A 110,748-nucleotide genomic window follows, 5' to 3' on the forward strand; every position below is an offset into this window, starting at 1 on the left:
GTGTAACAAACGTCGCCGTATTAATGATGGCAAATTTTACTTTCATGGGTATTAAACCCATTTTCTCTGGCAATAAACTTACCCTTTTTCTGCAAAAACGCCACCAGTTCCGCCGCACTCAGCCCCTCAGCCGAACAGGTATGGAATCGCGCCTCCGTGCCGAAACGCGCGGTAATCGCCGCCTCCAGGCTGGCGGCAGTATAAGGCTCACCTGACGCGAGCATCATTTGTAAAACTTCGTGGCCATGAATTGATTGCATAATGTCTCCCGTAAAACACAAAGCATAAACTCGTCGGGATAAGCGATTCTTGCGCCAGCGCAGCTTTAACGCAAAATCGCGACATCCGTAAACCAATCATTACACCCCCTGTACCACTGGTTTGACGAACACGCGGATTTCACATACCCTGCGCGGCATAATCAATTGTGTATTCCGTTATGGATAGATGAAAGCGTGAAGAATCGCACTCTTGGTAGTATTTTAATCGTCGCCGGGACCACTATCGGCGCCGGAATGTTAGCGATGCCATTAGCATCGGCAGGCGTCGGTTTCGCCGTTACGTTAGGTTTGCTCATCACGCTTTGGGCGTTGATGTGCTACACCGCGTTATTGTTGCTGGAGGTTTACCAGCATGTACCGGCTGACATGGGGCTGGGCTCTCTTGCGGCCCGCTATCTGGGGTGTTATGGGCAATGGGTAACCGGTTTTTGCATGCTGTTCTTATTGTACGCCCTGACCGCCGCCTATATAAGCGGGGCTGGCGAACTACTGGCCGCGAGTCTCAATCAGTGGCTGAACTGGACCCTGTCGCCTGCTGTCGGCGTTGCGCTGTTTACCGGCATCGGCGGGACGGTGGTGTGTATCGGAACATCGCTGGTCGACCTTTTTAACCGTTTTTTATTCAGCGCCAAAATTATCTTCCTTGCGGTTATGCTGGCGCTTCTCCTGCCGCACATTCATCAGATGAACCTGTTGACTCTGCCCTTACAACAAGGGCTGGCGCTATCGGCAATACCGGTGATGTTCACTTCTTTTGGCTTTCACGGCAGCATACCCAGTATCGTCAGCTACCTTAACGGGGATGTTCGAAAGCTGCGTCGGGTATTTATTATCGGTAGCTTTATTCCGCTGGTCGCCTATATTTTCTGGCAACTGGCGACCCTTGGCAGTATTGATTCGACCACCTTTACCCACCTGCTGGCAAAAAATGCCGGGCTTAACGGACTGTTAGAAACAATCCGCGAAGTGGTGGTTTCATCGCACGTTGAAGTGGCCGTCCATCTGTTTGCCGATCTGGCGCTGGCTACCTCATTCCTCGGCGTAGCGCTTGGGTTATTCGACTACCTGGCCGATCTGTTTCAACGTAACAACAGCGTCAGCGGACGTATACAGAGCGGTGCAATCACCTTTCTGCCGCCTCTGGCCTTCGCCCTGTTCTACCCGCGCGGGTTCGTAATGGCTTTAGGTTATGCCGGTGTCGCGCTGGCGGTACTGGCGCTCATGCTCCCTGCATTGCTGGCCATCAAGAGCCGTAGACAGCATCCTGATGCCGCGTGGCGAGTGGCCGGAGGGACCCCGGCTCTGTGGCTGGTTCTGCTGTGCGGGATCGGTATCGTGGGCATTCAGTTCGCTATTGCCACGGGGTTGCTGCCTGCGGTGGGGTAATCTTCAGGGGCCTGTGCGGCCCCTGATTTTATTTCGCTAAGCAGCACTGTTTGTATTTCTTGTTGCTGCCGCAGGAACAAGGATCGTTGCGCCCGATCTTCGCCTCATTTCTGACCGGCTGTTGACCCGCTATGGGCTGAGCATGCTCGGTCCAGTAGTTATAGAGCGCCAGAGCCGCCGGACGAATTCGCTCTACGCTGGCGACAAACTCGTCAGCAGATAAGTTATCAAGCGCCTCAAAGTGCGCCTCGGAGCCATGCAAAGCGATAGCATCCAGTTCGGCCTGCAACGGTGCCGGTAAGGCGGACCAGTCGCTCAGGCCCACACCGCGCATATAGCCGAAGCACCACTCTTCGACGATAGTCAGTTCCTGCCCTTGCTCTTCACGGCTGCCAAACATCGGCTCAAACTGATCGGGGTAATCGCTTAGACGCTCCGCAATATCGCTCATCTGCCGCAGCGTCAGATCCACAAATCGGTTCCGTTCCCGGTCGTTAGCCCAGCGCGGTACGTTATCCGCCCCTCCCCAGATAGCCAGCAGGCACTGCGCGGGTTCGATCTCCGTCGGCCCGGAGAGAATCGCCGTCAGCAATCCATCAAGTTCGGCAACATCAAGGATGGTGCCTTCTTCAGCATATTTCGACAGGATCTCGTCCAGCCATTCAATTTCGCTTTCATTCAGGGGTCCGCTGTTCATAACCAGGCTCATGCTCGTAGAAAAATGGCGCTTACAGTAGCGGAAATAGCGCGAGAAAACTACCTGACATGGCGCATTCGGCGGCAGTGCCTCTTTTCCGGCAAACGGACTGAAAGGGAAAAAGGCCTCAGTCTGACGATAAGGAAGGAAAAATTCCTCCCCGCAATACAGCCTGCGGGGAGAATGCGGGATTACATGGCATCCAACGCTTTCTGTAATTTCCAGATATAACGCGGGGCCTGTGGTGCCGGATGTTTTTTCACAACGTGCTCAAAGAAGTCATCCGCATCCATCTCATTAATTTCGTCAATCGCATCCTGCCGACTCGACGAGAATGTCCGCAGCAGCGCCCCCGCGCCATTGGCATAGGCGACCACCAGCGCATAGCGCATCACCTGCGGATCTTTAATCCCCGCCAGCGGACCGGTTTCAAGAATGCTCAGATACGCGGCCCCCATGGAGATATTGCGCTCAGGATTTTTCAGCTCGCTCACTGAAGGAACGCCGCTCCAGCCCATCCGCCGGTACACATCACGACCTGATGTCGATGGTTTCAGTTGCATCAGGCCAACCGCGCCAGATTGACTGATAACCGTCGGGTTACCGCCGGACTCAATGGCGATAATCGCGGTGATCAACTGCGGATCCACTCCCCACGCCGCACCGGCTTTTTCACTGACGGGCATCCACTGCATGGCTCGCTTAACCGGGATTTCCGGGTTCCACGGCGGATTACGATAATCTTGTTTTGAGCTACAACCGGCCAGCAAGACCAGTAAAAACATACACCATCTCAATTTCACACATCGATCCTTATTGGCTGAAGTTTGCCGCGCGGTGATGACAATAAACGCGCCAGGCGGCATGATAACCCTTTCATTCTTAGCAAGGAATTGTCATGTCCCAGTTTTACCTCATCGCCCCCTCCGGTTATTGCAGCAACCAGCAGGCGGCTAACCGCGGCGTACAACGTCTGCAGGAGGCTGGACATCAGGTCATGCATCTGGAGGTAATCCCCCGCCGGGAACGGCGTTTCGCCGGAACGGAACATCAACGACTCGCCGATATCAACCATCTTGCAACGCTGGACGGTAAAAACCGTATTGTGCTGGCGGTTCGCGGCGGCTATGGCGCGACTCGCCTGCTGCCGCACATTGACTGGCAGGCGCTGATCGCCCGCCAGCAGCGGGATCCGCTGCTCATTTGCGGCCACAGCGATTTTACCGCCATTCAGATGGGCCTACTGGCAAAAGGAGACGTCATCACTTTTAGCGGACCGATGCTGGCTGGCAATTTTGGCGCGGAGACGCTAAACGAATTTACCCGGCACCATTTCTGGCAGGCGTTGCGTAGCCCGGCGTTTACCCTGGAATGGCACGGTGATGGGCCAGACTGCCGCGCCGAAGGCACCCTGTGGGGCGGCAACCTGGCCATGCTGACATCGCTTATTGGTACGCCGTGGATGCCGCAGATTAGCGACGGAATTCTGGTGGTCGAAGATATTAACGAACATCCCTTCCGGGTCGAAAGAATGCTATTGCAGTTGCTTAATAGCGGTATTCTGGCGCGCCAGCGGGCGATTATTTTAGGCAGCTTCAGTCAGGGGAATGCTAACGACTATGATGCCGGATATGACCTGCCGGTGGTATACGATTACCTTCGCGCACAGCTTAACATTCCCGTTATTTCGGGGCTGGAATTTGGTCATGAGCAGCGCACCGTCACGTTGCCGCTGGGCGCCAGAGGACAACTGGTCAACAACACATCCATCACAACATTGCGCATCAGCGGCCACCCGGTTCTGACGGAATAAAAATTCCTCTAACGCATATCCTGATTAGCGTGAGATTGTTAAAATGGTGTAGTTTTTAATTCATATTCATGCCGGTAAGGAGTACGTCAACATTGGACGCCGCTGCGGTCATCAATTTGTTTATCCTGGGTTCTGTTTTAGTAACCAGTAGCATCTTATTAAGTTCTTTTTCCTCACGCCTCGGCATCCCCATTCTGGTTATCTTTTTGGCCATCGGGATGCTGGCGGGCGTTGATGGTATCGGCGGTATTCCTTTTGACAACTATCCATTCGCTTATATGGTGAGCAACCTGGCGCTGGCGATCATTCTGCTGGATGGCGGGATGAGAACCCAGGCCAGCTCCTTTCGCGTTGCTCTGTGGCCTGCGCTTTCACTCGCCACGGTGGGCGTTCTGATTACTTCCATTCTCACCGGTGCGATGGCGGCCTGGTTATTTCATCTCAATCTTATTGAAGGCATGCTGATCGGCGCAATCGTTGGCTCCACCGATGCGGCTGCGGTGTTTTCATTGCTCGGCGGTAAGGGCCTGAACGAACGCGTCGGCTCCACGCTGGAAATTGAATCCGGCAGCAACGATCCGATGGCGGTGTTCCTGACCATTACGCTTATTGAGATGATCGAACAGCATCAGACTGGCCTGAGCTGGCTGTTCGTGGTCCATCTCGTGCAGCAGTTTGGATTAGGTATCGCCATTGGTCTGGCAGGCGGTTATCTGCTGCTGCAGATGATCAACCGCATCGTACTGCCAACTGGTCTTTATCCCTTGCTGGCGCTGAGCGGCGGGATCATGATTTTTGCCGCAACCACATCGCTGAATGGCAGCGGCATCCTTGCGGTTTATCTGTGCGGCTTCCTGCTTGGTAACAGGCCGATTCGCAACCGCCACGGCATCCTGCAGAACTTTGACGGTCTGGCATGGCTGGCGCAGATTGCCATGTTCCTGGTACTCGGTCTGCTGGTGACGCCATCCGATTTATGGCCCATCGCTATCCCGGCGCTCATTCTGTCGATGTGGATGATATTCATCGCCCGCCCGCTATCGGTATTTGCCGGTCTGTTACCCTTTCGCGGCTTTAATCTCCGCGAACGGATGTTTATCAGTTGGGTCGGTCTGCGTGGCGCGGTGCCAATTATTCTCGCCGTCTTTCCGATGATGGCCGGTCTGGAAAACGCGCGGTTATTCTTTAATGTGGCCTTCTTCGTTGTCCTGGTCTCGCTGCTTTTGCAGGGCACGTCGCTATCGTGGGCGGCAAAAAAAGCCAAAGTCGTCGTGCCGCTGGTGGGGTATCCCATTTCCCGGGTGGGGCTGGATATTCATCCGAAGAACCCGTGGGAGCAGTTTGTTTACCAGCTTAGCGCCGAGAAATGGTGCGTCGGCGCGGCGCTACGCGACCTGCATATGCCACCTGAAACGCGTATTGCCGCGCTGTTTCGCGATAATGTTCTGCTGCACCCGACGGGCAGCACGCGGCTGCTGGAAGGGGATATTCTCTGCGTTATTGGCCGCGAACGCGATTTGCCGGCGCTGGGGAAATTGTTCAGTCAGTCGCCGCCCGTGTCGCTTGATCAGCGCTTCTTCGGTGATTTCATCCTTGATGCGGATGCAAAATTCGCCGATGTGGCACAAATTTACGGTATCGACGGCGGCGAAGAGTTCCGCGAGCATCAGCATTCACTCGGGGATGTCATTCAGCAGTTGTTAGGCGCCGCCCCGGTTGTCGGTGACCAGGTGGAGTTTGCCGGAATGGTGTGGACGGTGGCAGAAAAAGAAGAAGATCACGTACTCAGAGTCGGTGTCCGTATGGCGGAAGGTGAGACGGAGTGATCCGTCTCACCTTCCGTTACGCTGTCACAACCGGAACGCGCGGCGCCAGAGCGCACATTAATTCATAGCCGACGGTGCCGCAGGCGGCGGCAACGTCGTCAATTTTAATCTCTTTGCCCCACAGCTCAACCGGCGCGCCAATCCCCGCCTGTGGGCAAGGGGTTAAATCAACCACCAGCATATCCATTGAGATGCGCCCTACCGTGGTGGTACGCACACCGTCAACCAGTACCGGCGTGCCGGTCGGCGCCAGGCGAGGATAGCCATCCGCATAGCCACAGGCGACGATTCCGATTCTCTGTTCTTGCGTCGCTTTCCAGATCCCGCCATAGCCTACCGCGTCTCCGGCCTTCAGATTCTGCACGGCAATAATCTCGCTGCTTAGGGTCATCACGGGTTTCAACCCGGTATTGGCCACATCCTGCCACAGGCCGGAAGGTGAAGCGCCATACAACACGATACCCGGTCTTACCCAATTATAATGGGTTTCCGGGTGCCATAACGTGGCGGCGGAATTTGCCAGCGAGCGCGGGCAATCGAGACCTTCCGCCGCCTGTTCGATACGGCGCATCGGTTCCACAATGCCTTCCGCTTTTTCCGCTTCAGCAAAGTGCGACATTAACGTCATGTCACTGACGTTATCGAGTGCCCGCAGTTGCTGCCAGACAATCGGCAGACGTTCCGGCATAAAGCCCAGCCGATTCATCCCGCTGTTCACCTTAACGTAGATATCAAGCGGCGCATGCAGTTTCGCCTGCTGAAGCGCCTTGATTTGCCAGTTGCTGTGTACGCTGGTTGTCAGACGATATTTATCAAACAACACCAGTTCATCGGCATGGAAGAAGCCTTCCAGCATCAGTATCGGCCCTTTCCAGCCCAGCTCGCGCAGCAGGATCGCCTCTTCCAGATTCAGCATCGCAAACCCCTCAGCGGCGCTCAGCGCGCCCCAGACTCTCGCCAGACCGTGGCCATAAGCATTTGCTTTGACCACCGCCCACAGGCGCGAGCCGGGCGCGGCGCGGCGAACAATTTGCAGATTTTGCCGCAAAGCTGAGAGATCAATACTGGCCTTTACAGGACGGGACATAAAAACTCCTTGTTAATTATGAACACCGTGCAAATGTCGGGCACGAGCCGGGGAAAACCCACGCTGATAGCGAGTGACCGCAAGATCGTCATACGGAATCGCCGGGGTTCGTCCGGAGATCAAATCGCTAAGCAGTTGCCCTGAGCCACAAGCCATGGTCCACCCTAACGTGCCATGCCCGGTGTTGAGCCACAGATTTTTATACGCCGTACGGCCTACCACCGGCGTACCATCCGGCGTCATCGGCCGCAATCCGGTCCAGAAGGTCGCTTGCTCAATATGACCGCCACGGGGGAACAGATCGCGTACCACCATCTCCAGAGTCTCACGCCGCGACGGCAGCAGTGTTTTATTAAAACCGACAATCTCCGCCATGCCCCCGACGCGAATACGCTTATCGAAGCGGGTTATGGCGATTTTGTAAGTTTCATCCAGAATAGTCGATACTGGCGCGCCGTCTTCTTCCGCCAGCGGAATCGTGAGTGAATAGCCCTTCAGCGGATAAACCGGAATATCCACCCGCCCTTTCAGCATAGCCGTTGAATATGAACCTAATGCCATAACGTATGCATCAGCTTTGATGATTTCAGACCCGCATTTCACACCGGAGATCTGCTCCCCTTCATATAACAACGCATCCGCTGCCGTATTAAATCTGAAGGTCACCCCCGCCTGCTCCGCCATCGCCGCCAGACGCGTGGTAAACAGCTGGCAGTCGCCGGTTTCATCGTTGGGTAAACGTAAACCGCCGGTCAGCTTATGACTGACCTCGGCGAGCCCGGGTTCAACCTCCCGCAGATGCTGCGCTTCCATCAGTTGATAAGGCACACCCGCCTCTTGCAGCACGGCAATATCACGGGTGGCGTTTTCAAACTGTTTAGCCGTGCGAAAAAGCTGCAGAGTCCCGCCCTGGCGGCCTTCATACTGGATACCGGTACTTTCACGCAGCGCTTTCAGGCAATCGCGGCTGTATTCGGCCAGACGCACCATGCGTCCTTTATTCTCCATGTAGTGACGGGTATCGCAGTTGCGCAGCATCTGCCACATCCATCTCAACTGGAACTGCGTCCCGTCAAAACCAATCGCCAGCGGCGCATGACGCTGGAATAGCCATTTGATTGCTTTCAGCGGCACGCCAGGCGCTGCCCACGGCGCAGCATAGCCCGGAGATATCTGTCCGGCATTTGCAGCGCTTGTCTCCTCAGCGGCTCCCGGCTGACGGTCAATTACCGTCACCTGATGTCCTGCCTGGCTTAAATACCAGGCGCTTGCGACCCCAACGACCCCACTTCCCAGTATAACGACGCGCATATCGGCTCCGTAATCGTTAAAGAACAATCATCTAATTACAAATTGATAACCCAGATGAAAATATTATTCAACATACGCTTTATTTATGATGACCCGCTTCACAGGATTCACCGCCAGTAGTGGCCCCACTGATTTACAATCTCCTGCTACGCTCCCTTTTTCTTCAGAATAAAATTCTGATTAAAGCGCAAAATAACGCCTTTAAGATTGTGAAATCGCGAAGAAAAGAAATTGCTCATCAACGCAGTTTACGGCACCGTGTTCTATGCTTGTTTAGAGGTTTTCCGTACAGAGAGAACCACCAACAATGAGGGCGCGCTAATGGCTACGATTGATTCCATGAACAAGGACGCAACCCGTTTAAGCGATGGACCCGACTGGACTTTTGAACTGCTGGAGACTTATCTGGCAGAAGTCGACCGGGTGGCGAAACTGTACCGTCTTGATACCTATCCGCACCAAATTGAAGTGATTACTTCCGAGCAGATGATGGATGCGTACTCCAGCGTCGGGATGCCTATCAACTACCCGCACTGGTCATTTGGTAAAAAATTCATTGAAACCGAACAAGCTTATAAGCACGGTCAACAGGGCCTGGCCTATGAGATTGTGATTAATTCCAACCCCTGCATCGCCTATTTAATGGAAGAGAACACCATTACCATGCAGGCGCTGGTGATGGCTCATGCCTGCTACGGGCATAACTCCTTCTTCAAAAACAACTATCTGTTCCGCAGCTGGACAGATGCCAGCTCAATCATTGATTATCTGATCTTCGCACGTAAATACATCACCGAATGTGAAGAGCGCTACGGCGTTGATGAAGTCGAGAAACTGCTCGACTCCTGCCATGCCTTAATGAACTATGGTGTCGACCGTTACAAACGCCCACAAAAAATTTCCTTACAAGAGGAGAAAGCACGGCAAAAAAGTCGCGAAGAGTATCTGCAAAGCCAGGTGAATATGCTGTGGCGTACTTTACCGAAGCGCGAAGAGGAAAAAATCGTAGAAGCCAAACGCCGGTATCCTTCGGAACCGCAGGAAAATTTGCTCTACTTTATGGAGAAAAACGCGCCGTTACTGGAGCCCTGGCAGCGTGAAATCCTGCGCATCGTGCGTAAGGTCAGTCAGTACTTTTATCCGCAGAAGCAGACTCAGGTCATGAACGAAGGCTGGGCAACTTTCTGGCACTACACCATCCTCAATCATCTTTACGATGAAGGAAAAGTGACGGAGCGCTTTATGCTTGAGTTCCTCCACAGCCATACCAATGTCGTGTTCCAGCCGCCCTACAATAGCCAGTGGTATAGCGGCATTAACCCGTACGCACTGGGCTTCGCCATGTTCCAGGATATTAAACGTATTTGCCAGTCGCCGACGGAAGAGGACAGATACTGGTTCCCGGATATTGCCGGTTCTGACTGGCTTGAAACGCTGCATTTCGCCATGCGGGATTTTAAGGATGAGAGCTTTATCAGCCAGTTCCTGTCGCCGAAAGTCATGCGCGATTTCCGCTTCTTTACCGTGCTCGATGACGATCACAACAACTATCTGGAGATATCCGCTATTCATAACGAAGAGGGATACCGTGAGATCCGCTCGAAACTTTCAGCACAGTACAATCTGAGCAATCTTGAGCCCAATATTCAGGTCTGGAATGTTGACCTGCGCGGTGACCGCTCCTTAACCCTGCGCTACGTGCCGCATAACCGCGTACCGTTAGATAAAGGCCGCCGTGAAGTTCTTAAGCATGTTCACCGCCTGTGGGGATTTGATGTTCTTCTGGAGCAGCAAAACGCCGATGGCAGCGTTGAACTGCTGGATCGCGTTCCTCCGCGGCAAAATGCGCTGTAATGATTGAAAGCAAAACGCCCGGCAGTCACGCCGGGCATTTTTTATCATTCACCGGGTTTAGCGCATATTGATAGCTAAATCGCCTGGCAGGCTTTTTTGCATACGGTGCCAAATCTCACCGCTGTCGCGCCCATAGCGGCGCACAATCTCATAAACCTGCTCGTAAAGGCCCTCTTCACAAACTTTCGCCAGTTGATGATAGAAGCCCAACGCCAGACTACGCGCTTCCGGACTGGAGAAATAGTGGCGACCAATGCGTGTATACAACCCTTTCATACCATTGAGGATCAGGCCGTAGATCGGGTTACCGGACGCAAAAGCCAGACCGCGGAAAATGTTGTAATCCAGCTCAGCAAAGGCATCCGCATGATCTTCCACCTCATGCGCGCTCGCCAGCACGTCCAGCGCCTTGTCCGGATGCTGGCGGAATGCGGTGCGAATAAATATAGTCGAAATATTCGTCCTCACCGACAGCAGGTTATCAATGAGCTGCGGTACGCTGTCATGATCGAGACGCGCCAGGGTTTCGAGAATATTCAGGCCCGATGTTTCCCAGAAATTATTCACCTTCGTGGGTTTCCCGTGCTGAATAGTTAACCAGCCATCGCGGGCCAGGCGTTGCAACACTTCACGTAAGGTTGTACGGGTCACACCAATCAGTTCAGAAAGCTCACGTTCAGCGGGAAGAATTGAACCAGGAGGAAAGCGGTTATTCCAGATACTCTCAATGATGTACTCTTCAGCGAAACCCGCAGGGCTTTGCGCCTTAATGACCATAATAATATTTCCATTACACAGCGTTGCAATTTTACTCATCATACCAGAGCACCCTTGAGGCAGATAGCGCCAGAGAGCAATTAAAAAGGGATCGCTGTTTCATTTTAGACTTTTCATTTCACGCTTTTTCTTGTTGAAGAAGGTGATATAAAGCGGATTACAAGTTTTTTACCCAACTGGCAATCTTGCGCATAGTCACGTATAAAAGTGTGTTGAATTTTTGACGGAGAAAGAATGGCTGTCATGGAAATGTCTTATGGCCGCGCCCTTTGGCGCAATTTTCTGGGCCAGTCTCCGGACTGGTATAAGCTCGCGCTTATTATTTTCTTAATTATTAATCCCTTAGTCTTTCACCTCAACCCGTTTATCGCCGGATGGCTGCTGGTGGTTGAATTCATCTTTACCCTGGCAATGGCGCTTAAGTGTTATCCGCTGCTGCCGGGGGGACTGCTGGCGATTGAAGCTGTCTTTATTGGTATGACAACCCCCGGCCATATCCGGGAAGAAGTTGCCGCTAACCTGGAAGTCCTGTTGCTGCTGATGTTCATGGTGGCGGGGATTTACTTCATGAAACAGCTGCTGTTGTTCATCTTCACCCGCCTGCTGTTGGGTATACGCAGTAAAATGTTGCTGTCGTTGGCATTCTGTATTGCGTCCGCCTTCCTCTCCGCCTTTCTGGACGCGCTGACCGTCGTGGCGGTGGTCATTAGCGTCGCCGTCGGTTTTTATGGTATCTATCACCAGGTTGCTTCAGCGCGCCCGGATGATCACGATCTCCTTGATGATAACCACATCGAACAGCACTACCGCGATGTGCTGGAACAGTTTCGCGGTTTCTTACGCAGCCTGATGATGCATGCGGGAGTCGGTACGGCGCTCGGCGGCGTGATGACGATGGTCGGTGAGCCGCAAAACCTGATTATCGCTAAAGCCGCTGGCTGGCACTTTAGTGAATTTTTCTTACGCATGTTACCCGTCACGCTGCCTGTGCTGGCCTGCGGCCTGGCAACCTGTCTGCTGCTGGAAAAATTCCACCTTTTTGGCTATGGCGAACCGCTGCCGCCAACCGTGCGCAAAGTGCTGCAGGATTTTGACGATCGTAGCCGTCATAGCCGTAGCCGCCAGGATCGCCTGCGGCTTATCGCGCAGGGCATTATCGGCGTCTGGCTGATCGTCGCGCTGGCGCTGCACCTTGCGGAAGTCGGTCTGATTGGCCTGTCGGTGATTATTCTGGCCACCACTTTCTCCGGGATCACGGATGAACATGCGATCGGCAAAGCGTTTACCGAAGCTCTGCCATTTACCGCTCTGCTTACCGTCTTTTTTGCCGTGGTCGCGGTGATTATCGATCAACATCTGTTCGCCCCGGTGATTGAATTTGTCCTGCAAGCGTCGCCGCATGCTCAGCTTTCGCTGTTTTATCTGTTTAACGGCCTGCTGTCATCGATTTCCGACAACGTTTTTGTCGGCACGGTCTACATCAATGAGGTGAAGGCGGCTCTGGCACAGGGCACCATTGGCCTACCGCAGTTTGAGATGCTGGCGGTGGCGATCAACACCGGCACCAACCTGCCATCGGTGGCGACACCGAACGGCCAGGCGGCGTTCTTGTTCCTGCTCACATCCGCCCTGGCACCATTGATACGTCTCTCATACGGCCGGATGGTATGGATGGCGCTGCCGTACACCCTTGTCCTGACGCTGGTTGGTCTGGCGTGCGTCGAGTTTACCTTAATGCCGGCCACGCAGTGGATGCTCGACCACGGCTGGCTGGTTACGCCCCAGTTATAAAAATAGCGCGGCGCGTACCCGGCGCACTCACCGGGTACGCAGGATTTGTTTACGGAATATTTTCAGACGAGTTGATGGCGTCGGTGCGGTTTTCGTTTACACTGCCATGATTTAGCATGTTCCAGGGAAATGATTATGTTGCGATATCTAAACCAGTGCTCAAGGGGACGCGGTGCCTGGCTCCTGATGGCGCTAACCGCGTTTATTCTTGAATTGGTTGCATTGTGGTTCCAGCACGTGATGTTGCTGCAGCCATGCGTGCTGTGCATTTACGAACGCTGCGCGCTTTTCGGCGTGATGGGAGCCGGTATTGTCGGCGCGATCGCCCCGAAATCCCCGCTGCGCTATGTAGCAATCGTTATCTGGCTTTACAGCGCCTTCCGTGGGCTGCAGTTGTCGTGGGAGCACACCATGATTCAGCTCCACCCTTCCCCTTTCCAGACCTGCGATTTTGCCGCACGCTTTCCCGGATGGTTACCGCTGGATAAATGGCTGCCTCAGATTTTCGTTGCAACCGGTGACTGCGCCGTACGCCAATGGGAGTTCCTGACCCTGGAGATGCCGCAATGGCTGGTCGGGATTTTCGCCGCCTATCTGATTGTTGGCGTGCTGGTGCTTATTGCTCAGCCGTTTAAACCGAAAAGACGCGATCTTTTTGGACGCTAAGAGTGATTGCGGGTAAAGCGCTCCTTCGGGAGCGTTTTTTTGCGTGTTGACGTCGGCCCCTAAAAGTTGCATGTTAAATACAACTTATTTATCTTCACTCAGGAGCACATGATGTCTCATCTGCGAATTCCCGCTGACTGGAAAATAAAACGTTCCACGCCGTTTTTCACCAAACGGAATGTTCCCGCTGCCCTGTTGACTCACCACAACACCGCCGCCGGTGTTTTTGGCCAGCTTTGTGTGATGGAAGGCACTGTCATCTACTACGGTTTTGCTGATGAACAGGCGACTGAACCGGAAGTGAAAGTGGTGATAAACGCCGGTCAGTTTGCCACCAGTCCACCGCAGTACTGGCACCGTATCGAGCTAAGCGACGATGCGCAGTTCAATATTAACTTTTGGGTCGCAGACGATGCCGATGGCGAAAGCGGGCTGTTCCACGGGAAGAAAGAGTAATTCGCGCCTTACTGCGGCCGATTTCACATTCTCTGTTTTAGTGCGCGATATCTGTGGTGCTTTTATTTTCCATCCATGCCCACCGCCTTTCCCATATCCTGTCGTTTCAGTTTGAAGACTGGAGGTGATCATGTGCGCACATTTTGCCCAGTCACAGGCACGCAACGCATACCTGGCTTATCTGGCTGAAGAGGGCGAGTGCGATATTGCTTATGATCCTGACCCCATTGGCCGGTATAACGTCTCACCCGGTACCAAAGTTTTGTTGCTGAGCGAACGTGATAAGCAACTTCACCTCGATTCGGTTCACTGAGGATATGCGCTGACGTAGTGGGATAAGCCTCCACTCATTAATGCTCGCCTGGAAACCGCAGCGACAAGCAGGATGTTTATCCCTCTCTGGCAGCACGGCCGGGCTATTTGCTTTGCCGATGGTTGGTTTGAGTGGAAACGTGAAAGCAGAAAGCACGAAATTCCAATTTCTCACTTGAGGAATTCTCTTGCGATAAGGTTTGAGCAAATACACTTAAGGCCATAAGGGCCATTGCCTTTCAATCCCATAGCATCAGCAGACCACGCGACCACCATTGTTTGACAGGACGACCACCGGCCGCCCTTGCAAATCTGGCCGGAATGCCAATATCCCGTACTCCACTTTGCGCGCGCTATCGACACCCGTCACCTGTCCCGACCTCAACCATGTTATCTGTCGTTAGCGATTGCTCGCTCAGTCGTTCTTGCCACGGCTACCAGCCGGGAAGCTGACGATTCCATAAATTATCCATTTTGTTACCGGATTGTTGGATTATGATTTACATACCTCACACCCTTGAGGATCGTGGTTAACCACGGAATGATGATGTGTTGCATATCTCTTGTCAGATTTGACGCCGCCATATTCCTGGCGGTTTTTTTTCCTCATCATCAAACAGGCAGCCGTTGATAACATGTATTGCTGTCAACAACGGATAAAAAGCGGGCCTTCCGCGAATCAGGCGGAAGAAAATTATGCCTTCCGTTTTATGAGTCTGATGTGTGAAGCCATCACCTGCAACTGCGTAATCGTGTTGTCAAGGAGCATGTTAACCGTCTGAAAATGCGAAAGCCCATTTTCGATCCGTTAGTGACAGTGGCCCCCTCCGACATGTTGAATTACAAATTCAAACACATTTACAACAGCCCGTGCATGATAGTTATCCTGTACAGTCAACTGAGGGTGACAGCGATGGGTAAAGTTAAATTTGTTTTGTTGTTGGCTACGCTGTCCTCTGTATCGTTCTCCTCGGCAGCGTCATATTGCGAATCTAATAATATAGGCGGGCAGTTGTGCTTTCATGATGATGGAACGACATCCAGCAGTATTCCAAATGGGGTCAACGGGTTCGATACTTACTCAAGCGACGGAAAATGGTCAAGCACTATGCCAGATCTGGCGGGTACGAAAGAAGATATTGAAGGCTCGACGCTACCAAACGATGACGATGTAACCCACTCTTCGTCCAGTGAATCCGACAGCACGCTTATGGGCAAGGACTGGAATTCTGCAGCAAACATCCAGTCAGATGGCGCCGCGACATCCAGTGCGGCCATAGTAAATGCGCCATAACCGACTGCAGGTGTCATAATCCATCTTCGTCCGTTCATACACCCGGCGCCCTCGACGCGGCTAAACCAGCGGGATGATCATTGTTTGAGGATAAAACCAATAGGCTACCCCACACCATTTCTGTGCAGGAAAAATAGCGTATAAATCATGACATCAACTGGCCCAATCCGGCTTATTGAGGATATGATCCTGCCAGTCAACCACGCTGGACTCTTTTACCGCGATATGGCGAACGGAAATCCGCTCACCGTGCATAGCGGCCTTCGAACCCGTCAATAGCGGATGCCAGGAGGGTAACGGCTTTCCTTCCGCCAGCAGACGATACGCGCAGGTCATCGGCAGCCATTCAAACGTTGGCAAATTGTCGCGCGTTAACTTAATGCAATCCGGCTCATATTCGAAACGGCGCGCATAGTTACGACACTGGCAGGTTTTAATATTGAGCTGACGGCAAGCGACGTTAGTGAAATAAATCTCGTCGGTATCCTCATCCATCAGCTTATGCAGGCAGCACTGTCCACAGCCATCGCAGAGTGATTCCCACTCCGCATCGCTCATTTCATCCAGTGTTTTTTGTTGCCAGAAAGGTTGGTCGCTCATTAGGATGTCCGTCATTGCAATTCAGGGTGCACCTTATAACCACTCTGGCACGCCGTTGCAAGTTTTGCCGCCCTGAAAAGGCGGCAAACGGACGTTACAACACACGAGTGGTCAACGATAATCCATTAAAACCAATCTCCAGTTCGTCGCCGCCGTTCAGCGGGCCAACACCTTCCGGCGTGCCAGTCAGCACCACGTCACCGGCTTTCAGCGTGAAGAAACGCGACATATACGCAATCAACGGCGCGATTTTGTGGATCATATCAGCCGTTGTGCCGTGCTGACGCACTTCACCATTTACCTTCAGGCTCAGCGGCGTATTCTGCACATCGCCATGAAATTCCGCCACCGGAATAAACCCGGAAATTGGACAGGCGTTATCAAAGCCTTTCGCTTTTTCCCAGGGCTGACCAGCCTTTTTCATTTTTCCCTGCAAATCGCGAAGGGTCAAATCAAGGGCCACGCCATAGCCTGCGATAGCCTTCAACACGTGCTCTTCCGTCGCCTGCCGTAAGGTGCCGCCAATCAGCACCGCCAGCTCGACTTCATGATGCACCGACCCCAGACCTTCTGGAAGCACTAACGGCTGGCGAATGTCGCACAGCGCCGTCTCAGGTTTAATAAACAGCACCGGCTCTTCCGGCGTCGCACTGCCCATCTCTTTGATATGTTTAGCATAGTTGCTACCTACGCAAACCACTTTGCTTACCGGATAATCCAGTAACGCGCCCTGCCAGTTATGATGTTGGTACATTATTTATTTGCCCTCAGTGGGTTAATCAGATTTATTCCCCTGTTCCGCCAGGTGTTTCTTGAGTAAATTTTCAGGTGGAGGAGGAAGTTGCAGGTAATAGCCCTGATCGGTCAGCGCCTGCTTCACGTTCTCTAAATCGGCTTGAATCAGTTTTTTCCGTCCATCGAGCGGCAGAATCATTGCCAGTTTAGGCATACCGAAGCTACGCATTAATTCGTCGGGAACGCGGGAAAAATCGTCCTTTTTTTCGACATATAAATAGGTTTGCTCACGTTTAGTACTTCGATAGATCACACAAAACATAGTTTTACTCGGAATTAGACCTATGGTCACTTGCCTCAATATATGAGTGACTATAACATGCCTTTTAGTCTTCGGAATATCACCGCACTTCGCCGGTTGATAAACAGCAAATTGAGTAAGGCCAGGATGTCAAATACGCCAATCGAACTTAAGGGAAGTAGCTTCACCTTATCCGTTGTTCATTTGCACGATGCAAGTCCCGAGGTTATTCGTCAGGCGTTAGAAGAAAAAATCGCCCAGGCCCCCGCCTTTTTACGTCATGCTCCGGTGGTTGTGAATATTAGCGGCATTGAAGAGGCCGTCGACTGGCGCGCGCTGCATGAAGCTATTGCGAGCACGGGTTTGCGTATCATGGGCGTAAGCGGATGTAAGCTCCCTCGCCTGAAAGCAGACATTGACCGTGCGGGCATTCCTTTATTAACTGAAGGGAAAGAACATATTCCCCGTCAGGCGGTTGCTGAACCGCCAGCGCCGCCGCCAGTTGTTAATCAGATCACAAAAACGCGTTTGATAGATCAGCCGGTACGTTCCGGACAGCGTATTTATGCACCACACTGTGATCTCATTGTGACAAACCATGTGAGTGCCGGCGCGGAACTTATCGCTGATGGTAATATCCATGTATATGGCATGATGCGGGGACGCGCGCTTGCTGGCGCGGGCGGCGACAGAGACGTCCAGATATTTTGTACCCACCTCTCGGCGGAACTGGTGTCCATCGCGGGGGAATACTGGCTGAGTGATAACATTCCGGCCGAATTTTATGGCAAAGCGGCGCGCCTGCGTTTAGGCGATAGCGCTTTGACAATTCAATCGTTGAATTAATCCCTTTTAACAAGGAATTTCTATGGCACGCATTATTGTTGTGACTTCGGGTAAAGGAGGCGTTGGCAAGACCACCTCCAGCGCGGCCATCGCTACTGGTTTGGCCCAGAAGGGAAAAAAAACGGTCGTCATCGACTTCGATATCGGTCTGCGTAACCTTGACCTGATCATGGGCTGTGAGCGTCGCGTCGTTTATGACTTCGTCAACGTCATCCAGGGAGACGCCACCTTAAATCAGGCGCTTATCAAAGACAAGCGTACGGAGAACCTCTATATCCTTCCAGCCTCGCAGACCCGTGATAAAGAGGCTCTGACCCGCGAAGGCGTAGACAAGGTTCTCGAAGAACTGAAAAAGATGGGTTTTGATTTTATCATCTGCGACTCTCCGGCTGGTATCGAAACCGGCGCGCTGATGGCGCTGTATTTCGCGGATGAAGCCGTTATCACCACCAACCCGGAAGTCTCCTCCGTCCGCGACTCCGACCGTATCCTTGGCATTCTTGCATCGAAATCCCGCCGGGCGGAAAAAGGTGAAGATCCGATCAAAGAGCATCTGCTGCTGACCCGCTATAATCCGGGTCGAGTGAACAAGGGCGATATGCTCAGCATGGAGGACGTGCTGGAAATTCTGCGCATCAACCTGGTGGGCGTCATTCCTGAAGATCAGTCCGTATTGCGCGCATCCAACCAGGGTGAACCGGTGATTCTGGATGAGACTTCGGACGCGGGTAAAGCCTACGCCGATACCGTTGAACGTCTGCTCGGAGAAGAACGTCCTTTCCGCTTCGTAGAAGAAGAGAAGAAAGGTTTCCTCAAACGCCTGTTCGGAGGATAAATTATGGCATTACTCGACTTTTTTCTCTCGCGGAAAAAGAACACGGCCAACATTGCGAAAGAACGCCTGCAAATCATTGTCGCGGAACGTCGTCGCAGCGATGCGGAACCGCATTATCTGCCGCAGTTGCGCAAAGACATTCTGGAAGTGATTTGTAAGTATGTGCAGATCGACCCGGAAATGGTCAGCGTACAGTTGGAGCAGAAAGACGGCGATATCTCGATTCTGGAGTTGAACGTCACCCTGCCGGAAACCGAAGAGTCGAAATCCTGACCCTGCGAGGTGGTAAAAAACCGGCAACGCTATGCGATGCCGGTTATTTCCCTCCCTGTGCGCTCACCCGCGTTAAATCTCTGAACGCGGATACTCGCTTAATAGCGCCTTCAGGCGATCGGCCATCAATTCACCACGCCAGCCGGAAATCAGTTCTGGCTCCCCGTTGCCGTTTTTTAACCCCCAGTGCCCGTTCAACAACTGATTAATCTGCCTTCTCGATGCCAGCAGTTCCGCACTTATGCCCTTCTCCACGCTCACCGTCTGTACCAGCGCTTTAATCGCTTTAAACACCTTGCGATACCCCGGCATATCAACCAGGTTCTGTAGCGGCTCTGGCAACGCCTCTTCCGGCTGCGCCTGCGCTTTTTCGACGAGGCTTATCAACGTCTTACCGTGGAAGCGAATTTCGCTGCCCGATAACCCCAGGCTATCAAGCTCCCCCAGGCTGCCAGGCATATAGCGCGCGACGTTCCACAGATGTTCCTCTCGAATGACAAAGTTGACCGCCAGGTCACGCTCGCGCGCTTTACGTAAACGCCAGTCGGCCAGCAGTTGCAGACACCCCAACTGGCGAGTGCGCAGTTGCCAGGCATTGCCGATATCGCGCCACGCCTGCGCCGGATCCTGAACCTCCTGACGACGCTGCTGCATTAACTGGCATTCATCCAACGCGGCGGATAGCCAGCCGGCGCCTTCAGTTTCAGCCATTAACTTGTTGGCGATAGGTAGCAGGTACCAGACATCCGCAGCAGCATAAATGCACTGGCGTTCCGTTAACGGACGGGCCAGCCAGTCGGTCCGTGATTCGCTTTTGTCCAGCGCCACGCCGCTATACTCTTCGACCATCGATGCAAATCCCCATGACATCGGACGTCCGCAAAACGCGGCCAGAATTTGCGTGTCGATTAGCGGTTGCGGCATCAAATGAAAAGCATTAAGAAACACTTCCAGATCTTCACTGCCGGCATGCAGATATTTAGTCACGTTTTTATTCAGCAGCAGTTCACGCATCGGCGCCCAGTCTGTAATGACCAGTGGGTCAATCAAGGAAACCTGTTCGCCATCAAACAGCTGAAGCAGACCGAGTTGGGGATAATAGGTACGAGTACGGACAAATTCCGTATCCAGCGCAATGGCCGAAACCGCGCTTGCCGCTTCACAGATGGCGCGAAGGCCATCATCGGTGGTGATCATCTGATAGTTCAAATCGTACTCTCTTAACTTGCGCCCATAAAAAACGCCGGCTTAGCCGGCGTCTGGCGATTCACTCTTAGCTCAGGCTTTATTGTCTACTTTAGCGCGGGCTTCGTCACGCAGTTCTCGCCGTAAAATTTTACCGACATTGGATTTTGGCAGTTCATCGCGAAACTCGACCAGCTTCGGAACCTTGTAGCCGGTCAACTGACGACGGCAAAAGGTAATAAGCATCTCTTCCGTCAGCGCCGGGGCTTTCTTAACCACGAAAATTTTGACGGTTTCACCGCTGCTACCTGACGGCACGCCCACCGCAGCGACTTCCTGCACGCCGGGGTGTTGCATGACCACATCTTCAATTTCATTAGGATAGACGTTGAACCCGGATACGAGGATCATATCTTTCTTACGATCGACGATGCGCAGAAACCCCTCTTCATCCATTATCGCGATATCGCCGGTATGCAGCCAGCCATCCTTAATGATTTCAGCCGTCTCATCCGGGCGTTGCCAGTAGCCCAACATCACCTGCGGCCCTTTCACACACAGCTCGCCCGGCTCGCCCGGCGGCACGTCATTATCGTCGTCATCCACCAGTTTCGCTTCAGTGGAGGGCACCGGCAGACCAATACTGCCGCTGTGATAATCAATATCGTGCGGGTTAACGCTCACCAGCGGCGCGCACTCCGTCAGGCCATAGCCTTCCAGAAGATATTGCCCGGTCAGCTTCACCCAGCGCTCAGCAACCACCTGCTGTACCGGCATCCCGCCACCGGCGGAAAGATGCAGAGAGGAGAAGTCGAGTTCCTGAAACGCTTTGTTATTAAGCAGAGCGTTAAACAGGGTATTTACCCCGGTCATGGCGGTGAAGGGGTATTTCGCCAGCTCTTTGACCATACCTGGAATATCGCGCGGATTAGTAATCAGCAGATTCTGCCCACCCCGTTCAATAAACAGCAGACAGTTCATGGTCAGCGCAAAGATGTGATACAGCGGCAACGCGGTGACCACCAGCTCTTTCCCGCGATGCAGCAGCGGCCCGTAGGTGGCATTCACCTGCTCAAGGTTCGCCAGCATATTGCGGTGAGTCAGCATTGCCCCTTTCGCCACGCCGGTTGTCCCGCCGGTATACTGGAGGAAAGCGAGATCCTGTGAAACAATTTCCGGTTTGATGTACTGCATTCGGTAGCCGTGCTGCAACGCACGACGAAATGAGATCGCGTCCGGCAGATGGTATTTGGGCACCAGCCGCTTAATGTACTTCACCACAAAGTTCACCAGCGTCCCTTTTGCCGTAGAGAGCTGATCGCCCATACGCGTTAAAATTACGTGCTTCACCTGGGTTTTATCGACCACCTTCTCCAGGGTGTGTGCAAAGTTAGAGACAATCACAATGGCCGCCGCCCCGCTGTCATTAAGCTGGTGCTCCAGTTCACGCGGCGTGTATAGCGGGTTAACGTTTACCACGATCATCCCTGCGCGCAGGATACCAAACAGCGCCACCGGATATTGCAATAAGTTAGGCATCATCAGGGCAACACGGTCGCCTTTTTGTAAACCTAATCCCTCCTGAAGATAAGCGGCGAACGCCCGGCTGCGCTCCTCCAGCTTCCGGTAGGTCATCACCTCACCCATATTGATAAATGCCGGTTGGTCAGCATAACGGGTTACGGATTGTTCAAACAGTTCAACCAGGGATTGATAGCGGTCAGGGTTTATCTCCGCGGGAACATCTGCGGGATAACGGTTTAGCCAAACCTTTTTCACTGCATCACCTCTGAAATAGCTATTCGTCGTCATCACAGCCCCTGATTGAAAACATTCTGTTAACATTATATTAACTCAGCGTACCAGTTTATTAATCAGCCGTTTTACAGGTTGCGAAGCGCGTCACTATTTATTTTTCTTATTTGACTGAAAACGAAGAAACAGCGGACCAGCCGCTGTTTCTTTTAACTTATAAAAACTACAAAATCATTCAGTTACAACGTTTCTCACTTCTGCCGGGCCCGGATTATACCAGCCCCAGCCCCAACCACCGTATCCGTAACCCCAGGGTCGTGGGCCGAACAGCCACGGGTCAAATGGCTGCGGCGGCATCACCACCTGCTGCACGACGTTCCAGCGCTTATAGCCGGTCGCATTCATCAGCATGAATTTATATGGCGTACTGCCCACTTTGCCATTCACGACACCGGTGATCGGGCCAACGACGGTCACCAGTTGACCACGAAAATCTACCGGATCGAGAAACCCGTTCACATCGGCAAAAATGCGCCCGCGCGAAGGTTCCCCCAGTTCCGGACGCGCAGCGTTGTCCAGCTTGACAGTCGCGATCTCTAAACGGGTTTTACCCTGCTGATTCTGCACGCTGACAACTTTACCGCCAAAACGCGCTTCCTGGCCAACATACAGCTGCGGCGCGTTCATCACCCGAATTAAATCCTGCTGTGGCGTCGGGCTGGTGCCTTTAATGGCATCCGGTACCGAAGCGCACCCACTCAGCGCGGCGACAACCACTGCCGCCACTAACCAACGCACTGCGGTTTTTTGATCCGCCATGATGCAACTCCTTCTTCTCAGGCCTGGTGTTACTGAGATTCATTCGCGGCCTGGAAGTTTCTTCCAGGCCACTTCATTACGCAAATAAACTGGTTCCGCGTGTTCAACCGCCACGGTTTTACCCGCCGTAAACAGGTAACAAGCCAGCGGCAGCATATCCTGAGCTTCAGGAAGCTGAATCTCCCCGTCAACCAGCGTCAAACCGGAGCCCTTAGCCATCTCCGGCCACGCCTGCCAGCCAGTTCCGACTGTCGCCCACTCACCTTCCAGCCGCTGTAGCCGCTCGCTCACCGCTTCAGGCTTGAGCACCGACTCACTCGCTTCGCCGTGCCAGACGCCCTGCGCGTCGCGCTGATATTCTGCCCAGTAGACTTCCCCCATTCTGGCGTCAATCGCCGCCAGAACGCGCGTTGCGCCGGTTTTGCGCCATGCCCCCTGGGCCATAGTCGCCAGCGAAGAGACGCCAATCATCGGCAACTCAGCGCCCAGCGCCAGCCCCTGCGCGATACCGATACCGATACGCACGCCGGTAAAACTGCCCGGCCCGCGGCCAAAGGCCAGCGCATTAAGCCCGGTCAGTAGGATGCCGCTTTCAGTGAGGAGATCCTGCACCAGCGGCAGGATTCGTTGCGTATGTTCACGGGGACAGATTTCAAAATGAGCACTAAGGGTGCCATCATTCCACAGCGCCGCGGAGCAAGCTTCCGTGGCGGTATCGATAGCCAGAATTCGCATGGATCGTCACGCTCTCGTTATATACCCTTCGTATTTCCAGCAACATTTTGCCAGGGCTATGTGCATTCATCCCCGTCACATCGTTATCTATGTTCCGGGGAACCACACCCTTGCCGCCGCAAAGCCACTCGAAATGCATTGGGTATAGCAGATTCACAAAATGGCGCGCAGCTTACCACATATTGCGCCAGATTACCTCGCTGGCGGCAGCGCAAGAAAACGTATCGCCCGACGGATATCGCGAGTCCGCGGCGCGGGCGGTAAGCTGGCGAGAAACACCGCGCCATAGGGGCGCATCACCAGACGGTTATCGCAGATCACCAGCACCCCGCGATCGTCAATGTCGCGAATCAGGCGCCCCACCCCCTGTTTTAGCGTAATCACCGCATCCGGTAGCTGGACCTCATCGAAAGGATCGCCGCCGCGCAGACGACAATCTTCCATGCGCGCTTTGAGGAGCGGATCGTCCGGCGAGGTGAACGGCAGTTTGTCGATAATCACCAGCGAGAGGGTATCGCCGCGCACGTCCACCCCTTCCCAGAAGCTGCTGGTCGCCACCAGCAACGCATTCCCGGCGCTCACGAACTGCTGCAAAAGCTGGCCCTTACTGGTTTCCCCTTGTAACAGCACCGGCAGGGTCATGGTCGCGCGGAACTGTTCCGCCAGATCGCGCATCATGGCGTGCGAGGTACACAGCATAAAACAGCGCCCGTCATTGGCTTCAATCAGCGGTTTAAGCATTGCCGCCAGATGCCGCGCTGCGCCGGGCTTGTTCGGCAAAGGTAAATTACGCGGCACGCAGAGCAGCGCCTGATGGGCATAGTCAAAGGGGCTGGGCAGCAGCAGCGTTTGCGCTTCGCTAATCCCCAGACGATCGGTGAAATGGTGCAAATCGTCGTTTACCGACAGCGTCGCCGAGGTAAAGATCCAGCTCCCGGACTTTTGCGTCATAACGTCTTTAAATTTATCCGCCACCGTGAGCGGAGTCAGCGCCAGGGTGAAGTGACGGGAAGTGCATTCATACCAGTAGCTAAAGCCCGGCTGGTTGGTCTCTTTCAGCCGTTTGAGGCGGCCACGGTAAATCGTTGCCCGTTCGAAAGCGGCATCCAGCAACGCTGAGCGCCCCAGCGACAGCTTTGCCACGTCGTAGCACAGCTCCAGCGCATCATCGAGGAGCAGCAACGCGCGCTGAATATTGTTATCCGCCAGCAGATCGCGCAAATTGCCGCGATAGCCTGGCTCCCCGAGCTGCAGGCGAAAATCCTGCGTGCTCTGGGCAAGACGGTCAGCGCATTTCTGCAACTGCCGGGTATCTTTTAACTCGGTGCGATAAGCAATAGTGATATCTTTCGCCAGATCCAGCAACTGGCGGCTGGAGAGCGACTGGCCAAAGTACTGGCTGGCGATATCCGGCAACTGATGCGCTTCATCGAAGATCATCACTTCCGCCTCCGGAATAAGCTCGGCAAAGCCGCTCTCTTTCACCACCATATCGGCAAGAAACAGATGGTGGTTAACGACCACCACGTCGGCATCCATCGCCTTTTTACGCGCTTTCACCACAAAGCACTCTTTATATAGCGGGCAGTCGCTACCGAGGCAATTATCGTTGGTGCTGGTCACCAGCGGCCAGGCCAGCGAGTCTTCGGCAACGCTCACGCAGGTGCTGATATCGCCATCCACGGTTTGATTCGACCACGAGCGCAGCAGAATCACATCGCTGAGGGTTTGTACCGGCAGATCCCCTCCGGCAAGCGCCTGTTGCTCAAGACGCTCAAGGCAGAGGTAGTTGGAACGCCCTTTCAGCAAGGCCAGTTTGCCGGTGAACTTCAGCGCGTTGGCGACGGTGGGCAAATCCCGGCTGTAGAGCTGATCCTGCAATGCTTTCGAGCCGGTGGAGATAATGACTTTCTTGTTGGCCCGTAGCGCAGGCGCCAGATAAGCGTAGGTTTTGCCGGTCCCGGTGCCCGCCTCAACCACCAGCGGGCGGGTTTCTTCAATCGCGCTGGCGACGGCGAAAGCCATCTGGCGCTGCGGTTCGCGTGGTTTAAATCCCGCAATCGCGCTGGCCAGCTGGCCGTCTGCTGCAAAATCGTCGATCACATTACCCCCTGGTTATTTGGACAGTGATTATGTCAGGGTGGCGTGGTTTTCGCCAGCACGGGTAGTGACGCAGGAGAAACATTGTGGCAGTCTTGCCGCAGCTTAATGAACCGGAACAACGAGGAAATGAACATGACTATTACGCGTATCGATGCCGAAGCCCGCTGGTCTGATGTTGTTATTCACAACCACACGCTGTACTACACCGGCGTACCATCAAACCTTGACGCCGACGCCTGCGCGCAAACCGCCGACACACTGGCGCAGATTGACGCGGTGCTGGAAAAACAGGGCAGCGACAAGTCGCGTATACTTGATGCCACCATTTTTCTCACCGACGGCGACGATTTTGCGGCCATGAACCAGGCCTGGGATGCTTGGGTCGTCGCAGGGCATGCGCCAGTTCGCTGTACGGTACAGGCGAAGCTGATGAACCCGCGTTATAAAGTCGAGATTAAGATTATCGCGGCGGTGTAAGCGGCAATCATGTCCGCCGGATAAGGCAACGCCGCCATCCGGCATCTTACCGCACCGAGCCTGATGGCGCTGCGCTTATCAGGCCTGGAATTTAGTTTCTATCAACCCGCGCACCACATCAGCTGTTCCCTTAACTGTAGCGTCTCCTGCGGCAAACACTTCAGCGCTTCGCGGTAACTGGCCGATTGCTTTGCATAGCCCCGTACTGACTGCAGCAGCACCCGCAGCGCGCTATCCCAGACAATCCCCTGCAAATCGCTATACGGCCAGAGATCCGGTTCGCGGATAAACGGCACCAGATAATCAATCCCCTGCTTCACTCCACGCCCGTCGCGGATAGCATTCCAGCGATCGAACTCAACATGCTCGGCGTAGCGGTTAAGCAACAGATGCGCCTCCAGATTAAACAGCGAGTAGTGGAACGGAATAGTGCGCTCCAGCTCCATCGTCTGCTTGCCGTCCTGGTCAATCTGCGCCGCCATACGCTGGGTGATCCCCTGCTCAATGATCCGCGCAGCTAACCCTTTATCGCCGTAGAACAGCGCATTAACCGTGCGCTGAGCGTCATACCAGGTGCCGTGGTTGTTGTGCCAGACGTACTCGGAGTGGCCGATTTCGCTGTAATACATCCAGTGATTAAAATCACGGAACCACTGATGCAGGCCGATAATATCATCGGTATTCAGCACGCTCGCCGTATTAATCAGCCCGATAGTATCCACCACCATCCACAGCAAGCGAGTGTCGATAAGCCCGGTACCGCGCCCGGAGACAATCCCCGGGATTGCCTGGCCGTAGTTAAGATGCGGATTCATGCGCGTATCGGTATCAAGAAACCAGCAGCGGATCTGCTGCGCGGCCGCCTGCGCATACTGACGCTGACCGGTGAAATACCACGCCAGCCCCAGCGTCAGGCACCGCTCGCACATGCGGATAATGCGCGAGGTATCGGTGTCGTTATTTTCACATTGCGGGTTGACATGCCCATCGCGGCGAATATAGGGCAGCCCGTTTGGCCGCCGTGGGTTCGGCCACCAGTAGGTGCCCAGACTGTAATAATCGTGCGCATCGCCGCTCACCGGACGCAGTTTTTTATGCACCACACTCTCCGGCGCTTCACGCCGCAGAATATCAGCCTCCGCCACCAGCTTACTGAGCGCCAGTTGCAGCGGCGAGAACGGCTGCTTTAAGCCCGCGCGCGCGTTTTCCAGGCAGGTTTCATCAAGAGTATACAGCTTCATCGCCACCTTAATTTCCCTCCTGGCACGCGATGCGCTGGCCGCTTTGCGCATCGAAAATATGCACGCCGGAGAGCCTGGGCTGCAACCAGATACTGTCGCCCTCTTTCACTGCCAGCCTCTGTTTGAATACCGAGGTGAACGCGCCGCCGCCGGTATCGCAGAACAGTTGCATATCCGAACCGGTATTTTCCACCGCCGTGACCTTCGCCGCCAGAGCGTCATCCCGGGCCTCATGGACCACATTGACCTGCTCAGGGCGGATCGCATACACCACCTGCTGGCCATGCCGCACCTGTAACCCGGCAGGCAAAGCCAGCAGCGAACCATCTTTCAGACGCAGACTGGTCGCGTCGCCACTCAGAACCACCTCACCCGGGAGCTGATTAATCTCCGGCGAGCCAATAAACCCGGCGACGAACAGATTCGCGGGCTGGTCATACAGTTCCAGCGGCGTGCCCGCCTGCTCAATGCGCCCATCGCGCAACACGACGATCATCTGTCCCATTGTCATGGCTTCAATCTGATCGTGGGTGACATACACGGAGGTAGTTTTCAGCCGACGATGCAGCTCGCGAATTTCGCCTCGCACCTGAGTACGCAGCTTGGCATCAAGATTCGAGAGCGGTTCATCAAATAAAAACACCTGCGGCTTACGTACGATGGCCCGCCCCATCGCCACACGCTGGCGCTGGCCTCCTGAGAGATCTTTCGGCAAACGCTCCAGCAGCGGTTCCAGTCCCAGCAGCGCAGCGGCTTCATTAACCTTCTGGTTGATATCCGCTTTCGGCAGACGCGCCATCTTCAGGGCAAAGCCCATATTTTCACGCACCGTCATCTGCGGGTAGAGCGCGTAGCTCTGGAACACCATCGCAATATCGCGCAGCTTCGGTTCCACATCGGTGACGTTGCGTTCGTTGATATGCACCTCGCCGCCGGAAATCTCCTCAAGGCCGGCGATCATGCGCAGCAGCGTAGATTTCCCGCAGCCGCTGGGCCCGACAAGGACGCAAAACTCGCCGTCCGGGATAGTCAGCGACACGTCTTTAATGACCTGCGCATCGCCATACGATTTACGCACGCTATTCAGTACAACAGATCCCATCGGTAACTCCTTATCCTTTGACCGCGCCGGACATGATCCCGCGATTGAAATGTTTTTGCAGACCCAGGTAGACGATGATGCTGGGCAGCATCGCCAGTAGCGTAATGGCGATAAAGATATTCGGTGTGATGCTCTCATCGGTACGCAGCGTGCCAAGGATCACCGGAATGGTATTCAGGCTGTCCTGGTTGACCACAATCAGCGGCAACAGGTACTGATCCCAAATCATAATGAAGCCAAAGGTGACCACCGTGCCGAGCGCCGGTTTGACCAGCGGCAGGATCACGTGGAAGAAGATTTGCCATTCGTTGGCGCCGTCTATTCGTGCCGCCTCTTCCAGCTCTTTCGGAATCGCCGACATAAATTCGGTCAATACGAAGATCGAGAACGCCCAGCCCACCACCGGCAAAATCATCCCGAGGTAGCTGTTATAAAGCGAGGCATCGATCAACGGCAGTCGCCAGTTGATGATCATATACAGCGGAATGGCAATCACTTCTTCCGGCAACATCATGGTGGACAAAATCACCAGGCTAACCAGCGCCACGCCGCGAAACTTCTTACGCGCCAGCGCATAAGCCGCCAGCGCACTTACCGACACCTGCATAATGGTACCGAAGAACACCACCAGAATTGAGTTCAGCAGATACTGCCAGACGCCGATATCCATCCACGCAAAGATGAAGTTTTCAAACGAGAACTGATGCGGCCAGGCCAGCAGCTCACCCGGTTTAACCGGTGCGCCACTGAATGCGGTGGCGACGATGCCCCAGAACGGCCCGACAAAGACAATCAGCAGCAGCGTGTAGATACACCAGCGTCCTGCGGTATCCCAACGTTTACTTAACATCACGGCTCCTTAATAACGTGCGATACGTTTTTTCAGCGTCAGATGACAGATGGTTAAGATCACTGTAAAGGTGAACAGCAGGAACGACACCGCTGAGGCGTAGCCATAGTCAAACTGCTCAAAACCAAGTTTATAGATGTGGGTCATGATCATTTCCGTGGCGTTAGATGGCCCCCCGCCAGTGGTGGCGTACACTTCCGCAAACACGCGGAAACCACGAATAAAAGAGAGCATCAGTACCACCGAGAGCGCCGGGATCATGCCGGGCAGCGTGACGTAGCGCAGGCGGTTCCACCAATTGGCGCCGTCAACATTCGCCGCGTCGTACAGGTCGCGGCTGATCCCCGCCAGACCGGCAATAAAGATCACCATGTTGTAGGGCACCGCTTTCCAGATATGCAGCAGCATGATGACCCCCAGCGCCTGATCGGAGCTGGCGAGGAAGCCCTGATCGGCCACGCCGAACCAGCTGAGAATATGGTTAACCACGCCGTTTGGCGTCGGGTTAAACAGAATGCGCCACATTTCGGCGACAATCGCCGCGCTGGTGACGGCCGGTAAAAAGATGGCGGTTCGAATAAAACGCAAATGGCGCGCAGGACCTTCCAGCAGCATAGCAAGGAAAAACGCCAGGATAGCGGCAGCGAACATCGTCACTACCACGTACAGCAACGTGTTCACCACAGCCGCATGCAATTCTGCGTCAGCAAAGGCGCGGGTGAAGTTATCGAATCCGACCCATTCATTGGGCTGGTTAAAGTTAACCTTATAAAAGCTCATCACCAGACCTTGAATCATCGGGATGAACTTAAACCAGCTAAAAATAATCAGCGCAGGCGCTAAAAACAGCCAGGGGATCAGCGCCCGTTTACGTTTTTCATTCAGCCAGCCGCTCGCGTCGGGCGCAGCGGCTTGCTTTTGCGACGCGGACTTCGTCTCATGCAGCGTCATAACGTCGATCCTCAGTTAGCCAGCACATTTTGTTTTTCCAGCTCGGCGTTAACCTTGCCGTCGATGGTCTTCAGCTCGGCGGCAATCTCGCTGTTACAGTCGGCAAAAATACGATTAAAGCCGTCAGCAGTGACCTGACGCACCGGCGTCCAGTTTGGAATTTGCGGCACGTAGCGCCCCTGCTGGTTGTACAGGTTAGCGAAGGTTTCCCAGCGAGTGTCCTGATAAACGGCTTTGACGTCGACATTCTTATTAACCGGCAAACGCACCACCGGAATGTGCTTACTCCCTTTGCCCATGCCGATTTCCTGACCCTCCGGCGAGATCATAAATTCGATGAATTTACGCGCCGCCTCTTTTTGTTTACTGCTCTTCATCATAAAGACCGTGGTGCCCTCAGCAAGCGTGGCTTCGCCTTTTGGCCCGATTACCGGCACGACTTCGTAGTTATCTTTGCCCGGATCTTTATCAAACAGCGCGATATGGTATGGGCCACTGAAGAACATGCCGCTTTGCCCGGAACGAAAAGATGGGATGACATCAGCTGTGGTGGCGTTAATCGCGCCCGGCTGGGTCACTTTTTCACACATCATTGTGCGCATAAAGCTCATCGCCTGAGTCACTTCCGGGGTATTCAGCGAGGCGCTAAATTTGCCGTTACTCTCTTTGACAAAATCGCCACCCGCCTGCCAGATAAAGCTGCTCATAAACCAACTGGCATAACCGCGGGTGGTGGAGGCGGGAACAATAAAGCCATAGGTATCATTTTTGCCGTTGCCATCAGGATCCTGAGTGGTAAAGGCTTTCGCCAGGGTCTGGATATCGTCCCAGTTTTTAGGCTGCGGCAGCCCCAGTTTTTCACGCCAGTCTTTGCGCACGAACAGGGCGAAGGTCTGCGCCGAGGTTGGTACACCATAGTATTTACCATCGATATAGCGCGTACTATCCCAGGCGGTCTCGAACAGCTGGTCGCTACCGGTAATCTTTTTCGGCTCAATTTCATCGGCAATCCCGAGCTGGATAAACTGCCCCAGCGACGCCGCATCGTTAAAAATCAGGTCAGGTAAGGCATTGCCCGCCGTAGCGCGCGCCAGACGCTGTTCAAAATCGGTGGTCGCATTGAAGTACTCAATCTTGATACCGGTTTTTTCTTCAAACTTCTCCGCCTCTTGTTTGTAGATATTTTTGGAATCGTTGCTGGCGCGAATCCAGACGTTCAGGGTAGCGGCATAGCTCTGACCTGCGCCGAGTCCGAGTGCGGTAAGAAGTAATAATGAACGTAATTTATTCGCAGACATAATTGCATATCCTTTATTGTAGGGCACAAAGGTAATTCAATTCTCAATTAATACACATCAAGGAATTTGAATAGCATTCAGAAGTTAATACAACAGATGTAAAAAATATTTCCATTCATTAAATAGAAATACATTCCCCAATACAACCACACAAAAAAGAAATTGCGTTTCAAAAATCAAAAAGTTGAGTCAGATCACATCAAAAAGTGACAAAAAAAGTGACAAATAATTAATAACCATTAAATTCAATTAATTATAAATTTGCTGATTTTATTTAACCATTAAAAAATTTTAGAAAAACGCGAAATTCCGTGATACACGTTGCATTAAAAAAGTCATTTTTTATCCATCCCGATAACCTTGATGGATATCACAAAAAAAATCACTTTGTCTTTTACACTGCACGCCATCGTATATTCAAATAGATTATTTTTTAATTAAACCACTGGCTTTACATGTCGTTTAAATACGTGACGAGTATAATTCTGTCATTATCTTTCCCCATATTTGCAGAAGGGTCATTACTATGAACTCAATACCTCGCCGAGGTTTGTTATGCGTTGTGCTGTTCTGTTCCGGCATGAGCGCCTCTCTGTATGCCGCCGAGCCATACACGCTTGACGGAAAAGATTTAGCCTTTAGCCGTCAGCGGATCGCCGCCAACGATCCGCTATTTATCCAGGCGCAAGCGGCGCTGCTGAAAAAAGCCGATCTGGCGCTCAGGCACCCACTGTTCTCAGTGATGGACAAAACGCTGGTCGCCGCCAGCGGCAATAAGCACGACTATTACAGCTTCCCGCCATACTGGTGGCCGAACCCGGAGACCAAAGACGGGCTGCCGTATATCCGCAAAGACGGGCAAACCAATCCGGACGCCAATAGCGACGCCACCGACAAAAACCGGCTGGTGAAGATGAGCAACGATGTGTCAACCCTGGCGCTGGCGTGGTACTTCTCCCGGGACGATCGCTACGCGCAAAAGGCGGCGGCTCAGTTAAAGACCTGGTTCCTCGATCCGAAGACGCGTATGACCCCCAACCTGCAATACGCACAGGCCATTCCCGGCATTAACACCGGACGCGGCATCGGTATTATTGATAGCCGCGCGCTGGTCGAGGTGGTTGACGCTATCGCCCTGCTGCAATCATCAGATGCCCTCAGCGGAAAGGACGTTACAGAGTTAAAACAGTGGTTCGGTGAATTTTACCACTGGATGACCACCAGCCAGAATGGCTTTGAAGAGGAAAACTGGCACAACAACCACGGCAGTTATTTTGATATGCAGGCCGCCACCTTCGCTCTGTTCAGCGGTAAAACCGAAGCGGCGAAAAAGCGCCTGTACATCACTCAGCTGCGGCGCATTGCCGGGCAGTTTGATGTCGAAGGCCGCCAGATAGCCGAGCTGGAGCGCACCCGCCCGTGGCACTACAGCAACTTCAACCTTGAGGCCTATAACCGCCTGGGCCGTCTGGGCGAGAAAGTGGGCGTCGATATCTGGAATTTCACCCTCGACGACCATAGCCTGCGCAAAGGCTATCAGTACATCGCCGGGTTTATTAACAGCAACACGCCGTGGCCCTGGAAAGATCTCGATAAAATGGACGACAAAAAAGCGCTGCGCAATATCGCCACCGCCGCGCACGCCTGGCCTGACGACCCGCTGTTTCGCGACAAAGCGCAGTGGCTGCGGGCGAAATACCCCGACGATATCACCACCCTTATTGCCCCACTCCCCGTGCCGGCAGAGGTCAAGGATAACCACTGATGAAACAATTTTCTGGGCTCTGGCCCGACATTGCCATACGTGCAGTCGGCGATAACGGTCTACTTGAACGGCTCGTGAAAGATTCACAACCGCTTCTCGACGCGGCAATACGCATCCCGCAGACCGGGATAGCCACCTGGAACCTTTACTACTTTTGTCCGCATCACGGCGTGCGGTTGACATGGCAGGCGGATACCCCCCACCAGCACATCTGCCCGGTCGACAATGCGGTTTTTAGCGGTGAGCCGTGGGACGGCGCCTGGTGGCGCGAGATGAATGGCCGCAACGCCGGCGCATGCCAGCAGCTTGGACTGATGTGGCGTCTGACCGAACAGCAGCAGTACCGCGACAAAGTACGCGCGTTACTGATGGGCTATGCGGACGTTTATCCCGGCTATGAAGTCCACGGAAATATTCCCCACAACGGCCCAGGCAAGATGAACGCGCAGACGCTGTGCGAAGCCAACTGCATTCTGGAGATGGCGTTGGGTTATGACTTTATTGCCGACAGTTTAACGCCTGCCGAACAGCAACACATTAGCGATAATCTGCTGCGCTGCGCGGCAGAGTTTCTGCGTGAACATCGCAGCCCGCAGATCCATAATCATGAAGTCAAAATCAGCGCAGCACTGGGGGTGCTGGGCTTCATCCTCGAAGATGAGAGTCTGCTGGAGTTTGCCGTTAACCAGCCATACGGTCTGCGCTGGCAACTGGAAAACGGCCTGCTGGCGGAAGGGCTGTGGTTTGAAGGTTCCATTCACTACCACTATTACGCGCTACAGGGCTTTTTTGCCTTTGAGAAGCTGGCGCGCGGCACTCGCTGGAGCCTGCTTGATGGTCCCTGGTATCAACCTATGCTGCGCTTCCCGCTCTCGTTACTACTGCCGGACGGCACCTTCCCGCGGTTAAATGATTGCCTTGCCGGACAAGAGAAACTGTATCATCGGGATCTCTACGAATTTGCCTGGTTTATCTGGCGAGATCCGCTCTACGCCGCCGTACTGCAGTTCATCAACACTGAACCTGATGAGCGTGAAACCTTGCTGTGGCGCGACCAGCCGCTGCCTGAAGAGCCTATAACGCTTATCCCCCAGCAATCGCTGTTTGCGCCAGGCGCGGGCCTGACACTGTGGCGACGCCCTCAGCAACGTCAGGCAGTGCTGATTAAACACAGTCCGTGGGGAGGGGAGCACGACCATTACGATCGCCTGAGCCTGATGCTGTGGCAGCGCGACGGCTGGCTGCTGCCGGATCCCGGCACCACCGGTTACGGGGCGAAAATGCACTATGACTATTACAAAAACAGCGCAACCCACAACACGCTGACGGTCAACCAGAGCAATCAACCGCCCGCCAACCCAGTGGTATTGGCCTGGCAGATGAACGATGATTTTTTCTGGTTGGATAGCGAAACCGACTGGGGCAAGCCGCCGCCGGAATTAAACAGCCATAGCCACGTCGAGTGGGACACGGCGGCCTGGCGAGACATCCGCTTTCGCCGTCGCCTGCTGTGGCTTGAAGATGTGCTGATCGATCTGTCGACGGTGGAAAACCCGCATCACCAGCAGCTCGACTGGACGTTACATCTGGCAGCGCAGGCGCTGGATCAGAGCGGCAAGCCGCAGCCCTTCTCGCTCAGCGGGCCGCTACGGCATATGACCGGTTCGACCATGACGCCGCTGCACGGCTGTCAGCCGCGCCACTTTGCGCGCGGCGGCGATACCGTTGCGCTCTGGCTGGCTGGCGATGGCGAACTGTGGCAGGGACTAGCGCCCGATAACCCGGCGATAAGCAATCTCAGCTATCTGGTGATGCGTAATCATCTCCCGCAGGCGCGTTTTGTGTGTCTGTGGGATCTGGCGAACAACGCGCCGTTGACGGAAGTTAACGTGCATCATACGCCAGGCGGTACGCAAATTACCTTCTGGCGCGGTGACCGTGTGGCGCACGTGACGCTGCACGACGATCCCGGGCGAATACCTGATGTGATCCTTCCGCTCACGGAAGGCGGCATTTAAGAACAATACCGATTACTTACTCGTCTTCATCCTCAAAGCGCGCCACAATCCGATCGCCGGTATGCGAGGCGCGCAGTTCGTCTGCCACTAAAGCGATAGCCTGGCCGCTGCTCATCCCCTGCGACATCAACTCCTGAATTCGTTCGACTGCTTTCTGCTGTTGCTCATGGCTCAGCGAAGGTAAACCTGCAAACATCACACACTCCTGCTACATTGTGGGGCGTAATTATTTCACGCCGTCCTGCTGGATACCAGCGGGCGGTAACGATCAGGATAGAAGAAGACGATGTTGTCCCCCGCGATTATCTCCCTGCCCTGGCGTCCGGATGCCGCTGAACACTATTTTGCCCCATTAAGTTCGCAGCCCTGGGCAATGCTGCTGCACTCCGGTTTTGCCGAACATGCGCATAGCCGGTTCGACATTATCGTCGCCCAACCGCGCGCAACGCTGGTTACTCACGGCCAAACTACCGCGATAGTCGAGGGGGAAGCCGTCTCGACGTCAATGGCCGATCCGCTGGCATTGCTGAATCAGCAACTGACGCATTATCACCTGCAACCGTCGGCTCACCCGCATCTGCCGTTTCTCGGCGGCGCGCTGGGGCTGTTCGGCTACGATCTTGGCCGCCGCTTTGAAACCCTGCCGTCTCAAGCGGAGGCGGATATCTCCCTGCCCGATATGGCGGTCGGGATCTATGACTGGGCGCTGATTGTCGATCATCAGCGCCAGGAAGTCTCGCTGTTCAGTTATGACGACCCGCAAACCCGTCTGGCGTGGCTGGAAGCTCAAACCGCCGTCACCGCCGCACCTTTTGAACTGACATCTGAATGGTGCTCAAATATGAGCCGCGAAGAATACGGCGAAAAGTTTCGCCAGATTCAGGCTTATCTGCACAGCGGCGACTGCTATCAGGTTAACCTGGCGCAGCGGTTTACCGCGCACTATCGCGGAGATGAGTGGCAGGCTTTCTGTCAGCTTAACCACGCCAATCGCGCCCCCTTCAGCGCCTTTATCCGTCTGCATGAAGGCGCCATATTAAGCCTGTCGCCAGAGCGTTTTATACAACTGCAACAAGGTGAAATACAGACCCGGCCAATTAAGGGCACCCTGCCAAGGCTTAGCGACCCTGAGCAGGACGAACAACAGGCGCGAAAGCTGGCGAATTCGCCAAAAGACCGCGCGGAAAATTTGATGATCGTCGATTTAATGCGTAACGATATTGGCCGGGTTGCCGTACCCGGCAGCGTTCACGTCCCTGAGCTGTTTGTGGTTGAGCCATTCCCGGCCGTACATCATCTGGTCAGCACCATTACCGCCAGACTCCCTTCCCATCTGCACGCCGCTGATTTACTACGCGCGGCCTTTCCCGGCGGTTCCATAACCGGCGCACCGAAGGTCAGAGCGATGGCGATCATTGATGAGCTGGAGCCGCAACGGCGTAACGCCTGGTGCGGGAGCATCGGATACCTCAGCTTCTGCGGCAATATGGATACCAGTATTACCATCCGTACGCTGACGGCCTGCCACGGACAGATCCACTGCTCCGCAGGCGGCGGTATTGTCGCCGATAGCGAAGAAGCGGCAGAATATCAGGAAACGTTTGATAAAGTTAACCGTATCCTGCATCAACTGGAGAGCTAGAACATGGCGGACAGCGCCCTCGAACTTGACGACTTTCTTTCCCGTTTCCAGCTTCTGCGGCCGCACCCTTCGCGTCACGCGCTCAATCCGCGTCAGGCGGCGGTGCTGGTGCCGATTGTCCGTCGTCCACAGCCGGGGTTACTGCTGACCCAGCGTTCACCATGGTTGCGTAAACATGCCGGTCAGGTGGCCTTCCCCGGCGGCGCGGTGGATAACAGCGATGCTACGCTGATTGCCGCCGCGCTGCGCGAGGCGCAGGAAGAGGTGGCGATCCCGCCAGAGTCGGTTGACGTTATCGGCGTTCTGCCGCCGGTCGATAGCGTGACGGGTTTTCAGGTCACACCGGTGGTGGGTATTATTCCGTCCAATCTGCACTACCACGCCAGCCAGGATGAAGTGGCGGCGGTTTTCGAAATGCCGCTTGCGGAGGCGCTGCGTCTGGGCCGCTACCATCCGCTGGATATCTATCGTCGCGGCAATGCCCATCGTGTCTGGTTATCGTGGTATCAGCACTATTTTGTCTGGGGAATGACCGCCGGTATCATTCGCGAGCTGGCGCTACAGATAGGTTCCCGACCTTAGCTATACTTAAATGCAAACGGGGCGGTCAGCATTAGTAAATCCGCAGTTATCCATTAGTTTAATTCATGTGAATACTTCAGCTGATAGCACGGTTCCCTCTTACACTATGCGCAATTATTACATCGTTACCGTACCTGCGGTAACCCTGTCAGGAGTGTTAGCGTGATTAGTCTATTCGACATGTTCAAGGTGGGGATCGGTCCCTCATCTTCCCATACTGTAGGCCCGATGAAAGCCGGGAAACAGTTCGTCGATGACCTGGTCGAAAAAGGATTGCTTAATGCGGTGACGCGCGTAGCGGTTGATGTCTACGGCTCACTGTCATTAACCGGCAAAGGCCACCATACGGATGTCGCCATTATCATGGGACTGGCGGGCAATCAGCCCGATACGGTCGATATTGACGCGATTCCGGCATTTATCCGTGACGTTGAAGCGCGCGGTCGCCTGCTGCTGGCGCAAGGGCAGCATGAAGTCGACTTTCCCCATGATGACGGCATGCGCTTTCGTAGCGACAACCTGCCGCTACATGAAAACGGCATGACCATCCACGCCTGGGCTGGCGACCGGGAAATCTACAGTAAAACCTATTATTCCATCGGCGGTGGTTTTATCGTTGATGAGGAACATTTCGGCAAAGAGAACGTTAATGAGCTCGCCGTTCCATATCCGTTTAAATCCGCGCAGGAGATGCTGGGCTTCTGTAAAGAGACCGGGATGTCGCTCTCCGGCATGGTGATGCAAAACGAGCTGGCGCTGCACAGCAAAAAAGAGATTGAAGACTATTTTGCGCATATCTGGCAGACCATGCGCGCCTGTATCGATCGCGGGATGAATACCGAAGGCGTCCTGCCTGGCCCGCTGCGGGTCCCGCGCCGTGCTTCGGCGCTGCGCCGGATGCTGGTGGCCAGCGATAAACTCTCCAGCGATCCAATGAACGTGGTGGATTGGGTAAATATGTTCGCACTGGCGGTCAATGAAGAGAACGCCGCTGGCGGAAGGGTGGTGACAGCGCCAACCAACGGCGCCTGCGGTATCGTTCCGGCGGTGCTGGCCTACTATGATCACTTTATCGAGTCCGTAAGCCCGGATATCTATATTCGCTACTTTCTGGCCGCGGGCGCAATTGGCGCGCTGTACAAGATGAACGCCTCCATTTCCGGCGCGGAGGTCGGTTGCCAGGGCGAGGTCGGCGTTGCCTGTTCAATGGCGGCGGCGGGCCTGGCAGAGATTCTTGGCGCCAGTCCGGAGCAGGTTTGCATCGCGGCGGAAATTGGTATGGAGCACAATCTTGGTCTGACCTGTGACCCGGTAGCCGGACAGGTTCAGGTACCCTGCATCGAACGCAACGCGATTGCCTCCGTCAAAGCGATCAATGCCAGCCGAATGGCAATGCGCCGAACCAGCGAACCCCGCGTCTCACTCGATAAAGTTATTGAGACCATGTATGAGACCGGTAAAGATATGAACGCCAAATATCGGGAAACGTCGCGCGGCGGCCTGGCGATTAAAGTTCAGTGCGATTAATCATTGCGCCATCGAGTGCGCCAGCCGGCGCATTCTTCTTTTTTCCCTCTATATTCTTCTTTTTCCTCTCTATATTACCTGCGCCCGGCTACACTTGCTCTATAACGACTGTTACTCTGATCAATATTTTTCGTCGACAGGGCGTCATGCATGCAGACTGCACAAAAGTTTATAACAGCCTATCGCAGAAGACGCATCCTGGTTTGCTTACTGGTCGCGCTATTCTCACTGACAACAACGTTAGTGATACGATTTATTTCGCAGCGTAGCTTAAATCAGCAAGAAGTCCAGACCGCTACCGACAAAATGGTAGTGGCGATGGACAACATTTTACGCCCTCTTGAGGCACAGCACACGACGCTACTGCAATTGATAAACACGCCCTGTCAGGGTGCGAAACTGACGCTACGCAAACTGGCAGCTGCGCTGCAAACGGTGCGATCCATCGCGCTGGTCCAGTCGAAAATACTCTACTGTTCAAGTATTTTCGGCCAACGTCATATCCCGATAAATCAACTACAGCCAGCGTTGCCAACCGCGCACCCTTTACTCACCTTCAGTAACGACGCCTCGCTGCTTAAAGGTTCTCCGGTTCTTATCCAGTGGTATCCCGACTCGCGCAACGGTACCGATGGCGTAATGCTGGTGATCAATATTGAGCTATTGGGTAAGTTAATTTTCAACGTGAAATCGCCGCTGATCAGCGGTATTGGCCTTAAAGTCGGTGAAAAAAGCTTAATTAGCGGCACAGGGCTAATTAATCAGGATGCATTATCGGGAGAGCGCATCATCTACCGTCAACGATCAACAGCATTTCCTTTTACGATTAATGTCAGCGGTCCCGGCGCCTCGGCGGTTGCCCTTCATGAACTGCCCGGCGAGCTCCCCCTGGCGCTGATCATCAGCCTGCTAATGACCGGTATTGCCTGGCTGGCTACCGCGGGAAGAATGAGCTTTTCTCGTGAAATTAATCTCGGTATTACTGCGCAAGAGTTTGCGCTCTGGTGCCAACCCCTGCAGGACCTGCGTACCCGTCAGTGCTGTGGCGTTGAAATACTGCTGAGATGGAATAATCCGCGCAAAGGCGCTATCTCACCGGATGTATTTATTCCGATCGCTGAAGCCCATAACCTGATTGTTCCGCTTACGCGTTATGTCATCGCCCACACGGCGAACAATCTGGCCCTTTTCCCTCAGGACAAACATTTTCACATCGGCATTAACGTCGCCGCCCGCCATTTCGCCAACGGTGAGCTGCTGCGCGATTTACAGCATTACTGGTTTAGCATCCATCCACCGCAGCAACTGGTGGTGGAGCTCACCGAACGTGACATGCTGCAGGAAGGCGATCAGCACATGGCCGAGCACCTGCACAATGCGGGCGCGCTCCTGGCTGTTGATGACTTCGGTACCGGGAACAGTTCCCTCTCATGGCTGGAAAAGCTGCGCCCTGATGTGTTGAAAATTGATAAATCATTCACTAGCGCGATTGGTATTGATAGCGTCAACGCGACGGTAACCGACATGATCATCGCCCTGGCCCATCGACTCAATATCGTGACGGTTGCGGAAGGCGTAGAGACCCGCGAGCAGGAAGCGTATCTGCGGGATAATGGTGTCAATTTACTGCAGGGATTTTATTACGCCCGCCCGATGCCGATAGATGAATTTCCACAATGGCTGGCGAGCGCAAAACGTCGCGACATATCGTCGTAGAGCGCATCTGTCGGCCTCACGATGAGACCGACAGATAAGGGTTACTCTTCTTCGTCGCTGTACTGATGCACTTTGACAACACGCACCAGATCGACCCGATAGTCATTAGCCTCCACAATCGTGAACTGTAAAGGCGGCAGTTCAAGCTCATCGCCGGGACGAGGAATATGCCCATTAACGGCAATCACCAGGCCGGCAACCGTCGCGATATCTTCGTCCTCATCGACCAAATCATCTACGCCAAGAGCCTGTTGTAGCGCATGCAGATCAGTTGACCCTTTCACCAGCCAGCCGTCACCATCAAGGATAATTTCTGGCGTTTCGTCAGCATCCGGAAACTCGCCGGCAATCGCCTCCAGCACGTCCAGCGGCGTCACCAACCCCTGCACAACGCCAAATTCATTGGTCACGATCACAAAGCTACCGCGGGCACGGCGCAGAACCCCCAATAGATTGATCGGGTCAAGCGTTTCCGGAACCACAATCGCCGGAGAGGCCGAAGCCAGAGCGGCAACGTTTTCACCGGCTTCCAGCGCCACCAGCATCTCTTTCGCCCGCACAATACCAATGATTTCATCCAGTTCGCCACGGCACACCGGGAACAGGCTGTGTGGTGACGAGAGCAACTGGCGACGAATTTCGTCTTCGCTTTGCTCGGCGTTCACCCAGCTAATTTCACCGCGGGGCGTCATAATGCTGCGCAACGAACGCTGCGCCAGCGTCAACACGCCATTAATCATATAGCGCTCTTCTTCAGCAAATGCCCCTTCCGGTACCGGCACCACGGCGGCACTATCGCTATCGTGTACCGCGGCATGCTGTTTACGCCCGCCCATCAGACGCAGGATCGCGTCTGCAGTACGGGCGCGCAATGGCAACGTTGACTGATGGCGGATAAAGTTACGCCGCGCGATCTGATTAAAGAACTCAATGGTTATCGAGAAACCAATCGCGGCGTACAGATACCCTTTTGGTATGTGGAAACCAAAACCTTCCGCCACCAGGCTCAGGCCAATCATCAGCAGGAAACTCAGACAGAGCACGACCACCGTCGGATGCTGATTGACAAAATTCGTCAACGGCTTCGACGCCAACAGCATCATCGCCATTGCAATGACCACCGCCGCCATCATTACCGGTAGATGGTTTACCATCCCGACGGCAGTGATCACCGCATCAAGCGAGAACACAGCATCGAGGACGACAATTTGCAATACAACCACCCAAAAACTGGCATACCCTTTACCATGCCCCCCATCATGCTGGCGGTTTTCCAGCCGTTCATGCAGTTCGGTGGTAGCCTTAAACAACAAGAATATCCCGCCGAGCAACATGATCAGATCGCGCCCGGAAAACGAGAAATCGGCAACGCTGAACAGCGGTTTGGTCAGCGTCACCATCCATGAAATGACGGACAGCAGACCCAGGCGCATAAACAACGCCAGCGTAAGGCCAATCAGGCGTGCTTTATCACGCTGCTTAGGCGGCAGCTTGTCAGCAAGGATGGCGATAAATACCAGGTTGTCGATACCTAACACGATTTCGAGGACGACCAGCGTCAGTAAGCCGGCCCAGATAGAGGGATCCATTAAGAATTCCATGAGCAACTCCAGTTAAAGACAGGCGTAGTCATCCCTGTTTCATATTCAGACGGGATAGTTGTTGCTGGTAAAGAAATGTAGCAGGTGGAAGAGGCAGCCAGGTGCCTGAAGGTGAAAAGGCGTCGGTGACGGTCCATATAGCGGGCTATGCCCTATACTCCTGAGTAGTTAAACGAAAGATAAACATAGCAAAACAACGTGGCTGATTGGCAAAAATTTACCTGAATTTGCAATAGTCAGGCCATTTTTTTGCGCCAAAAAATAATTGTCGGTAGATGCATAATTAACGGAGCTTCATCACATTATTTATTTTTTCACTATCTAAAATAATTCGCTGTAGTAATTACTTTATATCTCACACCCTTACTGAATCGATTTTGTCCGCAAGAGTGATTCAGGATGTATCACTACAGATGATGCATTCACGATTATAAAGGAGGTAGCAAGTGACGATTGCTATTGTAATAGGCACACATGGTTGGGCTGCAGAACAGCTGTTGAAAACAGCAGAAATGCTGCTGGGCGAACAGGAAAACGTTGGCTGGATCGATTTCGTTCCCGGGGAGAACGCAGAAACGTTAATCGAAAAGTACAACGCTCAACTGGCAACGCTGAATACGGCAGAAGGCGTGTTATTTCTCGTCGATACATGGGGAGGCAGCCCGTTTAACGCCGCCAGCCGCATTGTCGTCGATAAAGAACATTATGAGGTCATCGCGGGTGTCAACATCCCGATGCTGGTAGAAACGCTGATGGCGCGTGACGATAACCCGTCGTTTGATGAACTGGTCGCCCTGGCGGTGGAAACCGGTCGCGAAGGTGTAAAAGCGCTGAAGGCCAAGCCGGCAGAGAAGGCCGCGCCGGCGCAGGCCGCAGCGCCAAAAGCGGCCGCACCGGTGAAACCAATGGGTCCGGACGACTATATGGTGATTGGGCTTGCGCGTATTGATGACCGTTTAATTCACGGTCAGGTCGCCACGCGCTGGACCAAAGAAACGAATGTGACCCGCATTATCGTCGTCAGCGATGAAGTTGCGGCGGACACCGTGCGTAAGACGTTGCTGACTCAAGTTGCACCTCCGGGCGTGACCGCCCACGTTGTAGACGTTGCGAAGATGATTCGCGTCTATAACAACCCGAAATACGCAGGCGAGCGCATTATGCTGCTATTTACCAACCCAACGGATGTTGAGCGCGTTGTTGAAGGCGGCGTGAAAATCACCAGCGTTAATATTGGCGGTATGGCTTTCCGCCAGGGCAAAACGCAGGTGAACAACGCCATTTCGGTCGATGAGAAAGATATTGAAGCATTCAAAAAGCTGAATGCGCGCGGTATCGAACTGGAAGCCCGCAAAGTTTCCACCGACCAGAAACTGAAAATGATGGATCTAATCAGCAAGGTGAAATAAGCCATCTTGCGGACAACAGCCCAATTTTCAACTTAACACTTAATCAACAGGAGAAGTACAATGGAGATTACCTTTCTTCAGATTGTGCTGGTGTTCATCGTCGCGTGTATTGCGGGTATGGAGTCGGTACTTGATGAATTTCAGTTTCACCGTCCTCTGGTGGCCTGTACGCTGATTGGCGCCGTTCTCGGAGATATGAAAACCGGTATCATTATCGGGGGTACCCTGGAAATGATCGCCCTGGGCTGGATGAATATCGGTGCCGCCGTTGCGCCGGATGCTGCCCTCGCCTCCATCATCTCTACCGTGCTGGTTATCGCTGGCCATCAAAGTATTGGCGCCGGTATCGCGCTGGCTATCCCGCTGGCCGCGGCAGGCCAGGTTCTGACAATTATCGTTCGTACCATCACCGTTGCCTTCCAGCACGCTGCGGATAAAGCCGCAGAAAACGGCAACCTGACAGCGATTTCCTGGATTCACGTGTCATCCCTGTTCCTGCAGGCCATGCGTATCGCCATTCCCGCCGTTATTGTGGCGATATCCGTCGGTACCAGCGAAGTACAGGGCATGTTGAACGCGATTCCGGAAGTGGTTACCGGGGGGCTGAACATTGCGGGTGGCATGATCGTGGTAGTTGGTTACGCGATGGTCATCAATATGATGCGTGCGGGCTACCTGATGCCGTTCTTCTATCTGGGCTTTGTTACCGCTGCCTTCACCAATTTCAACCTCGTTGCTCTGGGTGTGATCGGTACGGTGATGGCTATCCTCTACATCCAGCTGAGCCCGAAATATAACCGCGTCGCGGGTGCGCCAGCGCAGGCGGCTGGTACTACCGATCTCGATAACGAACTGGACTAACAGGTGAGCGAAATGGTTGATATGACTAAAACTACCAGCGAGAAAAAACTCACTCATAGTGATATTCGTGGCGTGTTCATTCGTTCTAACCTGTTTCAGGGTTCATGGAACTTCGAACGTATGCAGGCCCTGGGCTTCTGCTTCTCTATGGTGCCGGCGATTCGTCGTCTGTACCCGGAGAACAACGATGCGCGTAAACAGGCGATTAAACGTCACCTTGAGTTCTTCAATACCCACCCATACGTTGCGGCGCCGGTTCTCGGCGTAACGCTGGCAATGGAAGAGCAGCGAGCTAACGGCGCGGAAATCGACGATGCCGCCATCAACGGTATCAAAGTCGGTCTGATGGGGCCGCTGGCCGGCGTCGGCGACCCTATCTTCTGGGGGACCGTCCGCCCGGTATTCGCCGCGCTCGGCGCAGGTATCGCGATGAGCGGCAGCCTGCTCGGCCCTCTGCTGTTCTTCATCCTGTTTAACGCAGTGCGTCTGCTGACGCGTTACTACGGCGTAGCCTATGGTTACCGTAAAGGTATCAATATCGTTAAAGACATGGGCGGCGGCTTCCTGCAAAAACTGACCGAAGGCGCGTCCATTCTCGGCCTGTTTGTTATGGGGGCGCTGGTTAACAAGTGGACACACGTGAATATTCCACTGGTGGTGTCCACCATCACCGGACAAGATGGTCAGACGCGCGTGACCACTGTGCAGACTATCCTTGACCAGTTGATGCCCGGACTGGTGCCGCTGCTGTTGACTTTCGCCTGTATGTGGCTGTTGAGGAAGAAAGTGAACGCCCTGTGGATCATCGTTGGCTTCTTCGTCATTGGTATCGTGGGTTACGCTATCGGCCTGCTGGGTCAGTAATCATCGTGTTGTGCGCCGGGGGCTTGCCCCCGGTTTTTTATTTGGAGGATCGATGACAATCACGGATTGGGTGCTAATCCTGTTTATTCTCGCCTTGCTCGTCTTTGCGGTTTACGACCAGTTCATTACGCCGCATCGTCATGGCCCGGTTCTGCTGACTATCCCCCTGCTCCGTCGCAATCGCGTTGATGGCATTATTTTTGTCGGCCTCATCGCCATACTGATTTATAACAATATTGCCAACCAGGGAGCGCTTATCACCACCTGGCTATTATCTGCCCTGGCATTAATGGGGGTATATCTTTTCGCGATCCGCATACCCAAAATCATCTTCAAAAAAGAGGGTTTTTTCTTCGCCAATATCTGGATTGAATATAAGCGAATTAAAGCGATGAATTTATCGGAAGATGGTGTACTGGTCGTGCAATTAGAGCAACGGCGCTTGCTTATTCGTGTACGAAATATCGACGATCTGGAAATGATATACAAGCTTCTTATTTCAATTCAATAAGTTAAAATATAGCCATCGCTATGTTTTTTGCCTTTTTTAACGAATGAAATATAGCCACTGCTATATTTCATTCAGTTTCTTTAACGATATTCATTAACGAATTATTCACTTTAAAAAAGAAATGAAAATCGTTATCATTTGGTTAGCAAAATAACCTGCTTCTGTTATTGTTTTATATTCTAAAATTATGTTAAGGTTGCGCCCGTCGTTGGGGAGTAGCCAGTTTCCTGCCCGTCAGGAAATGTACGTGTCAACATACTCGTTGCAAAACGTGGCACGTGCGGGTTGAAGAAGATATTCAACCAGGCGAGACCATAGACGCATCACTGCTGTATGTGGCGTTTCATCATCAGGAAACGCGACATATATTTACTGGGGGCGGCGATGTGTCATATGGATTATCCCCGGTCAGGACGCTCTTATGAATGTATCCGCTACAATTCTTCTTGCCTTCGGCATGTCGATGGACGCCTTCGCGGCTTCTATCGGTAAAGGTGCGACCCTCCATAAACCTAAATTTTCCGAAGCCCTGCGTACGGGACTTATCTTTGGCGCTATCGAAACGCTTACCCCTCTGGTTGGCTGGGGACTGGGAATGATCGCCAGCCAGTTCATTCTGGAATGGAATCACTGGATTGCCTTTGTATTGCTGGTGTTTCTTGGCGGACGCATGCTTATCGAAGGATTCCGCAGCAGCGATATCCCGGAGTGTGACGTTCCCCGCCGCCATAGTTTCTGGCTGCTGGTCACCACCGCCTTCGCTACCAGTCTGGACGCAATGGCCGTCGGCGTAGGTCTGGCGTTTCTGCAAGTCAACATTATCGCTACCGCACTGGCCATCGGCTGCGCCACGCTGATAATGTCAACACTCGGTATTATGGTAGGACGTTTTATCGGCCCGCTGCTCGGCAAACGGGCTGAAATACTCGGCGGTATCGTACTGATTGGTATTGGCGTTCAAATACTTTGGGGACATTTCATCGGCTGATGACTCAGACGTCGCGCTGCCAGCAGTGAATAGCAAAATCGGTCTGGCAGTCAAATGATACCTGCTGGCGCAGCATTTCACGAACCTCTGGCTTCGCCCTCCACGCGAACGGCGTCATCTGTAGTAACGCTTCCGCCTCATGGCCGCTCAGCTGCATCGGATAGGCCAGCCGCTGCTGATGACGTAACGTGAACCCTGGCATCGCTTCAGAATTCTGCTCATGCAAGCGCACATCGTCGTATATCACGCCTTTCAGCTCCAGCAAATGGCGAGGCCCTGGCGTGGCGGTAATCACCCAGCCTCCGGGCCTGACCACACGCGCCAGCTCCAGGGCATTACAGGGCGCATAAATTCGCACAATCGCATCAAGGCTTTCATTCTCAAATGGCAGACGCTGGCTGGAGGCAACGCAAAAATTAGCCTGCGGATAATAACGCTTTGCCGCCGCGCGGACCGCAGGTTTTGATACATCCAGCCCCCAGCAATGACTGGCGATAGCCGCAAAAGCGTGTGTGTAGTACCCTTCACCGCAGCCGATATCCAGTAAATCTGTCGGCGCGAACGTCTGCAAATAAGCGCAGATAGCCTCGCGCAGCGGCTGATAATGCCCGGCATCAAGAAAGGCTCGCCGGGCCTGCATCATCTCAGCGCTGTCGCCCGGATCGCGGGAGCGCTTAAACTGCACCGGCAGCAAATTAACGTATCCCTCCTTCGCCAGATCAAACTGATGCCGCTGCGGGCAGATATAGCTACTATCGCGGCGAGTAAGCGCCGCGTGGCAAAGCGGGCAACTGTAAGACATAACAACTCCGGTGTTGCAGAAAGGGCGAAAGTGTAGCGCTATTCTTCCCCACAGACCACCGTTACAACGCAGGCGACTGCACCTTATCATTATGCATCACGATGAGATTCGCTGAGCCCTGCGGCATCCCGTCCGGGATGACGTTTTCCAGACGCAGAACATCGCCCATAATCTGGCTGAATACCGGCGCCGAAACCGCCCCGCCGTAATACGATCCATTGCTTGGGTTATTCATCACCACCACCAGCGCAAATTTCGGGTTACTGGCAGGAGCAACGCCCGCAGTGTAGGCAATATACTTATCGATATATTTCCCATCCGGGCCGATTTTTTTTGCGGTTCCGGTTTTTACCGCAACCCGGTAGTCGCGTACCGCGGCTTTGACGCCACCACCGCCCGGTAAAGCGACACTTTCCATCATGTGTTCGACCTCGTGTACGATTTTCTCAGGCATCACCCTGGTCCCCATTACCGGCGGGTCGATGCGGGTAATCGATAGCGGCCGCTTGATACCGAAACTGCCGATCGTGGCGTAAACATGTGCCAACTGTAGAGGTGTCACCATCAGACCATACCCAAAGGCGAAGGTTGCCCGGTCCAGTTGCCCCCAATAGCGGCGATTAGGCATCAGCCCCGCACTTTCGCCGGTCAGCCCTAATCCGGTCGATTCACCGAAGCCAAATGCCTTATATGTATCAATAAGATGCTGTACCGGCATAGCCAGAGATAAATGCGAAACGCCGGTATCGCTGGATTTTTGCAGAATACCGGTGAGGCTCAGTTCAGGATAGTAACCTACGTCACGAATACGGTGACCATCAATAACAAAGGGGTGGGTATCCACGACGCTATCCGGTTGAACGATCCCCTGCTGCAGAGCGGTCATCACCACCAGCGGTTTCACCGTTGAGCCGGGCTCAAACGTGTCGCTGATGGCACGATTGCGGAAATCATCCAGTTTCGCGTCATCGCGATTATTGGGATTGAAATCCGGGTAGCTGGCCATCGACAGGATCTCGCCGGTATCGATTTTAATCAACACCGCCGCGCCGGATTCCGCTTTGTTCCAGCGTACGGCATTATCCAGGGCATCTTCGGTTACCGTTTGCAGACGCTCATCAATACTTAACTGCAAATTGTGGGCAGGAACAGCAGGCACTTCCGTAATATTTTCGATAACGTTGCCGTGGCGATCCTTACGTACCAGCCGACGCCCAGGCTGACCGGTTAACTGGGCATTAAAACTCTTCTCAACCCCTTCAATTCCCTGATTATCAATATTGGTAAAGCCCAGCAGGTTAGCGGCGACATGGCCCGCCGGGTAGAAACGACGCGATTCATCGCGCAGGTTGATCCCCGGTAGGTGAAGTTTATCAATCCATTCCGCCTGTTCAGGATTTATCTGGCGCGCCAGATAGAGAAAGCGCGCATGAGGATGCGCGGCGATGCGACGGGCCAGTTCACTAAGGTTAAGATGTAAAGCTTCAGCCATCGCCTGCCAGCGCGGGCTATACCCTACGCCTCCTTTTTCAAGGGTCGTTTGCGGATCGATCCAGATAGCGCTCACCGGAACACTGACCGCCAGTGGCCGCCCCTCGCGGTCACTGATCATTCCACGTGGCACATCAATGGGCTCTTCACGCAAAGAACGCATATCTTCTTGTTTCACCAGATTGTCAGGGGAGACAATCTGCAGCCAGCCGACCCGGGCGAGCAGCAGCCCAAGACATGCGAGAATAGCTACGCACAACAACCCAAACCGAAGAGGGGTAAAATTGGCGGCTGATTTATTTTTGTTCTTTTGCACCTTAGCTCCAGCATTATTTTGCAACCACCTGATTTAACAGAAAATATACAAAACAGACTGCTAAACAGTGCTAATAAAGGTGTTGTTTTGCAACAAAGCGCAACGGAGGAGGCGAAAATGAAATGTTTTGCAATAAAAACTAAAAAGCCTCGCAAACGCAAGGCTTTCTCACAAGATTCATTGGTCTTAATCAGATAGCAGTTACGTTAACTGCAGCTGGACCTTTCTGGCCGTCCTGAATTTCGAACTCAACGTTCTGGCCTTCAGCCAGCGTTTTGAAACCGTTACCCTGGATAGCGGAGAAGTGTACGAACACATCTTTGCTGCCATCAGCCGGAGTAATGAAACCAAAACCTTTAGACTCGTTGAACCACTTAACTTGACCTTTAATCTTTGCCATTTGCAAAATTCCTTAGACTGTTTTCTTCGCCCTTAGGCACTTACATAGATAAAACTGACACATCACTGCATGAGGCACTAATATTAAGGTTCGGCAGAGAAGCGGTATTCAACGACAACGTGTTTACTCAGGACTTCTTTACTGAAAATGCCACACATAAACAGAACTGTACCTCGTTTGACCCGAAATGTGTTATCACATACTACGTAAATAATGGCAAGCCATTTTTAGACGGCTCACGATCGCTCGCACATAATATAAGGTAATCATTTGATCGCCTGCACATTTATGCGCCTTAGCTCGCCTCTCCATCGACTTCACGCCGCCCTGCCATCCGTCAGAAAACAGGGCCTGTATCGTTAACTTTTTTACTATAGCTCAACAACTTCACTCCGATCATCCTGCCGAGGACACCCACGATCAGGCTTAAAAAACAACCGGACAACTGCATAACGATGCACCAAATTGCTCATATCTATAGCTGGAAATTTGCGAAACACCCTGGTCATCCGTAATAATGAAATACGCTAACTAAAAGCACTGAAATAGTGTTGCGATATTAAATGTTAATAATGAAGTATTGATGACAAGGTTTTACTATCAGGCACAAGATGAGTCTGGTTATTCCTTTTATTTTTTTGCCGAAGCAACGTGCTGAAACATAAGGATGAAAAGAGAATGGCCGCCCCTTTACCGCACGGCAAGAGGGATAAAGAGAACAGATAAGAATAAGTTATAGGAAGGGGTGATATGCAGGCACACACCACGCTGATGCACGCCTGCTCAGCAAAACTACCTCTCAGCGACCAGGCGGATAAGGTCGTCGTCACCTTTGCGCGTCTCTGCGGAGGAAGATTCAGCCACGCTCTCTTTCTCCGGTTCATTGGCCTCGCAGAGACGGCGAAGCAACGCGGTCTGCCGTTTTTGCTGATCCAGCAACGCTTGCAGCAGCTCAATTTGCTCATTGGCGCGCGAACTGGCGCGATTAACAAAAAACCATAACAACAGGCCGACGAGTAACAGCACAATGGAAAGTACCATCGATGCCAGACTTACGACGCCAGAATTTAGTAATTCACTCATTTCACCACCTCAAAGAGAAGGCGTACATTCTACCACTCACATGGCAGAAGAAAATCAGTCAGATTAAAATTGTCTTACCAGGGGATAAACTTGTTGATAGTGCAGATGCCGTTGAAGAATTGCACATCCTGATCGCACATTACGTTAAGCATCTGAGTCCATAGCAGCAGACAGCCCGCTATGATGACTATCAGCAAAACCCACCGTAATTTTTTCACTCCACTCTCCGCGTCAGTATCAGATGTCGCCAGGATAACATGACCTTCTTAAACCGCGGCTAACTGTAAGACGAAAGGCACGTTTAGGAATCATGGACTTGTTTCAGCGCGTGTTCATGAGAGAATAAACGCCGGGATAATATAAATCTTGAGGCAATAATGCGATTGTTCATTCGTACCATTATGGTACTGGCTATCCTGTGGATTGCCGTGTTATTAAGCGGTTATGGTGTTTTAATGGGTAGCAGTAAAAATGTCGGCGGATTAGGGTTACAGTGCAAATATCTTACCGCCCGCGGCATCAGTACCGCACAATATGTTCATTCCAGCAGCGGTATTATCGGCATTACCGATTGCCCTATTCTGCGAAAAAGCGCCATAGTTGTTGACAACGGTTAGTCATGATCCGGGCTACACCGTAGCCCGAATGACAAGCGAGACGAGGTCAGAACGGATAATCGTTGTAGCCCATCTGTTCAGAAATCTTACGCGCCGCCGTATGCAGCATCGCCACATACTCGTTCAGGCGTTCTTCAGAAAAACGCAGCGTCGGGAAAGAGATACTCAGCCCGGCGATGACCACGCCGAAACGGTCGAAGACCGGTACGCCGATGCAGCGCAACCCTTCTTCCTGCTCTTCGTTATCTTCGCCATACCCCTGTTCACGAACTTTATCCAGAACCGCCAGTAACGCGTCGGTGCTGGCGATGGTTCGCTCCGTGCTGCGCTTGTACTCTACGCCCTGCAGAATCTGCTCGACTTCCGCGCGGTCGCGCCATGCCAGCAGCACTTTACCGATTGCCGTGCTGTACAACGGATTACGACGACCAATACGCGAGTACATGCGCAAATTGTACATTGAGTCGATTTTATGGATATAGACAATACTGTCTTCATCAAGCGCGCCCAGATGGATAGTCTCTTTCGTCAGACGAGAAAGCTCACGCATCTGAATGTCTGCGCTGCGCACCAGATCGACATTCTGCAATGCCCGCGCCCCCAGTTCAAAGAGCTTCAGGGTCAGAGAATATTTCTCCGATTCACCTTCCTGCGCCACATAACCCAACGATTTCATGGTCTGCAAAAAGCGATAAACGGTGCTTTTTGACATCATAACGCGCTGGGACAGTTCAGTAATGCCGATTTCACGCTCTTCACCAAGCGCCTGCAAAATGCCAAAAACCTTCAATACCGAAGAGACAGAATCTGGCTGTTTATCCAAATCCGCAACTGCCATTTATCACCTCATCGCAACTGTTTTATAAAAATCAGAACCAGTTTTTATTATAAATTCGCATCCCGATACCCGCAATCGTTCTTCTGCGTCTTGGTTACAAATCTGCGACATACCGCTGAATAATCAATGCTAAAATCATTATCCAGTAAATAGTTTCTATAAAGACATACATTTCGCATGAATAATAACATCCCAGATGGCCTGCCTTTACCACAGCGTTACGGCGCCATTCTGACCATCATATTAGGTTTAACCATGGCGGTGCTGGATGGCGCAATCGCCAACGTTGCACTTCCGACAATCGCCAGCGATTTGAATGCCTCGCCAGCGTCCTCAATCTGGATAGTTAACGCCTATCAAATCGCCATTGTAATCGCGTTACTGCCGCTGTCGTTCCTCGGCGATATGGTCGGCTACCGGCGTATCTATAAAATCGGACTGGTGGTTTTCACTTTTACCTCACTGACCTGCGCGCTCTCACGTAGTCTGGAGATGCTTACGCTGGCGCGTGTCGCGCAGGGCCTCGGCGGTGCTGCGTTAATGAGCGTCAATACCGCGCTGATACGTCTGATTTACCCTCAACGCTTCCTCGGTCGCGGAATGGGGATCAACTCTTTCGTTGTGGCGGTCTCTTCGGCGCTGGGGCCAACAATTGCGGCAGCCATTCTCGCAATAGCTTCATGGCAGTGGCTGTTTCTGATTAACGTACCTCTGGGTATTATTTCGCTGATTCTCGCACTGCGTTTTCTGCCAGCGAATGCCGGGCGAAGTAAAATAACCCGCTTCGACCTGCCAAGCGCGATCATGAATGCGCTCACTTTTGGCTTGCTGATCACCGCTCTCGGCGGATTCGCCCAGGGCCAGTCCACCCAACGAGTTTTGCTGGAACTCGCTGTAATGCTGGTCGTTGGCGTCTTTTTTGTCCGCCGTCAGCTACAGATGCCGGTTCCTCTGTTGCCCGTGGATCTGCTGCGGATCCCGCTATTCTCTCTCTCGATTTGTACCTCAATCTGCTCTTTCTGCGCGCAGATGCTGGCACTGGTTTCGCTGCCGTTCTTCTTACAATCAACGATGGGCCGCAGCGAAGTGGAGACGGGCCTGCTCCTGACACCGTGGCCACTGGCTACCATGGTCATGGCGCCGCTGGCGGGATATTTGATTGAAAAAGTTCATGCGGGTCTGCTGGGCGCGATCGGACTCCTCGTGATGTCCGGAGGTCTGTTCGGTCTTGCGTTACTGCCCTCTGCGCCTGCCGATCTGGATATCATCTGGCGAATGGCGCTCTGCGGCGCTGGCTTTGGTCTGTTTCAATCTCCCAATAATCACACCATCGTCTCATCAGCGCCCGCGCATCGTAGCGGTGGCGCAAGCGGCATGCTGGGTACCGCGCGTCTGCTTGGGCAAAGCATCGGCGCGGCGCTGGTGGCGCTTCTGTTTAATCTGCTGGACACAGACGGAACCCACACCGCGCTTGTGCTGGCTGGTTCACTTGCGGTTGTTGCCGCCGCCGTCAGCGGACTTCGCGTCACGCAGCCACGCACCGGGCTGTAGAAAAGGGATAGTCCGAAGGTTGTAATGCTGGTCAGTTAAGGGCTGTCAGTTGCGTTTATGGCTGGCTGAGCGGTTCTGTCAATCGGTGGTTTCAACGAAAATCTGATTCGGTTGATTCACTAACTGAGCTGATACGGGCTGAAATATAAAGGATATAACCTTTTTATAATTTTCAGCCTCTGAAAAGCCCCTGACGAATAACGGACTCACCGCATGGGGGTTGGGCGCATCAAGGAAACCTGGCGAGAACGCAGGCGCGCATCCAGGACTGGCCGCCAGGACGGCGGCCAGAGGGCGGGTCGAGACAGGGACGTCGAGTCCCGCCCGGTCCGCCAGATGAAGCCGGAGTGGAGCGGACCGCGCAGCGGCAGGTTTTCAGCGCAATGCCGGGGGTGCAGGGGGACGGGCGAAACGTCCCCCTGCCCGTTCACACGCTGTGGATATAACGAATATCCGCGAATTTATCGTGAACGGAACAGACCACGGAATCTGAATGGGTGAAAACGAAAAATGCGTCATGCTCGCCAGAACCACCGATAATGCAATTGCCACAGGCAAATAAAACAAAAGATAACACCGATGATTTGCTTAAGTGAACGGCATTAGGCCCGAAAGTTGCGGATTTTAGTGCCTGTTCCCGACGCGAAGCGTTATTTCAGATATTCTCCGCTACGCAGCGCTTCGATACGTTTATCCAGCGGCGGGTGCGTCATAAACAGCTCGCTCATAGATTTCGCTTTACCATTGATGCAAAACGCCATCATACTGCTGGCTTCCTGCGGCTCGTAGCTGGTTTTCAGTCGCTGCAACGCAGCGATCATCTTCTCACGCCCCACCAGTTTTGCTGAACCGGCATCCGCGTGGAACTCACGGTAGCGGGAGAACCACATAGTGATAATGCTGGCCAGAATACCAAATACCAGCTCCAGCACTGTGGCAACCGCGAAGTAGATCAGCGGGTTACCGTTGCTGCTTTCCCCTTCATCACGGTTGCCGCCGAGGAAACCGGCCGCAATCTGCGCGATAACACGCGAGATAAAGATAACGAAGGTGTTTACGATCCCCTGAATCAACGTCATGGTGACCATATCACCATTTGCTACGTGGCTGATTTCGTGGGCAATAACCGCTTCTGCTTCATCACGACTCATATTCTGCAACAGCCCGGTGCTCACGGCGACCAGAGACGCATCGCGACGTGCGCCAGTTGCAAAAGCGTTAATATCTGGCGCATGGTAGATAGCCACCTGCGGCATAGCGATTCCCACCTGCTGTGCCTGCTGTGCGACAGTATTCATTAACCAGCGTTCGGTTTCGTTACGCGGTTGCTCAATAACTTCTCCACCCACCGATTTTAGCGCCATCCATTTCGACATCAGCAGCGAAACGACAGAACCGCCAAAACCAAACAACAGCGCCATGATCAGCAGCCCGGTCATGCTGCTTGACTGAATTCCCGTCAGACTTAGCACCAGCCCGAATACCACCATCACTGCCAGGTTGGTCAGCAGGAAAAGCGCGATTCGCATCATAATTTTCTTTTAACCTCAATTTAACAAAACGCACTATGCGATTACCCACATGGTATGGGTAGAACACCAATTTTCAACTATCAGGGGCGGCTAAGTCACCAGAAAGACACAACTTTACATTTTGTAGCATCTTGCTGACGCCCGGAAGAGAGGTTGACATTTTGTTGAGATTAAGCAAAAAACATCCGGATCATGGTGCGAGCGAAACGCGCGATGCCGTTCACAGGCCACAGATCTACATGGGGAAAAATGCGCTATTTCGCCAAAGCACGGCAAGAAAAAGGATAATTACCCAGGCGAATAAACCGGCGTAAAATCCCGGAGAGCGACTGAACTGACCGACATTGTGCCCACAGGACGCGCAGCAGTGAGTGAAATGAAAACGGGCACAATCACTTGTGCCCGTTGTATGCTTATTTACCGGCTGGCGGTTCCTTTTCCAGATGAGCCAGGTCAAGCGCAATATCAACCGTTTCATCGAGATACGGATCCGGCTCCTGGTAATCCTTCGGTAAATCTTCCAGTTTCTTCAGTAACGGTTTGCCTTCCCGTTTCAAGCGATCGTTAATGCGCGCCAGACGAATCGCATCATCTTCCTCATTCTCCTTTTCACGCTTCGCGTAGTTCAGAGAAACGATGTTGCGGTTGTCTTTCATCGCGTTATAGCGCGCAATATCCTTGATGATGTACTGGAACTCTGGATCTTTCGCGATACGCTGATCGTGGAGCCTCCGCAGTTCCGGCTCAAACGGCGTCAGATCGCCATATTTCACATAGCTTGCGGCGTTGACGCTATCCCACGGCAGCGCGTTATCTTCATACTTCTCGCCGGTTTCGCGTTCTTCGGTACCGGTCGGCATCATAATATCCGGCGTGACGCCCTTACGCTGCGTACTGCCGCCATTGATACGATAGAATTTCTGAATGGTGTACTGTACAGAGCCCAGAGCCGGCCAGTCCGGACGCAGCATCTGATCGTAAATTCGGTTCAGAGAACGATACTGCTGGACGGTCCCCTTGCCGAAGGTCGGCTCACCGACGATCAGCGCGCGACCGTAGTCCTGCATCGCTGCGGCGAAAATTTCAGACGCCGAGGCGCTGAAGCGGTCAACCAGCACAACCAGCGGACCTTTGTAATACACCACACCGTCTGTATCGCTGTCTTCGCGTACCTTACCGTTGTTATCGCGTACCTGAACAATCGGACCGGATGGAATAAACAGGCCGGAAAGCGAAACCGCTTCGGTCAGCGCGCCACCGCCGTTACTGCGCAGGTCGATAACAATGCTGCTGACGTTCTGTTTCTCCAGCTTCTGCAGTTGCACCTTCACGTCATCCGTCAGGCCGACATAGAACCCCGGGATATCCAGCACGCCAACTTTTTCCTTGCCGACGGTTTTGACTGACATTTTCACCGCACGGTCTTCAAGGCGAATACGTTCGCGCGTCAAAGTGATAATACGCGTTTTCGCGCCTTTACCGGCAGGCAGAATTTCCAGACGGACCTTGCTTCCCTTCGGCCCCTTAATCAACGCGACGACATCATCAAGACGCCAGCCAATCACGTCAACGATGCTTTTACCCGGCTGTCCAACGCCAACAATGCGGTCCCCCACACTGAGCGCTTTGCTTTTCGCCGCAGGACCTCCAGCAACCAGAGAGTTGATCACCGTGTAGTCATCATCCATCTGCAACACTGCGCCGATACCTTCCAGAGACAGGCTCATTTCCGTGTTGAACTGCTCGGTATTACGCGGTGAAAGGTAGTTAGTGTGCGGATCGATCTCGCGGGCAAAAGCGGTCATTGCCAGCGAAAAAACGTCTTCGCTGTTGGTTTGCGCCAGACGACGAATGGCAAATTTGTAGCGACGGGTTAAGGTTTCACGAATCTCTTTATCGTTTTTGCCCGCCAGCTTCAGGCTAAGCTGGTCAAACTTCACTTTCGCATCCCACAGCGCGTTCAACTCAGCCTCGTTTTTCGGCCAGGGCGCCTTGCTGCGATCAAGATTGAAGGTGTCATTGCCGGTGAAGTCCATCGGACGCTCCAGCACCTTCAGCGCATACTGATAGCGCTCGAAACGCCGCTTCTGCGCCAGGTTATACAGATCGTAAAAGACATCCAGCTTGCCGCTGCGCAGTTCATCACCGATTTGGTCCTTCCTGGTGGCGAACTGCGCGACATCGCTGGCTAACAGCACATTGTGACTGTAATCAAGCAGATTCAGATAACGATCGAAAATTTTCGCCGAAAAGGCATTATCGAGATCAAACTGGCGGTAGTGAGAACGGGTAAAGCGCGATGTCACGCGCTCGCTCACCGTCGCATGCTGCGGCTCTTCTTTCAGCAAGGGGATTTGATCAATCCGGGTGATATCATCTATGGCGAACGCATGGCCTGCTATAACCAGCAGGCCCGCCAACGCGGTGAGCTTAAAGAATTTGTTCATGCCTGCCCCGGCCTCCGTTTCAGAACACCAGGTGTTCTGCGCGTACAATCATTGACATACCAGAAGTCAGCTGTACACGAACGCCATCTTTGGTGATTTCCAGGACGGTGGCGTCCATTGCATTATTACCGGCTTTCACCTTCAGCGCCTGACCTACGGTCAATACTGACACATCTGATACAGGGGTATGACGCTCTTCACGGGGTGCCCTGGCCACCGCCGGGCGCGGTTTACGCGATTGTTCAGCGCCTTCTTTGCGACGCATCTGAGGACGCGGTTTGCGTTGACGGCGAGCGCCCTCTTCCGACTGACCTGCGGCGGCGGCGGCTTCACGTTTTTTCGCCTGCTGGGCCTCACGCTGCGCCTGAACGCGAGCTTTTGCTTCTTCCAGTTGCTGGCGGGCATGAGCGACATGCTGCTCTTCCAGTTCGCCGCAAGGATTGCCGTCGAGATCGACGCGGACAGCGCCGGGTTTAACGCCGTAGAGATAACGCCAGCTCGAAGTATAGAGACGCAAAGCAGCGCGAAGTTGGGTTTTACTGAGATTCATCTCTCCGCCAACACGTTCGACGAGATCCTGAAAAATACCGACTTTCAGGGGGCGCGCTTCCCCTTCAGCGCTAAAACACTGAGGAAAACGTTCGGCCAGAAACGCAATGACTTCTTTACTGCTATTCAACTTAGGTTGATTTTCCATGAAATTTCCTGATTACAACGGACGTCGCCAACAAGCCGCAGGCATGAACAGGCGTCATTATAATGACGCCATCGCTAAATGCTACGTTATCCGTTGATTATCCTGCGGCGTGGGTAAATATTTTTTGATAATCAGTCGCAGAAATGCATTTTTCAAGCTGCGCAACCAGTTCGGTAAGCCCCTGTTCATCTTCAGCGGTGAAACGAGAGTAGTCCGTACTATCAATGTCCAGGACGCCGATCACCTGATTACGCACCCGCAGCGGAAAGACGATCTCAGAATTACTGGCGGCATCACAGGCAATGTGTCCGTCAAACGCGTGCACGTCCGCTACGCGCTGCACGCGATTCTGTGCAACCGCAGTACCGCAGACACCGCGGCCAACCGGAATACGCACGCAGGCCAGCTTGCCCTGGAACGGGCCAAGAACCAGCGTATTGCCTTCCAGCAGATAGAAACCCGCCCAGTTCACATTAGCCAGCCGCTCAAACAGCAGCGCGCTGGTATTGGCCATCATCGCCAAAAAACTGCTTTCACCTGCCATTAACGCCTGAAAATCGCGGTTCAGATCCGCGTAAAATTCTGATTTGTTCATTATTTATTCGCTTAGTTGCCTGACTACCTGACACGTACACTCTAATAAAATAAGCTTTAAATGCGTTCATGCTCAAGATGAATTCATTCCTGGGTTAAGATAGAGAGATACACTCATTCACGCACGTTATAAATGCCACTAAAAATATCCCGGATTACGCCAGCGAAAAAGATCGTCGTCCACGCGGTAAGCGAGCCCATTCTGCACGCCCATTACCAGCGCTGCGCGCAGTGCGATCTGCTCTTCCACTTACCGGTCCTTAAAAGGAATCAAAGCGCATGGTGCCCTCGCTGCAACGCTAAAATCCGTGATGGTCGTGACTGGTCGCTCTCCCGGCTGGGTAGCATGGCTATCACCATGCTACTGCTAATGCCTTTTGCCTGGACCGAGCCGCTTCTCCATTTGCACCTGCTTGGTGTCCGTATTGACGCTAACGTACTTCAGGGGATCTGGCAAATGACCAGCCAGGGCGATCCGCTGACGGCAGCGATGGTGCTGTTTTGCGCTATCGTCGCGCCGGTTCTGCTGGTCGTCTCCATCGCTTATCTGTGGCTAGGTAACGTGCTGGGAATGAATCTGCGCCCGGTTTTGCTGATGCTGGAGCGGCTCAAAGAGTGGGTCATGTTAGACATTTATCTGGTCGGCATCGGCGTCGCCGCCATCAAGGTGCAGGATTATGCGTTCCTGCAACCGGGAATCGGGCTTATCGCGTTTATCTCCCTGACGTTGCTCAGTATCCTGACGCTCATTCATCTGAATGTCGAGGAGCTATGGACGCGTTTTTACCCCACTCGCCCGGCGCAGCAGCCGGATAGTCGCTTACAAGTTTGCCCTGGCTGCCATTATACCGGCCATCGCGATAACCGTGGCCGCTGCCGCCGCTGCCATACGCCTCTGCACCACAGGAAACCGCAGAGCCTGCAAAAGAGTTGGGCGGCGCTGCTTGCCTCGATGGTTTTTTTGATTCCGGCGAACCTGCTGCCGATATCGATTATCTACATCAACGGTACCCGCCAGGATGACACTATCATTTCCGGCATTATGTCGCTGGCGAACAACAACATCGCCATCGCTGGCGTGGTTTTTATTGCCAGTATTCTGGTGCCGTTCACTAAAGTTATTGTGTTATTTACGCTACTGCTCAGCATACAATTTAAATGCGAACAGGGGCTACGTACCCGCATCCGGCTATTGCGGCTGATTACCTGGATTGGTCGCTGGTCAATGCTGGATCTTTTTGTCATTGCATTAACCATGTCGCTAATCAATCGCGATCAGCTCCTCGCGTTTACGATGGGGCCCGCCGCGGTCTATTTTGGCGCCGCAGTGATATTAACTATCCTCGCTGTAGAATGGCTGGACAGCCGCTTACTTTGGGACGCACATGAGTCAGGAAACGCCCGCTTCGACGACTGAAGCCAAAATCAAAACTAAACGCCGCATCTCGCCATTCTGGTTACTGCCGGTCATTGCGCTCCTGATTGCCGGTTGGCTCATCTGGACCAGCTACCAAAATCACGGCACGACGATCACCATCGACTTCCAGTCAGCTAATGGTATCGTGCCGGGGCGCACGCCCATCCGCTACCAGGGGGTGGAAGTCGGCACGGTAGAGAATATCTCTCTGAGCAGAGATCTGAGCAAGATCGAAGTTTCAGCCAGCATCAAAGGGGATATGAAAGATGCATTGCGCAAGGATACACAATTCTGGCTGGTGACGCCGAAAGCCTCTCTTGCCGGCGTCTCAGGCCTTGATGCGCTGGTCGGCGGGAACTATATCGGCATGATGCCCGGCCAGGGCGATCCGGAAGATCACTTTGTCGCCCTCGATACTCAGCCGCAATACCACATTAATAACGGCGAGCTGATGATTCACCTCAAGTCGGCGGATTTAGGCGCGTTAACCAGCGGCTCACTGGTCTATTTCCGCAAGATTCCCGTCGGCCGGGTTTATGACTTCGCCATTAATCCCAACAATCAGGGCGTGACGATTGATGTTCTGATTGAACGTCGGTTCACCAATCTGGTGAAAAAAGACAGCCGTTTCTGGAACGTTTCCGGGGTTAAGGCAGACATCAGCTTAAGCGGCGCGAAAGTCCAGTTGGAAAGTCTTTCCGCGCTGGTTAACGGCGCTATTGCCTTTGATTCACCGAATAATTCGCCACAGGCCCAACAAAATAGCGACTACCGGCTATATGACGATCTGGCCCACAGCCAGCGCGGCGTCGTAATTAAACTGGAACTTACCGATGGCGCGGGACTCAAAGCGGGCTCCACGCCGCTGATGTATCAGGGCCTGGAGGTTGGTCTGCTTAGCAAGCTGAATCTGAATGCCGACGGGAAAGTGACCGGTGAAATGACTGTCGACCCGAGCGTCGTCGGACTGCTGCGTGAGAAGACATTGATTCAGATGAAAAAACCGAAAATTTCTCTGGAGAATCCTGATATCAGCGCGCTGTTGACCGGACCGACCTTCGAACTGATTCCCGGTGAAGGCAAGCCGCGCGACCACTTTGTGGTTCTGCCGGCCGATAAATCGCTGCTCGAAGAGCCGAATGTCGCTACGGTGACGCTGAACGCGTCGGAAAGCTATGGTATCAATGTCGGACAGCCGTTGATCCTGCACGGCGTGCAAATCGGTCAGGTGCTGGAACGCGAACTGCACGCCGATGGCGTAACCTTCCAGGTGGCCGTGATGCCGGAATATCGTTCTCTGATTCATGGCGACAGCAAATTCGTGGTCAACAGCCGTATTGATGTCAAAGTTGGCCTCGACGGCGTACAGCTCCTTGGCGCCAGCGCCAGCGAGTGGCTCAACGGCGGCATTCGCATTATTCCGGGCAGTAAAGGGGAGATGCAACGCCACTATCCGCTGTACGCTAATCAGGAAAAAGCGCAGGAAAACAGCCTGAGCGACGTGCCCACCACCACCCTCAGCCTCTCCGCAGAGACGCTGCCGGACATACAGGCAGGCTCCGTGGTGCTGTATCGTAAATTTGCGGTAGGCGAAATCATCAGCGTCCGTCCACGGAAAAACGCCTTTGAGATCGATATCCATATCCAGCCGGAATACCGTCATTTGCTGACCAGCAACAGCGTATTCTGGGCCGAAGGCGGCGCCAAAGTTCAGCTTAACGGCAGCGGTCTGACGGTCCAGGCCTCCCCGCTTTCCCGCGCGCTGAAAGGAGCAATCAGTTTTGATAACCTCAGCGGCGCCAGTTCCGGCGCGCGTATCGATAATAAACGCATTCTGTATGCATCGGAAACCGCCGCCCGTGCGGTCGGCGGACAAATCACCCTGCATGCGTTCGACGCCGGAAAAATGAAGGAAGGTATGCCGATTCGCTATCTGGGGATTGATATCGGCCAGATCCAATCATTGAATTTAATTACCGCCAAAAACGAAGTACAGGCGAAGGCCGTTCTGTACCCGGAATACGTTAATACGTTTGCCCGCGCAGGGACCCGTTTCTCCGTGATTACGCCGCAAATTTCCGCAGCCGGTGTCGAGAATCTCGATACCCTGTTCCAGGCCTATATCAACGTCGAACCCGGCCGTGGCGCACCGAGTCGTGATTTCGAAATTCAGGAAACCACGATTAGCGATTCACGTTATATCGACGGTCTGAGCATTATCGTGGAAGCCCCGGAAGCGGGTTCACTGGGTATCGGTACGCCGGTGCTATTCCGTGGGCTTGAAGTCGGGACGGTGACCGGTCTGACGCTTGGCTCAATGTCGGATCGGGTGATGGTGAAACTGCGCATCAGTAAACGTTATCAGTATCTGGTACGCAACAACTCCGTATTCTGGCTGGCTTCCGGCTATAGCCTCGATTTTGGCCTGATTGGCGGAGTGGTAAAAACCGGAACCTTTAATCAGTTTATTCGCGGCGGTATCGCTTTTGCGACGCCGCCGGGTACGCCGCTGGCGCCGAAAGCACAGGATGGCAAACATTTCCTGCTGCTGGAGAGTGAACCAAAAGAGTGGCGCGAATGGGGTACCGCTCTGCCACGTTAACACCAAAGGCTCCGGTGTCCGATGCCGGAGCCTTTATGGTAAACTGCGTCCCCTTATTTTGTTGTGGTGCGCACCTCGTGGCTCAAAACCCTGTCTATCTCCCTGAAGAATTCCTCGCTCAAATGCGTGCGGCGATGCCAGCGCATCTCTCTTTCGCTGACTTTATCGACGCCTGCCAGCGTCCGCTGCGCCGAAGCATTCGTGTCAATACGCTGAAAATCACCGTCGCTGACTTTTTGCAACGGGTTGCACCCTACGGCTGGCAACTGACGCCAGTGCCCTGGTGCGAAGAAGGTTTCTGGATCGAACGCGAAGACACTGACGCCGTGCCGCTTGGCAGTACGGCGGAACATCTCAGCGGGCTGTTTTATATTCAGGAAGCCAGCTCCATGCTGCCGGTCGCCGCGCTGTTTGCGGACAATGAAATGCCGCAGCGGGTAATGGACGTCGCCGCCGCGCCGGGGTCCAAAACGACGCAAATTGCCGCACGGATGAACAATGAAGGCGGGATTCTGGCGAATGAATATTCCGCCAGTCGGGTCAAAGTGCTGCATGCCAATATCAGCCGCTGCGGTATCGGCAACGTGGCGCTAACGCATTTTGATGGCCGGGTATTCGGCGCCGCGCTGCCGGAGTGTTTTGACGCTATTCTGCTCGATGCGCCCTGCTCCGGCGAAGGCGTGGTGCGTAAAGATCCCGATGCGCTGAAAAACTGGTCGCCGGAAAGCAACGAGGAAATCGCACGAACCCAGCGTGAACTGATCGATAGCGCATTCCACGCGCTTCGCCCGGGCGGCACGCTGGTCTACTCCACCTGTACCCTGAACCGGCAGGAAAACGAAGATGTGGTCAACGGACTATTAGCCCGCTTCCCGCAGGCCGCGGAAGTGTTGCCGCTCGGTTCGCTGTTCCCGCAGGCTAACGAGGCGCTGACCGAAGAGGGATTCCTGCACGTCTTCCCGCAGATTTTTGACTGCGAAGGCTTCTTTGTCGCCCGACTGCGTAAAACCGCCGCCATCGAACCACTCCCCACGCCCGGCTATAAGGTTGGCAAATTTCCGTTCACCCCGCTGAAAAATCGTGAATCTGCCGCCGTTACCGCCGCTGCCGCCGCTATTGGCCTGCGGTGGGACGCCAGCCATACACTCTGGCAGCGTGATAAAGAAATCTGGCTGTTTCCCCGGGCGCTCGACGCATTATTTGGTAAAGTTCGTTTCTCCCGTATCGGGATTCGTCTTGCCGAAACGCACAATAAAGGCTACCGCTGGCAACATGAAGCGATTATTGCCTTTGCCGCGCCAGCTGCGCCTTTTGAACTGACCCAGGCCGAGGCGGAAGAGTGGTATCGCGGTCGCGACATCTACCCTGAAACGCTCCCGCTGCAGGACGATGTCATTGTCACTTTTCAGGGCGCGCCGCTGGGACTGGCGAAAAAAGTGGGATCGCGTTTAAAAAATAGCTATCCCCGCGAACTGGTCCGCGACGGGAAGCTGTTTAGCGGCAAGTCGTGATGCGGCGCATAAAAACCGCATTTTTTCACTGGCGGTTTTCGCACGTTTGTCTACGCTGAAAAATGTCGGCCCTTGACTGGTCGTACCACAATTCAGCAGATAAACGGGGTTAATTTATGACTAAAACCAGCGTACGTATCGGCGCGTTTGAAATCGATGACGCCGAACTGCATGGCGAACAGCAGGGAGAGCGAACGTTAAGCATTCCCTGTAAATCCGATCCGGATTTATGCATGCAACTTGATGCATGGGACGCAGACACCAGCATACCCGCCATACTTGATGGCGAACATTCCGTCCTCTACCGTAAGCACTATGACCGCCAGTCCGACGCCTGGGTCATGCGCCTTGCCTGACCCAATGAACCCGTCGCCTCAGACGGGTTATTTGTTCCCCCTTAACCTGACATCTCCTACACTTATTCATATGTTTTCTCAGAGATGAGGGCAGAATGTTTGCCTTAGTGCTGTTTATTTGCTACCTGGATGGCGGCTGCGAAGACATCGTCGTGGATGTTTACGATAACGAACGGCAGTGTATCAACGCGATGAACGATCAGCGGATACGCCACGGCGGCTGCTTTCCTGTAGAAGATTTTATTGATCGTTTCTGGCTTCCCGCCCGCGAATACAGCGACTTTTAACCTGCCTGCTGTAGCGCCACCAGGGTTAGCGCCCCGCCAAACACCACCCCGGTGTCAATATAGTGCTGGTTATCATAGTCATAGCGCCGTTTAAGCGGCGTATGACCGAACCAGAAATGGTCCGCGCCGGTCATCGCGTGGTGACGCCCGGCCAGATGGTTGTTAAGGCGTTGCCGATTCCACAATACCTGCAGCTCATCCACCGGCTGCTGCCAGCAATACACCGCTGCCGGATAATCAGCATGGGCAATCACATGCACCTGCTCGCCGCTGTGAAGTTCAATAATCAGCGGCAGACGGCGGCAACGGCCAATCATCTCCGCGAGCCGCCGCCGCTGGTTCGGCGAACTTTGCCTGTACCAGTTTCCGCCGTTCATCTCCCAGAGCATCATGTCGCTGCTCGCCAGCGCCTCCAGCGCCATCTGCTCATGGTTTCCGCGCACCGCGTAAAACCAGCGGCAGCCCAGTAAATTCAGACACTGCACACTTTGCGGCCCGCGATCGATCAGATCGCCTACCGAGAGAAGCAGATCCTGGTAAGGGTTAAACTTTCGCTCACGCAGCGCAGCAACAAGCGGCGTAAAGCAGCCATGCAGATCGCCGACCAGCCAGATATTACGCCACGCGGAACCGTCAATGCGCTGATACATATTTCATCCTCCTGGCATAATGACGGGGAAATTACTCCACTTCCCGCCGATAATCTTTACACCTCAATCAATTTTAAACGAAAACAAAATATAGTTCGCCAGGACATTAAGCTCATCACGCTATATCCATAGAATACAGGCCAAATAACAACGAGGTATTCACCGTGACGGATAACAGCCTGCATTCAGCTAATGTCGTTGAACGACATCAAAATCTTATTGCCGACCTGGTAATGGGCCGACTGACTCCCGCGCCGATCTGGCTCAAACGTCATTACCGGCTTAAGTTTTTGCTGCGCACGGCTTTATTTTATGCGCCAACGCGCGATATGCTGGATAATTTGTCAGCGCGCGCGGACTTCAACCAGCTCCTCTCCGCCCAGGGAACCTTGCCGGGAAAAGTCCATCGCCAGTATTTGATTCGCGGATTCAGCGCTCACCAGCGTGCGCAGGCAATCATTAGCCACTATCAGTTTATCGATTCACTCTCCGGTTCACGTCTTGCCTGCGCGATGACCGCGGCAAAAGAGATGCCGCTGCTTATACTCACAGGCAAAGATGATCACCGGTTTACCCTCTCCGCCTCCTCGGCGGGAAAAGCGGAGCGCGAGGGAGAGACGACCCTGTGGCTGCACGATAGCGATCAAACCCTGCTCGCCAGCGCCACCTTCAGCGTTATCCGCCAGCAGGCGCAATGGCAATTGATCATCGGCGGTCTACAGGGCCCGCGCAGTCATATCCCCCATGAGGTCATTAAACGGGCGACTCGCGCCTGCTATGGTCTGTTTCCGAAACGTTTACTGCTGGAGTTCATCTGGCTGCTGGCCGCGCATTGCAACATTCAGCGCATTTACGGGGTGAGCGATAACGGTCACGTTTTCCGGGCGCTACGCTACAGGCTGAGCAAAGGACGCCACTTTCACGCCAGTTACGACGAGTTCTGGCAATCTATTGAGGGTATTGCGGATGGGGATCTGTGCTGGCGTTTACCGCTCCGGCTGGAAAGAAAGAAACTGGAAAATATTGCCAGTAAGAAACGCGCAGAATATCGCCGTCGCTTCCAGTTGCTGGACGATATGGCTTCCCGGATGACGAGGCTCATGGATTAACATGACACGCCAGCGCGCTCCCGCCATCCTTAACAGTGCCTGTTCCACAGGATAAATGCCGTTTGGTGTCGCGGCGTTTGCATCCGTTACGAGGTTTTCGTTACTATCATGACTTCATTGCACGCTTCCCGAGCACCTATTGCCGTTATGAGCAAAACAGAAATCCTCCTTCTGGCTATCCTGTTGACTATTTTAGCCTCTGCGCTCTGGTTTATTCTTAGCAATGAAATCTGGATCCTGGTGAGTTATCTCGAAAGCTGGCTATATCCGACTTTTGTGGCGCCAGAATAAAGGCCCTGTGGCAATTTGTATGCCCGCCGTATCCTGTCGTACCGTTCGGGTAGTAAACACCCTGATGAAATAACCGCATGAAGTGTTAACGCATTTTCCTGTCCGCTGTTTTATTTGTCATACAAATGTGTATACTGAGCGACTTCCGATGTTGGCCCATAAACTTCACCTGCACTATGGGCCTGATTACGTGCAGGTGTTTTCTTTTCTTCTTAACTCTTTTTAGTCAGTTTTTTGTTGCAATGCTGTCCAGGGTCCACTTACAAATTCTCACCTTGCCTCTCCCCGCCGGTAAAACAAAAACCAACATGAGAAATCACGCCTTTTCGCAGCAAAACTGCGCGTTAATCCGCCAAATCGAAGACCATTAACAAACCACCGAAGGATGGTCTGCTCTCAAGAATTCCCCATGCTCACAGAATATCCGCACTCTCACGGCGCGGAGCAGAGTATGGTCAGACCGAATACGGATATTCGGGTAATATTGTTCAGTTCCAGAAAAGCATTAAAAACATACAGATAAAAAGAGACCGAACACGATTCCTGTATTCGGTCCAGGGAAATGGCTCTTGGGAGAGAGCCGTGCGCTAAAAGTTGGCATTAATGCAGGCTAAGTCGCCTTGCCTTATAAGCGTAGTTTACCGCGTCAGGTTTTCCAGTCCGCGACAAAAGTGGACGAATAATTCCTGACATATGCGCCAGGAGCAACAAAAAAACCGCCCCTCCCGAACAGGGATAATGGCGGTTTTTTGACTGCGAAGACTGCGAATATAGCCAGATGCAAATATCGATCAACAGAGTTTCTGCGCACGCGCAATAAATGGCGTGAGAGGCATTTTGTGTCCTGGTCGCTGCGGATCGTCAATCTGGATCACCGAAATCGGCTGCGCGTTGATCGTGCCCGCTTTCATCTGCTGCTCGGCCACTTCATTCAGCGGATACTGCACCAAAGTGCTGGGGTTAATCGCGAATAGCGCATTGCCCGGACGGCAGGTCAGCATCACCTCTTCCCGATTAAACGCCCAGTTCTCCTTACCCACTTCAAAGCGGCTCACGGTAATCACCTGCGGCGCGGCCAGCGCGGCGCCAGAACTTGCCAGTAACAACATTGTCAGAACGATTTTTTTCATGATTTAACCCGTTAATTCAGTAAGGCTCCCAGGTGGCAAACAGGCTGACGGCAAACAGCGCCAGCGCGCCCAGCGCGATTTCTATCTGCGTTGTACGCACAATGAGCCGCTGCGCCCGCGTTCCGTTTACCGACAAGCGGGGCACCAGAACATACCGGTTCACCAGCGCAATTGCCACCATTGCCGCCACCAGAACACATTTGAACAACAGCATTCGTCCCCAGGGCGACGCGCTGATAAGCCCGCCCTGAATAAACAACGCATTCACCATCCCGCTGACGATGGTACCGGCGACCGCCAGATGCCCATAGCGAGAAAAGCGCATCATGGTCGAAATGGCTAACTGCCGCCAGCGGCCATGTGCCAGGCGCAGACAGTAGAGAAACGGCAGTAAACCACCAAACCAACTGGCGACAAAAAACAGATGTGCCGCATGGTTTGTCCGCTGGGCGACTCCCCGGAGCCCCTCATTCATCGCCGCATGGCCGACAGCCGCCAACAACAGCAATTGCGCAGCAAGAAGTATCAGCAGCAAACGGGCCGGACGCCGGGGCTTCAGCCACACCACAACCAGCGCCACGAAAGCCAGCAAAATTTGCCACACCCACACGCCGCCGAACTGCGTCCCGGCAACCGCCTGCCAGATAGCAGGCTGCCAGACATCCTGCCAGCCATTGCCCATCAAACCGCCCTGCGCCATCAACATCAGCAACGCCGACAGAGCGTTGATCAGTAACAGATGGCGCATCAGCGGATAGAAACGCCGCATCAGCAAACGACGAAGTGCCGAAGGCGCCCACCACGCACCATAAAGCACACAGCCAAAAGTGACCATCAGCGAGAGGAAATGGATAAAGCGCAGGCAGACATAAATGCCGCTAAGCATGAGGCTATTTCACGCGAAAGGTATAGTGTCCTTTCGTTTTGTGGCCATCCACGGAGACCACGTGCCACTCAACGGTATACTCGCCCGAGGTTAATGTCTGTTCGACAGGCACCGTCAGTTGGGCTTTATTACTGTCGCTGCGGCGCAGTTTGCCAAGGGCGATGGACTTATGCTGCGGCCCGCTAAGGGTAACTCCGCTAAACTGTGTTTCGATCCCTTCTGAAAAGTTCAGCGTCAGCGCCTGCGGTGACGCCTCCACAACGGCCCCGGCCGCCGGAAGCGGTTGTTGCAGATGGGCATGAGCCAGTGCGCCAGCAGCGGTCAGGCCGCCGGCGAGAAATACGGACAGACGCAGCATGCGTCCAGCGATGGTTGGCATAGTCAACATTCCTTTTTGTTATGTATGTAGCACAGAGAATAACCCTGTATAATGATGCAGTCGAGCTAAGCGTATGAGACTTGCCTTTTTGCCGCGTGCTGAGTACTTTTTGCGGCATTATCAGAGGAGAAACCAATGGAAAAGAATCTGGCGAAGATTTCCCAGCATGAGATGGACAAAGTCAATGTCGATCTCGCCGCGGCAGGCGTCGCGTTTAAAGAACGCTACAATATGCCGGTGGTCGCCGATCTCGTCGAAAGAGAGCAGCCCGAAAATCTGCGCGACTGGTTTCGCGAACGTCTGACCGCTCATCGTCTGGCTTCGGTTTCGCTCTCTCGCCTGCCCTATGAACCGAAACAGAAATAATTCCCGTCACTTGCTGGTATCCCGGTTGGCAAGCCCCGCACATTCCATTACGCTGGTTCCTTTGGCCTGGAGCGAGCCATGCTACGCGTAATTGATACAGAAACCTGCGGATTGCAGGGAGGCATCGTTGAAATCGCCTCGGTAGATATTGTCGACGGGCAAATCACCAACCCCATGAGCCACCTGGTTCGCCCCGACCGCCCCATCACCCCGCAGGCAATGGCAATCCATCGTATAACTGAAGAGATGGTCGCGGATAAGCCGTGGATCGAAGAGATTGTGCCGTTATACAGGGGGAGTCAGTGGTATGTCGCGCATAACGCCAGCTTTGACCGCCGGGTATTACCGGAAATGCAGGGCGAGTGGATTTGCACGATGAAGCTGGCCCGCCGCCTGTGGCCAGGAATTAAGTACAGCAACATGGGGTTGTATAAATCGCGCAAGCTCAGCGTCGCCACCCCGCCAGGTCTGCACCACCACCGGGCGCTGTATGACTGCTATATTACCGCCGCTCTGCTGCTTGATATTATCAAAACGTCCGGCTGGTCACCGGACGAGATGGCGGCCATAACCGGCCGCCCGACGCTGCTCTCTACCTTTACCTTCGGTAAGTATCGCGGTAAGCCTGTCTCAGAAGTGGCGGAAAACGATCCCGGCTATTTACGCTGGTTATTCAATAACCTGGATCGAATGAGCCCCGAACTGCGCCTGACGCTTAAGCACTACCTCGGTGAGTAACCCGCCTTATACTTCCGCCATGCCTGGCAGTGTTCCCTGCGCCAGGCCAATGAGAAACGCAAACTCCAGCGCCACGCCTTCGTAACTTTTGAAACGCCCGGATTTACCGCCGTGTCCGGAATCCATATCCGTACACAGCAGCAGCAGATTGTCATCGGTTTTCAGCTCGCGCAATTTTGCCACCCATTTTGCCGGCTCCCAGTATTGAACCTGCGAGTCATGCAAGCCCGTGGTAACCAGCAGATGCGGATACGCCTGCGCCAGGATGCCGTCATAAGGGCTGTAGCTTTTTATATAGCGGTAATACACTTGATCCTGCGGATTACCCCACTCTTCAAACTCACCGGTCGTCAGTGGGATCGACTCATCAAGCATCGTTGTCAACACATCCACAAAGGGAACCTGAGCTACCACGCCATGAAACAGTTCCGGTCGCTGGTTAATCGCCACGCCCATCAACATGCCCCCCGCGCTGCCTCCCATCCCATAGCACAGACGCGGGTCGCCGTAGCCCTGCGCCAGCAGCGCATCGCAGACATCAAGGTAATCGTTGAAGGTATTTTTCTTACACAGAAATTTGCCGTCTTCATACCACTGCTGGCCCAGTTCGCCGCCGCCGCGAATATGGGCGATAGCAAACACAAAACCGCGATCGAGCAAACTTAGCCGACTGGTGCTGAAATCCGCATCCATACTGGCGCCGTAGGAACCATAGCCGTACACCAGCAGCGGACTGCCGCCTTTTCGGAAATGATCATGGCGATAAACCAACGATACCGGAACTTCAACGCCATCGCGGGCAGTGATCCACAGATGCTCGCTGCGATAATGGCTGGCCTCAAACCCTTTCACTTCCTGTTGTTTCAGCACTCGCCGCTCGCCGGTGTTCATATCCAGTTCAAACAGCGTATCCGGCGTCGTCATCGAAGAATATCCGTAGCGCAAACGGGAGGTTTCCGGCTCAGGGTTATAGGCAAGCCAGGTCACATAGGCCGGATCATCAAAAGCAATGCCCTGAGACGCGCTCGTTTTGCGGTTAATCTGTCGCAAGCTGGTAAGTCCACGCTGGCGCTCCTCAACGACCAGCCAGTCGGTAAACAGGGTAAAACCTTCAAGCATCACCTCAGGACGGGGAGGAATTAACGTCTCCCACTGTTGTTCATCGCGCAGCGTACTACGATAAAGGCCGAAGTTTTTACCTTCGCGATTCGATCGCAGATAAAAGGTATGCTGATAGTGATCGAGACTATATTCATGATCTTTACGTCGCGGCAGAAAGCAGATCGGCTCGGCGTCGGCCATTTCAGCATTCAGCAGCAGCACTTCGCTGGTCGTCGCGCTGGCCAGATAAATCACCACAAACTGCTGAGAGGTGGTTTTGTGAACGCTGACATAAAACGTATCGTCCTGTTCTTCATATACCAGAACATCTGAACTGGCAGCCGTTCCGAGGCGATGACGCCAGACCTGATACGGCAGCAGCGTGGTCGGGTGTTTGCGCACATACCACAACGTTTGCGAATCATTACTCCACGCAAAATCAGGGGAGACGTTTTCCAGCACCTCCTGATATTCATCACCGTTGTATAAAGGGTAAAAACGCAGACTATATTGCCGCCGGGAGAGATAATCTTCCGCCACGGCCATGATATTATTGTCGGGTGAAACCCCCAGACCACCCAGTGTGTAAAATTCGCTGCCCGCCGCACGCTGATTGCCGTCCAGCAACACATCCCATTGATCCCACTCTTCTTTCAGCACCGACTGGCGTTGATAAATCGCATACTCGCATCCTGGTTCATACACCTGACGGTAACGATAGCCATTTTTGCTGTAGGGCGCCGACACTTCGCGCTGCGGTATTCGGTCAATAATCTCCTTAAGTACCCTGTTCTGCAGGCTACTTTGCGAGGACATCACTTTTTTACCGTATTCATTTTCCTGCTTCAGATAATCAAGCACATCCGGCTGCGAGCGTTGATCATCACGCAGCCAGTAATAATTATCGATTCGGGTATCGCCATGTAAGGTCATGGCATGGGGGATCCGTTTGGCTTTTGGCGGCATCTACTTAGTCTTCTGCGGCTTATATTAGTTGCCCTTCAGCACGCAGCAAAACACGCTGAAGGATGACAGGTATAAGAGTGGCAAATGTCACCCGCGATGCAAGCAAAACCTGAGGATTTAGTCCTCTATAGCCTGTTTTTGCGCCTGAATGTCCTGCTCAATATCCTTACGGACATCCAGTGGCAGTTTAAGGGCTTCGCCGAGAGCATTCAGATAGCTGCGCTCCATAAAATGGTCAATATCAATGACCGCACAGCTGATGTAGTAAACCTCCAGCGCCTCTTGCTCGCTGTTAATGCTCTCTGCCAGCCGCCGGGGATCAAGTGGCTGAGCCAGCGCCTGGTCGATTAACACCCGTCCCTGAACATCAATATTTGCCGCGCGCAGTTGCTCTTCGATACTTGCCCGCTCACGCTCGTCAATGTGTCCATCGCTTTTGGCCGCAAAGATCAGCGCCATAATCAGCCGTTCACTGCGGGCATCGAGTTCAACGGAGTCTGCTGAGTGCGTCAGCCCGGCGGGCAAAGCGGAATCATCAGGTTCCTGCGGCGAACTGGCGCGCATTTTCTGTTGGTACTTGTTCCACAGCACGGTTCCCGCTACTGCGCCACCGCCAACCAGCAGTGCGCCGGTGCCATATTTCGCCAACAGCTTGCGCGATGATTTACTGGCGACCAGCAAGCCTGCCAGCCCGCCAAGCGCCCCCGGCAGCAGCACATTTTTTCCGCTTGATTGCTCGTCAGATAAAGAAGATCGTCCCTGCTGCCCCAGCAGAGACTGCAGTTGATTTAGCCAGTTCGACATATTTTTCCTCGTTGCGCGATAAGCGATACCATCAGCCTAAACGAGGAGGTGTCAGGAAATGTATGACCAGCTAAAGATGCGCAAATATGATACTGAAAAGCGCATAATCCTCATTTTACCGCCAGAACTCCCTGTGCAAAGGGAACTCAGGCGGCTTTCACTTTACGCGGCTTCACCGGAGCTTCAGATTCAGCGACGGCTTCGCTGTTGTCGCCCTCTTCCGGTCCGGCGTGTTGCCGATCGCTGTGGTCATGGACCTCAGGCAATTTCCCCGAACGCAGAATATGATTCAGAGTCTCTTTACGCTCGGCCAGCCACATCGCCATGCTATCGCGCTGCTCTTCATCAAGGGTAAGCGGACACGCGACCAGCCAGTCGTTAAGGACTTCCGCCAGATCGAGCATTTTGTCATAAGCATCGGCCTCTTTTTTGCTGGCAAAAGACATTTTTTCCTCACCTTCGCGAATTACCACATATTTAATTTCAACCGCCATGATGCAGCCCCTTGTGTACTGTATTTTTATACAGTATAACAAATTTTGCCCCTAATCTCAATCGACGCGCATAAAGACACGCGCAAACGTTTTCGTTTATAATGCGGCGCATGTTTTTTCACTGTGGAAGAGAGTTATGACTGTATTAGGCACGGCGCTGCGCCCTGCGGCAACAAAAGTAATGTTGTTAGGTTCCGGCGAACTGGGTAAAGAAGTGGCCATCGAGTGTCAGCGTCTGGGAATTGAGACCATCGCCGTCGATCGTTACCCTGATGCCCCGGCAATGCAGGTCGCACACCGTTCACATGTCATCAATATGCTGCATGGCGAAACGTTACAGGCGCTGATCGAACAGGAAAAACCCGATTTCATCGTGCCGGAAATCGAGGCCATCGCCACCGATACGCTGGTCATCCTGGAGCAAGCAGGGCAAAAAGTCGTTCCTACCGCGCGCGCGGCGAAACTCACCATGAACCGTGAAGGGATCCGTCGCCTGGCTGCCGAAGAACTCAAGCTGCCCACTTCCGCCTACCGTTTTGCCGACAGTGAGACCGCATTTCGGGAAGCCGTTGCCGGGATCGGTTTGCCGTGCATCGTTAAGCCTGTGATGAGTTCATCAGGCAAAGGCCAAAGCTTTATTCGTTCCGAAGAGCAGTTAACCGAAGCATGGCACTACGCGCAGCAAGGTGGTCGCGCCGGCGCCGGGCGCGTGATTGTCGAAGGCGTAGTCAACTTTGATTTTGAAATCACCCTGCTGACCGTCAGCGCCGTCGATGGCGTGCATTTCTGTGCGCCAGTTGGCCACCGTCAGGAAGATGGCGATTACCGCGAATCCTGGCAGCCGCAGCAGATGAGTGCGCTGGCCTTAGAGCGCGCCCAGGAGATAGCCCGCAAAGTCGTGTTGGCGCTGGGCGGTTATGGTCTGTTTGGCGTTGAGCTGTTTGTTTGCGGCGATGAGGTCATTTTTAGCGAAGTGTCGCCGCGCCCGCACGATACCGGCATGGTCACGTTGATTTCCCAGGATCTGTCTGAGTTCGCCCTCCACGTCCGCGCCTTCCTTGGCCTGCCCGTTGGCGCCATTCGCCAGTACGGCCCGGCGGCCTCGGCGGTGATCCTGCCGCAACTGACCAGCCAGAACGTCACCTTTAGCCATATCCAGGCAGCAGTCGGTGCGGGTCTGCAACTGCGCCTGTTCGGCAAGCCGGAAATTGATGGCTCGCGTCGTTTAGGCGTGACCCTGGCGGTAGCGGACAACGTCGATGAAGCGGTTGCTCGCGCCAAAGCGGCTGCGTCTGCGGTAGTGGTCACGGGATAAATCTCCGCCGCGACAGGCCGGTAATACAGGTCAGTTGCGCAAAGGTTTTGCGGCGCAAACTGATAAAAAAACCCGGTCACGTTAGCGCAGACCGGGCTTTGCGAGTTAACGCGCGAAGATTACTTCGCGCCTTCTACCGCTTCACGCGCCAGTTTGGTGATACGGTCGAAATCCCCCGCTTCCAGCGCGTCCGCAGGCACCAGCCAGGAGCCGCCGATGCACAGCACGCTGTTCAGCGCCAGATAATCACGGTAGTTTGCCGGAGAGATGCCGCCCGTCGGGCAGAAACGGATGTTGGCGAACGGACCGCCAATCGCCTGCAGCGCTTTCACGCCGCCGTTCGCTTCCGCCGGGAAGAATTTGAACTCTTTCAGACCATACTGCATACCCAGCATCAGTTCGGATACGGTGCTAATCCCTGGGATCAGCGGGATGGTGCCTTCGCCGGTCGCCGCTTTCAGCAGGGATTCGGTGAGCCCCGGGCTGATAGCGAACTGCGCCCCCGCCTCAGTCACCTCTTTCAGTTGTTCAACGTTGGTGACGGTACCGGCGCCAACAATCGCTTCCGGAACGTCTTTGGCAATCGCGCGGATTGCATCTATCGCACAGTCGGTACGCAGGGTCACTTCAAGAACGCGTACGCCGCCCGCAACCAGCGCTTTCGCCATCGGCACAGCGTGTTCCAGTTTTTTCACCACGATGACCGGGACAACCGGGCCGGAGGTGAGGATTGCTTCTGCAGTTGTTTTCCAGTTTTTCATCAGATTTTCTCTCGCCAGATCTACAAATCGAATCATCTTAAAAATTGATGCAGGTTGCGCCCTGTTCTGCTCCGGAGAGTTTCTCACGCAGCGCACCGAACATTTCCCGGCCGGTTCCTACACGCGAACCGCTCAGGTCAGGAATATGCGGCTGGCGCACAGCCAGCTCCGCGTCATCCACCAGCAACATCAGTTCGCCCGTCTGGCCGTTAACGCGAATGATATCGCCATCGCGCACCTTCGCCAGCAGACCACCATCATACGCTTCAGGCGTCACATGGATTGCTGATGGAACTTTGCCTGATGCGCCGGAGAGTCGACCATCGGTCACCAGCGCAATTTTGAAACGGCGGTCCAATAATACACCAAGTGGCGGCATAAGTTTATGTAATTCTGGCATGCCATTCGCTTTTGGTCCCTGATGACGGACCACCACCACGCAATCTTTGTCCAGTAGCCCGGCTTCAAAGGCCGGCAATACATCATGCTGGCTCTCGAAAACTACCGCAGGCGCTTCAATCACCTGGTTTTCAACCGGCACGGCTGAGGTTTTCATCACCGCTCGACCAAGATTACCGCTCAGCACCTTCGTGCCGCCATGGCGAGAAAATGGTTTTTCAAAGGTGGCGATAACCTGATCGTCCAGCGGCGCTGTCGCTCCTTCGCGCCAGTCAAGCTCGCCGTTATTCAGCCACGGCTCCATGGTGTAGCGCGAAAGGCCAAAACCGGCAACGGTATTGACGTCTTCATGCAACAGGCCGCCTTTCAGCAGCTCGCGTACCAATACTGGCACGCCGCCCGCCGCCTGGAAGTGATTGATATCCGCCGGGCCATTCGGGTAGAGACGCGCCAGTAGCGGCACCACGTCAGAGAGGTCAGAGAAATCATCCCAGTTGATAATGATCCCCGCGGCCCGCGCCATGGCGACAAGGTGCATAGTATGATTGGTGGATCCGCCAGTCGCCAGCAACGCGACAATCCCGTTAACGACCACTTTTTCGTCAAACATTTTACCCAGCGGCATCCATTCATTCCCGTTGCCGGTCAGGCGCGTCACCTGACGGGCGGCGGCGGCGGTCAGCGCGTGGCGCAGCGGGGCATCGGGATGCACAAATGATGATCCTGGTAACTGCATCCCCATAAATTCAACCACCATCTGATTGGTATTGGCCGTACCATAAAAGGTACAGGTACCCGGCGCATGGTATGAGGCGGCTTCGGACTCCAGCAGCGCCATGCGATCCACCTTCCCTTCGGCGTAAAGCTGACGAATTCGCACTTTTTCTTTGTTCGCCAGACCGCTGGCCATTGGACCGGATGGAATGAAAATGGATGGCAGATGGCCAAACGACAGCGCCGCCATCGCCAGACCAGGGACAATTTTATCGCAGACCCCAAGATAGAGCGCCCCGTCAAACATATTATGCGACAGGCCAATCGCGGCGGACATGGCAATGACTTCCCGGCTCAGCAGCGACAGTTCCATGCCATCCTGCCCCTGGGTCACGCCATCGCACATCGCCGGGACGCCACCGGCCACCTGGCCGACCGCGTTCGCGGAATGCAGAGCCTGGCGAATAATTTCCGGGTAGTGCTCGTAGGGCTGATGCGCGGACAGCATATCGTTATAAGAGGTGATAATGGCGATGTTATTGCGCAGCATGCTTTTCAACGAGGCTTTATCATCCGCCTGACAGGCGGCGAAACCGTGGGCCAGGTTGCCGCACGCCAGTTGGGCGCGATGGACGGTATCGGTTTTGGCCTGATTAATCCTGTCGAGGTAGGCCTCGCGGGTCGCGCGCGAGCGTTCAATAACACGATTTGTTACCCGTAACATCTCAGAATTCATAACGGCTCCTCAAATTTTATCTGTCCGATCACAGCGCGTTGGGAAGCTTTTTCGCTAATTAAGGCAACAGTGCTGCGGATCAGAGGCAAAATATCTGTGAGCAGTGTAATAAAAAAAGCCCCGAGGGTGAATCCTGCGGGGCTTAAAAGATTAAAAATCATGCGACTTAGTGCGGTAGATCATGTTACCGGTAAAATAACCCCACCAGCGTCGCTTTCCGGTTATTCAAACTCATTCCACGAGCGACCGTCGCGGGTGATCATCGCCACGGAGGCGACAGGTCCCCAGGTGCCAGCCTGGTAAGGCTTCGGCGCATCGCGATCGGCCGCCCAGGCTTCAGTAATGGAGTCAACCCACTTCCACGCCTCTTCCACTTCATCACGACGGACAAACAGCGCCTGAATACCGCGCATGGTCTCCAGCAACAAACGCTCATAGGCATCCGCCAGATGCGTTTGGTTAAAGGTTTCCGAGTAGCTCAGATCCAGCTTGGTGATTTGCAGATTATGCTTGTGATCGAGGCCTGGCACCTTGTTAAGCACCTGAATATCAACCCCTTCATCCGGTTGCAGGCGAATGGTCAGCTTGTTCTGCGGCAGCTCTTGCCAGGTCTCTTTGAACAGGTTCAGTTCCGGCGTTTTGAAGTAAACCACGACTTCAGAACATTTGGTCGGCAGGCGTTTGCCGGTACGCAGGTAGAACGGCACGCCCGCCCAGCGCCAGTTATCAATATCGACGCGAATGGCCACAAACGTCTCGGTATGACTGGATTTGTTCGCCCCCTCCTCTTCGAGGTAACCCGGCACTTTTTTCCCTTGCGCAAACCCGGCGGTATACTGACCGCGCACCGTTTTCTCACGCACGTTAGCGCGATCAATACGGCGAAGGGATTTCAGCACCTTCACTTTTTCATCGCGAATGCTGTCGGCGGATAAGTCTGACGGCGGGGACATCGCAATCATGCACAGAATTTGCAGCAGGTGGTTCTGAATCATGTCACGCATCTGCCCGGCCTGATCGAAGTAGCCCCAGCGTCCTTCAATGCCAACTTCTTCCGCCACCGTAATCTCAACGTGATCGATGGTGCGACAATCCCAGTTATTGATGAACAATGAGTTGGCAAAGCGCAGCGCCAGCAGGTTCAGTACCGTCTCTTTCCCCAGGTAGTGGTCAATACGATAGACCTGGCACTCTTCAAAAAACTCTCCCACCTGATCGTTGATCTCACGAGAGGTTTCCAGCGAGGTCCCCAGCGGTTTTTCCATGACCACACGCGCCGGTTTCGCGTTCAACTTTGCTTCCCCCAGCCCTTTGCAAATCGCGCCAAAAGTACCTGGAGGCATGGCGAAATAGTTAACCGTAACGCGATTTTGCTGATCGAGCATTTTTCCCAGACGACTAAACCCTTTGGTGTCATTCACATCAAGGTTACAAAAATCCAGACGTCCACTCAGGGTCGCCCACAAACCTTCATCAATTTTTTCCTTCATGAAGGTTTCCATCGCTTCACGCACCACGCTGGTATAAGCGTCTTTGTCCCAGTCAGCACGCCCAACCCCGATAATGCGGGTGTCAGGGTGAAGCTGGCCAGCTTTTTCAAGCTGATACAGGGAAGGCAGCAATTTACGACGCGCCAGGTCACCCTTCGCGCCAAAAATGACCAGATCGCATGCCTGGGCCGTTTGCGTTACCGCCATGTCATTCTCCTTAGTTGATAGCCTGATGCTTATGCCGGGCTATATTTGTAATTTTCTTTCACTGCATCGTACTGTGTTTACGAAATTCCCGAAACCCTCAGCGCCGCTTCCCGCGGCAAAATCGCACAATGGGGAAACTACGGCGCAGGACTTCAGGCATATGGCTAATTTTGTTTGTTGTTTCGGCTGATTCTCAGTGAGTAAAATACGACTCTGATCATGTAATGAAAAAAAACAACATATTTTAAGGTCATTCCTCACTGTTTCCGCCGACGGTGGCGTATATTCTTGCTAAAACGCCTGATGATTTCACCCATTAATGAAATCGTTTCCATTAATGAGCACCCAATTAACAATGAATATGCTGGAAAAAATCCAGTCCCGACTGGAAAACCTTAGCAAATCTGAGCGCAAAGTGGCGGAAGTCATTCTTGCGAACCCCACGCAGGCCATTCATTCAAGTATCGCGGCCCTGGCACTGGAGGCCAGCGTCAGCGAACCGACCGTCAACCGGTTTTGTCGCAGTCTGGATACCCGCGGCTTCCCCGATTTCAAACTGCACCTGGCGCAGAGCCTGGCGCACGGCACGCTCTATGTGAATCGCAATGTCGATGAAGACGACAGCGTCGAATCCTATACCGGGAAGATATTTGAGTCCGCCATGGCCAGTTTAGATCAGGTTCACCATTCTCTCGACATGACGGCGATTAATCGCGCCGTTGACCTGCTCACCCAGGCCAAGAAGATCGCTTTTTTTGGTCTGGGGTCTTCCGCCGCCGTCGCACATGATGCGATGAACAAATTTTTCCGCTTTAATGTGCCGGTCATTTACTCCGACGATATTGTCCTGCAGCGCATGAGCTGTATGAATTGTAGTGATAACGATGTGGTGGTGATTATCTCGCACACGGGCAGAACCAAAAGTCTGGTGGAGCTGGCGCAATTGGCCCGCGAAAACGATGCCATGGTCATCGCCCTTACCTCCCCCAATACGCCGCTTTGCCGTGAATCAACCCTGGCGATTACGCTGGATGTTCCGGAGGATACCGACATCTACATGCCAATGGTTTCCCGGCTGGCGCAGTTGACGGTGATCGACGTGCTGGCGACGGGCTTTACCCTGCGCCGGGGCGCAAAATTCAGAGATAACTTGAAGAGGGTCAAGGAAGCGCTTAAGGAATCGCGCTTTGATAAAGAACTCAGTGTACACAGCAATGACCAATAAAAGCAGAAACAACGCAGTATCCTATTACACCGTCGGTAATGTTCAGGTATAGCGGCTTTGCTCGCTGGCGTTACCGAATCCATGTTCACGCAACACCAAAGTTGTTTTAGTCAACGGAGTATTACATGTCCAGAAGGCTTCGCAGAACCAAAATCGTCACCACTTTAGGTCCGGCTACCGATCGCGATAACAACCTGGAAAAGGTTATCGCCGCTGGCGCTAACGTGGTACGTATGAACTTCTCTCACGGAACCGCGGAAGATCACCAGATCCGTGCGGATAAGGTCCGTGAGATTGCGGCAAAACTGGGTCGTCATGTTGCGATTCTCGGTGACCTGCAGGGACCGAAAATTCGCGTATCCACCTTCAAAGAAGGCAAAATTTTCCTCAACGTCGGCGACAAATTCCTGCTCGATGCTAACCTGGGTAAGGGTGAAGGCGATAAAGAGAGAGTGGGCATCGATTATAAAGGACTGCCGGGTGACGTGGTGCCAGGCGATATTCTGCTGCTTGACGACGGTCGCGTACAGTTGAAAGTGCTGGAAGTCCAGGGCATGAAAGTGTTCACCGAAGTTACCGTTGGCGGGCCCTTGTCCAACAATAAGGGGATCAACAAACTGGGCGGCGGTCTCTCCGCCGAAGCGCTGACGGAAAAAGATAAAGCCGACATCATCACGGCCGCAAAAATCGGCGTCGATTACCTGGCTGTTTCCTTCCCACGCTGCGGTGAAGACCTGAATTATGCCCGTCGTCTGGCCCGCGATGCAGGCTGTGATGCAAAAATTGTCGCGAAAGTCGAACGCGCGGAGGCCGTGTGCGATCAGGATGCGATGGATGATGTGATTCTGGCATCCGACGTCGTCATGGTAGCCCGGGGCGACCTCGGCGTAGAAATTGGCGACCCGGAACTGGTCGGTATTCAGAAAACGTTAATCCGCCGCGCTCGTCAACTGAACCGTTCAGTCATTACCGCGACGCAAATGATGGAATCCATGATCACCAACCCGATGCCAACCCGCGCGGAAGTTATGGACGTGGCAAACGCCGTGCTGGATGGCACAGACGCGGTGATGCTTTCCGCGGAAACCGCCGCGGGGCAATATCCATCAGAAACCGTTGCGGCAATGGCCCGTGTCTGCCTTGGGGCAGAAAAAATCCCCAGCCTTAACGTTTCCAAACACCGCCTGGACATTCAGTTCGACAATGTCGAAGAAGCGATTGCCATGTCAGCGATGTACGCGGCTAACCATCTGAAAGGCGTCACCGCTATCATCACTATGACCGAATCAGGCCGTACCGCGCTGATGACATCACGCATCAGTTCCGGTCTGCCAATTTTCGCGCTGTCTCGCCATGAGCGCACGCTGAACCTGACGGCGCTCTACCGCGGCGTGACGCCGGTTTATTTCGATAGCGCAAATGACGGCGTAGCCGCAGCCCATGATGCGGTAAACCTGCTGCGTGATAAAGGCTATCTGGTTACTGGCGATCTGGTCATCGTGACCCAGGGCGATGTCATGAGCACTATCGGCAGCACCAACACCACGCGTATTCTGACCGTCGAGTAAACGTTGCGGTTATCACGTTCCTCACCTGCCCGCGTCACCGCTGGCAGGTGTTTTTTTGCCTGTCCGCATTAATCTATACAAGCCAGCTCAACAAAATCGTCGCGGTAATGACCGTTGACGCACCGCCGATACGGGTTGCAATCTGAGCAAAAGGCATCAACCCCATCCTGTTTGATGCCGACAGGATAGCCACATCACCGGTCCCGCCCAGCCCGCTATGGCAACAGGTCACAATGGCGGCTTCAACCGGGTACATATTCAGCCAGGAAGCGATAAAAAAGCCGCTTAACGCCATCGCCATCACGACAGAACCGCAAACCACGACATAACCAACGGAGAAAACGGCCACCACGCTTTCCAGCGGAACATACAGCATCCCGAGACCTATCATTAGCGGCCAGACCAGCGCGGCAGAGACAAATTTGTAGCAGCTGTGTGCCCCCGACTCCATCGACGCCGGGATAACTTTGGTGTATTTACAGAATACCGCAGCCAGAATCATCAGCACCGGTCCGGGTATATGCACCACTTTCTCCAACAGGCCGCCAACGATGAAAAACGCGCAAATCATTAACAGCCCGGCGCCCATCCGCTGGAAGTCGGTAGGCTGCGTACTCTGGTTCTGCGCAAAGACGCTGTTGTCTTCGGGGCTACGAATCAGCATGCCGTTTCCGGAAAGCGAAGGACGACGAATGCCCATACGCGCCAGAAACCCTGCGCAGATAATAGCAAAGATATTGCCCACCACGGCCGCCGGAGCCAGTTGCGCGACATAAACATCTGGCGTTTGTCCAAGAATCGCTGAATAGGCCAGCGACAGCGGCAAGATCCCCTCACCGATACCGCCGCCGATGATCGGCACGATGATAAAGAAGAAAGAGTGGTAGATGCTGTAGCCGAACAAGCGCCCCACCAGCAGTCCGGTTAGAATAGCCGCTCCGGTCCCCACCATCAGCGGCACGAACATGCGTACCATCCCCTGAATCAAAATGGTTCTGTTCATACCCAGAATACTGCCGACCACCAGACAGGCGATGACGAAATAGAGCAGGTTGGCTTCTTTCATCAGCAAATGCACGGTCTCAAGGGTATGCGCCTCAAACATACCGAAATAGACTAATACGGAGGGTGTCATCAGGCACAAAATAGCCGGGCCGCCAACATCTTTGAGCACCGGTACCATCCGGCCCAGGGTAGCCAGTGCGAACCCTAACGTCATAATCACCGCCAGGCCACCGATCATGTTCTTCGGCAGCAAGCCTGCGGTTGCGGAGAGCGTGACAATGGCCGCGATACCGATAAATAGTGTTAACGGAACGGTGCCGACTTCAATATTTGATAAAAAGCGTACTGCTTTCTGCTTCGGCTGTGTTTTATCCATTGGTTGGTTGAATGTATTATTTTCCATATTGTCACCTGAATTATAATGAAGTCACATAAGCGTAAGATACCGACGCAATATTAAAACTGCGCAATAATTAAAGAAAAGAATAAGAAACACAATGTAAATCAAACACGCAAAAACGTTAGCACAATCATTTCAAATTAAACACAGCTCATTGTATTTTTAATACCCACTTTGTGACCTGGTTATAAAACTCACATTAAGTAATTTAATTTATTTTTACGTAGCTAAAGTCACTGCTCAGGAAATATATTAATATCATAAATATAACCCGGCAATTTGATCAAGCCTACTCTATTTGTAATTAAAGTATTTAATGTGAAATTATTTAAACCATGATAATTGTGATGATAATCACCTTTTACATATTATCGCCCCGTTAGATTAAAAAACACAACGAACCCGATAATATACGTCAGGACATTCTATGCCTTCATTGCTATTGCAATCCCTTTTTCCATTGGTATTTATCATGCTACTCGGATGGCTGAGTGGCAAACTTGGCTATACCCGTCGCGAGGATGCATCGGTGCTGGCCACCGTGGTAATTCGCTTTGCTCTCCCCTTTCATCTTTTTATTGGCGCATTAAATACTCATCCCGATAAAATTAAAAACTTCACTTTTATGGCGGTATTAGTCATTGGCCTTATGGGGTCATATTTCCTCACGCTACTGATCTCCCGCTATGTTTTCCGTCATGATATTAAAACCAGCGCAATTCAATCCCTGGTATGCGCTTTCCCCGATATGGCCTATTTTGGCGCCCCTGTTCTCGCTGTACTGGTTGGCCCTGAGGGGTTTCTTGGGGTGCTTATCGGTAACCTGGTCACCAGCATATTTATGATCCCCCTGACCATCATTCTGATTCGGATGGGAGACAAACACAGCCTCGCTGATGAGGAACAGCTCAATGCCGGGCAGCTTATTCTACAAAATCTGTTCAACGCTATCCGTAACCCTATTGTCTGGATCCCAATTACCGGGGTACTGCTCAGTCTTGCGGGCGTACAGTTGCCGCATATGCTTAGTATGCCCATTGAGATGGTGGGAAAAATCGCCGGCGGGCTCTCACTGTTCGCTCTTGGACTGTTATTTTACGGTGAGCGTCCTGCAGTCAATATTCAAACCTGTACCAATATCAGTATTAAAAATCTGATTCAACCGGCGATGATGGCTATAGCCGGCCTGGCTTTCGGTCTAAGCCATAGTCTGATGCAGCAGGTCATTATCATCGGCGCGACGCCTTCCGCCATTGCCGCAGGCATGTTCGCACTCCGCAGCGACACGTATATTGAACCCGCCTCATCCTCCATTTTGCTGGGCACTGCGATCGGCGTCGTCACCGAAGGAATCATGATTTATTTAATTTCCTAATCACTGAAACAAAAATATTCCCCAGAAGCTAAATAATCATTTGAAATGATATTCAGGAGTCGTGAAATGCTAGTCAAAGAAACCTTATATACGCCCTATAACGGTGCTGTTCTGCTGGAAAATCCGTTATTGAATAAAGGTCTCGCTTTTACCGAAGGTGAACGAACAGCGTTCAACCTTCAGGGATTACTCCCCCATAACGTTGAAACCATTGAAGAACAAACAGAACGCGCATGGAAACAATTTTGCCAGTTTAAGCACGATATTGCTCGCCATATCTATCTCAGAAACATCCAGGATACTAACGAAACACTATTCTATAATTTGTTACGTACCCATATGAAAGAAACGCTACCGATCATTTATACCCCGACGGTCGGTGAAGCATGCGAACATTTTTCGGAAATTTACCGCCGGGGTCGCGGTTTGTTTATTTCATGGCCGAACCGTCACAATATTGACGAAATGCTTCAGGGGTTCTCCCGCAATGATATTAACGTCATCGTTGTGACCGACGGCGAACGAATCCTTGGTCTTGGCGACCAGGGTATCGGCGGAATGGGGATCCCGATTGGCAAACTCTCTTTGTATACGGCTTGCGGTGGTATTCATCCGGCCTCAACGCTCCCTATCATGCTTGATGTAGGAACCAACAATACCCAGCATCTCGAAGATCCGCTGTATATGGGCTGGCGTCATCCGCGCATTAGTGACGAACAGTATCTTGAATTTATGGATATGTTTATTTACGCCATTAAGCAACGCTGGCCAAATGTCTTGTTACAGTTCGAAGATTTCGCGCAAAAAAATGCGACCCGCTTACTTAATCGCTATCGTAACCAGCTTTGCTGTTTCAACGATGACATTCAGGGTACCGCTGCCGTCACGTCAGGTACGCTGATCGCTGCGGCCACGGCGGCCGGTACACGCATTCGCGACCAGAGAGTGGTTTTTCTCGGCAGTGGCTCCGCCGGATGCGGCATCGCCGAAAAAATCATTGCGCTGATGGTTGATGACGGGCTGTCAGAACCTGAAGCGCGCAACCGCATTTTCATGGTCGATCGTTTTGGTCTGCTCACTGATGAGATGCCCAATTTACTGGACTTTCAGCAAGATCATGTCACGTCACGGGAAAATATCAGCCACTGGGATAGCGATGCCGCTCATCTCTCGTTGATGGACGTGGTACGTAACGCCCACCCAACGGTACTGATTGGCGTATCAGGCCAGCCGGGACTGTTTAGTGAAGAGATTATTAAAGAGATGTATCGGCACTGCCCGCGCCCCATTATTATGCCGCTCTCTAACCCGACCTCCCGCGCCGAAGCCCAGCCTAAGGATTTACTGGAATGGACCGAGGGGAGCGCGCTAATCGCCACCGGTAGCCCGTTTGAGCCGGTTTTTTATGACGGCAAGAGTTATGAAATTGCCCAGTGTAACAATGCTTATATTTTCCCCGGTCTGGGATTAGGTATTCTGGCCAGTAAAGCGGAACGTGTTAGCAATGCCATGCTGAGCGCCTGCAGTAAAACTCTGGCCGCCTGTTCACCTTTAGCCACCGGAGAAACAGGCAGCTTACTGCCTCCGGTAGAGGAGATTGAGATGATTTCCCGGGCCATTGCCACCGCGGTTGCGCACATCGCGATGCAGGAAGGCCTCGCCCCCATGCTAAGCGAGGAGCAACTTGCTGAGAATATCGATAAAACCTTCTGGCACGCCCGTTATACCTCATATAAACGATCGCCATTCTGACAGGCGTTCCAGCGTCAATAGTGCGGGAAGTCCGGCTTCCCGCCAGGTCGAGAAACGTTGCATGATCAATGTATTGATTGTCGATGATGATTCAATGGTGGCTGAACTGAACCGCCTGTTTATCAGTCGCGTCACCGATTTTCACTGCTGCGGCATTGCCCGGTCGGTTCACGAAGCGCAAGCGCTACTCCGCCATTTATCGCAGATCGATCTGGTATTGCTGGATGTCTATATGCAGCACGAGAACGGGCTGGACTTATTGCCCGTTCTGCGCCAGAACTCGCTAAACATTGATGTCATCATGATTACCTCCGCTGCCGATGCATTAACGGTGAATACCGCCCTGCGTTACGGAGTGGTCGATTATCTGATTAAACCATTCCAGTTTCCACGTCTGGAAGAAGCGCTGTTATCATGGCGCAAAAAACGCGACTTAAAGCGTGGAAAACCCTGCTACGTTCAAGCGGATATTGATCGCCTGCTGCGCGGTGGGGTCCGGTATCAGGACAGCGCCCGCCGTTTACCGAAAGGGCTCACGCCGCAAACGCTTCGTCTGGTGTGTCAATGGATTGATGCCCATCAGGAGAGTAATTTTTCAACCAACGAACTGGCTGCGGCGTTACAAATATCGCGGGTTTCGTGCCGAAAATATCTCATTTGGCTGGAGCAGATAAACATTCTCTACGTCAGCAATCACTACGGCCTGACCGGCCGCCCGGAGTATCGCTACCAACTGGTCGCCGAACATCTGACGTTGCTCAAACACTATAGCCAATGAACCGGATGACCCATTGGCCAGCGTATGCAATCCTGACCGTCTGCCCGAACTACTTCTTTTTCGGATACAGTTCATTACGCTTGTACGGCTCCATTTCTCCGGGCTTACGGGTTTTCAACAACTTGAGGATCCAGGTGTACTGCTCGGTATGCGGCTTAACAAAAATCTCCACCTCTTCATTCATTCGCCGGGCGATGGTGTTATCGTCAGCGTCCAGCAAATCATCCATCGGCGGACGCACCAGCACCGTCAGACGATGCGTTTTGCCATCATAGACCGGAAACAATGGCACAACACGGGCGCGACACACTTTCATTAAACGACCAATCGCTGGTAACGTCGCTTTATAGGTAGCAAAAAAATCAACAAATTCGCTGTGCTCTGCGCCATGATCCTGATCCGGCAGATAGTAGCCCCAGTACCCCTGACGCACCGACTGAATAAACGGTTTAATGCCATCGTTACGCGCATGCATTCGCCCGCCAAAACGACGCCGCACGGTATTCCAGACATAATCAAATACCGGATTGCCCTGATTATGGAACATCGCCGCCATTTTTTGCCCGCCGGCAGCCATTAGCATCGCCGGAATATCCACGCCCCAGGCATGGGGAACCAGAAAGATCACCTTCTCGTTATTCCGCTGCATTTCATCAATGATCTCTTTACCCTGCCAGTCGACGCGGGAAAGAATGCGCTGCGGATCGCGCAGGCCAAGTTCCGCCATCATTACCATTGCCTGCGGCGCGGAGGCATACATTTCATCAATAATTTGTTCACGCTCCTGCTCGCTCTTTTCCGGGAAACAGTACAGCAGGTTAATCTGCGCACGACGGCGCGAACTCTTTGCTAACCTGCCAACAAAACGCCCCAGTTTGCCGAGGATCGGATCGCGGAAAGAGGCGGGCGTCAGGGCAATACCGGCAAACGCCAAAACGCCTGACCATGCTCCCCAGTAACGCGGCAGTAAAAAGGATTTTTCAAATTTTGGAATAAACTCACTATTATTTTTTTTCGTTTCCATGCCCAATCCGCGAAAGTTTCGCTCAGTATAAATAATGGGGTTAGTTTAACGATACGTTGGATAACGCACAAAAGAAAAAGCCGGTGCGCTCATGGCACCGGCCTTAACTGGCGGGAGATTAGTCAAAACGCAGTTGCGGCATCACTTGTTTTACCTGCGCCAGGTAATCGGTCCGCTCAGCGCCGCTAAGCCCTTCGGTACGCGGCAGCTTCACCGTCAGCGGATTCACCGCCTGCTGGTTAACCCAGACCTCATAATGCAGATGCGGGCCCGTAGAACGCCCCGTGTTGCCCGACAGCGCGATGCGATCGCCGCGTTTCACCTTCTGCCCCGGCTTCACCAACAGTTTACGCAGGTGCATATAGCGGGTGGTATAGGTGCGCCCATGACGGATGGCAATGTAATAACCTGCCGCACCGCTACGTTTGGCCACCACCACTTCGCCATCCCCCACCGACAGCACCGGCGTCCCCTGCGGCATCGCAAAATCGACGCCACGATGCGGGGCAATGCGCCCGGTGACCGGATTCAGCCGACGCGGGTTAAAGTTGGACGACACGCGGAACTGGCGCGCGGTGGGGAAGCGCAGAAAACCCTTCGCCAGGCCGTTACCGTTGCGGTCATAGAATTTGCCATCCTCAGCGCGGATCGCATAGTAGTCTTTCCCGCCTGAGCGCAGGCGCACGCCAAGCAGCTGGCTTTGCTCGCGTTTACCGTCCAGCATCTCACGCGATAACAGTGCGGAAAACTCATCGCCTTTTTTCAGCTTACGGAAGTCCATCTGCCACTGCATGGCTTTGATCACCGCGCTGATTTCAGTGCTGGTCAGGCCCGCATCGCGCGCGCTGGCGATAAAGCTGCCGCCAACGGTCCCTTTCAGCACGCTGTTGACCCAATCGCCTTTTTGCAGCTCGCTGCTCATTTTGAAACCATTGGCAACCCGGTTATAAGTCCGGGTTTCACGGCGCGACATCTCCCAGGTCAGACTTTGCAAATCGCCATCCGCCGTCAGAGTCCATGAAAGCTGTTGACCTATTTTCAGGTTACGCAGATCTTTATCCACCGAGGAGAGTTGCGCAATATCCCCCATATCAATACCGTATTGATTAAGGATGCTGCTGAGCGTATCCCCGGCCGACACGACATACTCATGACCGCCGGAATCGGTATCCGCTTTATCATCCAGCTCATCCTGCGGGATGCTTTCCTCTTCCTGAGGCGCCTGATCGATAGGCTCAGAGGCTTCCGGCAGCAGAGAACGAATGTCGCTTTGCTCCAGTTCAATTGTTTTGCTGATGGGGGCCGAATCGGGATGGTGGTAGATGTAGGGTCGCCAGACAGCGACCGCTAAAGTTAGAACGCTAAGCGACCCCAGCATAACGCGGTGAGGTCGTGGCAGATTATTAAATGCCTGAGTGACAGCGCGGGCTATCTGTTGCACGTATTCACTTCCTCGTTAATCTCCTTTCAGGCAACTTGAATACTGATTCGCCATCTGGCTCAGAAACTGCGGATAACTCTCTTTACCCAGCTTAATTCCGATACCCAGTGGATCCAGGGTTCCCATGCGCACGGATGTCCCCCTGGCAACAGCTTCTATAACCGCTGGCCTGAACTGTGGCTCAGCAAAAACGCAAGTTGCTTTTTGCTCAACCAGCTGTGTTCTGATTTCGTGTAAACGCTGTGCACCAGGCTGGATTTCAGGGTTGACAGTAAAGTGACCCAATGAGGTCAAACCGTAATGCTTTTCAAAGTAGCCGTAGGCGTCATGAAAAACGAAATATCCCTTCCCTTTCAGTGGTGCCAGCCCGGTAGTAACCTGTTTGTCGGTAGCGGCTAATTTTGCCTCAAAATCCTTCAGGTTGGCGTTAAGTTTGTCTCGACTCTGCGGCATAAGTTCCAATAATTTATCGTGGATTGCAACCGCGGTAAGCCGCGCTATCTCTGGGGAAAGCCATAAATGCATGTTATAGATACCATGATGGTGATCATCGTCACTGTTTTCCCCCGCGCCATGATCGTGACCATGATGATCGTCGTCGTCATCGTCCCCTTTCATGAGTAACGGTTTCACGCTCCCCAGCTCGGCAATCGTCACTTTTTTATTGGGTGCAATGCCTTGCGTTGACTTGTCCATAAAGGCTTCCATCTCTGGGCCGATCCAGACCACTAAGTCTGCGTTCTGTAAGCGTTTTGCATCTGATGGACGCAGTGAATAATCATGTGCTGATGCCCCATCAGGCAGCAAAACTTGGGTATCCGTTACCCCATCTGTAATAGCTGAAGCGATAAACCCCAGAGGTTTGAGCGAGGCGACCACCGCGGCGTTTGCCGACGGCATTGTTGCGAATACAAAAGCGGCGCTAAGTCCAGCGCAAAGAAGCGTATTTTTATGTAACATAATGCGTCTAATCATCGTAATGAATGTGAAAGATGTGATATTATAACATTCACTAGCTTGTGCAACCCCTAATTTGATATGACAAATCTTGTAACACTGGAAAACGTCGCGGTGGTCTATGGCCAAAGGCGCGTGCTGTCTGACATTTCGCTCACACTAAAGCCAGGCAAAATTTTAACCCTGCTGGGCCCGAATGGCGCCGGTAAATCGACCCTTGTACGGGTCGTGCTTGGGCTGGTAGCACCAACCGAAGGTATTATCAAACGCGAGGGGCGCCTGCGTATCGGCTATGTCCCGCAAAAACTGCATCTTGACGCCACGATGCCGCTGACCGTCAGCCGCTTTATGCGCCTGCGTCCCGGTACTCACAAACGGGATATTCTGCCCGCGCTGAAACGCGTACAGGCAGGACACCTGATTGACGCCCCCATGCAAAAGCTTTCCGGTGGAGAAACCCAGCGCGTATTGCTGGCGCGCGCTTTGCTCAATCAACCACAGTTACTGGTGCTCGATGAGCCGACCCAGGGTGTTGATGTTAACGGCCAGGTGGCGCTGTACGGCCTCATTAATCAGCTACGCCAGGAACTGGATTGCGCGGTGCTGATGGTTTCCCATGACCTGCACCTGGTCATGGCGAAAACGGATGAAGTGCTGTGTCTGAACCAACATATCTGCTGTTCCGGCACGCCGGAAGTGGTCTCCATGCATCCGGAATTTATCTCTATGTTCGGCCAGCGCGGCGCGGAACAACTGGGGATTTATCGCCATCATCATAATCACCGCCACGACCTGCAGGGGCGGATTGTATTGCGTCGGGGAAATGACCGTTAATGATTGAATTACTCCTTCCAGGCTGGTTAGCCGGGATGATGCTCGCCTGCGCGGCTGGCCCGCTGGGTTCGTTTGTCGTCTGGCGTCGCATGTCCTATTTCGGCGATACCCTGGCTCACGCCTCGCTGCTCGGCGTCGCTTTTGGTTTGCTGCTGAACGTCAATCCTTTTTATGCTGTTATCGTCGTAACTCTGCTGCTGGCCGGCGGGCTGGTATGGCTGGAAAAGCGTCCCCATCTGGCGGTCGATACATTGCTCGGCATCATGGCACATAGCGCCCTGTCCCTGGGTCTGGTGGTGGTCAGCCTGATGTCAAACGTGCGCGTCGATCTGATGGCCTATCTGTTTGGCGACCTGCTGGCCGTCACGCCGGCAGATTTGGTTTCAATCACTATTGGCGTGGTGACGGTGCTGGCAATTCTGTTCTGGCAATGGCGCAATTTGCTGTCAATGACTATCAGCCCGGATCTGGCCTTTGTTGATGGCGTGAAGCTACAACGGGTGAAACTGCTATTGATGCTGGTCACTGCGCTGACAATCGGCGTCGCGATGAAATTTGTCGGGGCGCTGATTATCACGTCGCTGCTAATTATTCCCGCCGCGACGGCTCGCCGTTTCGCCCGCACGCCGGAGCAAATGGCGGGTGTGGCGGTTGGCGTGGGGATGATTGCGGTAACCGGCGGCCTGACCTTCTCGGCGTTCTACGACACGCCAGCGGGCCCTTCGGTGGTACTGTGCGCCGCGCTGCTGTTTATACTCAGTATGAGCAAGAAAGCGGCAGCCTGACTGGCTGCCATGACGACGCCCTGTCCGGGCCATCGCCCGGCAGGCAATTACGGCATTTCCGGTGGCGAGATGCCGAAATGAGTCCAGGCTCTCGCCGTCGCCATCCGCCCGCGCGGCGTACGCTGCAAAAAACCCTGCTGGATGAGATACGGCTCCAGCACATCTTCAATGGTTTCCCGCTCTTCGCCGATTGCTGCCGCGAGGTTATCCAGCCCTACCGGCCCGCCGAAGAATTTATCGATGACGGCCAACAGCAGTTTACGATCCATATAATCGAAACCTTCCGCATCCACGTTGAGCATATCCAGCGCCTGAGCGGCAATATCTTCCGAGATACGCCCATCATAGCGAACTTCGGCAAAATCCCGCACCCTACGTAGCAGACGGTTTGCGATTCGCGGCGTCCCTCGCGAGCGGCGCGCAACTTCCAGCGCCCCCGCTTCGCTCATCTCCAGCCCCATATAACGGGCGCTGCGGCTGACAATATGCTGCAGATCAGGGATCTGGTAAAATTCAAGGCGCTGCACAATGCCGAAGCGATCGCGCAGCGGCGACGTCAGCGAGCCTGCGCGAGTGGTGGCGCCAATCAGGGTAAACGGCGGCAGGTCGATTTTTATCGAACGCGCCGCCGGCCCTTCGCCGATCATAATATCCAGTTGGTAATCTTCCATTGCCGGATACAGCACTTCTTCGACTACCGGTGAAAGGCGGTGGATCTCATCGATAAACAGCACATCGTGCGGTTCAAGGTTGGTTAACATCGCGGCCAGATCGCCCGCCTTTTCCAGCACCGGGCCAGAGGTGGTACGCAGGTTGACGCCCATTTCATTGGCGACAATGTTCGCCAGCGTCGTTTTCCCCAGCCCCGGAGGACCAAAAATCAGCAAATGATCAAGCGCATCGCCACGCAGCTTCGCCGCCTGGATAAAGATCTCCATTTGCGAACGAACGTGTGGCTGGCCCACGTACTCTTCCAGCAATTTGGGACGGATGGCGCGGTCAGCCGCCTCTTCATACCCGGTGCTGTCCGCCGATACCAGCCTGTCTGCTTCAATCATCCCTTACCTCACAACGCGGCGCGGAGCGCTTCGCGAATTAGCGTTTCACTGTTGGCATCCGGGCGCGCAATTTTACTGACCATCCGGCTGGCCTCCTGTGGTTTATAGCCCAGCGCCACCAGCGCCGCAACCGCTTCCTGTTCCGCATCATCATCTGTCGGCCCGGCAGGCGATGTCAGTACCAGATCAACGGCCGGGGTGAACAGATCGCCGTGTAACCCTTTAAAACGATCCTTCATTTCGACAATCAAGCGTTCTGCGGTTTTCTTACCGATCCCCGGTAATTTTACCAGCGCCGCCAGTTCTTCCCGTTCAACGGCGTTGACGAATTGTTGCGCTGACATCCCCGAGAGGATCGCCAGCGCCAGTTTCGGACCAACGCCGTTGGTCTTAATCAGCTCTTTAAACAGCGTCCTCTCCTGTTTGTTATTGAAACCGAACAGCTGTTGAGCATCTTCACGAACGATAAAGTGGGTAAAAATTATCGCTTCTTTGCCCACATCCGGCAGCTCATAGAAGCAAGTCATCGGCATATGAACTTCATAGCCTACACCGCCGGTTTCAAGTAAAACCAGCGGGGGTTGTTTTTCGAGAATAATGCCTCTGAGTCTGCCTATCACATGGAGCTCCTGAATGAAGAACTGAAAGTCTAATGCGGTATCATAAAAAAAGGCTGGATAGATATCCAGCCTGATTTGACGTTATCGTAGCCGCCCGCGAGCAAGGATCAAGCTGCTTTCGCTGACCTGCGTCGCATTCTGGCTAACGTGGCAGTGGGTGATGGCAATCGCCAACGCGTCTGCCGCATCCGCCTGCGGGTTTGCCGGCAGCTTAAGCAATCTCCGCACCATATGCTGCACCTGGCTTTTTTCCGCGCTGCCAATGCCGACAACGGTCTGCTTCACCTGCCTGGCCGCGTATTCAAACACCGGCAGCCCCTGATTGGTCGCGGCGACAATCGCCACGCCGCGAGCCTGCCCGAGCTTCAGTGCAGAATCGGCGTTCTTCGCCATAAACACTTGTTCGATGGCGAAATAGTCAGGCCGGAACTGAGTGATAATTTCCGTCACACCCGCGTAGATAAGCTTCAGGCGCGACGGTAAATCATCGACTTTCGTGCGAATACAGCCGCTGCCCAGATAGCTTAACTGCCGTCCCACCTGGCGGATAACGCCGTAGCCCGTGACGCGCGACCCCGGGTCAATACCGAGAATAATGGTCATCACGCGCCTCCGGTCATAACTAACCCGTGAGACCCTAAAGATTTCAGTTCACAGCCAGGCGGCCACGCAGCGCATCCCCGGGAGCGTAGATTCACTACGTGACCGGGGTAAGCGAGGAGAGCCAACACCGCAGTGGGCTGAAAGATTACGGGTATCACAGGGTTGCGGCGACCTCATCAGAGATCTCACCGTTGTGATAAACTTCCTGCACGTCGTCACAATCTTCCAGCATATCGATCAGGCGCAGCAGTTTCGGCGCTGTCTCCGCATCCATATCCGCTTTTGTTGACGGGATCATCGACACTTCCGCCGCGTCCGCTTTCAGGCCTGCGGCCTCCAGTGCGTCACGGACGGCGCCCATCTCTTCCCATGCGGTGTATACATCAATTGCACCGTCGTCATAGGTCACGATATCTTCTGCACCCGCTTCCAGCGCCGCTTCCATAATGACATCTTCATCGCCAGCTTCGAAGGAGATAACCCCTTTTTTGCTGAACAGATAGGCAACGGAACCATCAGTCCCCAGATTGCCGCCGGTTTTGCTGAACGCGTGACGCACTTCGGCAACGGTACGGTTACGGTTGTCAGACAGGCATTCAACCATCACCGCCGTACCGCCTGGACCGTAACCTTCATAAATGATGGTTTCCATGTTGGCGTCATCATCACCGCCAACGCCACGGGCGATAGCGCGGTTCAGCGTATCGCGCGTCATGTTGTTGGACAGCGCTTTATCAATCGCCGCGCGCAGACGCGGGTTGGAACCCGCGTCGCCGCCGCCCAGACGCGCAGCAGTGACCAGCTCACGAATAATTTTAGTGAAAATCTTACCGCGCTTGGCATCCTGTGCCGCTTTGCGATGTTTGGTATTGGCCCATTTACTATGACCTGCCATAAAAAACTCTCCAAAAAAGCGCGCCTTTTCAGGCGGCGTTAATTACAAATTCTTCAATCGCCTGCCGGTTGCTCCAGGACTTGGTCAACATGGCGGCTTCCGGGGCATCAACCCAGCGATAGTCCAGATGTTCCGTAAAGACAATCTGGCGTTCATGGGGAAGCGCAAGGCGGAACCAGAATTCCGTATTGCGCTCAACGCCCGGCGCATAGCGATGACGTAAATGAGAAAATATCTCGAATTCTACCGTACGCTGACAGTCGATCAGAGACAGTCGCTCGCAGGCAACGTCAATGGCAACCTCTTCCTTTACTTCACGTGCGGCAGCCTGCGATGCGGTTTCACCCGCTTCCAGACTGCCGGTTACCGACTGCCAGAAAGCGGGATCATCGCGACGCTGCAACATCAGCACCCGCTTCGTATCCTCGGCATAAATCACCACCAGCACGGAAACGGGAAGCTTGAATGACATCTTACTTATTCTCCGGAGACGCTTTTGCCTCTTTCGCCACAACCTGAATACCCAGCTCGCCCAGCGACGCCGGGTTAGCGAAGCTCGGCGCTTCAGTCATCAGACAGGCCGCGGCGGTGGTTTTCGGGAACGCGATGACATCACGAATATTATCGGTGCCGGTCAGCAGCATGGTCAAACGGTCAAGACCAAATGCCAGACCCGCATGCGGCGGTGTACCGTATTTCAGCGCATCCAACAGGAAACCAAATTTCTCACGCTGCTCTTGCTCATTAATACCCAGAATGCCAAATACGGCCTGCTGCATCTCGCTATTGTGAATACGCACGGAACCACCGCCGACTTCATAACCGTTGATAACCATATCGTAAGCATTAGCCACCGCCTCTTCCGGTGAGGCTTTCAGCTCTGCGGCGGTTAGATCTTTCGGCGAAGTGAAGGGATGGTGCATCGCCGTCAGGCCACCTTCGCCATCATCTTCAAACATCGGGAAGTCGATAACCCACAGCGGCGCCCATTTTGCTTCATCGGTCAGTTTCAGATCATTGCCCAGCTTCAGACGCAGCGCGCCCAGCGCATCAGCAACGATTTTTTTATTATCCGCGCCGAAGAAAATCATATCGCCATCTTGTGCGCCGGTGCGCTCAAGGATCGCGGCAACGATTTCAGCGTTAAGGAATTTCGCCACCGGACTATTGATACCTTCGAGGCCTTTCGCACGCTCAACCACTTTAATATAGGCTAGCCCTTTCGCACCGTAGATCTGCACGAACTTGCCATACTCATCAATTTGTTTACGGGTCAGAGCGGCGCCACCGGGAACGCGCAGCGCAGCAACGCGGCCTTTGACGTCGTTAGCAGGACCAGCGAAGACGGCGAATTCCACCGCTTTCACCAGATCGGCTACGTCCACCAGCTCCATCGGGTTACGCAGGTCTGGTTTGTCGGAACCATAGCGACGCTCGGCCTCGGCAAAAGTCATGATCGGGAAATTTCCCAGATCCACGCCTTTCACTTCCAGCCACAAATTACGCACCAGATCTTCCATCACTTCACGCACCTGAGGGGCGGTCATAAAGGAGGTTTCAACATCAATCTGGGTGAATTCCGGCTGACGGTCCGCACGCAAGTCTTCATCGCGGAAGCATTTTACAATCTGATAGTAACGGTCAAAACCAGACATCATCAGCAGTTGTTTAAACAACTGAGGAGACTGCGGCAGCGCGTAGAATTTACCCTTATGAACGCGTGATGGCACCAGATAGTCGCGCGCGCCTTCCGGCGTGGCTTTCGTCAGCATCGGCGTTTCGATGTCGAGGAAGCCGTGGTCGTCCATAAAGCGGCGCACAAAGCTGGTGATTCTGGCGCGCGTCTTCAGGCGCTGAGCCATCTCCGGACGACGCAGATCCAGGTAGCGATATTTCAGACGCGCTTCTTCAGTATTGACGTGATTAGGATCCAGCGGCAGCGCTTCGGCACGGTTAATAATCGTCAGGTCTGAGGCCAATACTTCAATAGCGCCGGTGGCCATATCGCTATTGACGTTTTTTTCGTCACGCGCACGCACGGTGCCGGTGACCTGGATGCAGAACTCATTACGCAGTTCGGAGGCCAGCTTTAATGCATCCGCACGATCCGGATCGAAAAACACCTGCACGATGCCTTCGCGGTCACGCATATCGATAAAGATAAGGCTACCAAGATCACGACGACGGTTGACCCAACCACACAGAGTCACTTGCTGCCCTACGTGGGACAGACTGAGCTGTCCGCAATATTCTGTACGCATGAGATATCCCTTAACTTAGCCGCAGGCGGATTGTTGCCTGCCTTGCAGGCGACGAGGTCGCAGCTTTAGCTGATGTCACAACTGAATGAAAAAAGGCGGCTATTATACTGGAAATAATGCCGCACGATAAGCCCGGCACAGCCTGTACGTTGCTTTGCTGTACGCTTATTGCCCACACACATAAACGTTAACAAAATTTGTTACCCGCCGACAGGAGGAACAACGGTATGGTAACGGCCTGACAGCAAGCGAACATAGGGGGATTTCATGTTAGAACTTAATGCAAAAAACACCGCGCTGGTCGTTATCGATCTGCAGGAAGGTATTTTACCTTTCGCCGGCGGCCCACATCATGCCGATGAGGTGGTTGCCCGGGCAGCAGCACTGGCGAAAAAATGCCGCCAGCGAGATACCCCTGTGATAATGGTTCGCGTCGGCTGGTCGGCTGATTTCGCCGAAGCGCTAAAACAACCGGTTGATGCGCAGAGCGGCGCCCACGCCCTGCCGGATAACTGGTGGACCTACCCGCGCGCGCTGGAAAAAGAGGCAAGCGATATTGAAGTGACAAAACGCCAGTGGGGGGCCTTCTATGGCACCGATCTTGAGCTACAGCTTCGTCGCCGCGGTATCGACACCATTATTCTGTGCGGTATCTCCACCAATATCGGCGTCGAGTCTACGGCGCGCAATGCCTGGGAGCTGGGCTTCAATCTGATCATTGTTGAAGACGCCTGCAGCGCGGTCACTGCCGAGCAGCACCAGAGCAGCATGACATATATTTTCCCGCGTATCGCCCGCGTGCGCAGCACCGAGGACGTTCTCGCCGCGTTATAATATCTTCACCAATAATTCGAGACATATCCCAAAACGGTTAATCATACTGAACAGCGCACGCGCTGTTCAGGGAACAGCAGCGATCTTTTCCTGTCCCGCAACATGCAATTATTCATGTCATATATTCAACTCTAATAAATTAGTCGTTATATACCCGTCATACTTCAAGTTGCATGTGCGTTGGCTTTCCTCGTTCACCCCAGTCACGTACTGGAGTACGCTCCCGGGGATTCACTGCGTCGCCGCCTTCCTGCAACTCGAATAATTTAGGATATAAATATTTTAATCGTTAATATTTGAAAAATATTTTTAAATAAATATTTTTTAAATACCCTTCATTGTGATTAATATCACATAAACCAATTTTCATAATAACGTTAAAAGAAACCAGAATAACGACCAATTCTGCGACATAGTATCCTGGCCAGATTACATATCAGATAATCTGGAGTTATATAATGCATGAATATAATTTTAGCGAAATCATTCATCGTTATGATACTTATAGTGCAAAATGGCATAACTATGATAGAGATGTCATCTCTTTATCGATTGCTGATATGGATTTTGCCACTCCAGCATTTATCACTGCAGCACTTATACAATTTGCGCAAAAGAAAATTTATGGTTATACGTTATTGAGTGATGACTGGAATAAAATCACCTCAGACTGGTTTAAACGGCATTATAACTGGCATGTTAACCCCGATCATATTTTATTTTGCCCCCGAATCATTCAGGCTATATCGCTTTACATACAAAACTATACGCATGCCGGAGACAAAATAACCCTATTATCGCCAGCCTATGACCCCATTCGCCATTCAGTTTCGGCAAATCAAAGAACATTGTTAGAAAGCCCTCTAATTTACTCAAACAATCGCTATCTAATTGACTTTGACGATCTTGAAAATAAATTCAGCGTATCAGTGTGTTTTATTCTGCTATCACCACACAATCCAACAGGCACCGTCTGGTCAACACAAGATCTGAGAAAAATAGCGAAACTTGCCGAACAATACCAGGTTTTCGTTATTTCGGATGATGTACATGCCGATTTTAACTTTACTGAACAAAAACATCAAACCATATCATCAGTGAGTGAGTTCGTTGAACACAACTCATTTATTTGCACGTCGCCATCAAAAACATTCAATATGGCAGGATTAGAAGTCGCCAATATTGTTATTGCTAATGAAAAGCATCGCAATAAATTTAAAAACTGCTTAATTGCTTCTGGCATTCACAATCCAAATTATTTTTCCGTGCCTGCTTTTATCGCTGCCTATACTCAAGGCGACTTCTGGTTAACAGAAGTAAAGAAACAGCTGCAGCATAATAAAAGCTGGGTGATAAGCGCGTGTAAAAAATATTTTCCAGAATGGCATATCACCGACAGTCAAGGAACCTATATGTTATGGGTAAACTATCAAAAAATGAATATTACTGAATCACAGTTAAAATACTGGTTTATCAATTTAGCCAAAGTTGAGATGAGTTTTGGCCGTGACTTTGGCTACACCGGGAATGGGTTCTTTAGAATCAATATCGCGACCCCGCTCTCCCTGCTCAAAGAAGCATTTGAGCGACTTATTCAAACTAATCCTTATCACCATTAAAGGAGTGCGCCATGCCTGCTTTTATATCGATAATCAATGATTCTGTTACTGAAATCTATCCTGAAGTGGTTCAGTGGCGAAGACATTTCCACCAGTATCCGGAGCTCTCATTTAAAGAATATAAGACGGCTGAATTTATTTACCAAAAACTATTGGCATTAAACTGTTTTGAGATTGAGAGGCCGCTTGAAACGGCTGTTGTTGCTACACTAAAAGGTTCCGCTCCGGGTAAAGCGATTGCTTTACGTGCTGATATTGATGCTCTTCCCGTTAACGAAGAAAATGATGTTGATTACTGTTCGGTCAACAAAGGGATAATGCACGCCTGTGCTCATGATGGCCATGCCGCAGCATTACTCGGTGTGGCATATATTTTAGCCAGGTATAAACACCTGATTCAGGGTTCGATAAAACTGATATTTCAACCTGCTGAAGAAATTGGTTCCGGTGCAATCAGATTAATTGATAAAGGTATTTTAAATGGGCTGGACTATCTATTTGGCATACATATATGGTCACCGCTTGAGTTGGGGAAAATAGGTATTTGCTATGGGCCAATGATGGCCGCTGGCGACTTTTTTAAAATTGAAATAAAAGGTAAAGGGGGTCATGGCGCGATACCACAAGAAGCCATTGACCCGGTGGTCATTGGTTCTGAAATAGTTTTAGCATTACAATCCATTGTTTCCCGTAAAATTAATCCGATTAGAACCGGTTTAATCTCAGTGACTAAATTTGACGCCAGTTCATCATATAACACTATCCCCGAAACAGTTAATTTAGGCGGTACATTGCGTTCATTAGATATGGAGACAATGGAGCAACTCTATCGAGGAATTGAAAAACTTAGTCAACAAATTGCCCAGGCACATGGCGCTACCGTTTCTGTCAGCTTTGATAGTCGTCCAAATGCAGCTCCGCTGGTTAATAATATTGCAGTAACCCAAATGGTTGAAGAAGCGTTAATCGAAGGTATTGGACAAAACCATTGCCAACGTACCGATCCAACCTTAGCCGGCGAAGATTTTTCCCAATATACCAAACATGGTATTCCCGCTTGTTTTTTATTTATTGGCACTCGGGCTGAAAACTCTGACTACCCTCATCACCACCCCCGATTTAATATTCAAGAAGAATCAATGCTATTTTCAATGAAAGCTTTCCTTAACATTATTCGCAAAATAGCGATGACACAATAAGAGGCTTAGCAACATGCATAATAATCAAAAAATACCTTTATATGAAAAAATCAGTTATGGGTTAGGCGATACTGCATGTAACCTAATTTATATGGTGGTAACCACTTATCTTACTTTCTATTTCACTGATGTTTATGGAATTAGCGTAACAGTTGTTGGGGTATTAATGCTGGCGGTACGCTTTCTCGATATGATAGATAGTCCAGTATTAGGCATTTTAATTGATAAAACCAATACCCGCTGGGGAAAATCCAGGCCCTGGATTTTATGGTTTTGCATACCCTTTGCCGCATCCTGTATCATGCTCTTTTGGGGGCCAGACTTAAGCGCAACCGGAAAAATGATTTACGCATTCGCTGCTTATGTCATGGTTAGCGTATTTTATTCATGCGTAAATAATCCACTATCGACCATGTTACCAAGCTTAACGAGCGATCAGCAAGAAAGAACAGTGGCTAATACTTTCCGTATGCTGGGCGGACAATTTGGTGGCCTTATCGTTAATATGACACTCCTGCCTTTAGTTGCATTTTTGGGTGCCGGGGATATGCAAAAAGGATTTTTTGCCACTCTCTGCCTTTATGCAGTAGTGGGTGTGGCTTTGTTACTAATTACATTCTTTAACACTCGCGAAAGAGTAGAAACATCATCGAGTAAACAATCCTTACCTTTTAAGGAGGGTATTAAATCTATCAAAGGGAATACGCCCTGGCTGATGGCTCTATTATTAACAATTTTCTGTTATATCTGTTATACACAGCGTTCGACTGCTGCCATCTATTATTTGACTTATTATATTGGGCAACCAGATGTTGTGCCAATTGTAAACTCATTAGCGATGTGTAGTATTTTAGGTTTATTCATGGTGCCATTTTTAACCCGCCATTTCGATAAGCGCTGGGTAATCCTGGTAGGTTATGCTGTATTTGCATTGGGGCAGTTTATTATATTCTTAGGTGATAAAAACCTTTGGATTATCTATTTTGGAACTGTTTTTGGTGCTATAGGCAAAGGATTTACTTCAGGTTTATTATTTGTCATGATTGCCGATACTGTTGATTTTGGCGAGTGGAAATCAGGGATTCGGGCGCAAGGATTATTAGTCTCAACCGCTGCCGGCATTGGTATCAAACTAGGCGCCGGGCTTGGCGGAGCCATTCCGATGTGGATTTTAGCTTCCGGTGGTTATGTTGCCAATCAACCACAAAGCCAGGAGTCAATGAATGCAATTGTCGCAAGTTATATTTGGGTACCTATTGCTTTTGCACTTATATGCGTGCTGATCTTATTATTCTTTAAATATGAAAAACCCTTTGATGAAATCATCGCGGATCTCAATGAACGAAATAAAAACAAACAACCCGCACAGTGATAGCTGTGTGCATTAACACATATTCGATCTGACAGTTACCGGTTAGTATACTGGTGTCTGTCAGATTATCTCTGGCTTATGTTTTGCACAGAGCAATAGCGGTAAACGCATCACGTGAGACGCAAATCATTCTTCCGCCTTTCGCTACCATGCTTTTACTGGCCTGACGCAATAAATATTGCGTTCAGGAGCAACCTCAGATATGCTCGATCCATAAGGTGATGGTGTTCCACCTTTCCCAACCGCCGGTTCATTCGAACCGGATGATGACGCCTGATATACAACTGTTGCTGTTTTTCTATACGCAGGTATGTCAGGTGTTCATATGCAAAACTTAACCACTATTTCCGTACTTCCGGCTACACCCACCGTTGAAAGCGATTCTTTCATTCGCGTTTTTGGTCATCGCAATCCTGACAGCGACACGATCTGCAGCGCACTGGTTGTTGCCGACTGGCTCAACTACCGCGGTCAACTCTCGCGGCCTTATCGCCTCGGTGAAATCACACCGGAAACCCAATACATACTGCAAGCGGCAGGCGTCACGCAGCCCGAATTGCTCACTGAAAATTTGACGGATAAAACGGTCTGGCTGGTCGATTTCACCGATGTTGAACAGGGACCGCCCACACTGACGGACAGCAACGTTATCGGCATCATTGACCACCATCGGCTCGGAACTATTATTACCAGAAATCCGCCAGATGTCTGGATCCGCGCGGTCGGCTGCTGTGGGACGGTAATTCTACATATCTTGAGCATAGAGAGCCCAATGCCGCTTACTGCGGCGCAGGCTATACTGCTTATGGGCGCAATTCTCAGTGACACTGTCGCACTTAGCGGTCCAACCACCACCGCCGAAGATCGAAAAGCCGTTGCCATGTTACGGGAAATCGCAGGTGTGGATTATGACAAATTCGTTGCCGGGCTACTTACCGCCAAAACAGATTTAACCGGTCAATCTGCTTTCGTACTGCTTCATCGCGATGCCAAGAATTATCAAATCCACGGTATCTCTTTGCTGTTATCGCAGATCGAGGTTCACGACATGGCCGATATTACTCCCCACCTTGCTGCCCTGCAGCAGGAGATTGACCACAGCTGTCAACATAGCGATCTGGATATGGTTGTGCTGATGGTAACGGACATTACGCACCATAATTCCATGCTGTATTTTTCAGATAACAGTCTGACAGGCGCACGTCAGGTCTTTTTGCCCGGCATGACAAGCAGAAAAAAAGAGATTCTGCCCTGGCTTACGCAACGTTTTGTATCAACTAAGAGGTGAGGTATGCAAATCTACCGGCACGCATTGGTACTTGTTCAGAATGAAACCGATGGTCAGCTACTGCTCCAGCATGCCGAATGTCTGGCAAAAGAAACGGGAACCCTTATTACGGTCGGTCATATCAGTACTGATTATCGGGAAATGGATTTCACGAGTGATTCACTCACCAGGGACCTTCAGGCGCGCGAGATTATCGACGCAAAAGCCATGCTGAGTCGCCTGGTGGAATCCTGCAGTATTGATATTGAAGTCAGATCCATTGTCACTATCCATCGTTTCAAAGATGTTGAGGCTATTATCCAGCGAGAGAACATCGATCTGGTTATGCTGGGGCATAAAAATCGTCTATTTGGTGAATACTCATCGTTCTCTTTTGAATTTATCAATCATCTTTCTATTGATGTACTGATTAAACATATATCCACTCCTTAAAATAAGGTCATTTATATGAGCTATGAAATCGAACGTGTGCTCGCAAGAGAAATTCTGGACTCCCGGGGAAATCCGACCGTAGAAGTGGAAGTGATCTCCGTTGATGGTCATGTTGCTCGAGCGTCAGTTCCTTCCGGTGCCAGTACCGGTTCACGCGAAGCTATCGAACTTCGCGACGGTGATAAACAACGTTTTGGCGGCAAAGGAGTACTTGATGCCGTCCGCAGCATCAATACTGAGATTCATGATGCTCTGCAGGGCTATGACGTACGCCGCCAGAAGGATATTGATAACGCGCTGATCGCCCTCGATGGAACGGAAAATAAAGGCCGGATTGGCGCCAATGCCATTCTCGGCGTATCGCTGGCGGTAGCACGTCTGGCTGCTCAACTGTCCGGCATACCGCTTTACCGCTATCTGGGTGGCGTTGGCGCTAACCTTCTGCCTGTCCCCTGCATGAATATCATTAATGGCGGTGTCCATGCTCGCTGGCAAGGCGCCGATTTCCAGGAGTTTATGATCGCTCCATGGGGAGCCAGCTCCGTACGCGAAGCTATCCGTTGGGGAAGCGAGGTGTACCAGAATCTGCGTCAGGTTTTACTCGAAAAAGGCCTGTCTACGGGTGTCGGTGATGAAGGCGGGTTCGCGCCAACGGTCAGTTCCAACCGACAGCCGCTGGAATTGATTGTCGAAGCCATTAAGAAGGCAGGTTACAGGCCCGGTGAAGATATTGTGATTTGTGTCGATCCGGCATCCAGTGAGTTTTACAAAGATGGTAAATACATACTTCGTACCGAAAAAACACAGCTGAGTGCGGAAGAAATGACCCGTTACTATGAGCAATTAGTGAGTGAATTCCCGATTGCCCTGATTGAAGACGGTCTGGCGGAGGATGACTGGGCTGGCTGGAAAGTCCTGCACAGTGTACTCGGTGATAAAGTCGAATTGGTTGGTGATGATATCTTTGTCACCAACGTGAAATATATTCAGCGTGGTATTGATGAAAACCTGGCGAATGCCGCGTTGATTAAACTCAATCAAATCGGCACCCTAAGTGAAACCATTGAAGCTGTCCAGTTGTGCAAAGATAACAACTGGGGAACCTTTATCTCGCACCGCAGCGGGGAAACCATTGACAGCTTTATTGCCGATATGACAGTTGGTCTACGCGCCGGACATCTGAAAACCGGTGCCCCCAGTCGTGGAGAGCGCATAGAGAAATATAACCAGCTAATGCGTATTGAAGATGAACTGGGCAATGCTGCCATCTTTGCCGGTAAATCCGCCTTTAAAAAACGCTAATCCTGTACATGCCTTCCGTACCGATGGTACGGAAGGTGATGGAGGACATCGTCTGTGAATCTCAGAATACTTTTTATATCGACAGTCGTCGGTATCCTGGTTACGTACCTGGTTTTTCTGATAGCAGATCTCGTTTTTGGTGTGGTTACGGATGATACCGAAACCATCGTTATTGCTTTATTTATCGGTAGCTGCGCGCATTTTCTGGTCCGTTATTTCCTGAATAAGACGGAAAATAAGCCGAAATACTGAATATAGCGATAACAAATTTCAGTTAAATAACTGACGGTTGCCAATTACCACAGGTTTCTGATATGGGAAAAATTGTCTTACTCCGGCATGGAGAAAGTATCTGGAACCAGCAAAACCTTTTTACAGGCTGGACAGATGTTCCATTATCCCTGAAGGGAATGGAGGAAGCACGGCATGCTGCCAGGCTGATAAAACAGACGGGCATTGAAATAGATGCCGCCTTTACATCTGTTCTTAGCCGCGCTGTCTATTCCCTGTGGCTGGTGATGGAAACACTGGATCGGCTTTGGCTACCGGTGAACAAATCATGGCGCCTGAATGAACGCCATTATGGCGCTCTCCAGGGAATGAACAAAGATGAAGCCGCACATCGATTTGGCGAAAAGCTGGTTTATCATTGGCGCCGAAGTTACCACGGGATCCCGCCGCCATTGACTGGCGATCCGCGTCGCCTTCATCAGGAACCACGTTATCGCCATATCGCGTTGTCAGACCTTCCCGGTGGAGAAAGTCTGGAAATGACCCAGCGCAGAGTGCTGCCCTACTGGCAACACGCCATCGCGCCGCGGGTGATCAGCGGTGAGAGCATATTACTGGTCGGCCACGCTAATATGCTCAGAGCATTGACCATGTTTCTCGAAAAAACGGATGAGAATGAGATTGTCGACCTGACTATCCCGACGGGGATCCCGGTCTTATATGAAATGAACGGAAGTAACATTATTGGTGGACGTAGCGCCCTGATCTGAGGCTCTTTTTGCTCGTGAGGTTGTATGTACAAATCGTTATTTGCAGTTATTATTGGCGGTTCCATCGGTTGCGTAATCCGCTGGATTTTGTCAATGCGTCTTAATAGCACATTTCCGAATCTCCCGCCGGGAACGTTGCTGGTTAATCTGATCGGTGGCTTTATTATTGGACTGGCACTGGCCTTTTTTATCAGACAACCGCAGCTTGACCCTTCATGGAAGTTTTTTATCACCACCGGATTGTGTGGCGGAATGACAACGTTTTCCACGTTTTCTGCTGAAGTCGTGGTGCTATTGCAGAATGGTAATTATTCGTGGGCTGTCATTTCGGTATTGACGCATGTTATCGGCTCATTACTGATGACCGCTGCCGGCTTTTTTGTTATGACCCTGATCTAACTACGGCACCTCCGTACGACAATTTCGCTGCGGAGGCTCCAGACGGGATTAACTCACTGACGGCATATCCCGGGTAAATACTTCCTCGAACAGATCTTCACCATAGCTGGTATCCAGTGGTACCCCCTCTGTGAGCCTGAAGGTTCGTTCACCACCGTCTCGTCTTTCGGCACACAAATAAATGGCATCCTGATGATGCTCCTGGTAGTAGGTACAAGCAAATTCTGAACTGTGGGTGACCAAAAATAGTTTCACTTTACATTCTGCCAGCGCGGCCACAATCCCTCTGATAATATCAGCCCCTTCCCGGCTATTGGTTGCTGAAAAAGACTCATTGAACAGGACCAAATCATCCTTTTCGAGCAGATCGATAATATCGCGCATACGTCTGAGCTCTTCATCAAGTTTTCCGCTGATCATATGACTGTCTTCTTCACATTTATAATGAGTAAAAATATGACGGCAAATATCGGTACAAAAAGATTCAGACGTAACAAACATGCCACTTTGCATCATCACCTGAGCCAGGCCAAGACTCCGTAAGAAAGTCGATTTTCCGCCTTGATTAGCGCCGGTAATAATAAGCGTATTTTTATTATCAGCCTTTAAAGTATTCGCAATAACTGTTTTATCAGCGGTCAACACCAGACAGATGTCATACAAGGAATCAAAAGACAGATAACGTTCACATTTATAAGCAGGAACCGGGAAACACTGCGGAATATGACGCATATTTAATGTTTCCGACAAATTAATACAGGCTATATAGAATCCAAGTTCCGTGCGCAATGATTTAAAAAAGTTGAGCAAATGAGCTGTGGATTGCGCCATTGCTCTGGCAACCAGAACCAGTCCCTCATCCTGTAAATTACTCAGTGCCCTGAAACCATTTTCATCCCGTGGTGCTATCTGCACCGTATAATGCTCAGGTTTTCTGACAAAAAGCCGCCTGAACCATCCTTTTTCTTGGCGATTAGGTTGCCTGAGCACATAGTCCTCTCCCCGATTGCCCTCACCTGGACGTGCACTGATCAATATTCCTTTTTTGAAACTCATTTTTTTGAGATGTTCTTCTATCATTGCCAGATATTCTTCATTTAACTCCTGAATAATCATCGCAAATAATCTGGCCATGCCAGTAGATGCGAAATGGGAAAGATTTGCTTCTGCTATGCACCTGACTTTTCGCAAACTGACCAGTAAATATCTGGTAAAGGAAATAGACTGATGAAGTACCGCCGAAGGATAATGCCCAAAAACGCCATAATGAAGATTATCTTTTTCCTTTGACAGACATTCAACCACCACGCTGTAAAAATCACGGATAATATCAGGATGACTCAGACAATCCTTCAGAATAGCCTGTCGGTATTCAATGTCTGGAACTTCGCATAACAATTGTGAGATAGCTTTTTAACTACTGAATATAAAAAATCATCTCCCGCAGACAGTGACTGTAATAGAACATTAAGTTCAAGATCTTTCATCATGATATTGAAATGTTCAGGAAAACTATCATCGACAATAAAATCCTTATTTTTATACATCAGATACGTTTTCATGCATTTAACCTCGCTTTTATTTTTTCATATGTCAGCCCGTATTTCTGTACAAGCGTTACTGAACAGGCCTTACCATTAGCGGGTTGCTTAATAATTTTATAGGTACGCGTAGCTTTATCTTCATCCTCAACCGTACTCATCATGCTGACAATGGCGCGATCGATAAGGGTGAGTTCATCGATAAATGTCACACAGACACAAAGCGCGTCCAGTCGCAAGATTTTTTCGATAATCTGGGTGCCTAAATATATTGCATCGTGCGAGGTAGTCGATGTAAAAATCTCATTCATAATAATGAGACTTTTTGCTGTAGCCTGGTCAAGGATGGCCTTTATACGAACCAAATCATCATATAATTTACCTCTAAGATTATGGATATCTTCACTTTTCTCAAAATGCGTAAAGATATGATCGATAAGATTTAAATGTGCTTCTTCTGCCGGCACATATAAACCCAGTAACGCCAGATAATGAAGTTGACCGATCATTCTGGCGAATGTTGTTTTACCGCCCTGGTTGGGGCCAGAAACGACAATAATGCGTTCACGTCCCTGTAACCTAGGCTGTGTCCCTTAACTTAACAATCGCCTTAAAAATAACCTGATCGCCCCCAGTTTTAGCATGCTCAGGTAGTTTCTGGCTGTTTTTTCCGAACGTGTGGCGATTCGCCTGTTTTCTTTCAATGCTGCAAAGCTACGTTCTACTACATTGCGCTTTTTATATAAGTGGATATCCAGTTTTCGGCGTCCATCACGGCCGGCTTTCTCATTACTTTTAAAAGGAATAACTGCCTTGATTCCCTTCAATTTCAAACTAGTACGAAATTTTTTACTTGAATAACCTTTATCCGCCAGCACTGCTTTTGCCCGGGATTTCAGGCACCCACTTTGACGAATAATGCCGACCCGGTTGAGCAGAACTTGTGCATACTGGCTCTCGTG

At 52.5% G+C, this 110,748-nt stretch carries 105 protein-coding genes, 2 pseudogenes and 1 riboswitch; of the genes and pseudogenes, 52 read left to right on the top strand and 55 right to left on the bottom strand.

Features of this window, described 5'->3' with window-relative positions; all coding sequences use genetic code 11:
* Nucleotides 1-20 precede the first annotated feature (20 nt).
* Complete coding sequence (locus ABK821_RS11180; protein ID WP_138360260.1) at nucleotides 21-260, bottom strand: YecH family metal-binding protein; 240 nt, start codon at nucleotides 258-260, stop codon at nucleotides 21-23.
* Nucleotides 261-455: 195 nt separating this feature from the next.
* On the opposite strand from ABK821_RS11180, the gene tyrP reads away from it, so the two are divergent.
* Nucleotides 456-1,667: a tyrosine transporter TyrP gene (gene tyrP, locus ABK821_RS11185; RefSeq protein WP_343178684.1), complete on the top strand. Its 1,212-nt coding sequence runs from the start codon at nucleotides 456-458 to the stop codon at nucleotides 1,665-1,667.
* A 28-nt stretch (nucleotides 1,668-1,695) separates the two neighbouring features.
* On the opposite strand, the gene ABK821_RS11190 is transcribed toward tyrP, so the two are convergent.
* Together ABK821_RS11190 and emtA are read right to left on the bottom strand one after the other, a co-directional pair.
* Complete coding sequence (locus ABK821_RS11190; RefSeq protein WP_138360258.1) at nucleotides 1,696-2,364, bottom strand: YecA family protein; 669 nt, start codon at nucleotides 2,362-2,364, stop codon at nucleotides 1,696-1,698.
* 191 nt (nucleotides 2,365-2,555) lie between these two features.
* Nucleotides 2,556-3,167 (bottom strand): membrane-bound lytic murein transglycosylase EmtA, encoded by a 612-nt coding sequence (gene emtA / locus ABK821_RS11195; RefSeq protein ID WP_138360257.1) that lies wholly within the window; start codon nucleotides 3,165-3,167, stop codon nucleotides 2,556-2,558.
* A gap of 95 nt (nucleotides 3,168-3,262) precedes the next feature.
* Between emtA and ldcA the strand changes: the two genes are divergently transcribed.
* On the top strand, nucleotides 3,263-4,177 hold the full coding sequence (ldcA, locus tag ABK821_RS11200; protein ID WP_138360256.1) for a muramoyltetrapeptide carboxypeptidase: 915 nt from the start codon (nucleotides 3,263-3,265) through the stop codon (nucleotides 4,175-4,177).
* 92 nt (nucleotides 4,178-4,269) lie between these two features.
* Nucleotides 4,270-6,003 (top strand): potassium/proton antiporter, encoded by a 1,734-nt coding sequence (locus tag ABK821_RS11205; protein ID WP_138360255.1) that lies wholly within the window; start codon nucleotides 4,270-4,272, stop codon nucleotides 6,001-6,003.
* A 16-nt stretch (nucleotides 6,004-6,019) separates the two neighbouring features.
* Here ABK821_RS11205 and dadX read toward each other — a convergent pair whose 3' ends face one another.
* Together dadX and ABK821_RS11215 are read right to left on the bottom strand one after the other, a co-directional pair.
* On the bottom strand, nucleotides 6,020-7,090 hold the full coding sequence (gene dadX, locus ABK821_RS11210; RefSeq protein ID WP_138360254.1) for a catabolic alanine racemase DadX: 1,071 nt from the start codon (nucleotides 7,088-7,090) through the stop codon (nucleotides 6,020-6,022).
* A gap of 12 nt (nucleotides 7,091-7,102) precedes the next feature.
* On the bottom strand, nucleotides 7,103-8,401 hold the full coding sequence (locus ABK821_RS11215) for a D-amino acid dehydrogenase (RefSeq protein WP_138360253.1): 1,299 nt from the start codon (nucleotides 8,399-8,401) through the stop codon (nucleotides 7,103-7,105).
* Between the two features lie 321 nt (nucleotides 8,402-8,722).
* Between ABK821_RS11215 and ABK821_RS11220 the strand changes: the two genes are divergently transcribed.
* The gene (locus ABK821_RS11220) at nucleotides 8,723-10,255 is read left to right on the top strand and encodes a SpoVR family protein (protein WP_138360252.1); all 1,533 of its coding nucleotides are present in this window, start codon (nucleotides 8,723-8,725) and stop codon (nucleotides 10,253-10,255) included.
* Nucleotides 10,256-10,312: 57 nt separating this feature from the next.
* Here ABK821_RS11220 and fadR read toward each other — a convergent pair whose 3' ends face one another.
* Nucleotides 10,313-11,032: a fatty acid metabolism transcriptional regulator FadR gene (gene fadR / locus ABK821_RS11225; protein ID WP_138360391.1), complete on the bottom strand. Its 720-nt coding sequence runs from the start codon at nucleotides 11,030-11,032 to the stop codon at nucleotides 10,313-10,315.
* 243 nt (nucleotides 11,033-11,275) lie between these two features.
* On the opposite strand from fadR, the gene nhaB reads away from it, so the two are divergent.
* The 5 genes and pseudogenes from nhaB (at nucleotide 11,276) to ABK821_RS11250 (ending at nucleotide 15,551) form a co-directional block, all read left to right on the top strand.
* Nucleotides 11,276-12,823, top strand: coding sequence for a sodium/proton antiporter NhaB (gene nhaB, locus ABK821_RS11230; RefSeq protein ID WP_138360390.1), 1,548 nt, complete (start codon nucleotides 11,276-11,278; stop codon nucleotides 12,821-12,823).
* A 135-nt stretch (nucleotides 12,824-12,958) separates the two neighbouring features.
* On the top strand, nucleotides 12,959-13,489 hold the full coding sequence (dsbB, locus tag ABK821_RS11235; RefSeq protein ID WP_138360251.1) for a disulfide bond formation protein DsbB: 531 nt from the start codon (nucleotides 12,959-12,961) through the stop codon (nucleotides 13,487-13,489).
* Nucleotides 13,490-13,600: 111 nt separating this feature from the next.
* Entirely contained in the window at nucleotides 13,601-13,945 is a 345-nt protein-coding gene (locus tag ABK821_RS11240; protein ID WP_142501468.1) for a DUF1971 domain-containing protein, read from the top strand.
* A 130-nt stretch (nucleotides 13,946-14,075) separates the two neighbouring features.
* Nucleotides 14,076-14,417 (top strand): annotated as a pseudogene (locus ABK821_RS11245) (SOS response-associated peptidase family protein); the annotation flags it as partial.
* Between the two features lie 753 nt (nucleotides 14,418-15,170).
* Nucleotides 15,171-15,551, top strand: a complete 381-nt coding sequence (locus tag ABK821_RS11250) for an RND transporter (protein ID WP_138360248.1) — start codon at nucleotides 15,171-15,173, stop codon at nucleotides 15,549-15,551.
* Between the two features lie 153 nt (nucleotides 15,552-15,704).
* On the opposite strand, the gene ABK821_RS11255 is transcribed toward ABK821_RS11250, so the two are convergent.
* The 3 genes from ABK821_RS11255 to ABK821_RS11265 form a co-directional block, all read right to left on the bottom strand.
* Entirely contained in the window at nucleotides 15,705-16,151 is a 447-nt protein-coding gene (locus ABK821_RS11255) for a YcgN family cysteine cluster protein (protein WP_138360247.1), read from the bottom strand.
* 94 nt (nucleotides 16,152-16,245) lie between these two features.
* On the bottom strand, nucleotides 16,246-16,905 hold the full coding sequence (locus ABK821_RS11260; protein WP_138360246.1) for a fumarylacetoacetate hydrolase family protein: 660 nt from the start codon (nucleotides 16,903-16,905) through the stop codon (nucleotides 16,246-16,248).
* A gap of 21 nt (nucleotides 16,906-16,926) precedes the next feature.
* Nucleotides 16,927-17,208, bottom strand: a complete 282-nt coding sequence (locus ABK821_RS11265; RefSeq protein ID WP_138360388.1) for a YcgL domain-containing protein — start codon at nucleotides 17,206-17,208, stop codon at nucleotides 16,927-16,929.
* Between the two features lie 126 nt (nucleotides 17,209-17,334).
* Here ABK821_RS11265 and minC point away from each other — a divergent pair, with 126 nt between their 5' ends.
* Genes minC through minE form a run of 3 tightly spaced genes read left to right on the top strand, consistent with a single transcriptional unit; the run spans nucleotide 17,335 to nucleotide 19,141 of the window.
* Entirely contained in the window at nucleotides 17,335-18,033 is a 699-nt protein-coding gene (minC, locus tag ABK821_RS11270) for a septum site-determining protein MinC (RefSeq protein WP_138360387.1), read from the top strand.
* A gap of 22 nt (nucleotides 18,034-18,055) precedes the next feature.
* Nucleotides 18,056-18,868, top strand: a complete 813-nt coding sequence (gene minD, locus ABK821_RS11275) for a septum site-determining protein MinD (protein ID WP_138360245.1) — start codon at nucleotides 18,056-18,058, stop codon at nucleotides 18,866-18,868.
* 3 nt (nucleotides 18,869-18,871) lie between these two features.
* On the top strand, nucleotides 18,872-19,141 hold the full coding sequence (gene minE / locus ABK821_RS11280; RefSeq protein WP_138360244.1) for a cell division topological specificity factor MinE: 270 nt from the start codon (nucleotides 18,872-18,874) through the stop codon (nucleotides 19,139-19,141).
* Between the two features lie 72 nt (nucleotides 19,142-19,213).
* Here the strand turns inward: minE and rnd are convergent, their stop codons facing one another.
* From rnd to ABK821_RS11305, 5 genes are all read right to left on the bottom strand, one after another.
* Complete coding sequence (gene rnd / locus ABK821_RS11285) at nucleotides 19,214-20,338, bottom strand: ribonuclease D (RefSeq protein WP_343178690.1); 1,125 nt, start codon at nucleotides 20,336-20,338, stop codon at nucleotides 19,214-19,216.
* Nucleotides 20,339-20,419: 81 nt separating this feature from the next.
* Entirely contained in the window at nucleotides 20,420-22,105 is a 1,686-nt protein-coding gene (gene fadD, locus ABK821_RS11290) for a long-chain-fatty-acid--CoA ligase FadD (protein ID WP_138360242.1), read from the bottom strand.
* A gap of 207 nt (nucleotides 22,106-22,312) precedes the next feature.
* Nucleotides 22,313-22,900, bottom strand: coding sequence for a Slp family lipoprotein (locus ABK821_RS11295; protein ID WP_395033941.1), 588 nt, complete (start codon nucleotides 22,898-22,900; stop codon nucleotides 22,313-22,315).
* A 39-nt stretch (nucleotides 22,901-22,939) separates the two neighbouring features.
* Complete coding sequence (gene tsaB, locus ABK821_RS11300) at nucleotides 22,940-23,635, bottom strand: tRNA (adenosine(37)-N6)-threonylcarbamoyltransferase complex dimerization subunit type 1 TsaB (protein ID WP_138360240.1); 696 nt, start codon at nucleotides 23,633-23,635, stop codon at nucleotides 22,940-22,942.
* 192 nt (nucleotides 23,636-23,827) lie between these two features.
* Nucleotides 23,828-25,738 (bottom strand): ATP-dependent DNA helicase, encoded by a 1,911-nt coding sequence (locus ABK821_RS11305; RefSeq protein ID WP_138360239.1) that lies wholly within the window; start codon nucleotides 25,736-25,738, stop codon nucleotides 23,828-23,830.
* Between the two features lie 132 nt (nucleotides 25,739-25,870).
* On the opposite strand from ABK821_RS11305, the gene ABK821_RS11310 reads away from it, so the two are divergent.
* Complete coding sequence (locus tag ABK821_RS11310; protein ID WP_343178686.1) at nucleotides 25,871-26,215, top strand: RidA family protein; 345 nt, start codon at nucleotides 25,871-25,873, stop codon at nucleotides 26,213-26,215.
* 101 nt (nucleotides 26,216-26,316) lie between these two features.
* Here the strand turns inward: ABK821_RS11310 and ABK821_RS11315 are convergent, their stop codons facing one another.
* The 5 genes from ABK821_RS11315 to ABK821_RS11335 are packed head-to-tail and all read right to left on the bottom strand — an operon-like array spanning nucleotide 26,317 to nucleotide 31,657.
* On the bottom strand, nucleotides 26,317-27,456 hold the full coding sequence (locus ABK821_RS11315; RefSeq protein WP_138360237.1) for an alginate lyase family protein: 1,140 nt from the start codon (nucleotides 27,454-27,456) through the stop codon (nucleotides 26,317-26,319).
* 7 nt (nucleotides 27,457-27,463) lie between these two features.
* On the bottom strand, nucleotides 27,464-28,558 hold the full coding sequence (locus tag ABK821_RS11320) for an ABC transporter ATP-binding protein (RefSeq protein WP_138360236.1): 1,095 nt from the start codon (nucleotides 28,556-28,558) through the stop codon (nucleotides 27,464-27,466).
* A gap of 10 nt (nucleotides 28,559-28,568) precedes the next feature.
* A complete protein-coding gene (locus tag ABK821_RS11325; RefSeq protein ID WP_138360235.1) occupies nucleotides 28,569-29,408 on the bottom strand; it encodes a carbohydrate ABC transporter permease in 840 nt (279 codons plus the stop codon).
* A gap of 9 nt (nucleotides 29,409-29,417) precedes the next feature.
* Nucleotides 29,418-30,359, bottom strand: a complete 942-nt coding sequence (locus ABK821_RS11330; RefSeq protein ID WP_241675619.1) for a carbohydrate ABC transporter permease — start codon at nucleotides 30,357-30,359, stop codon at nucleotides 29,418-29,420.
* 11 nt (nucleotides 30,360-30,370) lie between these two features.
* Nucleotides 30,371-31,657, bottom strand: coding sequence for a sugar ABC transporter substrate-binding protein (locus ABK821_RS11335; protein ID WP_138360234.1), 1,287 nt, complete (start codon nucleotides 31,655-31,657; stop codon nucleotides 30,371-30,373).
* Nucleotides 31,658-32,183: 526 nt separating this feature from the next.
* On the opposite strand from ABK821_RS11335, the gene ABK821_RS11340 reads away from it, so the two are divergent.
* Together ABK821_RS11340 and ABK821_RS11345 are read left to right on the top strand one after the other, a co-directional pair.
* On the top strand, nucleotides 32,184-33,422 hold the full coding sequence (locus ABK821_RS11340; RefSeq protein WP_138360233.1) for an alginate lyase family protein: 1,239 nt from the start codon (nucleotides 32,184-32,186) through the stop codon (nucleotides 33,420-33,422).
* The gene (locus tag ABK821_RS11345; protein WP_138360232.1) at nucleotides 33,422-35,440 is read left to right on the top strand and encodes a heparinase II/III family protein; all 2,019 of its coding nucleotides are present in this window, start codon (nucleotides 33,422-33,424) and stop codon (nucleotides 35,438-35,440) included. The genes ABK821_RS11340 and ABK821_RS11345 overlap by 1 nt, the downstream gene beginning before the upstream one ends.
* A 16-nt stretch (nucleotides 35,441-35,456) precedes the next feature.
* Here the strand turns inward: ABK821_RS11345 and ABK821_RS11350 are convergent, their stop codons facing one another.
* Entirely contained in the window at nucleotides 35,457-35,636 is a 180-nt protein-coding gene (locus ABK821_RS11350) for a YoaH family protein (protein ID WP_004103292.1), read from the bottom strand.
* Nucleotides 35,637-35,726: 90 nt separating this feature from the next.
* Here ABK821_RS11350 and pabB point away from each other — a divergent pair, with 90 nt between their 5' ends.
* The 4 genes from pabB (at nucleotide 35,727) to ABK821_RS11370 (ending at nucleotide 40,907) form a co-directional block, all read left to right on the top strand.
* Complete coding sequence (gene pabB, locus ABK821_RS11355) at nucleotides 35,727-37,082, top strand: aminodeoxychorismate synthase component 1 (RefSeq protein WP_138360231.1); 1,356 nt, start codon at nucleotides 35,727-35,729, stop codon at nucleotides 37,080-37,082.
* A gap of 3 nt (nucleotides 37,083-37,085) precedes the next feature.
* The gene (locus tag ABK821_RS11360) at nucleotides 37,086-37,664 is read left to right on the top strand and encodes a CoA pyrophosphatase (protein WP_138360230.1); all 579 of its coding nucleotides are present in this window, start codon (nucleotides 37,086-37,088) and stop codon (nucleotides 37,662-37,664) included.
* 162 nt (nucleotides 37,665-37,826) lie between these two features.
* Entirely contained in the window at nucleotides 37,827-39,191 is a 1,365-nt protein-coding gene (gene sdaA / locus ABK821_RS11365; RefSeq protein ID WP_142501477.1) for an L-serine ammonia-lyase, read from the top strand.
* Nucleotides 39,192-39,341: 150 nt separating this feature from the next.
* Nucleotides 39,342-40,907 carry an EAL domain-containing protein gene (locus tag ABK821_RS11370; protein WP_343178687.1) on the top strand — a complete coding sequence of 522 codons (1,566 nt, stop codon included), beginning with the start codon at nucleotides 39,342-39,344 and terminating at the stop codon, nucleotides 40,905-40,907.
* Nucleotides 40,908-40,948: 41 nt separating this feature from the next.
* Here ABK821_RS11370 and yoaE read toward each other — a convergent pair whose 3' ends face one another.
* A complete protein-coding gene (gene yoaE, locus ABK821_RS11375) occupies nucleotides 40,949-42,508 on the bottom strand; it encodes a CNNM family cation transport protein YoaE (RefSeq protein WP_138360227.1) in 1,560 nt (519 codons plus the stop codon).
* A gap of 446 nt (nucleotides 42,509-42,954) precedes the next feature.
* Between yoaE and manX the strand changes: the two genes are divergently transcribed.
* From manX to mntP, 5 genes are all read left to right on the top strand, one after another.
* Nucleotides 42,955-43,917 carry a PTS mannose transporter subunit IIAB gene (gene manX, locus ABK821_RS11380; RefSeq protein ID WP_138360226.1) on the top strand — a complete coding sequence of 321 codons (963 nt, stop codon included), beginning with the start codon at nucleotides 42,955-42,957 and terminating at the stop codon, nucleotides 43,915-43,917.
* Between the two features lie 60 nt (nucleotides 43,918-43,977).
* Nucleotides 43,978-44,778 carry a PTS mannose transporter subunit IIC gene (manY, locus tag ABK821_RS11385; RefSeq protein ID WP_343178688.1) on the top strand — a complete coding sequence of 267 codons (801 nt, stop codon included), beginning with the start codon at nucleotides 43,978-43,980 and terminating at the stop codon, nucleotides 44,776-44,778.
* 12 nt (nucleotides 44,779-44,790) lie between these two features.
* Complete coding sequence (locus tag ABK821_RS11390; RefSeq protein WP_138360224.1) at nucleotides 44,791-45,642, top strand: PTS mannose transporter subunit IID; 852 nt, start codon at nucleotides 44,791-44,793, stop codon at nucleotides 45,640-45,642.
* Between the two features lie 52 nt (nucleotides 45,643-45,694).
* On the top strand, nucleotides 45,695-46,153 hold the full coding sequence (locus tag ABK821_RS11395; RefSeq protein WP_343178689.1) for a DUF986 family protein: 459 nt from the start codon (nucleotides 45,695-45,697) through the stop codon (nucleotides 46,151-46,153).
* A 421-nt stretch (nucleotides 46,154-46,574) separates the two neighbouring features.
* Entirely contained in the window at nucleotides 46,575-47,141 is a 567-nt protein-coding gene (gene mntP / locus ABK821_RS11400) for a manganese efflux pump MntP (RefSeq protein ID WP_138360223.1), read from the top strand.
* Nucleotides 47,142-47,145: 4 nt separating this feature from the next.
* Here mntP and rlmA read toward each other — a convergent pair whose 3' ends face one another.
* The 6 genes and pseudogenes from rlmA to mgrB form a co-directional block, all read right to left on the bottom strand.
* Nucleotides 47,146-47,943, bottom strand: coding sequence for a 23S rRNA (guanine(745)-N(1))-methyltransferase (gene rlmA / locus ABK821_RS11405; RefSeq protein ID WP_138360222.1), 798 nt, complete (start codon nucleotides 47,941-47,943; stop codon nucleotides 47,146-47,148).
* A gap of 61 nt (nucleotides 47,944-48,004) precedes the next feature.
* Nucleotides 48,005-49,750 (bottom strand): peptidoglycan glycosyltransferase FtsI, encoded by a 1,746-nt coding sequence (gene ftsI / locus ABK821_RS11410; RefSeq protein WP_138360221.1) that lies wholly within the window; start codon nucleotides 49,748-49,750, stop codon nucleotides 48,005-48,007.
* A gap of 190 nt (nucleotides 49,751-49,940) precedes the next feature.
* Nucleotides 49,941-50,150: a transcription antiterminator/RNA stability regulator CspE gene (cspE, locus tag ABK821_RS11415; protein ID WP_001062678.1), complete on the bottom strand. Its 210-nt coding sequence runs from the start codon at nucleotides 50,148-50,150 to the stop codon at nucleotides 49,941-49,943.
* Nucleotides 50,151-50,162: 12 nt separating this feature from the next.
* Nucleotides 50,163-50,308: pseudogene (locus ABK821_RS11420) on the bottom strand (DUF2627 domain-containing protein).
* A 634-nt stretch (nucleotides 50,309-50,942) separates the two neighbouring features.
* The gene (locus ABK821_RS11425) at nucleotides 50,943-51,233 is read right to left on the bottom strand and encodes a YebO family protein (RefSeq protein ID WP_138360220.1); all 291 of its coding nucleotides are present in this window, start codon (nucleotides 51,231-51,233) and stop codon (nucleotides 50,943-50,945) included.
* 74 nt (nucleotides 51,234-51,307) lie between these two features.
* Nucleotides 51,308-51,451 carry a PhoP/PhoQ regulator MgrB gene (gene mgrB, locus ABK821_RS11430; protein WP_138360219.1) on the bottom strand — a complete coding sequence of 48 codons (144 nt, stop codon included), beginning with the start codon at nucleotides 51,449-51,451 and terminating at the stop codon, nucleotides 51,308-51,310.
* 159 nt (nucleotides 51,452-51,610) lie between these two features.
* Between mgrB and ABK821_RS11435 the strand changes: the two genes are divergently transcribed.
* Complete coding sequence (locus ABK821_RS11435; protein WP_138360218.1) at nucleotides 51,611-51,850, top strand: YobH family protein; 240 nt, start codon at nucleotides 51,611-51,613, stop codon at nucleotides 51,848-51,850.
* Between the two features lie 46 nt (nucleotides 51,851-51,896).
* Here the strand turns inward: ABK821_RS11435 and kdgR are convergent, their stop codons facing one another.
* Nucleotides 51,897-52,688 carry a DNA-binding transcriptional regulator KdgR gene (gene kdgR / locus ABK821_RS11440; protein WP_138360217.1) on the bottom strand — a complete coding sequence of 264 codons (792 nt, stop codon included), beginning with the start codon at nucleotides 52,686-52,688 and terminating at the stop codon, nucleotides 51,897-51,899.
* 177 nt (nucleotides 52,689-52,865) lie between these two features.
* On the opposite strand from kdgR, the gene ABK821_RS11445 reads away from it, so the two are divergent.
* Complete coding sequence (locus ABK821_RS11445) at nucleotides 52,866-54,239, top strand: MFS transporter (RefSeq protein ID WP_138360216.1); 1,374 nt, start codon at nucleotides 52,866-52,868, stop codon at nucleotides 54,237-54,239.
* A 650-nt stretch (nucleotides 54,240-54,889) separates the two neighbouring features.
* Here ABK821_RS11445 and htpX read toward each other — a convergent pair.
* The 4 genes from htpX to ABK821_RS11465 all read right to left on the bottom strand — a co-directional run bounded on the left by htpX (nucleotide 54,890) and on the right by ABK821_RS11465 (nucleotide 59,510).
* Nucleotides 54,890-55,771: a protease HtpX gene (gene htpX, locus ABK821_RS11450; RefSeq protein ID WP_138361461.1), complete on the bottom strand. Its 882-nt coding sequence runs from the start codon at nucleotides 55,769-55,771 to the stop codon at nucleotides 54,890-54,892.
* A 413-nt stretch (nucleotides 55,772-56,184) separates the two neighbouring features.
* Nucleotides 56,185-58,218, bottom strand: coding sequence for a carboxy terminal-processing peptidase (prc, locus tag ABK821_RS11455; protein ID WP_138361462.1), 2,034 nt, complete (start codon nucleotides 58,216-58,218; stop codon nucleotides 56,185-56,187).
* A gap of 19 nt (nucleotides 58,219-58,237) precedes the next feature.
* Nucleotides 58,238-58,915, bottom strand: coding sequence for an RNA chaperone ProQ (proQ, locus tag ABK821_RS11460; protein ID WP_142501482.1), 678 nt, complete (start codon nucleotides 58,913-58,915; stop codon nucleotides 58,238-58,240).
* A gap of 97 nt (nucleotides 58,916-59,012) precedes the next feature.
* Nucleotides 59,013-59,510, bottom strand: a complete 498-nt coding sequence (locus ABK821_RS11465) for a GAF domain-containing protein (RefSeq protein WP_138361464.1) — start codon at nucleotides 59,508-59,510, stop codon at nucleotides 59,013-59,015.
* 132 nt (nucleotides 59,511-59,642) lie between these two features.
* On the opposite strand from ABK821_RS11465, the gene yebS reads away from it, so the two are divergent.
* The 5 genes from yebS to ABK821_RS11490 all read left to right on the top strand — a co-directional run bounded on the left by yebS (nucleotide 59,643) and on the right by ABK821_RS11490 (nucleotide 65,682).
* On the top strand, nucleotides 59,643-60,926 hold the full coding sequence (gene yebS, locus ABK821_RS11470; RefSeq protein ID WP_138361465.1) for a membrane integrity lipid transport subunit YebS: 1,284 nt from the start codon (nucleotides 59,643-59,645) through the stop codon (nucleotides 60,924-60,926).
* A complete protein-coding gene (locus ABK821_RS11475) occupies nucleotides 60,895-63,528 on the top strand; it encodes an MlaD family protein (RefSeq protein WP_343178916.1) in 2,634 nt (877 codons plus the stop codon). Before yebS ends, ABK821_RS11475 begins: the two co-directional genes overlap by 32 nt.
* 77 nt (nucleotides 63,529-63,605) lie before the next feature.
* A complete protein-coding gene (rsmF, locus tag ABK821_RS11480; protein ID WP_138361467.1) occupies nucleotides 63,606-65,039 on the top strand; it encodes a 16S rRNA (cytosine(1407)-C(5))-methyltransferase RsmF in 1,434 nt (477 codons plus the stop codon).
* A gap of 116 nt (nucleotides 65,040-65,155) precedes the next feature.
* A complete protein-coding gene (locus ABK821_RS11485; RefSeq protein ID WP_138361468.1) occupies nucleotides 65,156-65,395 on the top strand; it encodes a YebV family protein in 240 nt (79 codons plus the stop codon).
* A 95-nt stretch (nucleotides 65,396-65,490) separates the two neighbouring features.
* Complete coding sequence (locus ABK821_RS11490; RefSeq protein ID WP_142501485.1) at nucleotides 65,491-65,682, top strand: YebW family protein; 192 nt, start codon at nucleotides 65,491-65,493, stop codon at nucleotides 65,680-65,682.
* On the opposite strand, the gene pphA is transcribed toward ABK821_RS11490, so the two are convergent.
* Nucleotides 65,679-66,332, bottom strand: a complete 654-nt coding sequence (gene pphA, locus ABK821_RS11495; RefSeq protein WP_343178917.1) for a protein-serine/threonine phosphatase — start codon at nucleotides 66,330-66,332, stop codon at nucleotides 65,679-65,681. The genes ABK821_RS11490 and pphA overlap by 4 nt on opposite strands.
* Before the next feature lie 164 nt (nucleotides 66,333-66,496).
* Here pphA and ABK821_RS11500 point away from each other — a divergent pair, with 164 nt between their 5' ends.
* Together ABK821_RS11500 and ABK821_RS11505 are read left to right on the top strand one after the other, a co-directional pair.
* The gene (locus tag ABK821_RS11500) at nucleotides 66,497-67,441 is read left to right on the top strand and encodes a VirK/YbjX family protein (protein WP_343178919.1); all 945 of its coding nucleotides are present in this window, start codon (nucleotides 66,497-66,499) and stop codon (nucleotides 67,439-67,441) included.
* Nucleotides 67,442-67,588: 147 nt separating this feature from the next.
* Nucleotides 67,589-67,732 carry an Ecr family regulatory small membrane protein gene (locus tag ABK821_RS11505; RefSeq protein ID WP_171034888.1) on the top strand — a complete coding sequence of 48 codons (144 nt, stop codon included), beginning with the start codon at nucleotides 67,589-67,591 and terminating at the stop codon, nucleotides 67,730-67,732.
* A gap of 791 nt (nucleotides 67,733-68,523) precedes the next feature.
* Here the strand turns inward: ABK821_RS11505 and ABK821_RS11510 are convergent.
* From ABK821_RS11510 to yobA, 3 genes are read right to left on the bottom strand one after another with little or no spacing between them, the layout of a single operon-like run.
* Entirely contained in the window at nucleotides 68,524-68,862 is a 339-nt protein-coding gene (locus tag ABK821_RS11510; RefSeq protein WP_171034889.1) for a YebY family protein, read from the bottom strand.
* A gap of 16 nt (nucleotides 68,863-68,878) precedes the next feature.
* Complete coding sequence (gene copD / locus ABK821_RS11515) at nucleotides 68,879-69,748, bottom strand: copper homeostasis membrane protein CopD (protein WP_142501489.1); 870 nt, start codon at nucleotides 69,746-69,748, stop codon at nucleotides 68,879-68,881.
* Between the two features lie 4 nt (nucleotides 69,749-69,752).
* On the bottom strand, nucleotides 69,753-70,127 hold the full coding sequence (gene yobA / locus ABK821_RS11520) for a CopC domain-containing protein YobA (protein ID WP_138361474.1): 375 nt from the start codon (nucleotides 70,125-70,127) through the stop codon (nucleotides 69,753-69,755).
* 135 nt (nucleotides 70,128-70,262) lie between these two features.
* Between yobA and ABK821_RS11525 the strand changes: the two genes are divergently transcribed.
* Both ABK821_RS11525 and exoX read left to right on the top strand, forming a co-directional pair.
* A complete protein-coding gene (locus ABK821_RS11525; protein ID WP_138361475.1) occupies nucleotides 70,263-70,493 on the top strand; it encodes a DNA polymerase III subunit theta in 231 nt (76 codons plus the stop codon).
* A gap of 78 nt (nucleotides 70,494-70,571) precedes the next feature.
* A complete protein-coding gene (gene exoX, locus ABK821_RS11530; protein WP_138361476.1) occupies nucleotides 70,572-71,231 on the top strand; it encodes an exodeoxyribonuclease X in 660 nt (219 codons plus the stop codon).
* A gap of 6 nt (nucleotides 71,232-71,237) precedes the next feature.
* Here the strand turns inward: exoX and ptrB are convergent, their stop codons facing one another.
* The 3 genes from ptrB to ABK821_RS11545 all read right to left on the bottom strand — a co-directional run bounded on the left by ptrB (nucleotide 71,238) and on the right by ABK821_RS11545 (nucleotide 74,596).
* Nucleotides 71,238-73,298, bottom strand: a complete 2,061-nt coding sequence (gene ptrB / locus ABK821_RS11535) for an oligopeptidase B (RefSeq protein WP_138361477.1) — start codon at nucleotides 73,296-73,298, stop codon at nucleotides 71,238-71,240.
* Between the two features lie 117 nt (nucleotides 73,299-73,415).
* Nucleotides 73,416-74,102, bottom strand: a complete 687-nt coding sequence (locus tag ABK821_RS11540) for a tellurite resistance TerB family protein (protein ID WP_138361478.1) — start codon at nucleotides 74,100-74,102, stop codon at nucleotides 73,416-73,418.
* A gap of 146 nt (nucleotides 74,103-74,248) precedes the next feature.
* A complete protein-coding gene (locus ABK821_RS11545) occupies nucleotides 74,249-74,596 on the bottom strand; it encodes a YebG family protein (RefSeq protein ID WP_138361479.1) in 348 nt (115 codons plus the stop codon).
* A gap of 136 nt (nucleotides 74,597-74,732) precedes the next feature.
* On the opposite strand from ABK821_RS11545, the gene purT reads away from it, so the two are divergent.
* Entirely contained in the window at nucleotides 74,733-75,911 is a 1,179-nt protein-coding gene (gene purT / locus ABK821_RS11550; protein WP_138361480.1) for a formate-dependent phosphoribosylglycinamide formyltransferase, read from the top strand.
* Nucleotides 75,912-76,030: 119 nt separating this feature from the next.
* Here the strand turns inward: purT and ABK821_RS11555 are convergent, their stop codons facing one another.
* From ABK821_RS11555 to zwf, 3 genes are all read right to left on the bottom strand, one after another.
* Nucleotides 76,031-76,672 (bottom strand): bifunctional 4-hydroxy-2-oxoglutarate aldolase/2-dehydro-3-deoxy-phosphogluconate aldolase, encoded by a 642-nt coding sequence (locus ABK821_RS11555; protein ID WP_138361481.1) that lies wholly within the window; start codon nucleotides 76,670-76,672, stop codon nucleotides 76,031-76,033.
* Nucleotides 76,673-76,709: 37 nt separating this feature from the next.
* Nucleotides 76,710-78,521, bottom strand: a complete 1,812-nt coding sequence (gene edd, locus ABK821_RS11560) for a phosphogluconate dehydratase (protein WP_343178921.1) — start codon at nucleotides 78,519-78,521, stop codon at nucleotides 76,710-76,712.
* A gap of 221 nt (nucleotides 78,522-78,742) precedes the next feature.
* The gene (gene zwf / locus ABK821_RS11565) at nucleotides 78,743-80,218 is read right to left on the bottom strand and encodes a glucose-6-phosphate dehydrogenase (protein WP_308562686.1); all 1,476 of its coding nucleotides are present in this window, start codon (nucleotides 80,216-80,218) and stop codon (nucleotides 78,743-78,745) included.
* A 319-nt stretch (nucleotides 80,219-80,537) separates the two neighbouring features.
* Here zwf and ABK821_RS11570 point away from each other — a divergent pair, with 319 nt between their 5' ends.
* Both ABK821_RS11570 and pyk read left to right on the top strand, forming a co-directional pair.
* A complete protein-coding gene (locus tag ABK821_RS11570) occupies nucleotides 80,538-81,443 on the top strand; it encodes a MurR/RpiR family transcriptional regulator (protein ID WP_171034890.1) in 906 nt (301 codons plus the stop codon).
* A gap of 125 nt (nucleotides 81,444-81,568) precedes the next feature.
* Entirely contained in the window at nucleotides 81,569-83,011 is a 1,443-nt protein-coding gene (gene pyk / locus ABK821_RS11575) for a pyruvate kinase (RefSeq protein ID WP_138361484.1), read from the top strand.
* 73 nt (nucleotides 83,012-83,084) lie between these two features.
* On the opposite strand, the gene ABK821_RS11580 is transcribed toward pyk, so the two are convergent.
* A complete protein-coding gene (locus tag ABK821_RS11580; protein WP_138361485.1) occupies nucleotides 83,085-84,419 on the bottom strand; it encodes a 2-hydroxycarboxylate transporter family protein in 1,335 nt (444 codons plus the stop codon).
* A 424-nt stretch (nucleotides 84,420-84,843) separates the two neighbouring features.
* Here ABK821_RS11580 and ABK821_RS11585 point away from each other — a divergent pair, with 424 nt between their 5' ends.
* From ABK821_RS11585 to dcuR, 3 genes are all read left to right on the top strand, one after another.
* Nucleotides 84,844-85,791 (top strand): AEC family transporter, encoded by a 948-nt coding sequence (locus ABK821_RS11585; protein WP_138361486.1) that lies wholly within the window; start codon nucleotides 84,844-84,846, stop codon nucleotides 85,789-85,791.
* Nucleotides 85,792-85,857: 66 nt separating this feature from the next.
* Nucleotides 85,858-87,543: an NAD-dependent malic enzyme gene (locus ABK821_RS11590; RefSeq protein ID WP_138361487.1), complete on the top strand. Its 1,686-nt coding sequence runs from the start codon at nucleotides 85,858-85,860 to the stop codon at nucleotides 87,541-87,543.
* A gap of 61 nt (nucleotides 87,544-87,604) precedes the next feature.
* Nucleotides 87,605-88,321, top strand: a complete 717-nt coding sequence (gene dcuR / locus ABK821_RS11595) for a two-component system response regulator DcuR (RefSeq protein ID WP_138361488.1) — start codon at nucleotides 87,605-87,607, stop codon at nucleotides 88,319-88,321.
* 49 nt (nucleotides 88,322-88,370) lie between these two features.
* Here the strand turns inward: dcuR and lpxM are convergent, their stop codons facing one another.
* From lpxM to znuA, 3 genes are all read right to left on the bottom strand, one after another.
* A complete protein-coding gene (lpxM, locus tag ABK821_RS11600) occupies nucleotides 88,371-89,345 on the bottom strand; it encodes a lauroyl-Kdo(2)-lipid IV(A) myristoyltransferase (protein ID WP_343178922.1) in 975 nt (324 codons plus the stop codon).
* Between the two features lie 118 nt (nucleotides 89,346-89,463).
* Nucleotides 89,464-90,786 carry a murein DD-endopeptidase MepM gene (gene mepM / locus ABK821_RS11605; protein ID WP_138361490.1) on the bottom strand — a complete coding sequence of 441 codons (1,323 nt, stop codon included), beginning with the start codon at nucleotides 90,784-90,786 and terminating at the stop codon, nucleotides 89,464-89,466.
* Nucleotides 90,787-90,801: 15 nt separating this feature from the next.
* Entirely contained in the window at nucleotides 90,802-91,746 is a 945-nt protein-coding gene (gene znuA / locus ABK821_RS11610; RefSeq protein ID WP_308562673.1) for a zinc ABC transporter substrate-binding protein ZnuA, read from the bottom strand.
* 78 nt (nucleotides 91,747-91,824) lie between these two features.
* On the opposite strand from znuA, the gene znuC reads away from it, so the two are divergent.
* Both znuC and znuB read left to right on the top strand, forming a co-directional pair.
* A complete protein-coding gene (gene znuC, locus ABK821_RS11615) occupies nucleotides 91,825-92,577 on the top strand; it encodes a zinc ABC transporter ATP-binding protein ZnuC (RefSeq protein WP_138361492.1) in 753 nt (250 codons plus the stop codon).
* On the top strand, nucleotides 92,577-93,362 hold the full coding sequence (gene znuB, locus ABK821_RS11620) for a zinc ABC transporter permease subunit ZnuB (RefSeq protein WP_138361493.1): 786 nt from the start codon (nucleotides 92,577-92,579) through the stop codon (nucleotides 93,360-93,362). The genes znuC and znuB overlap by 1 nt, the downstream gene beginning before the upstream one ends.
* A 47-nt stretch (nucleotides 93,363-93,409) precedes the next feature.
* Here the strand turns inward: znuB and ruvB are convergent, their stop codons facing one another.
* From ruvB to aspS, 6 genes are all read right to left on the bottom strand, one after another.
* Nucleotides 93,410-94,420, bottom strand: coding sequence for a Holliday junction branch migration DNA helicase RuvB (gene ruvB, locus ABK821_RS11625; protein ID WP_138361494.1), 1,011 nt, complete (start codon nucleotides 94,418-94,420; stop codon nucleotides 93,410-93,412).
* A gap of 8 nt (nucleotides 94,421-94,428) precedes the next feature.
* Nucleotides 94,429-95,040: a Holliday junction branch migration protein RuvA gene (gene ruvA / locus ABK821_RS11630; protein ID WP_308562669.1), complete on the bottom strand. Its 612-nt coding sequence runs from the start codon at nucleotides 95,038-95,040 to the stop codon at nucleotides 94,429-94,431.
* Between the two features lie 81 nt (nucleotides 95,041-95,121).
* Nucleotides 95,122-95,643, bottom strand: a complete 522-nt coding sequence (gene ruvC, locus ABK821_RS11635; RefSeq protein WP_138361496.1) for a crossover junction endodeoxyribonuclease RuvC — start codon at nucleotides 95,641-95,643, stop codon at nucleotides 95,122-95,124.
* A gap of 154 nt (nucleotides 95,644-95,797) precedes the next feature.
* Nucleotides 95,798-96,538, bottom strand: coding sequence for a YebC/PmpR family DNA-binding transcriptional regulator (locus ABK821_RS11640; protein WP_138361497.1), 741 nt, complete (start codon nucleotides 96,536-96,538; stop codon nucleotides 95,798-95,800).
* Nucleotides 96,539-96,566: 28 nt separating this feature from the next.
* Entirely contained in the window at nucleotides 96,567-97,010 is a 444-nt protein-coding gene (gene nudB / locus ABK821_RS11645; RefSeq protein WP_138361498.1) for a dihydroneopterin triphosphate diphosphatase, read from the bottom strand.
* 1 nt (nucleotide 97,011) lies between these two features.
* Nucleotides 97,012-98,799 carry an aspartate--tRNA ligase gene (aspS, locus tag ABK821_RS11650; RefSeq protein ID WP_138361499.1) on the bottom strand — a complete coding sequence of 596 codons (1,788 nt, stop codon included), beginning with the start codon at nucleotides 98,797-98,799 and terminating at the stop codon, nucleotides 97,012-97,014.
* 267 nt (nucleotides 98,800-99,066) lie between these two features.
* Between aspS and ABK821_RS11655 the strand changes: the two genes are divergently transcribed.
* The 9 genes from ABK821_RS11655 (at nucleotide 99,067) to crcB (ending at nucleotide 108,245) form a co-directional block, all read left to right on the top strand.
* Nucleotides 99,067-99,633 (top strand): hydrolase, encoded by a 567-nt coding sequence (locus tag ABK821_RS11655; RefSeq protein ID WP_343178923.1) that lies wholly within the window; start codon nucleotides 99,067-99,069, stop codon nucleotides 99,631-99,633.
* A gap of 458 nt (nucleotides 99,634-100,091) precedes the next feature.
* Complete coding sequence (locus ABK821_RS11660) at nucleotides 100,092-101,252, top strand: MalY/PatB family protein (protein ID WP_308562663.1); 1,161 nt, start codon at nucleotides 100,092-100,094, stop codon at nucleotides 101,250-101,252.
* Between the two features lie 11 nt (nucleotides 101,253-101,263).
* Nucleotides 101,264-102,451 carry a M20 family metallopeptidase gene (locus tag ABK821_RS11665; protein WP_138361502.1) on the top strand — a complete coding sequence of 396 codons (1,188 nt, stop codon included), beginning with the start codon at nucleotides 101,264-101,266 and terminating at the stop codon, nucleotides 102,449-102,451.
* Nucleotides 102,452-102,464: 13 nt separating this feature from the next.
* Complete coding sequence (locus ABK821_RS11670; RefSeq protein ID WP_343179184.1) at nucleotides 102,465-103,823, top strand: MFS transporter; 1,359 nt, start codon at nucleotides 102,465-102,467, stop codon at nucleotides 103,821-103,823.
* Between the two features lie 208 nt (nucleotides 103,824-104,031).
* Nucleotides 104,032-104,106, top strand: a riboswitch (Fluoride riboswitch).
* A 42-nt stretch (nucleotides 104,107-104,148) separates the two neighbouring features.
* Nucleotides 104,149-105,111 (top strand): manganese-dependent inorganic pyrophosphatase, encoded by a 963-nt coding sequence (locus ABK821_RS11675; RefSeq protein ID WP_142501498.1) that lies wholly within the window; start codon nucleotides 104,149-104,151, stop codon nucleotides 105,109-105,111.
* Nucleotides 105,112-105,114: 3 nt separating this feature from the next.
* The gene (locus ABK821_RS11680) at nucleotides 105,115-105,543 is read left to right on the top strand and encodes a universal stress protein (protein ID WP_138361505.1); all 429 of its coding nucleotides are present in this window, start codon (nucleotides 105,115-105,117) and stop codon (nucleotides 105,541-105,543) included.
* Between the two features lie 15 nt (nucleotides 105,544-105,558).
* Nucleotides 105,559-106,845, top strand: coding sequence for a phosphopyruvate hydratase (eno, locus tag ABK821_RS11685; protein ID WP_142501499.1), 1,287 nt, complete (start codon nucleotides 105,559-105,561; stop codon nucleotides 106,843-106,845).
* 314 nt (nucleotides 106,846-107,159) lie between these two features.
* Entirely contained in the window at nucleotides 107,160-107,846 is a 687-nt protein-coding gene (locus ABK821_RS11690; RefSeq protein WP_138361507.1) for a 2,3-diphosphoglycerate-dependent phosphoglycerate mutase, read from the top strand.
* 24 nt (nucleotides 107,847-107,870) lie between these two features.
* Nucleotides 107,871-108,245 (top strand): fluoride efflux transporter CrcB, encoded by a 375-nt coding sequence (gene crcB, locus ABK821_RS11695; protein WP_142501500.1) that lies wholly within the window; start codon nucleotides 107,871-107,873, stop codon nucleotides 108,243-108,245.
* A gap of 48 nt (nucleotides 108,246-108,293) precedes the next feature.
* Here the strand turns inward: crcB and ABK821_RS11700 are convergent, their stop codons facing one another.
* The 3 genes from ABK821_RS11700 to ABK821_RS11710 form a co-directional block, all read right to left on the bottom strand.
* The gene (locus ABK821_RS11700; RefSeq protein WP_343179183.1) at nucleotides 108,294-109,643 is read right to left on the bottom strand and encodes a DNA mismatch repair protein MutS; all 1,350 of its coding nucleotides are present in this window, start codon (nucleotides 109,641-109,643) and stop codon (nucleotides 108,294-108,296) included.
* A 160-nt stretch (nucleotides 109,644-109,803) separates the two neighbouring features.
* Complete coding sequence (locus ABK821_RS11705) at nucleotides 109,804-110,346, bottom strand: hypothetical protein (RefSeq protein WP_395033943.1); 543 nt, start codon at nucleotides 110,344-110,346, stop codon at nucleotides 109,804-109,806.
* Between the two features lie 33 nt (nucleotides 110,347-110,379).
* Nucleotides 110,380-110,748, bottom strand: a 369-nt coding sequence (locus ABK821_RS11710; RefSeq protein ID WP_395033942.1) for a transposase, incomplete at its 5' end; no start/stop codon positions are given.

Source organism: Klebsiella sp. KE9456 (genome assembly GCF_043832615.1).
Lineage (GTDB): Bacteria > Pseudomonadota > Gammaproteobacteria > Enterobacterales > Enterobacteriaceae > Klebsiella > Klebsiella indica.

Coding starts and splice junctions, on each gene's coding strand:
- ABK821_RS11180 (WP_138360260.1), bottom strand. CDS start 260: ATGCAATCAATTCATGGCCACGAAGTTTTACAAATGATGCTCGCGTCA.
- ABK821_RS11190 (WP_138360258.1), bottom strand. CDS start 2,364: ATGAACAGCGGACCCCTGAATGAAAGCGAAATTGAATGGCTGGACGAG.
- ldcA (WP_138360256.1), top strand. CDS start 3,263: ATGTCCCAGTTTTACCTCATCGCCCCCTCCGGTTATTGCAGCAACCAG.
- dadX (WP_138360254.1), bottom strand. CDS start 7,090: ATGTCCCGTCCTGTAAAGGCCAGTATTGATCTCTCAGCTTTGCGGCAA.
- ABK821_RS11215 (WP_138360253.1), bottom strand. CDS start 8,401: ATGCGCGTCGTTATACTGGGAAGTGGGGTCGTTGGGGTCGCAAGCGCC.
- ABK821_RS11220 (WP_138360252.1), top strand. CDS start 8,723: ATGGCTACGATTGATTCCATGAACAAGGACGCAACCCGTTTAAGCGAT.
- fadR (WP_138360391.1), bottom strand. CDS start 11,032: ATGGTCATTAAGGCGCAAAGCCCTGCGGGTTTCGCTGAAGAGTACATC.
- nhaB (WP_138360390.1), top strand. CDS start 11,276: ATGGAAATGTCTTATGGCCGCGCCCTTTGGCGCAATTTTCTGGGCCAG.
- dsbB (WP_138360251.1), top strand. CDS start 12,959: ATGTTGCGATATCTAAACCAGTGCTCAAGGGGACGCGGTGCCTGGCTC.
- ABK821_RS11240 (WP_142501468.1), top strand. CDS start 13,601: ATGTCTCATCTGCGAATTCCCGCTGACTGGAAAATAAAACGTTCCACG.
- ABK821_RS11250 (WP_138360248.1), top strand. CDS start 15,171: ATGGGTAAAGTTAAATTTGTTTTGTTGTTGGCTACGCTGTCCTCTGTA.
- ABK821_RS11255 (WP_138360247.1), bottom strand. CDS start 16,151: ATGAGCGACCAACCTTTCTGGCAACAAAAAACACTGGATGAAATGAGC.
- ABK821_RS11260 (WP_138360246.1), bottom strand. CDS start 16,905: ATGTACCAACATCATAACTGGCAGGGCGCGTTACTGGATTATCCGGTA.
- ABK821_RS11265 (WP_138360388.1), bottom strand. CDS start 17,208: ATGTTTTGTGTGATCTATCGAAGTACTAAACGTGAGCAAACCTATTTA.
- minC (WP_138360387.1), top strand. CDS start 17,335: ATGTCAAATACGCCAATCGAACTTAAGGGAAGTAGCTTCACCTTATCC.
- minD (WP_138360245.1), top strand. CDS start 18,056: ATGGCACGCATTATTGTTGTGACTTCGGGTAAAGGAGGCGTTGGCAAG.
- minE (WP_138360244.1), top strand. CDS start 18,872: ATGGCATTACTCGACTTTTTTCTCTCGCGGAAAAAGAACACGGCCAAC.
- rnd (WP_343178690.1), bottom strand. CDS start 20,338: ATGATCACCACCGATGATGGCCTTCGCGCCATCTGTGAAGCGGCAAGC.
- ABK821_RS11295 (WP_395033941.1), bottom strand. CDS start 22,900: ATGGCGGATCAAAAAACCGCAGTGCGTTGGTTAGTGGCGGCAGTGGTT.
- tsaB (WP_138360240.1), bottom strand. CDS start 23,635: ATGCGAATTCTGGCTATCGATACCGCCACGGAAGCTTGCTCCGCGGCG.
- ABK821_RS11310 (WP_343178686.1), top strand. CDS start 25,871: ATGACTATTACGCGTATCGATGCCGAAGCCCGCTGGTCTGATGTTGTT.
- ABK821_RS11315 (WP_138360237.1), bottom strand. CDS start 27,456: ATGAAGCTGTATACTCTTGATGAAACCTGCCTGGAAAACGCGCGCGCG.
- ABK821_RS11320 (WP_138360236.1), bottom strand. CDS start 28,558: ATGGGATCTGTTGTACTGAATAGCGTGCGTAAATCGTATGGCGATGCG.
- ABK821_RS11325 (WP_138360235.1), bottom strand. CDS start 29,408: ATGTTAAGTAAACGTTGGGATACCGCAGGACGCTGGTGTATCTACACG.
- ABK821_RS11330 (WP_241675619.1), bottom strand. CDS start 30,359: ATGACGCTGCATGAGACGAAGTCCGCGTCGCAAAAGCAAGCCGCTGCG.
- ABK821_RS11335 (WP_138360234.1), bottom strand. CDS start 31,657: ATGTCTGCGAATAAATTACGTTCATTATTACTTCTTACCGCACTCGGA.
- ABK821_RS11340 (WP_138360233.1), top strand. CDS start 32,184: ATGAACTCAATACCTCGCCGAGGTTTGTTATGCGTTGTGCTGTTCTGT.
- ABK821_RS11345 (WP_138360232.1), top strand. CDS start 33,422: ATGAAACAATTTTCTGGGCTCTGGCCCGACATTGCCATACGTGCAGTC.
- ABK821_RS11350 (WP_004103292.1), bottom strand. CDS start 35,636: ATGTTTGCAGGTTTACCTTCGCTGAGCCATGAGCAACAGCAGAAAGCA.
- pabB (WP_138360231.1), top strand. CDS start 35,727: ATGTTGTCCCCCGCGATTATCTCCCTGCCCTGGCGTCCGGATGCCGCT.
- ABK821_RS11360 (WP_138360230.1), top strand. CDS start 37,086: ATGGCGGACAGCGCCCTCGAACTTGACGACTTTCTTTCCCGTTTCCAG.
- ABK821_RS11370 (WP_343178687.1), top strand. CDS start 39,342: ATGCAGACTGCACAAAAGTTTATAACAGCCTATCGCAGAAGACGCATC.
- yoaE (WP_138360227.1), bottom strand. CDS start 42,508: ATGGAATTCTTAATGGATCCCTCTATCTGGGCCGGCTTACTGACGCTG.
- manY (WP_343178688.1), top strand. CDS start 43,978: ATGGAGATTACCTTTCTTCAGATTGTGCTGGTGTTCATCGTCGCGTGT.
- ABK821_RS11390 (WP_138360224.1), top strand. CDS start 44,791: ATGGTTGATATGACTAAAACTACCAGCGAGAAAAAACTCACTCATAGT.
- ABK821_RS11395 (WP_343178689.1), top strand. CDS start 45,695: ATGACAATCACGGATTGGGTGCTAATCCTGTTTATTCTCGCCTTGCTC.
- mntP (WP_138360223.1), top strand. CDS start 46,575: ATGAATGTATCCGCTACAATTCTTCTTGCCTTCGGCATGTCGATGGAC.
- rlmA (WP_138360222.1), bottom strand. CDS start 47,943: ATGTCTTACAGTTGCCCGCTTTGCCACGCGGCGCTTACTCGCCGCGAT.
- cspE (WP_001062678.1), bottom strand. CDS start 50,150: ATGGCAAAGATTAAAGGTCAAGTTAAGTGGTTCAACGAGTCTAAAGGT.
- ABK821_RS11425 (WP_138360220.1), bottom strand. CDS start 51,233: ATGAGTGAATTACTAAATTCTGGCGTCGTAAGTCTGGCATCGATGGTA.
- ABK821_RS11435 (WP_138360218.1), top strand. CDS start 51,611: ATGCGATTGTTCATTCGTACCATTATGGTACTGGCTATCCTGTGGATT.
- kdgR (WP_138360217.1), bottom strand. CDS start 52,688: ATGGCAGTTGCGGATTTGGATAAACAGCCAGATTCTGTCTCTTCGGTA.
- ABK821_RS11445 (WP_138360216.1), top strand. CDS start 52,866: ATGAATAATAACATCCCAGATGGCCTGCCTTTACCACAGCGTTACGGC.
- htpX (WP_138361461.1), bottom strand. CDS start 55,771: ATGATGCGAATCGCGCTTTTCCTGCTGACCAACCTGGCAGTGATGGTG.
- prc (WP_138361462.1), bottom strand. CDS start 58,218: ATGAACAAATTCTTTAAGCTCACCGCGTTGGCGGGCCTGCTGGTTATA.
- proQ (WP_142501482.1), bottom strand. CDS start 58,915: ATGGAAAATCAACCTAAGTTGAATAGCAGTAAAGAAGTCATTGCGTTT.
- ABK821_RS11465 (WP_138361464.1), bottom strand. CDS start 59,510: ATGAACAAATCAGAATTTTACGCGGATCTGAACCGCGATTTTCAGGCG.
- yebS (WP_138361465.1), top strand. CDS start 59,643: ATGCCACTAAAAATATCCCGGATTACGCCAGCGAAAAAGATCGTCGTC.
- ABK821_RS11475 (WP_343178916.1), top strand. CDS start 60,895: ATGAGTCAGGAAACGCCCGCTTCGACGACTGAAGCCAAAATCAAAACT.
- ABK821_RS11485 (WP_138361468.1), top strand. CDS start 65,156: ATGACTAAAACCAGCGTACGTATCGGCGCGTTTGAAATCGATGACGCC.
- ABK821_RS11490 (WP_142501485.1), top strand. CDS start 65,491: ATGTTTGCCTTAGTGCTGTTTATTTGCTACCTGGATGGCGGCTGCGAA.
- pphA (WP_343178917.1), bottom strand. CDS start 66,332: ATGTATCAGCGCATTGACGGTTCCGCGTGGCGTAATATCTGGCTGGTC.
- ABK821_RS11505 (WP_171034888.1), top strand. CDS start 67,589: ATGAGCAAAACAGAAATCCTCCTTCTGGCTATCCTGTTGACTATTTTA.
- ABK821_RS11510 (WP_171034889.1), bottom strand. CDS start 68,862: ATGAAAAAAATCGTTCTGACAATGTTGTTACTGGCAAGTTCTGGCGCC.
- copD (WP_142501489.1), bottom strand. CDS start 69,748: ATGCTTAGCGGCATTTATGTCTGCCTGCGCTTTATCCATTTCCTCTCG.
- yobA (WP_138361474.1), bottom strand. CDS start 70,127: ATGCCAACCATCGCTGGACGCATGCTGCGTCTGTCCGTATTTCTCGCC.
- ABK821_RS11525 (WP_138361475.1), top strand. CDS start 70,263: ATGGAAAAGAATCTGGCGAAGATTTCCCAGCATGAGATGGACAAAGTC.
- exoX (WP_138361476.1), top strand. CDS start 70,572: ATGCTACGCGTAATTGATACAGAAACCTGCGGATTGCAGGGAGGCATC.
- ptrB (WP_138361477.1), bottom strand. CDS start 73,298: ATGCCGCCAAAAGCCAAACGGATCCCCCATGCCATGACCTTACATGGC.
- ABK821_RS11540 (WP_138361478.1), bottom strand. CDS start 74,102: ATGTCGAACTGGCTAAATCAACTGCAGTCTCTGCTGGGGCAGCAGGGA.
- ABK821_RS11545 (WP_138361479.1), bottom strand. CDS start 74,596: ATGGCGGTTGAAATTAAATATGTGGTAATTCGCGAAGGTGAGGAAAAA.
- purT (WP_138361480.1), top strand. CDS start 74,733: ATGACTGTATTAGGCACGGCGCTGCGCCCTGCGGCAACAAAAGTAATG.
- ABK821_RS11555 (WP_138361481.1), bottom strand. CDS start 76,672: ATGAAAAACTGGAAAACAACTGCAGAAGCAATCCTCACCTCCGGCCCG.
- edd (WP_343178921.1), bottom strand. CDS start 78,521: ATGAATTCTGAGATGTTACGGGTAACAAATCGTGTTATTGAACGCTCG.
- zwf (WP_308562686.1), bottom strand. CDS start 80,218: ATGGCGGTAACGCAAACGGCCCAGGCATGCGATCTGGTCATTTTTGGC.
- ABK821_RS11570 (WP_171034890.1), top strand. CDS start 80,538: ATGAAATCGTTTCCATTAATGAGCACCCAATTAACAATGAATATGCTG.
- pyk (WP_138361484.1), top strand. CDS start 81,569: ATGTCCAGAAGGCTTCGCAGAACCAAAATCGTCACCACTTTAGGTCCG.
- ABK821_RS11580 (WP_138361485.1), bottom strand. CDS start 84,419: ATGGAAAATAATACATTCAACCAACCAATGGATAAAACACAGCCGAAG.
- ABK821_RS11585 (WP_138361486.1), top strand. CDS start 84,844: ATGCCTTCATTGCTATTGCAATCCCTTTTTCCATTGGTATTTATCATG.
- ABK821_RS11590 (WP_138361487.1), top strand. CDS start 85,858: ATGCTAGTCAAAGAAACCTTATATACGCCCTATAACGGTGCTGTTCTG.
- dcuR (WP_138361488.1), top strand. CDS start 87,605: ATGATCAATGTATTGATTGTCGATGATGATTCAATGGTGGCTGAACTG.
- lpxM (WP_343178922.1), bottom strand. CDS start 89,345: ATGGAAACGAAAAAAAATAATAGTGAGTTTATTCCAAAATTTGAAAAA.
- znuA (WP_308562673.1), bottom strand. CDS start 91,746: ATGTTACATAAAAATACGCTTCTTTGCGCTGGACTTAGCGCCGCTTTT.
- znuC (WP_138361492.1), top strand. CDS start 91,825: ATGACAAATCTTGTAACACTGGAAAACGTCGCGGTGGTCTATGGCCAA.
- znuB (WP_138361493.1), top strand. CDS start 92,577: ATGATTGAATTACTCCTTCCAGGCTGGTTAGCCGGGATGATGCTCGCC.
- ruvB (WP_138361494.1), bottom strand. CDS start 94,420: ATGATTGAAGCAGACAGGCTGGTATCGGCGGACAGCACCGGGTATGAA.
- ruvC (WP_138361496.1), bottom strand. CDS start 95,643: ATGACCATTATTCTCGGTATTGACCCGGGGTCGCGCGTCACGGGCTAC.
- ABK821_RS11640 (WP_138361497.1), bottom strand. CDS start 96,538: ATGGCAGGTCATAGTAAATGGGCCAATACCAAACATCGCAAAGCGGCA.
- nudB (WP_138361498.1), bottom strand. CDS start 97,010: ATGTCATTCAAGCTTCCCGTTTCCGTGCTGGTGGTGATTTATGCCGAG.
- aspS (WP_138361499.1), bottom strand. CDS start 98,799: ATGCGTACAGAATATTGCGGACAGCTCAGTCTGTCCCACGTAGGGCAG.
- ABK821_RS11655 (WP_343178923.1), top strand. CDS start 99,067: ATGTTAGAACTTAATGCAAAAAACACCGCGCTGGTCGTTATCGATCTG.
- ABK821_RS11660 (WP_308562663.1), top strand. CDS start 100,092: ATGCATGAATATAATTTTAGCGAAATCATTCATCGTTATGATACTTAT.
- ABK821_RS11665 (WP_138361502.1), top strand. CDS start 101,264: ATGCCTGCTTTTATATCGATAATCAATGATTCTGTTACTGAAATCTAT.
- ABK821_RS11670 (WP_343179184.1), top strand. CDS start 102,465: ATGCATAATAATCAAAAAATACCTTTATATGAAAAAATCAGTTATGGG.
- ABK821_RS11675 (WP_142501498.1), top strand. CDS start 104,149: ATGCAAAACTTAACCACTATTTCCGTACTTCCGGCTACACCCACCGTT.
- ABK821_RS11680 (WP_138361505.1), top strand. CDS start 105,115: ATGCAAATCTACCGGCACGCATTGGTACTTGTTCAGAATGAAACCGAT.
- eno (WP_142501499.1), top strand. CDS start 105,559: ATGAGCTATGAAATCGAACGTGTGCTCGCAAGAGAAATTCTGGACTCC.
- ABK821_RS11690 (WP_138361507.1), top strand. CDS start 107,160: ATGGGAAAAATTGTCTTACTCCGGCATGGAGAAAGTATCTGGAACCAG.
- crcB (WP_142501500.1), top strand. CDS start 107,871: ATGTACAAATCGTTATTTGCAGTTATTATTGGCGGTTCCATCGGTTGC.